At 52.7% G+C, this 115,343-nt stretch carries 96 protein-coding genes and 1 tRNA gene (1 of these 97 cut by a window edge); 46 read left to right on the forward strand and 51 right to left on the reverse strand.

The features are described 5' to 3' along the window. Positions 1 to 76 carry the beginning of a Pycsar system effector family protein gene (locus J0A68_RS16045; RefSeq protein WP_206579247.1) on the reverse strand. The gene continues 497 nt to the left of window position 1, outside the view, so the window shows 76 of its 573 coding nt (coding positions 1–76); it begins with the start codon at positions 74 to 76; its stop codon lies off the left edge, out of view. A 199-nt stretch (positions 77 to 275) separates the two neighbouring features. On the opposite strand from J0A68_RS16045, the gene J0A68_RS16050 reads away from it, so the two are divergent. Further along, complete coding sequence (locus J0A68_RS16050; RefSeq protein ID WP_206579248.1) at positions 276 to 1,583, forward strand: hypothetical protein; 1,308 nt, start codon at positions 276 to 278, stop codon at positions 1,581 to 1,583. 15 nt (positions 1,584 to 1,598) lie between these two features. Here J0A68_RS16050 and J0A68_RS16055 read toward each other — a convergent pair whose 3' ends face one another. From J0A68_RS16055 to J0A68_RS16065, 3 genes are read right to left on the reverse strand one after another with little or no spacing between them, the layout of a single operon-like run. Beyond that, entirely contained in the window at positions 1,599 to 4,388 is a 2,790-nt protein-coding gene (locus J0A68_RS16055; RefSeq protein ID WP_206579249.1) for a hypothetical protein, read from the reverse strand. A gap of 11 nt (positions 4,389 to 4,399) precedes the next feature. Continuing rightward, positions 4,400 to 4,726, reverse strand: a complete 327-nt coding sequence (locus J0A68_RS16060) for a low molecular weight protein tyrosine phosphatase family protein (RefSeq protein ID WP_206579250.1) — start codon at positions 4,724 to 4,726, stop codon at positions 4,400 to 4,402. Positions 4,727 to 4,753: 27 nt separating this feature from the next. Beyond that, positions 4,754 to 5,725: a Kelch repeat-containing protein gene (locus J0A68_RS16065; RefSeq protein WP_206579251.1), complete on the reverse strand. Its 972-nt coding sequence runs from the start codon at positions 5,723 to 5,725 to the stop codon at positions 4,754 to 4,756. Positions 5,726 to 5,835: 110 nt separating this feature from the next. Between J0A68_RS16065 and J0A68_RS16070 the strand changes: the two genes are divergently transcribed. Next, complete coding sequence (locus J0A68_RS16070) at positions 5,836 to 6,198, forward strand: four helix bundle protein (protein WP_206579252.1); 363 nt, start codon at positions 5,836 to 5,838, stop codon at positions 6,196 to 6,198. A 61-nt stretch (positions 6,199 to 6,259) separates the two neighbouring features. Here the strand turns inward: J0A68_RS16070 and J0A68_RS16075 are convergent, their stop codons facing one another. The 7 genes from J0A68_RS16075 to J0A68_RS16105 all read right to left on the reverse strand — a co-directional run bounded on the left by J0A68_RS16075 (position 6,260) and on the right by J0A68_RS16105 (position 13,493). Continuing rightward, entirely contained in the window at positions 6,260 to 7,099 is an 840-nt protein-coding gene (locus J0A68_RS16075; RefSeq protein ID WP_206579253.1) for a DUF2490 domain-containing protein, read from the reverse strand. A gap of 98 nt (positions 7,100 to 7,197) precedes the next feature. Next, positions 7,198 to 8,046, reverse strand: coding sequence for a prephenate dehydrogenase (locus J0A68_RS16080; protein WP_206579254.1), 849 nt, complete (start codon positions 8,044 to 8,046; stop codon positions 7,198 to 7,200). A 6-nt stretch (positions 8,047 to 8,052) separates the two neighbouring features. Beyond that, positions 8,053 to 9,201 carry a pyridoxal phosphate-dependent aminotransferase gene (locus J0A68_RS16085; protein ID WP_206579255.1) on the reverse strand — a complete coding sequence of 383 codons (1,149 nt, stop codon included), beginning with the start codon at positions 9,199 to 9,201 and terminating at the stop codon, positions 8,053 to 8,055. Continuing rightward, positions 9,198 to 10,022, reverse strand: coding sequence for a prephenate dehydratase (locus J0A68_RS16090; protein ID WP_206579256.1), 825 nt, complete (start codon positions 10,020 to 10,022; stop codon positions 9,198 to 9,200). Before J0A68_RS16090 ends, J0A68_RS16085 begins: the two co-directional genes overlap by 4 nt. Further along, entirely contained in the window at positions 10,019 to 11,251 is a 1,233-nt protein-coding gene (locus J0A68_RS16095) for a 3-phosphoshikimate 1-carboxyvinyltransferase (RefSeq protein WP_206579257.1), read from the reverse strand. The genes J0A68_RS16090 and J0A68_RS16095 overlap by 4 nt, the downstream gene beginning before the upstream one ends. A gap of 18 nt (positions 11,252 to 11,269) precedes the next feature. Beyond that, the gene (gene aroB / locus J0A68_RS16100) at positions 11,270 to 12,313 is read right to left on the reverse strand and encodes a 3-dehydroquinate synthase (RefSeq protein ID WP_206579258.1); all 1,044 of its coding nucleotides are present in this window, start codon (positions 12,311 to 12,313) and stop codon (positions 11,270 to 11,272) included. An 82-nt stretch (positions 12,314 to 12,395) separates the two neighbouring features. Further along, positions 12,396 to 13,493 carry a chorismate mutase gene (locus J0A68_RS16105; RefSeq protein WP_206579259.1) on the reverse strand — a complete coding sequence of 366 codons (1,098 nt, stop codon included), beginning with the start codon at positions 13,491 to 13,493 and terminating at the stop codon, positions 12,396 to 12,398. 576 nt (positions 13,494 to 14,069) lie between these two features. Here J0A68_RS16105 and J0A68_RS16110 point away from each other — a divergent pair. From J0A68_RS16110 to J0A68_RS16125, 4 genes are all read left to right on the forward strand, one after another. Next, complete coding sequence (locus J0A68_RS16110; RefSeq protein WP_206579260.1) at positions 14,070 to 15,248, forward strand: proline dehydrogenase family protein; 1,179 nt, start codon at positions 14,070 to 14,072, stop codon at positions 15,246 to 15,248. 175 nt (positions 15,249 to 15,423) lie between these two features. Beyond that, entirely contained in the window at positions 15,424 to 17,127 is a 1,704-nt protein-coding gene (gene lysS / locus J0A68_RS16115; RefSeq protein WP_206579261.1) for a lysine--tRNA ligase, read from the forward strand. A 233-nt stretch (positions 17,128 to 17,360) separates the two neighbouring features. Continuing rightward, positions 17,361 to 18,254 (forward strand): NAD-dependent epimerase/dehydratase family protein, encoded by an 894-nt coding sequence (locus J0A68_RS16120; RefSeq protein ID WP_206579262.1) that lies wholly within the window; start codon positions 17,361 to 17,363, stop codon positions 18,252 to 18,254. Positions 18,255 to 18,294: 40 nt separating this feature from the next. Then, entirely contained in the window at positions 18,295 to 18,819 is a 525-nt protein-coding gene (locus tag J0A68_RS16125; RefSeq protein ID WP_206579263.1) for a VanZ family protein, read from the forward strand. A 35-nt stretch (positions 18,820 to 18,854) separates the two neighbouring features. Here the strand turns inward: J0A68_RS16125 and J0A68_RS16130 are convergent, their stop codons facing one another. Next, positions 18,855 to 20,666: a right-handed parallel beta-helix repeat-containing protein gene (locus tag J0A68_RS16130; protein ID WP_206579264.1), complete on the reverse strand. Its 1,812-nt coding sequence runs from the start codon at positions 20,664 to 20,666 to the stop codon at positions 18,855 to 18,857. A gap of 234 nt (positions 20,667 to 20,900) precedes the next feature. Between J0A68_RS16130 and J0A68_RS16135 the strand changes: the two genes are divergently transcribed. After that, positions 20,901 to 22,475, forward strand: a complete 1,575-nt coding sequence (locus J0A68_RS16135) for a sulfatase family protein (protein ID WP_206579265.1) — start codon at positions 20,901 to 20,903, stop codon at positions 22,473 to 22,475. A 62-nt stretch (positions 22,476 to 22,537) separates the two neighbouring features. On the opposite strand, the gene J0A68_RS16140 is transcribed toward J0A68_RS16135, so the two are convergent. Then, the gene (locus J0A68_RS16140; protein ID WP_206579266.1) at positions 22,538 to 23,296 is read right to left on the reverse strand and encodes a DUF4197 domain-containing protein; all 759 of its coding nucleotides are present in this window, start codon (positions 23,294 to 23,296) and stop codon (positions 22,538 to 22,540) included. A gap of 369 nt (positions 23,297 to 23,665) precedes the next feature. On the opposite strand from J0A68_RS16140, the gene J0A68_RS16145 reads away from it, so the two are divergent. Next, positions 23,666 to 24,880 carry an arginine deiminase gene (locus J0A68_RS16145; RefSeq protein WP_206579267.1) on the forward strand — a complete coding sequence of 405 codons (1,215 nt, stop codon included), beginning with the start codon at positions 23,666 to 23,668 and terminating at the stop codon, positions 24,878 to 24,880. Positions 24,881 to 24,894: 14 nt separating this feature from the next. Here J0A68_RS16145 and J0A68_RS16150 read toward each other — a convergent pair whose 3' ends face one another. Beyond that, positions 24,895 to 27,420, reverse strand: coding sequence for a putative LPS assembly protein LptD (locus J0A68_RS16150; protein WP_236025625.1), 2,526 nt, complete (start codon positions 27,418 to 27,420; stop codon positions 24,895 to 24,897). A gap of 268 nt (positions 27,421 to 27,688) precedes the next feature. Between J0A68_RS16150 and J0A68_RS16155 the strand changes: the two genes are divergently transcribed. The 3 genes from J0A68_RS16155 (at position 27,689) to J0A68_RS16165 (ending at position 31,209) form a co-directional block, all read left to right on the forward strand. Then, positions 27,689 to 28,489: an N-acetylmuramoyl-L-alanine amidase family protein gene (locus J0A68_RS16155; RefSeq protein ID WP_206579268.1), complete on the forward strand. Its 801-nt coding sequence runs from the start codon at positions 27,689 to 27,691 to the stop codon at positions 28,487 to 28,489. Between the two features lie 130 nt (positions 28,490 to 28,619). Next, on the forward strand, positions 28,620 to 30,236 hold the full coding sequence (locus tag J0A68_RS16160) for an acyl-CoA carboxylase subunit beta (protein ID WP_206579269.1): 1,617 nt from the start codon (positions 28,620 to 28,622) through the stop codon (positions 30,234 to 30,236). Positions 30,237 to 30,363: 127 nt separating this feature from the next. Further along, entirely contained in the window at positions 30,364 to 31,209 is an 846-nt protein-coding gene (locus tag J0A68_RS16165) for a transglutaminase family protein (RefSeq protein ID WP_206579270.1), read from the forward strand. Here the strand turns inward: J0A68_RS16165 and J0A68_RS16170 are convergent. Further along, positions 31,203 to 31,781: a redoxin domain-containing protein gene (locus tag J0A68_RS16170; protein ID WP_206579271.1), complete on the reverse strand. Its 579-nt coding sequence runs from the start codon at positions 31,779 to 31,781 to the stop codon at positions 31,203 to 31,205. The genes J0A68_RS16165 and J0A68_RS16170 overlap by 7 nt on opposite strands. Before the next feature lie 3 nt (positions 31,782 to 31,784). Continuing rightward, complete coding sequence (locus J0A68_RS16175; protein ID WP_206579272.1) at positions 31,785 to 32,414, reverse strand: 4'-phosphopantetheinyl transferase family protein; 630 nt, start codon at positions 32,412 to 32,414, stop codon at positions 31,785 to 31,787. Between the two features lie 36 nt (positions 32,415 to 32,450). Between J0A68_RS16175 and J0A68_RS16180 the strand changes: the two genes are divergently transcribed. The 5 genes from J0A68_RS16180 (at position 32,451) to J0A68_RS16200 (ending at position 35,938) form a co-directional block, all read left to right on the forward strand. Further along, positions 32,451 to 33,371: a WD40 repeat domain-containing protein gene (locus J0A68_RS16180; RefSeq protein ID WP_206579273.1), complete on the forward strand. Its 921-nt coding sequence runs from the start codon at positions 32,451 to 32,453 to the stop codon at positions 33,369 to 33,371. After that, a complete protein-coding gene (locus J0A68_RS16185) occupies positions 33,368 to 34,348 on the forward strand; it encodes a DivIVA domain-containing protein (protein ID WP_206579274.1) in 981 nt (326 codons plus the stop codon). The genes J0A68_RS16180 and J0A68_RS16185 overlap by 4 nt, the downstream gene beginning before the upstream one ends. After that, complete coding sequence (folB, locus tag J0A68_RS16190; protein ID WP_206579275.1) at positions 34,348 to 34,713, forward strand: dihydroneopterin aldolase; 366 nt, start codon at positions 34,348 to 34,350, stop codon at positions 34,711 to 34,713. Before J0A68_RS16185 ends, folB begins: the two co-directional genes overlap by 1 nt. Positions 34,714 to 34,721: 8 nt before the next feature. Next, positions 34,722 to 35,177, forward strand: a complete 456-nt coding sequence (locus tag J0A68_RS16195; protein WP_206579276.1) for a DUF4268 domain-containing protein — start codon at positions 34,722 to 34,724, stop codon at positions 35,175 to 35,177. A gap of 80 nt (positions 35,178 to 35,257) precedes the next feature. Further along, positions 35,258 to 35,938: a matrixin family metalloprotease gene (locus tag J0A68_RS16200; RefSeq protein WP_206579277.1), complete on the forward strand. Its 681-nt coding sequence runs from the start codon at positions 35,258 to 35,260 to the stop codon at positions 35,936 to 35,938. Between the two features lie 24 nt (positions 35,939 to 35,962). On the opposite strand, the gene J0A68_RS16205 is transcribed toward J0A68_RS16200, so the two are convergent. Together J0A68_RS16205 and J0A68_RS16210 are read right to left on the reverse strand one after the other, a co-directional pair. Beyond that, complete coding sequence (locus J0A68_RS16205) at positions 35,963 to 36,457, reverse strand: DUF6265 family protein (protein WP_206579278.1); 495 nt, start codon at positions 36,455 to 36,457, stop codon at positions 35,963 to 35,965. 36 nt (positions 36,458 to 36,493) lie between these two features. Further along, positions 36,494 to 36,808 carry a HesB/IscA family protein gene (locus J0A68_RS16210; protein WP_206579279.1) on the reverse strand — a complete coding sequence of 105 codons (315 nt, stop codon included), beginning with the start codon at positions 36,806 to 36,808 and terminating at the stop codon, positions 36,494 to 36,496. Between the two features lie 112 nt (positions 36,809 to 36,920). Between J0A68_RS16210 and J0A68_RS16215 the strand changes: the two genes are divergently transcribed. The 5 genes from J0A68_RS16215 to dtd are packed head-to-tail and all read left to right on the forward strand — an operon-like array spanning position 36,921 to position 39,682. Next, positions 36,921 to 37,442, forward strand: coding sequence for a DUF7935 family protein (locus J0A68_RS16215; protein ID WP_206579280.1), 522 nt, complete (start codon positions 36,921 to 36,923; stop codon positions 37,440 to 37,442). 4 nt (positions 37,443 to 37,446) lie between these two features. Then, the gene (locus J0A68_RS16220) at positions 37,447 to 37,860 is read left to right on the forward strand and encodes a YkvA family protein (protein ID WP_206579281.1); all 414 of its coding nucleotides are present in this window, start codon (positions 37,447 to 37,449) and stop codon (positions 37,858 to 37,860) included. A 33-nt stretch (positions 37,861 to 37,893) separates the two neighbouring features. Further along, positions 37,894 to 38,517: a thioredoxin family protein gene (locus tag J0A68_RS16225; RefSeq protein ID WP_206579282.1), complete on the forward strand. Its 624-nt coding sequence runs from the start codon at positions 37,894 to 37,896 to the stop codon at positions 38,515 to 38,517. Further along, the gene (locus J0A68_RS16230) at positions 38,514 to 39,233 is read left to right on the forward strand and encodes an NAD-dependent epimerase/dehydratase family protein (protein WP_206579283.1); all 720 of its coding nucleotides are present in this window, start codon (positions 38,514 to 38,516) and stop codon (positions 39,231 to 39,233) included. Before J0A68_RS16225 ends, J0A68_RS16230 begins: the two co-directional genes overlap by 4 nt. Then, the gene (dtd, locus tag J0A68_RS16235; RefSeq protein WP_206579284.1) at positions 39,230 to 39,682 is read left to right on the forward strand and encodes a D-aminoacyl-tRNA deacylase; all 453 of its coding nucleotides are present in this window, start codon (positions 39,230 to 39,232) and stop codon (positions 39,680 to 39,682) included. The genes J0A68_RS16230 and dtd overlap by 4 nt, the downstream gene beginning before the upstream one ends. 2 nt (positions 39,683 to 39,684) lie before the next feature. Here the strand turns inward: dtd and J0A68_RS16240 are convergent, their stop codons facing one another. The 4 genes from J0A68_RS16240 to mce all read right to left on the reverse strand — a co-directional run bounded on the left by J0A68_RS16240 (position 39,685) and on the right by mce (position 41,962). Next, positions 39,685 to 40,029, reverse strand: a complete 345-nt coding sequence (locus J0A68_RS16240; RefSeq protein WP_206579285.1) for a type II toxin-antitoxin system HicB family antitoxin — start codon at positions 40,027 to 40,029, stop codon at positions 39,685 to 39,687. Then, complete coding sequence (locus J0A68_RS16245; RefSeq protein ID WP_206579286.1) at positions 40,026 to 40,283, reverse strand: type II toxin-antitoxin system HicA family toxin; 258 nt, start codon at positions 40,281 to 40,283, stop codon at positions 40,026 to 40,028. Before J0A68_RS16245 ends, J0A68_RS16240 begins: the two co-directional genes overlap by 4 nt. A 116-nt stretch (positions 40,284 to 40,399) precedes the next feature. Then, on the reverse strand, positions 40,400 to 41,428 hold the full coding sequence (gene thiL, locus J0A68_RS16250) for a thiamine-phosphate kinase (protein WP_206579287.1): 1,029 nt from the start codon (positions 41,426 to 41,428) through the stop codon (positions 40,400 to 40,402). Between the two features lie 132 nt (positions 41,429 to 41,560). After that, on the reverse strand, positions 41,561 to 41,962 hold the full coding sequence (gene mce / locus J0A68_RS16255; RefSeq protein WP_206579288.1) for a methylmalonyl-CoA epimerase: 402 nt from the start codon (positions 41,960 to 41,962) through the stop codon (positions 41,561 to 41,563). A gap of 92 nt (positions 41,963 to 42,054) precedes the next feature. Here mce and J0A68_RS16260 point away from each other — a divergent pair, with 92 nt between their 5' ends. From J0A68_RS16260 to J0A68_RS16270, 3 genes are all read left to right on the forward strand, one after another. After that, entirely contained in the window at positions 42,055 to 42,381 is a 327-nt protein-coding gene (locus J0A68_RS16260; RefSeq protein WP_206579289.1) for a HesB/IscA family protein, read from the forward strand. 188 nt (positions 42,382 to 42,569) lie between these two features. Next, a complete protein-coding gene (gene gcvT / locus J0A68_RS16265) occupies positions 42,570 to 43,664 on the forward strand; it encodes a glycine cleavage system aminomethyltransferase GcvT (protein ID WP_206579290.1) in 1,095 nt (364 codons plus the stop codon). Next, positions 43,664 to 44,371, forward strand: coding sequence for a 2-phosphosulfolactate phosphatase (locus tag J0A68_RS16270; protein ID WP_206579291.1), 708 nt, complete (start codon positions 43,664 to 43,666; stop codon positions 44,369 to 44,371). Before gcvT ends, J0A68_RS16270 begins: the two co-directional genes overlap by 1 nt. An 84-nt stretch (positions 44,372 to 44,455) precedes the next feature. Here the strand turns inward: J0A68_RS16270 and J0A68_RS16275 are convergent, their stop codons facing one another. Next, positions 44,456 to 44,794: a nucleotide pyrophosphohydrolase gene (locus tag J0A68_RS16275; RefSeq protein WP_206579292.1), complete on the reverse strand. Its 339-nt coding sequence runs from the start codon at positions 44,792 to 44,794 to the stop codon at positions 44,456 to 44,458. Positions 44,795 to 44,994: 200 nt separating this feature from the next. Here J0A68_RS16275 and J0A68_RS16280 point away from each other — a divergent pair, with 200 nt between their 5' ends. Then, on the forward strand, positions 44,995 to 46,554 hold the full coding sequence (locus J0A68_RS16280; RefSeq protein ID WP_206579293.1) for a M81 family metallopeptidase: 1,560 nt from the start codon (positions 44,995 to 44,997) through the stop codon (positions 46,552 to 46,554). A gap of 215 nt (positions 46,555 to 46,769) precedes the next feature. Here J0A68_RS16280 and J0A68_RS16285 read toward each other — a convergent pair whose 3' ends face one another. The 3 genes from J0A68_RS16285 to J0A68_RS16295 form a co-directional block, all read right to left on the reverse strand. Beyond that, positions 46,770 to 47,345: a DUF4136 domain-containing protein gene (locus J0A68_RS16285; protein WP_206579294.1), complete on the reverse strand. Its 576-nt coding sequence runs from the start codon at positions 47,343 to 47,345 to the stop codon at positions 46,770 to 46,772. A 79-nt stretch (positions 47,346 to 47,424) separates the two neighbouring features. Beyond that, entirely contained in the window at positions 47,425 to 48,021 is a 597-nt protein-coding gene (locus tag J0A68_RS16290; protein ID WP_206579295.1) for an OmpW family outer membrane protein, read from the reverse strand. A gap of 15 nt (positions 48,022 to 48,036) precedes the next feature. Then, positions 48,037 to 48,636: a DUF4136 domain-containing protein gene (locus J0A68_RS16295; protein WP_236025627.1), complete on the reverse strand. Its 600-nt coding sequence runs from the start codon at positions 48,634 to 48,636 to the stop codon at positions 48,037 to 48,039. 196 nt (positions 48,637 to 48,832) lie between these two features. On the opposite strand from J0A68_RS16295, the gene J0A68_RS16300 reads away from it, so the two are divergent. Further along, positions 48,833 to 49,213, forward strand: a complete 381-nt coding sequence (locus tag J0A68_RS16300; RefSeq protein WP_236025628.1) for an iron chaperone — start codon at positions 48,833 to 48,835, stop codon at positions 49,211 to 49,213. On the opposite strand, the gene J0A68_RS16305 is transcribed toward J0A68_RS16300, so the two are convergent. Both J0A68_RS16305 and J0A68_RS23035 read right to left on the reverse strand, forming a co-directional pair. Further along, complete coding sequence (locus tag J0A68_RS16305; RefSeq protein ID WP_206579297.1) at positions 49,210 to 50,478, reverse strand: aminotransferase class V-fold PLP-dependent enzyme; 1,269 nt, start codon at positions 50,476 to 50,478, stop codon at positions 49,210 to 49,212. The two genes, J0A68_RS16300 and J0A68_RS16305, sit on opposite strands and share 4 nt — an antisense overlap. Positions 50,479 to 50,545: 67 nt before the next feature. Continuing rightward, positions 50,546 to 52,024, reverse strand: coding sequence for an ATP-binding cassette domain-containing protein (locus J0A68_RS23035; protein ID WP_317195125.1), 1,479 nt, complete (start codon positions 52,022 to 52,024; stop codon positions 50,546 to 50,548). A 177-nt stretch (positions 52,025 to 52,201) separates the two neighbouring features. Here J0A68_RS23035 and J0A68_RS16315 point away from each other — a divergent pair, with 177 nt between their 5' ends. Beyond that, a complete protein-coding gene (locus tag J0A68_RS16315) occupies positions 52,202 to 52,951 on the forward strand; it encodes a DUF3575 domain-containing protein (RefSeq protein WP_206579298.1) in 750 nt (249 codons plus the stop codon). Between the two features lie 65 nt (positions 52,952 to 53,016). Here J0A68_RS16315 and J0A68_RS16320 read toward each other — a convergent pair whose 3' ends face one another. Then, a complete protein-coding gene (locus J0A68_RS16320; protein WP_206579299.1) occupies positions 53,017 to 53,394 on the reverse strand; it encodes a hypothetical protein in 378 nt (125 codons plus the stop codon). Then, a complete protein-coding gene (gene rlmD / locus J0A68_RS16325; protein ID WP_206579300.1) occupies positions 53,391 to 54,797 on the reverse strand; it encodes a 23S rRNA (uracil(1939)-C(5))-methyltransferase RlmD in 1,407 nt (468 codons plus the stop codon). Before rlmD ends, J0A68_RS16320 begins: the two co-directional genes overlap by 4 nt. Positions 54,798 to 54,932: 135 nt before the next feature. Between rlmD and J0A68_RS16330 the strand changes: the two genes are divergently transcribed. From J0A68_RS16330 to J0A68_RS16345, 4 genes are all read left to right on the forward strand, one after another. Next, positions 54,933 to 55,745 (forward strand): SDR family oxidoreductase, encoded by an 813-nt coding sequence (locus J0A68_RS16330; protein ID WP_206579366.1) that lies wholly within the window; start codon positions 54,933 to 54,935, stop codon positions 55,743 to 55,745. Next, positions 55,746 to 59,639: an AAA domain-containing protein gene (locus tag J0A68_RS16335; protein ID WP_206579301.1), complete on the forward strand. Its 3,894-nt coding sequence runs from the start codon at positions 55,746 to 55,748 to the stop codon at positions 59,637 to 59,639. It begins immediately after the preceding gene. 300 nt (positions 59,640 to 59,939) lie between these two features. Continuing rightward, entirely contained in the window at positions 59,940 to 60,275 is a 336-nt protein-coding gene (locus tag J0A68_RS16340) for a helix-turn-helix domain-containing protein (protein WP_206579302.1), read from the forward strand. Beyond that, complete coding sequence (locus J0A68_RS16345; RefSeq protein WP_206579303.1) at positions 60,269 to 61,570, forward strand: type II toxin-antitoxin system HipA family toxin; 1,302 nt, start codon at positions 60,269 to 60,271, stop codon at positions 61,568 to 61,570. Before J0A68_RS16340 ends, J0A68_RS16345 begins: the two co-directional genes overlap by 7 nt. 3 nt (positions 61,571 to 61,573) lie before the next feature. Here J0A68_RS16345 and J0A68_RS16350 read toward each other — a convergent pair whose 3' ends face one another. From J0A68_RS16350 to J0A68_RS16365, 4 genes are read right to left on the reverse strand one after another with little or no spacing between them, the layout of a single operon-like run. Next, a complete protein-coding gene (locus J0A68_RS16350; protein WP_206579304.1) occupies positions 61,574 to 62,458 on the reverse strand; it encodes a DUF72 domain-containing protein in 885 nt (294 codons plus the stop codon). 24 nt (positions 62,459 to 62,482) lie between these two features. Beyond that, positions 62,483 to 63,253 carry a YdcF family protein gene (locus tag J0A68_RS16355; RefSeq protein WP_206579305.1) on the reverse strand — a complete coding sequence of 257 codons (771 nt, stop codon included), beginning with the start codon at positions 63,251 to 63,253 and terminating at the stop codon, positions 62,483 to 62,485. A 23-nt stretch (positions 63,254 to 63,276) separates the two neighbouring features. Beyond that, positions 63,277 to 63,777, reverse strand: a complete 501-nt coding sequence (locus J0A68_RS16360; protein WP_206579306.1) for an RES family NAD+ phosphorylase — start codon at positions 63,775 to 63,777, stop codon at positions 63,277 to 63,279. Beyond that, the gene (locus J0A68_RS16365) at positions 63,746 to 64,336 is read right to left on the reverse strand and encodes an Xre family toxin-antitoxin system antitoxin (RefSeq protein ID WP_206579307.1); all 591 of its coding nucleotides are present in this window, start codon (positions 64,334 to 64,336) and stop codon (positions 63,746 to 63,748) included. Before J0A68_RS16365 ends, J0A68_RS16360 begins: the two co-directional genes overlap by 32 nt. An 88-nt stretch (positions 64,337 to 64,424) precedes the next feature. Between J0A68_RS16365 and J0A68_RS16370 the strand changes: the two genes are divergently transcribed. Continuing rightward, positions 64,425 to 67,370 (forward strand): FAD-binding and (Fe-S)-binding domain-containing protein, encoded by a 2,946-nt coding sequence (locus J0A68_RS16370; RefSeq protein ID WP_206579308.1) that lies wholly within the window; start codon positions 64,425 to 64,427, stop codon positions 67,368 to 67,370. Positions 67,371 to 67,408: 38 nt separating this feature from the next. On the opposite strand, the gene J0A68_RS16375 is transcribed toward J0A68_RS16370, so the two are convergent. Beyond that, positions 67,409 to 67,825 (reverse strand): type II toxin-antitoxin system VapC family toxin, encoded by a 417-nt coding sequence (locus J0A68_RS16375; protein WP_206579309.1) that lies wholly within the window; start codon positions 67,823 to 67,825, stop codon positions 67,409 to 67,411. Next, positions 67,809 to 68,081 (reverse strand): DUF6364 family protein, encoded by a 273-nt coding sequence (locus J0A68_RS16380; RefSeq protein ID WP_206579310.1) that lies wholly within the window; start codon positions 68,079 to 68,081, stop codon positions 67,809 to 67,811. Before J0A68_RS16380 ends, J0A68_RS16375 begins: the two co-directional genes overlap by 17 nt. Positions 68,082 to 68,469: 388 nt before the next feature. On the opposite strand from J0A68_RS16380, the gene J0A68_RS16385 reads away from it, so the two are divergent. Together J0A68_RS16385 and J0A68_RS16390 are read left to right on the forward strand one after the other, a co-directional pair. Beyond that, positions 68,470 to 69,078, forward strand: coding sequence for a Uma2 family endonuclease (locus tag J0A68_RS16385; RefSeq protein WP_206579311.1), 609 nt, complete (start codon positions 68,470 to 68,472; stop codon positions 69,076 to 69,078). A gap of 353 nt (positions 69,079 to 69,431) precedes the next feature. Further along, on the forward strand, positions 69,432 to 70,622 hold the full coding sequence (locus J0A68_RS16390; RefSeq protein ID WP_206579312.1) for a DUF3825 domain-containing protein: 1,191 nt from the start codon (positions 69,432 to 69,434) through the stop codon (positions 70,620 to 70,622). A 272-nt stretch (positions 70,623 to 70,894) separates the two neighbouring features. Here the strand turns inward: J0A68_RS16390 and priA are convergent, their stop codons facing one another. The 11 genes from priA to J0A68_RS16445 form a co-directional block, all read right to left on the reverse strand. Next, a complete protein-coding gene (priA, locus tag J0A68_RS16395) occupies positions 70,895 to 73,414 on the reverse strand; it encodes a replication restart helicase PriA (protein WP_206579313.1) in 2,520 nt (839 codons plus the stop codon). 4 nt (positions 73,415 to 73,418) lie between these two features. Then, a complete protein-coding gene (locus J0A68_RS16400; protein WP_206579314.1) occupies positions 73,419 to 75,446 on the reverse strand; it encodes a thioredoxin domain-containing protein in 2,028 nt (675 codons plus the stop codon). 206 nt (positions 75,447 to 75,652) lie between these two features. Then, entirely contained in the window at positions 75,653 to 76,630 is a 978-nt protein-coding gene (locus tag J0A68_RS16405; protein WP_206579315.1) for a GSCFA domain-containing protein, read from the reverse strand. 70 nt (positions 76,631 to 76,700) lie between these two features. Beyond that, a complete protein-coding gene (locus J0A68_RS16410; protein ID WP_206579316.1) occupies positions 76,701 to 77,444 on the reverse strand; it encodes a DUF1835 domain-containing protein in 744 nt (247 codons plus the stop codon). Then, on the reverse strand, positions 77,441 to 77,866 hold the full coding sequence (locus J0A68_RS16415; RefSeq protein WP_206579317.1) for a DUF1801 domain-containing protein: 426 nt from the start codon (positions 77,864 to 77,866) through the stop codon (positions 77,441 to 77,443). Before J0A68_RS16415 ends, J0A68_RS16410 begins: the two co-directional genes overlap by 4 nt. 2 nt (positions 77,867 to 77,868) lie before the next feature. Beyond that, entirely contained in the window at positions 77,869 to 78,258 is a 390-nt protein-coding gene (gloA2, locus tag J0A68_RS16420) for an SMU1112c/YaeR family gloxylase I-like metalloprotein (protein WP_206579318.1), read from the reverse strand. 181 nt (positions 78,259 to 78,439) lie between these two features. Then, positions 78,440 to 80,509 carry a prolyl oligopeptidase family serine peptidase gene (locus tag J0A68_RS16425; RefSeq protein WP_206579319.1) on the reverse strand — a complete coding sequence of 690 codons (2,070 nt, stop codon included), beginning with the start codon at positions 80,507 to 80,509 and terminating at the stop codon, positions 78,440 to 78,442. A gap of 1 nt (position 80,510) precedes the next feature. Then, on the reverse strand, positions 80,511 to 81,818 hold the full coding sequence (locus tag J0A68_RS16430; RefSeq protein ID WP_206579320.1) for a D-alanyl-D-alanine carboxypeptidase: 1,308 nt from the start codon (positions 81,816 to 81,818) through the stop codon (positions 80,511 to 80,513). A gap of 61 nt (positions 81,819 to 81,879) precedes the next feature. Then, positions 81,880 to 83,301, reverse strand: a complete 1,422-nt coding sequence (locus J0A68_RS16435; protein WP_206579321.1) for a SusD/RagB family nutrient-binding outer membrane lipoprotein — start codon at positions 83,299 to 83,301, stop codon at positions 81,880 to 81,882. A gap of 20 nt (positions 83,302 to 83,321) precedes the next feature. Then, the gene (locus J0A68_RS16440; RefSeq protein ID WP_206579322.1) at positions 83,322 to 86,408 is read right to left on the reverse strand and encodes a SusC/RagA family TonB-linked outer membrane protein; all 3,087 of its coding nucleotides are present in this window, start codon (positions 86,406 to 86,408) and stop codon (positions 83,322 to 83,324) included. 316 nt (positions 86,409 to 86,724) lie between these two features. Continuing rightward, positions 86,725 to 88,935 (reverse strand): sodium-translocating pyrophosphatase, encoded by a 2,211-nt coding sequence (locus tag J0A68_RS16445; protein ID WP_206579323.1) that lies wholly within the window; start codon positions 88,933 to 88,935, stop codon positions 86,725 to 86,727. A 295-nt stretch (positions 88,936 to 89,230) separates the two neighbouring features. Here J0A68_RS16445 and J0A68_RS16450 point away from each other — a divergent pair, with 295 nt between their 5' ends. The 11 genes from J0A68_RS16450 (at position 89,231) to J0A68_RS16500 (ending at position 107,097) form a co-directional block, all read left to right on the forward strand. After that, positions 89,231 to 89,521, forward strand: coding sequence for a hypothetical protein (locus tag J0A68_RS16450; protein WP_236025629.1), 291 nt, complete (start codon positions 89,231 to 89,233; stop codon positions 89,519 to 89,521). 189 nt (positions 89,522 to 89,710) lie between these two features. Further along, positions 89,711 to 89,944: a hypothetical protein gene (locus J0A68_RS16455; protein WP_206579325.1), complete on the forward strand. Its 234-nt coding sequence runs from the start codon at positions 89,711 to 89,713 to the stop codon at positions 89,942 to 89,944. A gap of 116 nt (positions 89,945 to 90,060) precedes the next feature. After that, a tRNA-Pro gene (locus tag J0A68_RS16460) sits at positions 90,061 to 90,134 on the forward strand. Between the two features lie 256 nt (positions 90,135 to 90,390). Then, a complete protein-coding gene (locus J0A68_RS16465) occupies positions 90,391 to 90,807 on the forward strand; it encodes a hypothetical protein (protein ID WP_206579326.1) in 417 nt (138 codons plus the stop codon). A 1,107-nt stretch (positions 90,808 to 91,914) separates the two neighbouring features. Then, positions 91,915 to 92,508, forward strand: a complete 594-nt coding sequence (locus J0A68_RS16470; protein ID WP_206579327.1) for an RNA polymerase sigma factor — start codon at positions 91,915 to 91,917, stop codon at positions 92,506 to 92,508. Between the two features lie 309 nt (positions 92,509 to 92,817). Beyond that, positions 92,818 to 93,873, forward strand: a complete 1,056-nt coding sequence (locus tag J0A68_RS16475) for a FecR family protein (protein WP_206579328.1) — start codon at positions 92,818 to 92,820, stop codon at positions 93,871 to 93,873. Positions 93,874 to 94,017: 144 nt separating this feature from the next. Next, complete coding sequence (locus tag J0A68_RS16480; RefSeq protein WP_206579329.1) at positions 94,018 to 97,485, forward strand: SusC/RagA family TonB-linked outer membrane protein; 3,468 nt, start codon at positions 94,018 to 94,020, stop codon at positions 97,483 to 97,485. After that, the gene (locus J0A68_RS16485; protein ID WP_206579330.1) at positions 97,482 to 99,266 is read left to right on the forward strand and encodes a RagB/SusD family nutrient uptake outer membrane protein; all 1,785 of its coding nucleotides are present in this window, start codon (positions 97,482 to 97,484) and stop codon (positions 99,264 to 99,266) included. Before J0A68_RS16480 ends, J0A68_RS16485 begins: the two co-directional genes overlap by 4 nt. A 24-nt stretch (positions 99,267 to 99,290) precedes the next feature. Beyond that, positions 99,291 to 100,733, forward strand: coding sequence for an arylsulfatase (locus J0A68_RS16490; RefSeq protein WP_236025630.1), 1,443 nt, complete (start codon positions 99,291 to 99,293; stop codon positions 100,731 to 100,733). Between the two features lie 1,512 nt (positions 100,734 to 102,245). After that, complete coding sequence (locus J0A68_RS16495; RefSeq protein WP_206579331.1) at positions 102,246 to 105,311, forward strand: SusC/RagA family TonB-linked outer membrane protein; 3,066 nt, start codon at positions 102,246 to 102,248, stop codon at positions 105,309 to 105,311. A 40-nt stretch (positions 105,312 to 105,351) separates the two neighbouring features. Continuing rightward, positions 105,352 to 107,097, forward strand: a complete 1,746-nt coding sequence (locus J0A68_RS16500; RefSeq protein WP_206579332.1) for a RagB/SusD family nutrient uptake outer membrane protein — start codon at positions 105,352 to 105,354, stop codon at positions 107,095 to 107,097. Positions 107,098 to 107,221: 124 nt separating this feature from the next. On the opposite strand, the gene J0A68_RS16505 is transcribed toward J0A68_RS16500, so the two are convergent. Together J0A68_RS16505 and J0A68_RS16510 are read right to left on the reverse strand one after the other, a co-directional pair. Beyond that, complete coding sequence (locus tag J0A68_RS16505; protein ID WP_206579333.1) at positions 107,222 to 107,470, reverse strand: hypothetical protein; 249 nt, start codon at positions 107,468 to 107,470, stop codon at positions 107,222 to 107,224. Between the two features lie 252 nt (positions 107,471 to 107,722). Then, complete coding sequence (locus J0A68_RS16510) at positions 107,723 to 108,838, reverse strand: phosphatidylinositol-specific phospholipase C1-like protein (RefSeq protein ID WP_206579334.1); 1,116 nt, start codon at positions 108,836 to 108,838, stop codon at positions 107,723 to 107,725. Positions 108,839 to 109,077: 239 nt separating this feature from the next. On the opposite strand from J0A68_RS16510, the gene J0A68_RS16515 reads away from it, so the two are divergent. Next, positions 109,078 to 110,895 carry an alkaline phosphatase gene (locus tag J0A68_RS16515; RefSeq protein WP_206579335.1) on the forward strand — a complete coding sequence of 606 codons (1,818 nt, stop codon included), beginning with the start codon at positions 109,078 to 109,080 and terminating at the stop codon, positions 110,893 to 110,895. Here the strand turns inward: J0A68_RS16515 and J0A68_RS16520 are convergent. Then, positions 110,861 to 113,368 (reverse strand): OmpA family protein, encoded by a 2,508-nt coding sequence (locus J0A68_RS16520; RefSeq protein ID WP_206579336.1) that lies wholly within the window; start codon positions 113,366 to 113,368, stop codon positions 110,861 to 110,863. The two genes, J0A68_RS16515 and J0A68_RS16520, sit on opposite strands and share 35 nt — an antisense overlap. Positions 113,369 to 113,372: 4 nt before the next feature. Further along, positions 113,373 to 114,542, reverse strand: a complete 1,170-nt coding sequence (locus J0A68_RS16525) for a hypothetical protein (RefSeq protein ID WP_206579337.1) — start codon at positions 114,540 to 114,542, stop codon at positions 113,373 to 113,375. Positions 114,543 to 115,343 lie beyond the last annotated feature (801 nt).

Raw genomic sequence — 115,343 nt, forward strand, 5'->3', positions numbered from 1 at the left:
CCACGCGGAAATAGGTTTGTTTTTCGCGCTGGCTTTTTTCCTTGCCTTTCTTATGTTCCGTGATTGGGGGTTCCATTGCTAGGGTATTTCCCATGAATTTAAGCAATTATTCACAGGATCGCTCAAAGTCTGTGCGGAGTCCCCCGGGAAGGGGGGAAACGGAGCGAAACGCCGATGGGTTTAGGCCGTTCGCGCGCCAGAGACCTCGCCAACGGCTTTGTTTTTACTCAAAACTTTTTGATTTTCAGGATTCCTGCTCTTTTAATTCTTTTTCTATGCTTCTACAATCCCCCGTTTGGTCAGTCTTTGGCCGCATTTCTTTTCGGATAGCCTTTGTCTATTTTCTGCTGTATTTCAATCCTCTCCAGTTTTTGGCGGTCATTCCTGGCCTGTATTGGCTGCCGGGAACCGCACTCTTGCCGCTGGATGCGTTGACTTTTTTTCTCAATGATCAGCTCTTCCACATCAGTCCCACGCTCAACCAAAACGGCGGTGGGAGCGGCGACACCAGTTTTGCTTGGGCGCAGGTGTTTACCATGCTGGCCCTCGCGGTGCTGGGAGGACTGGCATGGACTTTTTTCGGGAAAAAGCGAACCTCCTATCCCGTCTGGCAGCATGGACTTTGCGTGTTTCTCCGCTACAGCCTTGCCGGGATTTCCTTTTCCTACGGGATACTGAAGGTCTTTGCGATGCAGATGCACTTTCCCAACCTGAGCCAATTGGCCACGCCGCTGGGCGACTATCTGCCGATGCGTTTTTCCTGGATGTTCATCGGGTACAGCGGCCCTTATCAGATTTTTTCGGGGCTGGCCGAGGTGGCTGTGGCCCTGCTGCTGGTCTGGAGAAAAACCGCACTCCTGGGCGCGCTTTTGGCCGTGGGGGTTTTTGCCAATGTGGTGATGCTGAATTTCAGCTATGACATCCCCGTGAAGATCTACTCCCTGCATCTTTTGATTTTGAGTGTCTTCTTGGTCTGGCAGGAGCGGGAGCGCTTGTTTGCGTTTTTTGTGCAAAACAAGGCGGTATTGCCCTCCTCCCTGTATGAAAAGTCCTGGGCCAAAAAGTGGCAGAACTCGGGCAGACTGGTGCTCAAGGTCTTTTTTTTTCTTTCCAGTTTTGGCTACACGACCTACAATTACTACAACTATTACAGTCAATACCACGCGACCAAGGACCTGGTGATGGATCCGGTAGAGCCGGGGATTTATCATGTGGAGGTTTTTGTAAAAAACGGCGACACCATCCCGGAAAGCCTGGCCGACGCGCAGCGCTGGCGGGATGTGGTCTTTGACTACAACGGCTCCGGCAGCATCGCCGCCAATGATTCCAGTCTGAGGATGCGCTACGGCCGGGCTTATTTTGTCTACCAGCCGGACAGCCTGGGCGAGCGGATCGAATGGAGAAACTACAGCGCAGAGAGCCATCCGGTCGCCAGTTTTGACATGGATCTCTCCGAAAAGGGAAAGATGATCCTCAGGGGTGCGAAAGGCGATGACTCCCTGCAGGTGGTCTTGCGAAAGCTTGACCGTCACTTTCCTTTGACCGAGCGGCAGTTTCACTGGATCAGCGAGTCGAATCGATAGCGCTGATTTTTTGGGCTATTGCCCCGACAGAAAAGCTTTCAGCAGGCTGCGCAGGTGCTCGGGAGCCTGGTCGGTGTCATAGTGGTGGGTTCTGGTTTTTTGCAGAGGCGGGAAAAACCGCTGGATAAATTCATGCTGGTGGATGATCAGCGTGGGCTTGCCCAGCGCCATGGCCACAGCCAGTTCCAGCACAGCATTGGGATTGAGCAGGGTGATGTCCGCGACGACAAAGTGGGCCGCGGTGAGGTCCTTCCAGATCGCGGCCATGATCTCCGGATCGAGGCTGTCGTAGCCGACTCGATAGGCCAGGTTCATCTCCCCGCACACCGATCTGATGGTATGCTCGGTGGCTTTGCTCCAGGGCCGAAATGCGGTCACGTGGAAAAGCTGCCGCTGGCCGGCCTGCTTGGGGTAGACCCCTGCAAATGGGGGCTGAAAAGCGAGGTGATTGCCACCAGGGATCAGCTTGAGCAGCGATTTGCCCACCAGCTTGAGCAAGGTCGCGTCGTGGACATTCGCGTCGATAGCCTGAAGGAGGTCTTGGGTTTTGTCCTCTGGCAGGCTTGAGGCGATGGTTTTGAGGTAGTCGGCAGAGTGGGGGAGGAGGTTGTCTTTGGATATCCTGGGCTTGCCGTAGGTAGCGACCTGGATGGCCTCGATCAGCCGGTGCACATCGTCTTCGTCTTCCTGCAGTCGGCAGGGATGGATGTCGATGTCAAAAGGTGCAGTCTGCCCCGCTTTCAAAATCACGACCATGGGTTTTCCCAAAGCCAAAGCCCAGCCACACTCAAATGCCGCAAGGGCTGTCTGGGAAGCGTGCTGCAGGGCGGTGTTTTCGGCCTCGGTGTGTTTCCATTCCTTCGGATCGGAAAGCGCGGGGTCAAAGCCGCTGAAGTCAAAGATGGCAAGGCCGGATTCACGGAGCTGGATCCAGCGGTCGTCCAGGCTGGTAGTGTTCGATTTTTGGGTGGCCAGTTGCAGGCCGCAGTCCCTGCAGGACTTTTCCAAAATGCCTCGGACGGCTGGCGCTCCGCTGAAAAAGACCTGGTTGACGTGCAGGATCACCTCGTGGGCCGGAAGGGAGCTGGGTGAAAAATAGAGCAGTTTTCGCCGCTCAAACCGCCCGATGTCGTAGGCAATCTGCCGCAGGCCAAACTGCTGATGCTGTATCAGCTGTGGGAGCGTGTAGGCCGACCGAAGTAGGTTCATGATGTCTTCCCGAGCCGCTTGGATGCGCTCCGCTTCTTTTTTGTCTTCCCCCTGGAGGTTTTCGTCGAGATTCGCCATTCGGATCGCCAGCTGGGGGAAAAGCTCCAAAAACTGTCTGATCATCCGGTTGTCCTCAAACCCGGGAGCGATGGGCAGCAGGTGCGCGGCCCCTATGAATCGCTGGGTGCTTTCTCCGAAATTTTCCATGGCGAGGTCCTGCTGCCATTCGGGATCGTCCAGCTGGTCCATGAAAGCGGTGATTTGGGAGTAAAACTGCTGAATCTGTGGGTAAAACGGCCGCATTTCCTCCGGTACCTGTTTTTCGATCGTCCGCAGCAGGGTGGGGATGAACATCCGGAACAGCTCCGCGATCAGCCGAAGCTCGTCTTCGGACAGGCTCCCCAGCTTGAGTGTGAGCAGGGTAAACTGGTTGAAAAAACGGGTGAGCGCTGCCGATACCGAACGGCCGCCTGCCAGCTGTCGATCCAGTTCGGCAATATTCGCTTCCATCTCCTTCTTGATTTCCTCGGCGGTGGGCGGGTCGGGCGCTTGCTCGACGTAGTCTTTCATGGCGAGCAAGCCTTGGATGACCTCGTCCAGCAGTTCGTTGGTTTCGGCGTTTGCGTATTGACGGGAGCAGTCGACCAGCTCCCCCACAAATGCGATGTATCCGTCGAAGTCCATGGATTCGTCGTCCAGCCTTTTTCTGACCAACGCGATAGCCTCGTACATCGCGTGTTCGGAAAAACCGTCTTTTTCCATCCTGGCCCGATAGTTTTGGATGATTTCCGGGGTATCCAGTTCGGTGTCTGGTTGCTGGATTTCGGGGGATTTGGTTTGCAGAGAGGCCAGGTAGGTCTGGATCGCCGCCACGTGTTCGGCTCCCATTTTCTCCAAAAGAGGAACATGCTCCGGGTCAAAATAGAGCACCAAAGCGATCAGTATATTGAAACAGTAGGCATGTGCCTCTTCGGTGAGCGTTGGCTTCAGGTTTTCCAATTCCTGCGTTGCCATCGTCCAATACTCAGGATCAAAACCCTCGTCCTGAAACTGGATAAAGCAGCGGGCCAGCAGCTGCTCGGCGGTACTTTTCCCCTCGTGGTCTTCCGGATAGGCCTCCGTAAACTGGATCAGAATCTGGAGGCTGTGCAGCTGAAGGATCAGGTTTTGGAAAAGGGCGTCATTCGATTCGCTGGAGGCATAGTCCCAGTCCGACAGGGTTTGGAAGGACTCGCTGAGCGTAGCCAAGGCCGCTTCGTAGTCCTGCTCGCGGATCTTGGCAGAGACTTCCTGCAAAAACTGGTGGCAACGCAAGCCCATGGAGTCAGGCGCATAGAGGCGCTGGTAGGCTTCCTGGATCTCTTTTCGCAGACCCAATACCTCCGCTTCCTGCGGATACTCAAGGTAGTTTCTCAGGTACAAAGCCGTCAGTTCGAGGAAGGCTAGCTGGAGCTGGAGCCGGTCTTGGCGGGTACGCACCCCGTAGTTGCCGAGATAGGAGATGGACTGGACCAGCAGCGGCTCGTGCTCAGGCAGGGAAAAATCCACCTGGCGGACTTGGGTTAAAAACTCATCGAGGGGCATCGGCTGGTCCATCCCCTAAGATACTACAAACCTTTCAGGTAGGGGGAAACTGATGTGGTAATGCTTTCTATGAGCTCTTCATCCATATATCGGTAGTCGTCAGGTATTTCGAGAACCACTATTTTTTTATGGGAGGTCTCAAGGGGAAACTTTTGGACGAGTCGTTGCTTATGTTTTTTCTCCATCGCAAAAACCACATCGGCCCATTCAATCAGCTTTGCGTTGACTTTGGTCTTGGCGGAAGGTTCGGTGCCGGCGGATTTCGCAGTGATTCCTTGCCGGTTTTTATATATGGCTTCGGCTGTTGGGCTTCTCCATAGATTCCTGCTACATACAAAAAGCAAATTCACGTTAGCTCGATTAATGTTAGTAGAGGTTTATTTGCTCTTCCATTCCATCACTTCCATCTCGCTGAGCTCCGGGCCACCGCCGCGGTTGGCGGAGCCAGCTTGGACGTAGATCTTTCCGTCCAGATACGCCACTCCGGTGCCGTGTCGGCCTTGGAGTAGGTTGGGCAGCTTGCTCCAGGTATGGCTGCGGGTGTCGAGGACTTCCACTTCGGCATGGGCCGGGACTTGTACGCCGCTTTCCCCGTTCATTACGATGAGGTAAGGGCCGATTCCCAGGTTGGAGTTGCCCGCGCGCTCGGTAGGGATGCCGGCATCGATGGTCGTCCAGGTGCCAGTCTTGAAGTCGTAGTAGTCCACTTCCTTGATCGTGGTGTCGATCACCCGGTTGTTTTTTGCATTGGAGGTTCTGCCTCCCGCGAGGTAGAGCCGGTCGCCGACCATGGCCGCGCTCACGTGGTCTCTGGCTCTAGGAGCATCGGGGAGGGTGGTCCACTTGCCGGTCTTTGGGTCCAGCTCGTCAAACCAAGCCACGAATCCATCCCAGTGTCCGTCCTGTATGCCGCAGACCACATAGATCTTGTCCTTGCGGACAAAGACCCCAGCGGAGCCGCGCAATCTGTTTTCGGGAAGCTTGGGACCATCTCTCCAAGTCTTGGTTTTGGGGTTGAAAATCAACGCATTTGCAATCGGTGTCTCATGGGGATAGCCGCCCGTCAGCGCGCCGATAACCCAGATTTCCCCCTGATAGCTGACCGCCTGGAAGTGGCTGATCTCCATGGGAGCGTCGGCTACCTTCGTCCAGGTATTGGTTTTGGGATTGTATTCCTCGACCGGCCTTTTGCCACGTCCACCTAGGGAATAAAGCTTGCCCTCGCATGCTACAAAGGAATTTTCATGGCGCGGAGTGGCTTCGGTCTTCGGCGTGACGACAGTCCACGACTCCTGGGCGTGGAGTTGGAGGATGAAGAAGAAAAGGAGTGCAGTCAGGATGGGTTTCATGATTTCGGATTTCAGATTGGGGATTTCGGTTGGCGCATTACCGAAAAATTTCGAATTTCAGATAGAAGTCGCGTCTCAAAGGTTTTCAATATCGCAAACGCTGAATTTGCATGAAAGAGCAACTGAAAATTCGCTTTAAAAAATTCGCCTTGAGCGTCATATCACTTTGCGAGTCCCTGCCCAAGAGGAATTCAACTTTTACGCTTAGTAACCAGATTATTAGATCTTCGACTTCAATGGGAGCGAACTATAGATCAGCGTTAAGAGGACGTTCTGCCGCTGAATTTCTTGCAAAGCTGGGAATAGTGGAAGAGGAGTCGGACGAGACCTTGTATTGGTTGGAGTTGATTTCCGAGTCGTCTTTGGCGAAACCCGAAGTAGTGGAGCCGCTTTGGAAAGAGTGCAATGAGCTGTTATCCATCGTGGTAGCTACGATCAATACCACCCGGAGGAATCAAAAAGCTTCAAAATAGCAGTCTAACGTTGGTATTTGTGATTTGCTCCGAAATCAGAAATCAAAAATCCGACATTGGATCAGTCAATATCGTTGGACACCATATCAAAGGTGTCCCGAGTCACATGCTTGAAATTCCACTTCAGCGCCAAGGTAGGTCCGTAGTACACGTCAAATTGATGGCCATTGCTGCGAAGCTGCATTTGCGCGATGATCCCCGCGAGGACATGCAGGTTTTTGGTGACGCCGGCGCTGTAGTACACAGATTGTCTGAGGATGTCAAACCTGTTTTCGGCATAATCCTTAGATGGAAACTTAAACATGACCTCGGTGTAGTAGGAAATGTTGGCCGATTTGAAAATCGGGTTTTCGCCCTGCCGCAAGTAATGGTTTACCCCAAATCTGCCCCGTAGTCGTGGGATGGTGCGTTGTATTCCGTTCTGATCTTCAAAGAACTTAGTCTCGAAACGTACCTGTTCAAAAAGGCTTCCCTTGGGCAGATTTTGCATGTAGGTTCCCATCAAAATCAGTCTCCGCTCCAGGATTTCGGGATTGCCAGCCTCCTCGATTTCATACTTCTTGTTTCTCGCATAGCCCACGTAAAACTTCATGTGCTTGAACCCAGAGTAAACCAGCCAGGGCCGGATCACGAAGCGCTGCACGTAGGCAAATGGGTTGGAGTTGGTGTAGGCGCCTTGGGTGACGAGCTGCATATCTACTTGCCCGGAGAGCTTCCATTTGTCCGCCAGCGGAAAGGCGACATCTATTTCCCCGATGGAGGCAGGGATGAATCCCAACTGATAGCTGGGCTCGGACTGGGCCGCCAACCTCTGGGGAAGGATGGTAAGGGTCAGTGGGAAAATGAGGAGGGCAAACCACTGCGCCAGGTTTGGGATGCCCTTTTTTACAAGCTCGACCATGGAAAAGTCTGTTTGAAAGTCGGAAAAAAGAAAGGAATGGATCAGTATGCCCAATAAGCAAATCTAATCCATTCCATCAAAAAACTCGTTTCGACTGGCTATTTACCCAGATCCAAAATATCCCGGATTTTGTTGATTTCGGCCATTTTGTCGAAGAGTGCGGGGCTATCCTCAGAGGCGATTTTTTCACGGAAAGCTTGGAGGTTGGCGATGTAGCCGTCCAGGGCAGCGAGGATGTTTTCCTTGTTTTCGGTGAAAATGGGTGCCCACATGGCAGGGCTCGACTTGGCCAGACGCACCGTTGAGGCAAAACCCGATCCGGCCATGTCAAAAATGTTTTTCTCATCAGCCATCTTCTGCAGCACCGTCTCTCCCAGCATAAAGGAGGAAATGTGGGAAAGGTGGGAGACAAAAGCCAGGTGCCGGTCGTGCTCCTCAGGATCCATGAAGCGCAGCTTCAGGTTCAGCGCGTCAAAGAGTTTGTAGGCCTTTTCCTTGAGATGTAGGTCGGTTTTTTCCAGCTCGCAGACGATCATCACCTTGCGGTCGAGCAGCTCGGCAAAGGCCGCCTTGGGTCCTGAGTACTCCGTGCCGGCAATGGGGTGTGCGGCAAGGTATTGCTTGCGCTTGGGGTGCTCCGCGATGAGCTGGCAGAGCTTGGCCTTGGTGGAGCCGAGGTCAAATACGAGGGAGTTTTCATCCACCTGATCCAGAGTTTGGAGCAAAAGATCTCCCAGGGTGTCGGCCGGAGTAGCCAAGATGACCAGATCCGTGTCCGCGTCCGGAGTTTCTTTTGCCTCAGTGATAATGCCCAGCGTCAGGGCATCCTTCAGGTGTTGGGGATTGGAGTCGAAGCCGCTGATGGCCAGCTCGGGGAATTTTTGTCTGGCACCCAGGCCAAATGAACCTCCCAAAAGTCCCAGTCCTATGATGTGTATTTTTTTCATTTCAGCTTAGGGTTTGATACGGTTGATAGCCTCCAGGATTTTGAATTCGGGCATGCAGAGCGAAAAGCGTACGTAGTCTTTGCCTGCCGAACCGAAGATCTTACCCGGAGTGATAAAGATGTTTTTTTCGTACAGCAGCCAGTCCACCAGCTCCTCGGCGGCTTTGCCTTCCGGCATTTTGCACCAAACGAAAAGTCCGGTGGCCTTGGGATCATAGCTCAGTCCCAGCTTTTCGGCCAGCTTCCAGATCAGTTTTCTGCGGCTGGTGTAGATTTCGTTTTGCTCCGCAAACCAGCTTTGACCCAGGCTGAGTGCGGCGATGGCACCCTTTTGCAAGCCGAGAAACATGCCCGAGTCCATGTTGGACTTGACTTTCAATACGGCTTCGACCCAGTCGGCCCTGCCGCAGAGCATGCCGATTCGCCAGCCAGGCATGTTGAAGGTTTTGCTAAGCGAATTAAGCTCCAGCGCGACCTCTTTTCCGCCAGGCAAGCCGAGTATGCTCAGTGGCTCCTCGTTGAGGATGTGGCTGTAGGGGTTGTCGTTGATGAGGACGAGCTGGTGGCGCTGCGCAAAGGCGATGAGCTCGGCGAGGATTTCCCGTGATCCCGCTACGCCGGTGGGCATGTGGGGATAGTTGATCCACATCAGCTTCACGCGGCTGAGATCGGTTTTTTCCAGTTCCTCCAGCATTGGCCGGCCTTTTTTCTCCAGGTCAATTTCGTAGAAAACAGGCTCCGCTTCTAGCAGTCGTGTCACGGAGGTATAGGTCGGGTAGCCCGGATTGGGCACCAAGACCTGGTCGCCGGGATTCAAAAAAGCCGTGCTGATATGCAGGATTCCCTCTTTGGAACCCATGAGCGGCAGGATTTCCTTGCTCGGATTGAGGTCGACGCCATATTCTCTGGAGTAGAATCCCGCCATGGCGGCACGCAGCTCGGGAATCCCCTGATAGCTCTGGTAGCCGTGGGCGTGGGGATTTTGGGCGGTGTTTTTCAGCGCTTCGATCACCGTTTTGTCCGGTGCGAGATCTGGAGAGCCGATGCCCAGGTTGATCACGGGCTTTCCCTCGGAGACCATCTGGCCCACCTCGCGGAGTTTGGCAGAGAAGTAGTATTCTTCTACCGTATTGATTCGGTTGGCAAATCCCTTCATTTTTTGCTGCTTTTGTATTCGCCAAATATTTTCAAGTCTCCAAAGTCGCCGGTGATCAGGTCCATGGCTTCGCGAAACTGGTTGTAATCACGGAATTCCGCATCGATGAAGAAGGCGTATTCCCAGGGTTTTTCGATCACGGGGATGGATTGGATCTTGCTCAGGTTGAGGTTTTTGTCTGCAAGCATCGTGAGCAGCTTGGCCAGGCCTCCCGCCTGATTTTTGATCGTCACTTTGAAAGAGGCCTTGTTGGGAAGGATCTTGGTCTGGACTTTCTCTTTTTGCAGGATGATGAAGCGGGTATAGTTTTCCTTCACCGTCTGGATGTCCGGCGCCACGATCTCCAGTCCGTAGATCTCGGCCGCGATCACACTGGCGATGGCCGCCGTACCCTTCAGCTGTCCCTCGGCGATGCGCTGGGCCACGAGGGCGGTGTCCACGTCGTCGTATTGGGTGATGTGTGGGTGCTTCGCAAAGAAGGTCTTGCACTGCAGCAGGGCCATTGGATGGGAGCGGACTTCGGTGATCTCTTCGATGGTTTGTCCCGGCAAAGCCATCAGCTGATGGGCGATGGGCAGGTAGTATTCGTCCCGTATATAAAGCCCGTAGCGATCGATCAGGTCGTAGTTGGGCAGGATGGCACCGGCGATGGAGTTTTCGATGGCCATCACGCCAAAGTCAGCCTCTCCGGTTGCGACGGTCTTGGCCACCGGCTCAAAGGTGTTGAAAGGCAGAATCTCACAGCCTTCGCCGAAGTTTCTGAGCGCCACCTGATGGTGGAAAGATCCGGGCACGCCCTGGATGGCAATCTTCAGGCTCATGCAGTTTCCGGTTTTTCGGTGGAGATTCCTATCAGTTCGCAATGCTTCCAAAAGCTCGGGTAGGACTTGTTGACCACTTCCGGATCCTCGATGAGCACTTCGGTTTTGGTAAGTAGAGGCATGAAAGCCATGGCCATGCGGTGGTCGTCGTAGGTGTGGATCTGCACCTTGGAAGGCATCGTCACCGATGGGATGACCTGGTACACTTCCGGCTCGATCTCGCGCAGCTCGGCGTTGAATTTGGCCAGCTCCTGCTGCAGGGCGTAGATTCGGTCGGTTTCCTTGATTTTGAGGCTTTCCAGTCCGGTGAAAATGGCATCCTGTCCCAAGATCGCGCAGGTCACCGCCACGGTCTGAGCCAAGTCAGGGCAGTGGGTGAAATCCCACTTTTTCAATCCTTTGACCGGCTGCTTTTTCAGCAACACGCCGCCCTTCTCGAAGGTGGATTTTATGCCGAGAAACTCCATGATCTCCACGATCGCGGAGTCGCCTTGGAGGCTGTTTTCCTTCAAGCCTTCCAAAAACAAGGCTCCCTCGTCCGCGCAGGCCAGGAGGCTAAACCAGTAGCTGGCGCCAGACCAGTCGCTTTCCACAGCGAAAGCGGTAGGCTGATAAGCTTGGTGCGCCACCCGGATTTTGTTGTCCTCCCAGCTGTACTCGATGCCAAACTGAGTCATCAGCTCCAGGGTCATCTCGATATAGGTGCGGCTGCCCACTTTGCCTTCAAGCTCGATTTCCAGGCCCTGGGGCAAGATCGGAGCGATCATCAGCATGGCGGAAATGTACTGGCTGGAGACGTCTCCGCGGATCTTGACCTTGTCTGTAAGCTGCTCAGGCAGGCCGTGGATGGCCAGGGGAGGATAGCCCTCCGCATTGAGGTAATGGATCTCCGCGCCTATGGAGCGCAGCGCGTCCACGAGGATGCCGATGGGGCGCTCGCACATGCGGGCCGTGCCGGTCATGACCTTTTTCTGGTTGGTCACGGTGGCATAGGCCGTCAAAAAACGCATGGTCGTGCCCGCGTCCAGCACGTCAAAGACCGGCGGGCTGCTCTTCAGCAGGCGGATCATGGTCTGGGTATCACGGGCCTCGGCGAGGTTGCTGAGGGTGTTTTCTCCCTCAGTCAGCGCATCGATGACCAGGGCGCGGTTGGATTCGCTCTTGGAGGAGGGAAGCGGAATACGGCTGGGGGCAAATTCGCTTTTTTGGCTGAGGCGAAGTAGGGTCATGGTTTGAGTAGTCAGGGCTTAGGCCGTTTTGAGATTGTGATAGTAGAGGATGGCCTCGCGGATTTCTTCGCGGGTGACCGGAATGTTGTAGGTGCAGTCGCCGATGGAGTTCAGCAGGGAAAACAGCACGGTGCTGCCCTCGTTTTTCTTGTCTTGCAGGCAAAGGTCGAGGATGGGGTCGAGCTCTTCGGGGGAAAAGTCCACTTTCCCATAGATCTGAAACAGGGTTTTGCTGAGCAGGTCCAGCTCTTCAAAGCTGAATCCGACTTTTTGGAAGGAAAGGAATCCTTCGCAGATCATCCCCAGTGCAATGGCCTCGCCGTGGAGGAGATGGCCCTCCGTGTCCAGAAAGTAGGACTCGAAGGCATGGCCGATGGTGTGTCCGAAGTTCAGGATCTTGCGAAGTCCGGCTTCTTTGGGGTCGGCCGTGACCACGGCGTTTTTGATTGCGACCGAGTGGTAGATGAGTTTTTCCCAGTCTTGGCTTTCCCAGCTTTCGGACTTCAGTTCTAGGAAATAGGCTTTGTCCCGGATCAGCCCGTGCTTGAGTATTTCCGCATAGCCGGAGCGAAGTTCGGCCTGGGGAAGTGTCCCGAGAAATTCTTGGGCAATGAGGACCGTCTCGGGTTCATTGAACACGCCGAGGTGGTTTTTCAGTCCCTGGAAGTCTATGCCCAGTTTTCCGCCCACGCTGGCATCCACTTGGGAAAGCAGGGTGGTGGGCATGTTGATGAAGCGTATGCCCCTTTTGTAGATGCTCGCGCAAAATCCCCCCATGTCGGTGACGACGCCACCTCCTATGTTCAGCATCAGGGCTTTTCTGTCCAGTGCTGCCTCGGTCATTTTCTCCCAGATCAGGGAGCAGGTCTGCAGGTTTTTGTTGATTTCCCCAGCCGGAACGCTGATGAAAACCGTGTCCTCGGGCAAGGCCTGGGAGATCTTGGGAAGGCAATGGGTTTGCGTGTTGCTGTCGGTCAGGACGACCAGTCTGGAAAAAGAGAGCGAGGCTAAAATCTCCGTAAGCGTCTGCTCTGCCTCGGAGGTGAAAATGACAGGATCCAAGGGGCTGGGGGGTTATCGGTGTAGGCTAAAGGTAAGGAAAGCAGTCTCCAGAAGGGACTGCTTTCCCGGTATGAGAGCAGATTTATTTCTTCAAAGCTTCTCCTTCGCGCAGTTGCTTTTCCTGGCGCTTCACAGATTCCTCATGGATGCAATAAAGCAACTCCTTCATAAACTTCTCGCTCAGGTGCTTGGCCACGCCCTTTTGGGTGCGGCTCTCCATCACGTCCTTCCAGCGGTCAGACTGAAATACAGACAGGTGATGCTCCCGCTTGTGCGCGCCGATCTGGTCGATCACCGCGAATCTTTCCTGCAGGATGTCCAGCAGCTGGTCATCCAGGTGGTCTACCGCTCTTCTCAGATCCTGGAGTTTCTCGTCAGGCTTCATTGCTTCCAGGGATTCCTTGAAGTCGATGGAGCTGATCATTTCCTTCAGTCGGGCAGGAGTCACTTGCTGCTTGGCATCAGACCAAGCCTTGTCTGGATCGTGGTGGGTCTCGATCATGAGGCCGTCCAGTCCGAAGTTCATCGCGCTTTGCGCCACTTCAAGGAGTCCGTCTCTACGGCCGACGATGTGGGAAGGGTCGTTGATGACTTCCATTCCTGTCCACTGACGCTTCAGGTGGATAGGCATAGACCAGTTCGGCTTGTTTCTGAAGCGCTTGTCGTAGGCGTCTGAGAAGCCTCTGTGGATCGCGGCTAGCTTTTCGATGCCCACGGCATACATTCTTTCCAAAGCGCCCATCCAGAGTTCCAGGTCGGGGTTCATGGGATTTTTGATCATCACGGGGATGTCCACACCGCGAAGTGCCTCGGCGATTTCCTGTACGGCGAATGGGTTGACAGTGGTACGGGCACCGATCCACAGCACATCCACCTTGTGTTTCAAAGCCAGCTCTACGTGTGAGGCGTTGCCCACTTCGGTAGTGATGGGGATATTGAGGTGGTGGCGAACGATCTCCATCCACTTGAGGCCTTCCTCACCCACGCCTTCGAAAGATCCAGGTCTGGTTCTTGGCTTCCAGATACCGGCTCTGAAGAGCTGGGGTACCATGTTTTCCTCTTTCATTTCCTTGCAGATCTGCTCGATCTGCTCTGGCGTCTCCGCGGAGCAAGGTCCAGCGATGATCAGCGGGGTAGTGAGTCCCAATCCCCAATCTTTGATTTGTTTGTGCGGCTTCATAGTTCTGAGCGTTTGAAATGAAAAAAGCCCGACTCTTTCGAATCGGGCTTTTTGTGTTTTATTTTCTTTTAGTTTTTGGCTAGGCAATACACAGCTCCGATTCGATTTTGGCTTCGAAAGTAAAAGTAAAAGAAGGTAAAATAGATCGCTGCTGTGATTAACATGCCCCAAATGTAGGCGGAGGCCATTTAAAAACAAAATTAATTTTTCAGATGCTTTATTGACTATTTGACAATCAAGTATGGGTTTCATTGATTTTTTTCTAAATCGGTAAAAATTTTTCCCTGATTCAAAATAATATTCTGAATATCTGTTTGATCTGTTTTTTATGTTCTGGAAAAAATATTTTCCTGTATTTACATTTTTTCTTTTCGGCTATCCATAAAATGAAAATTGGCGACACGGTTCTTCGCCGGAAGGCGAACCCTTGGGCTGGTATTTTTCCCGGGATAGGCGCCTCATTCGCCCGCTTGCCTGCGGCGGCGGCAATCCGGAGCTTTTCCGGACCGCTTCCGCCTGACAATCCGCCTGCTTAAGCTGTTTTTTTTGATATCTTTGCAGCCTTAAAACAGCGCTATGTCTGTAAAACCCCAAATATCTTTCGAGAATCTAGAAGTGGCCTTTGCTTCCAAAACCGATGCAGAGCTCCGGAAAATGTATGTGATCTTTGCCACGCTAAACAACAACCTGATCTCTGACCTCGGCATAGGGCTGGCCAATTTGGCCTTTAAGCTCAAGCTCCCGGTGAAGGGAATCATGAAGCGGACCATGTTTGGTCACTTCTGCGGAGGCGAGACCATCGCGGAGAGCATCCAAGCCAGCAAGCGACTGGCCCAGTATGGGGTGGGGTCGCTGTTGGACTACTCCGTGGAGGGCAAAGGGGATGAGGCGTCCTTTGACAGGACCTGTGAGGAGATCTACCAGACCTTGGTCGAGTCGGCCAAGACCGACCACATGCCCTTTGGGGTATTTAAGGTGACGGGCTTGGGAGATTACCACATCATGGAGAAGATGCAGGCCGGGGAAAAGCTGAGCGCCGCTGAGGAGCAGGCTTTTGCGCGGACCAAGGCACGGGTGGAGCGGCTTTGTAAAGCCGCCCATGACCTGGGCATCAAGATCCTGTCGGATGCGGAGGAGAGCTGGTTTCAGGACGTGATCGACGACCTGACCTATGACATGATGGAGAAGTACAACCGGGAGCGCTGTGTGGTGTACAACACCTACCAGATGTATCGCCACGATGCCTTGGGCCGACTGCGGCAGTCCCAGGAAGTAGCTGCCCAAAAAGGCTATCTGCTAGGGGCTAAGCCCGTGCGGGGAGCCTATATGGAAAAGGAGCGGGAGCGGGCCGAGGAGCTAGGCTACACCGATCCCATCCAGCCCAATAAGGAGGCGACCGATCGGGACTACGATGCGGCGATTGGGTTTTGTGTGGAAAACGGCGTGCATGTCGTATGCGCCACGCACAATGAAGCCAGTACGCGCAAGCTGACCGAGCTGATGAATATCCATGGCATCTCCCCAACCGATGAGCGCGTGTATTTTGCGCAGCTCTACGGCATGAGCGAAAACATCTCCTTCAACCTCGCCGATGCGGGATATAACGTGGCCAAATACATGCCCTACGGCCCGGTCGAAAAGGTGATGCCCTATCTGACGCGCCGGGCGGCTGAAAACACCTCCATCGCGGGGCAGAGCAGTCGGGAGTTTGATCTGATCCGAAGGGAGATGAAGAGAAGGAAAGGCAAGGGGTAGTGTGCAGTGTTCAGTGCGCAGTAAGCAGTTTTCAGTGGGCAGTTGGACGTCATTGCGAGCGACGCAGGAGCGCGGCAATCTTTTGTCTTAGTTTCCATGCGCAGCGTAGTAAAAAGTACGTGGTCGGCAGCGAGCCAAATTTTAAATATCGAATCTCAAATCTCAAATCTATATAATGCAACTTCTTAGCGAACAGGAAATCGAACGCAGAAAAGACCGGGAAGAGCTCATGGCCCTGGGGATCAATCCCTATCCGGCGGAGGCTTTCCCCATCAATGTCACTGCGGAGGACATTCACCGAAATTACGAAAACAGGAAGACAGACTATAAGGACATCTCCATCGCCGGAAGGCTGATGAGCCGCAGGATCATGGGGTCGGCATCTTTTGCCGAGATCCAGGACTCCACGGGTATCCTGCAGATCTATGTGCGCAGGGATGACATCTGCCCCGACGAGGACAAGACCCTCTACAACACCGTTTTCAAGAAGTTGCTCGGCTTGGGGGATTTTGTAGGGGTAAGAGGCTACATCTTCACCACCCAGACCGGTGAGATTTCCCTGCACGTGACCGAATTGAAGATTCTGTCCAAGGCGGTAAAACCCCTGCCGGTGGTGAAGCGTGACGAGGAAGGCAATGTGTATGATGGCTTCACCGATCCCGAGCTTCGCTATCGCCAGCGCTACGTGGACTTGACGGTGAACCCCGAGGTAAAAAAGACTTTTGTCACCCGTTCCCGCATTATTTCCCAGATGCGTCGCTACTTTGACGACCATGGCTGGCTGGAAGTGGAGACTCCCATCCTGCAAGCCGTGCACGGCGGCGCGGCGGCGCGTCCTTTCCATACGCACCACAACACGCTGGACATGCCGCTCTACCTGCGCATCGCCAACGAGCTTTATCTGAAGAGATTGATTGTCGGTGGCTTTGATGGGGTCTATGAGTTTGGGAAAATGTTCCGAAACGAAGGCATGGACCGCACCCACAATCCGGAGTTTACCTCCATGGAGATCTATGTGGCCTACAAGGACTACATCTGGATGATGGAGATGGTGGAGGAGCTCATCGAGCAAGTCACCGAGGCGATCCACGGCAAGACCAAGATCAAAGTGGGTGGAAACGAGATCGAATTTGCAGGGCCGTATAGAAGGCTGAGCATGTACGACTCGATCAAGGAATACGCCGGCATCGACGTGAGCGAGATGGACGAGGAAGGTCTGCGCAAGGTATGTGCCGACATGGGAATCCAAGTGGATGCGACGATGGGCAAAGGCAAGCTGGTGGATGAGATTTTTGGAGAAAAAGTGGAGGCCAACCTGATCCAGCCGACCTACATCACAGACTATCCGATTGAGATGACTCCCTTGGCCAAAAAGCACCGAAGCAAGCCAGGATTGGTGGAGCGCTTTGAGTTGTTCGTCAATGGAAAGGAGATCGCAAACGCCTACTCTGAGCTGAACGATCCGATTGATCAGCGTGAGCGTTTTGAGGATCAACTGAAGCTGGCCGAAAGAGGTGATGACGAGGCCATGGCCATGGACGAGGATTTCCTTCGCGCCTTGGAGTATGGTATGCCTCCAACTTCCGGTTTGGGAATCGGGATCGACCGACTCACCATGCTCATGACCAACAATACCACGATTCAGGAAGTGTTGTTCTTCCCTCAGATGAGACCGGAGAAAAAGGCCGTCGAGCTGACCGAAGAGGAAAAGCTGGTGCTGGAGCTTTTGAAAAAAGAGCATCCGATCGAGCTGGCCAAGCTGAAAGGCCAAGCCGGACTCAGCGGCAAGAAGTGGGATGTGGCCATGAAAGGCCTGGCCCAAAAGGAGCTCGCCAAAGTCCAAAAAGACGGAGACCTATTGACGGTACAGTTGCTTTGATGAAAAGCTGAATAAAAAAAAAACCGGGCTGGAAGGCCCGGTTTTGTTTTTTTGTCCCATGCCCAAGCTTTTGATGGGGCTTTAATATTGATTTGATAAGCTCGCTTTTATGTATGTCCATGTGTCACTTTTTAATCTAGTCTGGTAAGGATTTGAAACGGATAAATTCTTCGAGGTTTTGAATTCCTTCGTATTTTGTCCTGACAAGTCTGACCCAAATAACCCCAAGCAGTATGCGCATCCTTTTCACCGGAGGCTCCGGCAAAGCCGGAAAGCACGTCGTTCCTTACCTTCTGGCTCAGGGCCATCGGGTGCTAAATGTGGACCTCACTCCTCTAAATCATCCTGGAGTCGACAACCTGACTGCCGATATCACAGATTCGGGCCAGATGTTCAATGCGATGAGCATGTATGCCGGATTTGATGAGATGGAGCCCGGGACCGGTGTTCCTAGATTTGACGCGGTCGTGCATTTTGCGGCTGTGCCGCGCATCTTGATCAAGCCCGACAATGAGACCTTCAGTGCTAATACGGTTGGGACCTACAATGTGATCGAGGCTGCCGTAAAGCTCGGGATCAAGAAGGTCATCATCGCCTCCTCGGAGACCACCTATGGCATCTGTTTTTCCGACGGGAAAACAGACCCCGACTACCTTCCCCTGGACGAGGACTATGATGTGAATCCCATGGATAGCTACGGGCTTTCCAAGGTGGTCAATGAACAAACGGCGAGGGCTTTCCAGCGGAGGACAGGGGTCGATATCTACGCCCTCAGAATCGGCAATGTGATCGAACCTCACGAATACGCTTCGCTATTTCCGCATTATTTCCGCCATCCTGAGGTGCGCCGTCGCAATGCCTTCTGCTACATCGACGCGAGGGATCTGGGGCAGATCGTGGACTTGTGCCTGAAAAAAGACGGTTTGGGCTTTCAGGTCTTCAATGCGGGAAACGACCATAACGGGGCGGTGATTCCCAGCAAGGAGCTGGCGGAAAGGTTCTTTCCCGGAGTGCCGATCAAGCGGGAGCTGGGAGAGCATGAGGCGCTGTTTTCCAACCGAAAAATCAAAGAAGTCTTGGGCTTTCGGGAGCAGCACAATTGGAGAAAATACCTGGACTGGGAATAGGCAGCAGTCCCGTAGGTGATTTTGGATAGATGATGCGGCGATGGATTTGTTTACTTCAGCTCGTGAGAGACGACTTTGGCTTTGGGTGCTGCTGACCGTGGCGGCGATCTATGCCACGCTGTTTATGGGCAGGCCTTTGGCAAACCAACTTCGTGACCAAAATCTCCAGGCGGTCATTTTTGTGCTCGGCATGCTGTTGGCCGGGACTGCCGTTCTGCTACACGGATGGAGGACAAAGCCCGGCAAGTTCGAAATGTCCGTGTTGCTGGGGATCGCCGCCGTATATGTCATGTTCTTTTTTAGGCTGGGAGCGCCGGAGCGGAGCCATCTGATCGAATACAGCGTGTTGGCGGTTTTTCTCCACCGGGCACTGCTGGAAAGATCGACCAACAAGAAACCCTCTCTCAGTCCCGCCTTGCTGGCCATAGGTCTTGGAGTCCTGATCGGACTGCTGGACGAGGTCCTGCAGTTCTTTTTGCCCAACCGGACTTTCGACCCCGAGGACATGTTTTTCAACGGGTTTGCGGTCATCATGGCCATCGCCGCAAGCAGCCTGCTCAACTAGATCAGGAGTAGGTACGCCGCCCGATAGCAAGGATGCTATTTGGGCCACACCCGCAGCTCCAGGTTTTTTTCTTTTTTCAGGGTAAAAGGCCCCGCGCTGGGACTTTTGGAATTCCGGGTGTTTTTGAAGTAGTCCAGACCGAGCTCTAGCGCTGAGCCATCCGGATTTTCAAAGCGCGCTTTTGAGACCATGCTTTCTCCCAGGGTGGAGGTGCCGATGGGAAAGGTTTTGGCCTTGTTCACGGATTGGCTGTCCAGCTTCATGCACAGCCACCAGCCGTCGGGACGCTTTTCCAGACTCAGCCGAGATTGCCCATCCTCCAATACCAGGGCGTCTCGCTCGTAGCGGCTGGGGATGGCACCACCCAGATAGACATTGCCGGCGGCCTGTAGGTTTTCCGCCTCTTCCTCGAACACGACCAGCCCTTTGCTGCCCACAAGCAGGTTGTTGTAAAAGCGCTCGTCGTCCCCGATCACCTTGGAGAGGGCGATGATTTCCGTGCTGTGGGGTCGGTGGTAGGGAGTTTCTCGGACCCTTTCGGCACGTCGTCTGATCTCTCCGGCAAAGAGGTTGTGGACATAGGCGCCGCCTCCGCTGGACTCCCGCAGGGCAAGTTCCGACAGGAAGAGGTTGTGATCCACCACGAAGGGGCCGTGGTTTACTTCCACAAAAAGGTCGAAACTATTGTCATGCATCAGGTTGCCGCTGACGTGGGTTCCCTGGCTCATCCAGTCCAGCCATATCCCGTAGGCACCGGTGCGGTAGATATGGTTGTGGCTGATTTCCGTATCGATGGGGCCATGCAGCTTGATAGCGGCCATTTCCAGTCCACCAAAGGGCCAATCCAGGTAGATGTCGTGGATTTCGTTTTCGGTGATTTGGGAGAATGCTCCCCCCATGCTTCCCACGATAGCGGCCTGTCCGCAGTGTAGGATGTGGTTTTTTCGGATACGGTGGCCGCCGATGTTTTCGCGGGACCAGCCTTGCTGTAGCGCCCGGTCGATGGTTTGGGTGTAGCCATAGGCGGTGGCGGCCCGATTATCCCATTCGTCCCCGTGTTTGCCGAGGGTGAGCCCCACGGCCGAGGCGTATTGGATGGTGTTGTCCTCGACGATCCAGCCTTTTGACCAGTGGGTGCCGATCAGTCCGATTTGCTCGGCGGTAGGCGGAGACCAGGGGCTAGCCGCCTGCTCTAGTGTGAACCCCCTGACGGTGATGTAGTCGATGCCAGGCTTTTCGGGATAAAAGACCGACTGCCGCGCATTGACTTCGACCAGTTCCTCGTTGGGATTACGGTCTCCAAACTGCGCCCAAATCCGAGTTTCCTTGCCGTCGACGATGGCAAACCAAGCCGGTTTTTCTTCACCGGATGTAAAAACATCCGCTTTCGTTTCTGCTTCCCTCAGCCAGTGTCCATTGAGATACACCGCCCCGGTGTGGTGCAGCCTGCCTTGGTTGTAAAACCAGTCTCCCCATAATACGTCATCGAAGGGGTTGAAGTCTCCAAAGAACGTGTTGGGAAGGACGACGGTCCACACCCCATCTTCCGCTTTTTCCCAACCGGAGACCAGCTCCGAGCCCTTGATGCTTACCTTTTCTCCCGCTGCCGCCCGATAGATGATTCGGGAGCTTTCGGAAGTGCCACCCCGAGGCGGGTTGATTCGCTCTCGGTAGATGCCCTCATGGACGACGATTTCGTCCCCCGGCTGGGCTAGTGCTGCGGCAGCCTGGATGGTCAATAGGGGGAATTCCCTCGTTCCCGGCTGGTTGTCCTTGCCGGTCTTGGCGACGTGGAGTTCTGTTGCAGAAAGCGCTCCCGTAAGGAAGGCCGCTGAAAGGAAAAACATGATCTGGAGGATTCTCAGGTCAAACGAGGATAACCGGTAGACGGGTGGAAAGTGCACGGATTTCAAAAGGGAGGAGGTTTTGGACAAGTTTGGATGAAAGTAAATTAGTTAGGGCAAATGTCCAAATATCTGGATTTTTTTGTGAAATTGCCTTCGCCGTCCCCTTGGGTTTTCTGTGCAAGATGGGCCTCGGCTCCGGCTGTGTTCTTGCCGTCAACGAAAAATTCATCCTAAATGAAACCTGTCCAACTCTTCCTTAGCCTCTTGTTTTCCACAGTCTTTACCGTCGCGGTCGTCCATGGGCTTTTTGCCCAGCAGAAGGGAAGCAAGCCCAACATCGTGGTGATTTTGGCTGACGACTTTGGGGTAGGGGACATCCAGGCACTTTATCCCCAAAACAAAATTCCTACGCCCCATTTGGACCGATTGGTGCGGGAGGGGATGAGCTTCGGGGATGCCCACAGCAGCTCTGCGGTGTGTACCCCCACCCGCTACAGCTTTCTCACCGGGCGGTACAATTGGCGGACTCCGCTCCAGGAGTGGGTCTTGGCCAGCTATGAGCCTCCATTGATTCGGGAGGAGCGGACTACCCTGCCCGAAATGCTGCGGCAAAACGGCTATGCTACCGCCTGTATCGGCAAGTGGCACCTGGGCTGGAACTGGCCCGGGAAGCAGGCCAGCCGCATGATGGCTGAGGGGAATGCTTTGAGGAAATTTCAATGGGACTACACCCAGCCGATAGCGGGAGGGCCGATTGCCCACGGATTTGACTATTATTTTGGTACCGACGTCCCCAATTTTCCCCCGTTTACCTTTATCGAAAACGACCGGGTCTACATCCAGCCCTCGGCTCGGTACAAAAAGACAGCGTATGAGGGGATGTTTTTGCCGCCGATCTTTGATGACATGCCTATGGCGCCGGATTGGAAGTTTGACGAGATCCTGCCGGAGCTCACCCGTCGGGCGGTGGACTATCTCCATGAGCGGAGCAAAGAGGAGCAGCCCTTTTTCCTGTACTTTTCCATGACTTCCCCCCACGAGCCGGTGGCACCTTCTGAGAGGTTTAGGGGGAAAAGTGGCATCGCGCCGATCGCCGACTTTGTGATGGAGACCGACTGGTCGGTGGGACAGGTGCTGAAGGCCATAGAGGAGGCGGGCCTGTCGGACAATACCCTGGTGCTGTTCACGGCGGACAACGGGCACAATTACTACGCGGATCTGGACAAACTGCTGAAGGCCGGGCACCTCCCCAGCGGTCCTTACCGGGGCTTCAAGGGCGATATTTGGGAAGGGGGGCATCGGGTTCCCTTCATCGTCAAGTGGAAAGACCAAGTGCAGGCTGGCACGACCAGCGATCAACTCCTGTGCCTGACCGATGTGTATGCTACCGTCCAGGAGTTGGTCGGCGGCGGCTCACCGAGGCCAGACGAAGCGGAGGACAGCTTTAGTTTTTTGCCGGTCATGTTGGGTGAACAAACCACATCCGGGCGGACTGCGCTCGTCAGCCATTCCAATCATGGAGAGTTCTCGTTTCGGGATGGTAGCGGCTGGAAAATCGTCTACCTCCTGCCGGAGAAGAATGTGGGCCTCTCTCGGGGGAAGCCTGCCAAAGTGGAACTCTACAACCTCAGCGAGGATCCTGAGGAGCGAAATGACCTGCTGGAGCGCCATCCGGATATTGCCGCACAGCTGGAGCGGGAGCTTCGCGCCGTGGTCGAGCGGGGTACGAGCCGAAAAGGGAAAAAGCAGGCCAACGACGTCGAAGTCCGGTTTGATGTCATCCAAAAAGCCCGCTGGGCCTTGCCTTGATCTCGTGTTTGAAATGTTGAGCCCCAAAAAAGCCGAGTATTTCTCGGCCTTGGGGCTTTGCCTCATTTCAGGCTTTTTTGTTTGTCGGCATAGCCAAAGACTTTTTGGAGCAGGGGGCTGGTACGGGCGGCGACCTGTTCCCTGATTTTGAGCTCTTCCTTGGCTATCTCTATGAAAAGGCCATCGATCGCTTTCTGGGTGACATAGGCAGTCAGGTCGGTGTTCACCGGCTTGACCAGCGGGATCTTGTTGTACTGGCCCATCACGTCGCCCCAGTATTTGGTGGCGTTGACTTTTTGCAGGCTGGAGCCGATGATGGGGGAAAACTTGGCGGAAAGGGAATCCGTCGTGGTCCGCTGAAAGTACTGCGTGGCGGCATTGGACTCGCCTAGCAGGATGTTTTGCACGTCCTGAAAGGTCATCTGCTTGATCGCAGCGGTGAAGATCGGTTTTGCTTCGTTGGCGGCATCCTCAGCGGCCCGGTTGAGGCTGGTGATGGCTTGGTCACAGAGCGAGCCGAGCCCGATACTTCGCAGGGTCTTTTCCACCTGCTTGGCTTCTTCGGGGAAAAGGATTTTGACATCGAGGTTTTTGAGGTAGCCGTCGGCGAGGGAAAGCCGGTCCGTACTGATTCCGGTTCCTTTTTCCAAAGCCTCCTTCAGCCCCAAGCTGATCTCTGAGCTGCTGGGAGTGCCCGTGATGCCTCCGGCTTTTTCCAGAAGTTTGGAGATCTGGGCGGTGGACTCGCAGGAGAAGAGGAAAATCGTGAGCAGAAAGGACAGGGAGAAAATCCCCTGCTTTAGTTTGGCTTGGTAGTTCATGGGATCAAATTTCCCTTTCTACCTAGAAAAATTAAGCCAACTTGACTAGATCCGTAAAATTCCCTGAAAAATACCGAGGTTTCTGACTTGTTCGATTCTTCAGATCTGATTATCCGCTTTTATGTCAGTAGGCTGCCGTGACAATCCGAAAGAACGCCAAAATTGGGGCTTTGCCCTACTTCGGTCATCGCCTGCCCGCCGTGGCGGGGTCTTCCAGCCCGATTGAAGAAGCAAATTCGCTTACTGGCAAGATTGCGGATAAACATGTCTTCAGATTATTTGTGTATATTTTGAAAAATGACTAAAAAATAGCTGTTTATATTTTGGTTAGTAAAAAGAATTGGTTTTAATATTGAATTTTTAGCAAATATGAATCTCAGGATCAACTCAGAATACGGAACGCTCAAGGCGGTGCTGATGCACCGGCCGGGAAAGGAGATCGACCGCCTGACACCCTACAACAAGGAGTTTCTCCTGTTTGAGGATGTGCCCTATCTGGAAGCGCTGCAGCGGGAACACGACGCCTTTTCCACCCTGATCAAAGACTCCACCGGGGCGCGGGTGTACCAGCTGCGGGAGCTGCTGACGCGGGTGCTGTACGACGGCGAGATCCTCCTCAGGCTGATCCGCGATTCCCTCAAGCGCTCCGGCCTTTCCCACATTGCCGAGGAGATTGTGGAGCGCTATTCCACTGCGGAGTGCGCCGGGATCCTCACCGCGGGGCTGAAAATCCACGAGCTGAAGCAGAAGCTACCCAAGCTCAATGCAGGCGAACTCTATGACTTTGCCTTTGCGATCCCGCCCTGTCCCAACCTGTATTTCCAGCGCGACCCAATGGCTTTGACCCCCGGCGGCATTATTTTTTCCTCCATGAAGATGGAAGGCAGGCAGCGGGAAGCAGACCTGCTACGGACCATCTTCGAAAACCACCCGGACTTCAAAGACCATGTGAAGACGCTCTACCCCATAGACGGACACGACTCGCCGCCCAGCATCGAGGGGGGCGATGTGATCATCCTTTCGCACGAGGCTGTGGTGCTGGGCAATTCGGAGCGGACGGACGAAAAAGCGATCTACCACGCCGCCAAGGCGCTTTTGGCAGAAGGCTCAGTCAAGCGGGTGTACGAAGTGCACCTTCCCAAAAAACGCCAGTTCATGCACTTGGACACGGTGTTTACCATCTTGGATGAAAACCTCGTGCTGACCTATCCCGACGCGATCAACTCCGTCTTGCAGACTTCCCTATACACTCTCAAGGACTCCAACGGAGACCGGGTCAATATCAAGCGGGATGTGCTGAAGGAATCGCTTTTGACAGTTTTGTCAAGGGAAATTCCCCATCTGGAGATCCTGGGGACAGGTGATGGCAACCCGGACTATGCGATGCGGGAGCAGTGGTTTGACGGGGCAAACGTCTTTGCCATCGGCCCACGTCGGGTCATCTCCTACAACCGAAACATCCACACCAACCGAGCACTACGCAACATGGGAGTGGAGGTATTGGAGATTCCCAGTTCGGAGCTGTCGAGAGGGCTGGGTGGTCCGAGATGTATGACCATGCCACTGAGCCGGGCAAGGATCTAGGGAGGGGTTTCTTGCTAGAAATCGTAGAAGGATCTTCTTCTGGAGACTTTCAAATCTTGCAGGATGGAGGACTTCACCCGGATGTCGATGCTGTAGGAGGTGAATTTGCCAAAGGGCATCCAGGACACGTTCATCTGCCAGCAGTGCAGGTCTCTGGCAATGCCGATCATCGTCTGGGTGACGGCCGCGGCCTGGAAGTCAAAGCCCGTATTGAAGTTGATCTTCCACTTTTCCGACAGGGAGAGGTCCCCGCTCAGGTTCATGGTTTGGGTGATGAGTTCCTGATTGCTGATCTGCTTGGTATAGGCGAGGTTGTAGCCTATGGACAGGTTCCAGGGAATGTCCCAGTCGATGTATTGGCTGGGGTCGGAGACGATCCGGTTGATTTCGTTTTGTGCAAACTCGTCCATCACGCCGCCGCGCTGGATAAAGTCCTGGGTGATTTCATCCCTGACCTCTCCGGGGGACTGTCCACTGCGGGGATTGATGGACATGTTCATGTTCATAGACGCCGAGCGGATCTTGCCTATGCCCTGACCGGCCTTCCACGCGAACTGGTTTACCCTACGAAACGTGCTGGTGCCACTTTCCAAACCGACCTCTTGGACAGCGTAGGGATCGATGCTGCTGGTGACGTTGACCGAGAGCTTGCGGTCAAAAAAGCTTGTCCTCGCCGACAGCTGGATTGCGGACAGATTGAAGGAGTCGGCGGCAAAGTTGTAGCCCGTGTTGATGTTGAAGGACTCCAGCAGCGGGATTTTCTTGGTTGCGTTTTCGGAGGTGCTGTCTTTGGAGTTGAGGATTTTCGCTTCCACCACATTCCGTATGCCTATGTTTAGGGCCCTCGATTCTCCCAAAGGAGCGCCACCATACACAAAGCCCAGATGTCTGGAATATAGCTGGGAGTCGCCTTCCTCATTGATCTGCACCCGCTGGTAGTACCCAAAGGAAGGGTCAGAAAAGTCCGGCGTATAGCTAAAACCGAATGTCGGCGCGATGTGATGGCGGATGGTTTGGATCTTGCTTCCGGGCTTGAAGTTGTAATAGCCGTAGAAGTTGGTGTTCATCGCAAAAGAGCTGTTGTAATAGCCTACGCGGTTGAATCCGTCCTCGACGATGCGGTCCACGCGCTCTTCGGTGGGGTTGTAGTAGTAGTTGATTCGTTGGAGGTACCAGAGCTCATTGTAGTTGACCGACGCCGTTCCTGTGAAGTAGTTGAACAGGGTGAAGTTGGAAGAGAGCGGAATCGTGTGCCTGGCTCCATTGTTTGCGTTTTTCAACAGCAGCCCCATGTTGTCCAAGGTGAAGTCAATAATTTCTGGTCCGTTGCCAAGCTCTGGATTGTTCACGCCAAACTGCTGCTGAACCCGGTTGGAGATCGTGTTTTGCATGTTGAAGTTCCAAGCCACGTTGAGGGTCTTCAGCGGTTCGAAATCCGAGTTTTTAAAAGGGCTTTGCCGGTTCATGTTGACCGCGACGGTAGGCAAGTCCAGCCGTACCTCTCCGGTCTGCACACTTTGCGAGTGGCGGAAGTTGGCCGACATGGAGAAAGGCGTGCCGGAGAAGGTCTTCGAATAAGAAATGTTTGAGTTGAGGTCTGCGGTGACGTTGTTGGTGAAGTTGGTCTGGCTGGCTACGTTGTTGAAGTAGCTGGTCGAGCCGGCATTGACCGAGGCGGAAAAACGGCTGGTGCCCCGGCTCACCGGAGTGTGGTTCCACTGCACCCGGAAGGTGTTGTAGTCCACAGGATTGAGTTCAGTCTCTGGGCTTTTAAACTTTTGGAAGTCGATATTGAAGCCTCCATTGAAGCGATAGCGCTTCGTGTAGATCGCCTGGGATTTGAGGCCCCAGCCCCCTTTGGAGTAGATGTCGCCGGTGATCCGGGCGTGGATGTAGTCATTGATGGCAAAGTAGTAGCCCAGGTCTTGCAGGAATATCCCGCGAGTTTGCTCCTTGCCATAGCGGGGGAAGATCACGCCCGAAGCCTTCTCCTCCGGGGTGTCGGGGATCAATCCGAAAGGAAGCCCCAGCGGAGTAGGAATGCCGTTGAAATATAAGTTGAATGGGCCAGAGACCACCTGTTTTCCCTGGATCGCCTTGATCTTGTTGGACGAGATGTGCCAGTGGGGAGTCGTGAGCTTGCAGGTGGTGTAGTAGCCGTGGTCGAGGTAGATGCTGCCGTCCTCGGTTTTTTTGATGGTCTCCCCGCGTAAGACCCCGTCTTGCTGCTCGGTGACTACGTCTTTGATGATGGCTTTTTGGGTCTTGAAGTTGTACCGCATCTCCTTGCGGATCTCGTAGGAGGTGCCGCGGTCGGTGAAAAAGGGGTTGCCGGAGATGGCGCCAAGGCTGTCCGTGACCCCGGTGGCGTAGAGCTCGGAATTTTTCCAGTCGATCACGATCCGGTCGGCTTCGAGCTTCATCTCCCCGTATTCAAACCAGGCCTTATTATAGAGGTAAACCTTGTTTTCCGTGAAATCGGTGATGATGCTGTCTTCGGCGAAATAGAGAATATCTGTTTGGATATCGCTGCTGGGCATAATTTTTGCCGAATCCAGCCTGACCAAAGTGTCTTGCTCCGTAAAAAGACTGTCGGAGATCGGAATAGTGCGGGCTGGTGGAGTCAGGGTGTCCGGGGCGATCAGGACTCTTTCCCGCTGAGGCTGAGTAGGTCGCTGTGCCAGCGCCAGTTGTGGGAAAATCCAAAGCCCTGAAATAATCAAAAAAAGGATTCTGAAACCCGACACTGCTGCTTGCGCTTTGTTTAATTTGGTTGAAATTTTGCGTAAAGTTAATTCGATTGCCCTCATGGAACGGTTCAATAACAAAAAAATTCTCTTAAGTTTTCTTATTGCAATTCCCTTTTTCTTCGGTGGATTTATCCCCAATGAAACGATGATGCCGGCTTTTCGGATGAAAAAAATCGTACTCGATGCGGGGCATGGAGGAAAAGATCCGGGAAACCTTGGCTCCAAATCCAAGGAAAAAGACATCAACCTGGCGGTGACCCTCCTGGTCGGCAAGTATATCAAGGAAAACATGCCGGATGTGGAAGTCATCTACACCCGGGATGACGACAGCTTCCCCGAACTGAAGAAGCGCCCACAGATCGCCAACAACAACAAGGCGGACCTTTTTGTCTCCATCCATTCCAACTCGGCACCCAACAGGTCCGCCTATGGCACGGAGACCTTTGTGATGGGTACCAAGCATTTCGAAGCCAATTTTGACATCGTGAAAAACGAAAACTCCGTGATCCTCTTGGAGGACAACCACGAGGAAGAGTACGAGGGGTTTGACCCCACCTCTCCGGAGTCCTACATGATGTTTAACCTGATGCAAAAGGCCTACATCGGCAACAGCCTTACGCTTGCAGACCACATCGAGACGCAATTTCGCGAACGGGTAGGCCGCAAAAGCCGTGGGGTAAAGCAGGGTCCTTTCTACGTGCTCTGGACCCCGTCCATGCCGAGTGTGCTCGTCGAGCTGGGCTTCCTTTCCAACTCGGAGGAGGAGAAATTTCTCATGAGCCAAGCCGGAAAAGAATACATGGCCTCGGCCATCTACCGATCCATCAAGGCCTACAAAGAGCAGATCGAGATCAATTGAGCGGCAAAATAGCGCCAAAGCATTTGGGCCCTTTTCTTCGCGGAAAAGGGCTTTTCTGTATCTTAGGGATGCGTCTTTTCGTGAAGGAACAGACCGAAGTGTGCGTTTTTCACCAGATCAATCCCAATCAATGCAGCATATAAACCCAAACTGGGAGCAGCTCCTCGCGAAGCTCCACACCAAGCTCGAAGAAGTAAAACAAGGCGGAGGAGAATCAAGAATCGCCAAGGAACACAAAAAGGGCAAGCTCACCGCCCGGGAGCGGATCGCCTATCTCATCGACAAGAATTCAGACTTTCTTGAAGTCGGCGCATTTGCCGCCGATGGCATGTACGAAGAGGAGGGGGGATGCCCCTCGGCTGGTGTCGTGGCTGGCATAGGCCATGTGAGCGGTAGGATGTGCGTGGTCGTGGCCAATGACGCCACGGTGAAGGCCGGAGCTTGGTTTCCCATGACCGCCAAAAAGAGCCTCCGCGCCCAGGAGATTGCCATGGAAAACCATCTTCCCATCATCTACCTCGTGGACAGTGCGGGGGTTTTTCTGCCCATGCAGGACGAGATTTTTCCGGATCGGGAGCATTTCGGCCGCCAGTTTCGAAACAATTCCAAAATGTCGGCCATGGGCATCGTGCAGGTAGCCGCCATCATGGGAAGCTGTGTGGCGGGAGGGGCTTATCTGCCCATCATGTCGGACGAGGCGCTGATTGTGGATAAGACCGGTAGCATTTTCCTCGCCGGTTCCTATCTCGTAAAGGCGGCTATAGGCGAAAGTGTGGACAACGAAACCCTGGGCGGGGCCACCACCCATTGCGAGATCTCGGGCGTCACGGACAACAAATACGACTCGGATCAGGACTGTCTGGACGCGATACGGAGGATTTTTGCGACGCTGGGCGAAAACGCAAAGGCGGGTTTTGACCGGATAGCCGCCAAGGAGCCTGGTGTTTCCGCCGATAAGCTGCTGGAGGTTTTTCCCCTGGAGCGGGTCAAGCCCTACGACATGCTGGAGGTCATCGCCGGACTGGTAGATGGCGGAGAGCTGGATGAGTATAAGAAGGACTATGGGAAAACCCTCATTTGCGGCACCGCACGCATCGAAGGCTGGGCCGTGGGAATCGTGGCCAACCAGCGCAAAGTCGTCAAGACCGCCAAAGGCGAAATGCAGATGGGCGGCGTGATCTATTCCGACTCGGCGGACAAGGCCGCCCGCTTCATCATGAACTGCAACCAGCGAAAAATCCCCCTGCTTTTCCTCCAGGATGTCAGTGGATTCATGGTCGGTTCCAAGGCCGAGCATGGCGGGATCATCAAGGACGGCGCGAAAATGGTCAACACCATGGCCAACTCGGTGGTGCCGAAATTTACAATCATCCTTGGCAACTCCTACGGGGCAGGCAACTACGCCATGTGCGGCAAAGCCTACGACCCGAGGTTGATTTTCTCCTGGCCTAGCGCCCAGATGGCGGTGATGTCTGGTGCCTCAGCCGCCAAAACCCTCCTGCAGATCAAGGTTGCCTCGCTCAAAAAGACCGGAAAAGAAATCTCCGAACAGGAAGAGAAAGAACTTTTCGAGGAAATCACCAACAAATATGAGGAGCAGCTCAGCCCGTACTACGCCGCCGCGAGGCTGTGGGTGGACGGGGTGATCGATCCACGGGAGACGCGCAGGGCGATCAGCATGGGGATCGAGGCGGCCAACCATGCCCCCATCACCGAACGGTTCAACGTCGGGGTGATCCAGACTTAAGAGACATGAGACGCTAGATTCAAGACACTAGATCCAAATGTGTTGCCGACCTTAGCGATTGGTCAGGCTTCGTGTTCTATTGACTGGCGATGGTATTTTAGTAACTTCAAATGCGAACAAAACGAGTATGAGTGAACTGACCCCTGCGCAGCTGGATGCATTGGTTTCCCTGTTGGACGATCCGGATGTCGAAGTGAAGAGCCATGTCCGTGACCGCATCATTTCTCTAGGCGCGGAGATCATTCCTTTTTTGGAGGAAAAGTGGGAAAGCAGCTTCAATCCCGAGGTGCAAAAGGAGATCGAAGAGCTCGTGCACGACCTGCAGTTTTCCCTGGTGAAAAGCCGGCTGGAGGAGTGGAAAAATACCGAGGACAGGGACTTGCTCACGGGACTTTGGATCGTCAACACCTATCAATATCCCGACCTAGACTTTGCGAAGCTCAATGCGGAGATGCACCAGATCTACTTTGAGGTATGGACTTCCTTCAAAAACGACCTGCAGCCCTACGATCAGATCCGCATCATCAACAACGTCCTGTTCAACACCCTGCGCTTTTCGGCCAACACCAAAAACTTCCATTCCCCAGGCAACAGCATGCTCTCCACTGTGCTGGACACCAAGCGGGGCAATCCCATCAGTCTCTGCGCGATTTACCTATTGGTGGCCAAGAAGCTCGGCCTGCCGATCTATGGGGTCAACCTTCCGAATCTCTTTGTCCTAACCTACAAGTCCGCCGACATCACGTTCTACATCAATGCCTTCAACAAGGGTTTGATTTTTAGTCGCCAGGATATTTTCAACTACTTGGAGCATCTGAAAATCGAGCCGAAGGACGCATTTTTTGAGCCTTGCGCCCACTTGGACATCATCCTGCGCTCGCTGAGAAATCTGGGCAATGCCTTCGAAAAGCTGGGGGAGGCCAACAAGGTGGCGGAGGTGCGGGAGATGATGGCTATCCTCGAAAATCAGTAGGTCCGGAGGTTGCAGCCCACGGCTCTCACTTGCTCGGGTGTGGTCACTTCCCCCCTGAGAATTTGGTTGATGGCGCGCTCGAGGTGCTTCTCGCTGACGGCGGTTTCGGCTTGGGCGTTGTTGTCTATGGCGCCGCGGTAGCGGATTTCCAGGCCGTTTTGTCCCTTGACGAGGACGATCACTTCCGGGATCTTGGTGATGCCGAATTTTTTGGCCCAGACCTGCTCCGCATCGATGAGGTAGGACATGTTTAGCCCGCTTTGGTCGATGTAGTTCCTCAGCGTGGCCTGGTCGGCTGCCGCGGTACCTACTTCCGGATTGACCAGCGCGAAGGTGATCCCCTGGTTTTGAAAGGTTGATTTCAGCGCCTTCAGCCGGTTTTCATACATTTTGGTAAAGGGGCAGTTGAGGCTGTGAAAGACCAGCACGATTCCTTTTCCGCTGACCAGTGTTCCGAGGTTTTTGTTGGAGCCGGTGACGGCATCCAGCGTGGAGAGCTCGCTGAGTGCTTGGGCGGAGACGCCGCCGACTAGGGAAAGAAACAAAAGGAATGCGGCTACTGTCTTTTTCATGGTTTACCAGATCGTGTAGGTCAAGATAACGTTTTCCAGTTGCCTCACCTCGACGGTGTAGTGGTGGTCGGCAAACTCCGTCCCGCGGATCCTGCCTTTGATGCGGGAGGCATTGCGGGCAAAGGGTTCCAAAAGGATGTTGTCACGGAAGGAAACCCCCTTTCTTCCCTGGCATTTGAAGATGGACTCTTTGGCCGACCAGGCCATGGTGTAGTGCAGGGGGTCCTTTTCAAGGAAATCCAGCTCGGAGCTGTCCAAAAAGCGGAAGCCTATCTTCAGGATCTTCTCACGGACCAGGTCGATGTCTATGCCCACGGGCTGTTCCCGGTGGAAAATCGCCCCCGCAAAACCCGGCGTGTGGGTCAGCGACACGTAGCCCTGGCCGTTCATGGCGTGGGACTTGCCATGTTCGTCTTTGAAAAAGCCGGGATAGGGGACTTGCAGCACTTCGAGGGCATCGTGGATGGCAATCCTCGCGGTCGCCCATTCCTTCTTTTTCTCGGGATGGGAAATATTGGCAAACGAAAGCTTTTCCCGAAAACTCAAGAAATCAAGTTCATGACTCTCCGCGTCTTCGATTATCTTCACCGCGAGGGCTGACGAAGAATCAATTTTTTCTATTTTTGTTTGCATAGGCCAAAAGGGCGCCGCTGAGTGATCGTCCAATATATGTCAAAAATCCAAGTAAATAAATTACACACGCTGACCGGCCACAATGACTGCATCTATGCACTGGCGGAGGGGAGTGATCCCCGTTTTTTTTATACAGGAGCGGGAGACGGCATGGTGGTGGAGTGGGATCTGGATGAGCCGGAAGACGGTCGGCTGATCGCTAGGCTGCCCCATTCGGTGTATGCGCTGGCAGTGGACAGGGAGCGAAACCAGCTCATTGTCGGGCATAATTTTGAGGGTATCCATGTCATCGACCTGGTCGAAAACAAAGAGATCTGGAGCCTGAAGCTGACCGACCAGGCAATCTTCGACATCCAGGTCTTCGGCAGCGATATCCTCATCGGAACGGGGGATGGTGTGCTGATCGTGGTGGACACCGTGGATCAGTTTGTCAAAAAACACGTCAAGCTCAGCTCCAAGAGTATCCGTGTGATGGCGATTGCCACGGAGCAAAAACACCTGGCTCTGGGCCTCAGCGACCACACCATCAAGATCCTCGACCTCAAGGATGACTTTCAGCCCATCGCAAGCCTCAGCGGCCATACCAATTCCGTCTTTGCCCTGGGCTATTCTCCCGACGAGACCTGCCTGGTGTCGGGCTCCCGGGATGCCCATCTCAAATTTTGGGATACGCGGGATTATACCCTCACAGAGGATGTGGTGGCCCACATGTATGCCATTAATTTTTTATCTTTCAAAGAAGACGGCAGCCTGCTGGCCACCTGCTCCATGGACAAGTCCATCAAGGTATGGGACGTCGCCGACCGTAAGCTGTTGAAGGTCATCGACAAGGCCAGAAATGCCGGGCACGGCACCTCCATCAACAAGGTACTTTGGAGCAGCTATTCCGGCGATGTCGTCTCGGTGTCCGATGACCGTACCATTTCTATCTGGCAAATTGAAGCAGAAACCCTATGAAGATATCCCCTACTGCCATCCGGCAAAAAGCATTTGAAACGGCCTTTAGAGGTTACGAAAAAAAGGAAGTGACCACCTTTCTGGAGGAAATGAGCGTGGCCATGGAGCAGATCAACCAGGAAAACCTCGATCTCCGCTCCAGGCTTCAGCAGGTGGAGGCCGAGGCCAAGCGTCTCAAGGACGTGGAGGACTCTCTTTTTCGTACTTTGAAAACCGCCGAGGATACCGGCGCCAATATCATCACCGAGGCGTCCGAGGCCGCCGACCAGATCATTTCCGAGGCCAACTCGATAGCTGAGCAGCTGACCAAAGAGTCCAGCCACTATGCCCAGCAGGTGCAAAAGCATGCCGAAGATCAAGCCCGGATCATCACCACCGCGGCGGAGGCCAAGGCAAAGTCCACGATCAAGGAGATCCGTGAAAGTATGCGGAGTCTGATCCGGAGCTACGAAGGTCTCCTGGAGCAGCGGGAAGCCTTGGTGAAAAGCCTGAAAAGACTGTCCCAAGATGCACTCAACCAGATCGAGCTTTCGGACGCGCATTTTTTCCGCATCGATGGCAAGGCCTATCAGCGTGCCGTGGAGGAGCTCAGCCACTCCAACCATTTTACCATAGCAAATATCGCTGCTCTGGCACCTCAGGCGGATCCCGCTCAGGAGGAGGATCCCGAGATGGCCAACGCAACCCTGGACGAAGAGACCCAGGAAACCCTGGAAGCGATGCAGCACGAGCTGGAGGAAAAAGGCGAACTCCCTGTAGAGATCGAAGAAGAGCCTGAGCAGGAAGCAGAGGAAGAGGTGAGGGAAGAAGAGCCGATCAAGGCCGAAATCACCGCAGAAGAACCGGAGGAAATCAAAGAGGAAGTGAAGATCGAGGAGGAAATTCCCGTCAAAAGGGAGGAAAAGAAGCAGGCCGAAGTTCCCAAGGCTGAGTCGCCCAAAGGGGGCTCTGGATCTTTCTTTGACCAGTTTGACTGATGGGGAAAGTAGCACTGGAGGGGATAGAATTTCACGCCTACCATGGCGCCTACCCGGAGGAGTCTATCTTGGGGAATCGCTTTACGCTGGACCTCGAGCTGGAGACTGATTTCAAAGAAGCCATGCTCCACGACAGCCTAAAGGATACCGTGGACTACGCACGGCTATACCAGCTGATCAAAGCCCGAATGGACGTGAAAGTGAAGCTGCTGGAGCACCTGGGCCATAGGATCATCGCGGATATCCTGGAGGCGTATCCCAAGGTGAAGTCCGTGCGGCTGACGCTGAAAAAACATCATCCTGCGCTGGGAGGAATCGTCCAATATTCCGCCGTGACCGTGTGCTACCCAGAGGACTTTGCCTGAAAATACCCATGTACAGTAGAGCGGAGACATCCAAGATCCGAACCGACTTTTGGATTGCTTTTGGGCAATACATGAAGCCGGTGCCCAATGCCCAAGGCCGGCGCATTAACTGGCCTAACTACCGCACGGGAATTAAGGACATTTACTTTCGGATGCGAGCCGAGCGGGACTTTGCGTCCATCGGTATCGAGCTGGGCCATGCCGACGAGGAGATGCAGGAGCTGTTTTTTGACCAATTTCTCCAGCTGAAAAAGCTGCTGCTCGCCAGCGTCGGTGAAGAATGGAACTGGAAGCTCCACGCCAAAAACGAGATGGGCCAGACCGTCTCCAAGATCGAGCTCATCCTCCCCGGAGTCAACGTGATGGAGCGGGACGACTGGCCGAAGATTATCGGCTTTCTGAAGCCTCGAATCATTGCCTTGGACGAGTTTTGGGACAATGTGAAGCCAGGGTTTGAGGACTAGCGGTTTCCAGTAGGCAGTCTCAGGAGCCAGTTGTTGCACCTTTCTTTTGGAGTTAAAAAGGGTGCTGGATATTTTCGTTCATGACTACTGGGTTTTTTGGGCATATTGGAAGAAACTGTTGGTTTGTTCTAGCCCTACTGCTGTTTTCCTGTAAGAAATATAACTCTTGCAACGACCTGATGGGAGCTTGTGCGGGCAATCCAGAAGGACGGTACTGTACTTTTGGGTTTAAATGGGGTGGCGATAATTTGTTTGCCGACGCTGGTGTTGAGCAGGCCGGTCCCGGTACTTCAGGAGGCATCATCACTTTTGGGTATTTTGATCCTGGCCATTTAGTAAACACCCATTCTCAAACAGATGTCTCCACATTGTCATTTAGTCAAGTGACAGCCTGCGAGGCCCAAGAGCAAATAGAAAGAGCGCTGAAGGCTTGGAGTTCGGTTGCTGATTTCGAATTTGAGCTTGTGCCAGTGGAAAAAGCATCCATCAAGTTTGCAGTAGCTGATATAGAACAAGGAGGCGTTGCGTTTCCTTGCTTTACAGATGATCTATGCTCCGCGATCGCAGGACTCGTGGTACTGGATATTCCAAGCAGGAGTACTTGTGAGGGTTTTTACAATATGGTTCTGCACGAAATAGGTCACGCCCTTGGCTTAGGCCACGTAGATTCCCACAATATCATGAATCCATCCAAGAGTACTCTCACTGAACTTGGGAGTGGGGATATTGATGGAATGCAGTCCATCTATGGCAAAAAATGAGTGTGCATTCTCGGGTTATTCGGTTCAAAGCTCTTTCCTCACAAACCTAAATTCCTCGATCCGTCTTTCGCCCTTTTCGGTCAAAGCCAAGTGGATGATCAGCTCATCGCCCTTTCGCTCGTAGGTCAGCCCGTGAAACCAGGCGATGTTTTCCCCCAGCGCGATCAGCCGGAAGGTTGTCCATTTTTCCTTCTCCTCCCAGCCGGACAGGTCGGGGTTAAAGTGCTTGAGCTTCAGGGAGACACTTTCCCCCTCCTGTACGAAGTTCATGAACTCGGAGAAAACCAGCTCTCCTTCGCTCCAAAAGCGAAACGTGCCGATCATGTGGCCGTCCTTGGCGGGCATCCACGCTTCTTCGCATTCCCCGCCCAAGCCGGTGCCTGACCAGAAGCCAGCCAGCCAGTGGAGGTCTTCCACCTTGCCCTTTCCCGGTTCCTGATCGGCTTCGAGCTGCCGGACTTGGGCGAGTGCCAAATGACTAATTGTCAGAAAAAGGAGGGTAGAAAGGAAAGTTTTCATGGGGCTAAGAGCTAAGCACCCAAATTAGAAAAATAATCAGAGATCGTGGCGCTTTGGCAGGTCGGGATTGACGAAGGTAAAGCCTCGCGCTTCGTCTCCCTCGAAAAAGTCGATCTGCATGCCCATCAGAAACATGAAGTGTCGCTTCTCGATCAAAACCGGGATGCCGGTGATCTCAAACTGCTGGTCCTCAGGCTTGGCCTTGTCAAAACCCAGCGCATAAGACATCCCGCCACAGCCGCCGCCCTTAACCCCCACCCGGAGAAAATAGCCCTCGGGGATGTTTTTGGTAGCCATGATGTGCTTGATCTCGGCCTCGGCTTTTTCGGTGATGGAAATGGGAATCAGCATGGGGAGAAAATCGATTTTCGGGTGATTTGGTTCGTCGCCTGCGGCAAAATTATCGAATCGGCCGGTTTTTTGACACAGGAGAATTACTGATATTCGGATACAATTATTGACAATGGACTATTTGCTTGACTTGCTGAAAATCATCCTGCCTGCGGGCATCGTGCTCTACGGGATGTACCTGGTGGTGGTGTCTTTCCTTTCCAAAGAGCGCGAAAAGCTACTGGTGGACCTGAAAACCCAAAATACCCAAGTGGTGCTTCCCATCCGGCTTCAGGCTGCCGAAAGGCTCTGTCTGCTGTTGGAGCGCATCTCCCCAAACAATCTCGTGAGGCGATCCAACCCCTCCCAATATACCGCGGCGGAGCTTCACCCCATGCTCCTCGCCGAAGTGAGGGAGGAATTTAACCACAACATGAGTCAGCAGGTCTACTTCTCCGAGGAAACCTGGGAGGCTGTACGCCGCGCCGTCGAGGACGTGGTCACGCTGCTCAATCTGAGCCGTCAGAGTTTGACCGCCGAGGCCAGCGGGATGGAATTGGCCAAGGCGATTTTCTCCCAGTCTCTCGAGCAAAAAAACGATGCGGTCACCTATGCGCTGAGAAAAGTGAAGTCCGAAATCCAACTTTATTTCTAATCCTATGGAAACTGGCAGTAAAGCTTCAGAATTGATAGAGAAAGCAAAGGCGCTTTTTGGGAAACAGGTAGACCTCATCGTCCGCCAAGAGCAAAAGGTGGTGGAGCTGATCCAAGGCGTCGGCCAAAAGCTGACCAAGCTGGCGCAAAATCCCAAGGTCAGAAAACTGACCGAGCCGGTACAGATCTTCATCCGCATGATCAAGGCCCACTTTCGCGGACAGCACAAGGTTTCCATGGGGACGCTTGGCCTGATCGTGTTGGCGATGGTTTATTTCCTCTCGCCGATAGATATTATTCCTGATTTTCTGGGCTTCTTTGGCTTTGCCGACGACCTCTCCATCGTGCTGGCCGTCTATGCCAAAGTCAAGGACGAGGTGGATGGATTTTTGGAATGGGAGCGAACCCAAGCGGATTGAGTGCTGTTGTCCTTCTTAAAAAAAATCGAAGGAATGGAATCGTTGAGTCACCCAGTCACTCCAGCTATTTTTGAAAAAGGGTTTCCCTACCCCGAATTTGTCGCATTCACGGAAAAGCTCGTCTCCGAAAACCGGACGACTGGAGCCAACCAAAGCGAAGCCTATCTAGACTATACGCGCATGTGCCTCCAGCGTATGCATCGATGGGACAAGACCGCCAAGGTCTCCCTTGCCATGCAGGAGCTGATCGAGTCGATCCAGCAGCCACAGCGATGGCTGGTGATCACGGAGGCTTGGTGCGGGGATGGCTCCCAGTCCATTCCTTTTTTGGCCAAACTGGCCGACTTGAATCCCAAAATCCAGCTTCGGATCATCCTACGGGATGAAAACCCAGCGGTGATGGATGCCTACGAGACCAACGGAGCACGGTCTATCCCGAAGCTGGTGGCGTTTTCCGGGGATCTCCGATGCGAGCTCTTCACTTGGGGACCAAAACCCCACTACCTGATGGAACGGTACAAGGAATATCGCCATGATTCGAAGGGGCTTTCGTACCAGGAGTTTTTGGAGGAGGTTTACCTTTGGTATGCCAGAAACAAAAACAAGGACTTGGAGGTCGAACTTTTCCCTCTGATACAATCTTCTTTGATCCAATGAAAATAGCGTTTATCTCGGGCACTTCCGGAATGGTGGGCATGCAGCTTTTGCACCAACTGCTGAAGGACGGAGCCTATGACTATGTGCTGAGTGTAGGCAGGAGAAAACTTGCGCTCAAGCATCCGAAGCTGATCCAAATCGAGGGCGATCTCTTTAAGCTACAGCAATGGGACTGGGAGGATAGGATCCGAGAGCAGGCTTTGGGTGGAGAGTACGCCGATTTTCTGGGCAAAATCGAGAAGCGCGAAGCCGAGATCCATGCCTTTTGCAGCATCGGGACGACCATCAAAGTTGCCGGTTCCAAGGAACGCTTTTACGCCGTGGACCACGATTTGGTACTTGGCTTTGCGGAGTGGGCTAAGTCATTGGGAGCGGAAAAGTTTCTTTACGTCTCCGCCATGGGTGCTGATGGGGGGTCCTCTATTTTTTACAACCAGGTGAAAGGCAAAACCGAAGAGAATCTGAAGTCCGTGAAATTTGCCTATTTGGGGCTGTTTCGGCCTTCTTTACTTCTGGGAAACAGACATGAATTTCGTCTCGGAGAGCAGGTGGCGACCATCCTGATGAAGCCTTTGGTTTGGCTCAGGCTCTTCAAAAACATGCGGCCGATCTACGACCACCAGGTCGCCAAGGCCATGGTAAAAACCGCCCAAAGCATCCGTTCACAGTCCGTGGAGATCATCTCTTCCGGACAAATGCAAGACCTCAGTCAATGATCGTAGTCATACAGCGCGTATCCGAATCATCGGTAAAGATAGACGGGAAAGTAAAATCCGAAATCGGAACCGGATTGATGATTTTGCTCGGAATAGAGGAGGCCGACAGCCAGGAGGATATCGACTGGCTATCGAAGAAGATCGCCAACCTTCGGATTTTCCCTGACGAAAATGGCGTGATGAATCGCAGCGTTTTGGACGCAGGGGGAGATGTGTTGCTGATTTCCCAGTTTACGCTCCACGCCAGTACCAAAAAGGGCAATCGGCCTTCCTACATCAAAGCCGCCAAGCCGGATTTTGCCATTCCCATGTATGAAAAAATGATTTTGGCTCTTGAAACTGAGCTGGGGAAATCCATTGGCACCGGAGAGTTTGGGGCGGATATGAAAGTCAGCCTGGTCAACGATGGTCCGGTGACCATCGTGATCGACTCGAAAAATAGGGTTTGAGCTTAGTCAGGATCGGAAAGGAAGGAGTCTTCCAAAGCCTTTTCCACAAACTGATTGAGAGAATATCCCTTTTTCAGGGCCTCACGGGCAACTTTTCTATGGAGTTCGGGTCTAATGCGAACGTTAAAAGTGCCCTTGTAGGACTTGCCGGGGGTTTTCCCAATTTGCTCGCAGGTTTCCAAATAATCTTCCACAGCCTCTTCAAAAGCTGTCTTTAGACCGGAAACCGAGCTTCCCTCAAAAGTCACCAAATCATCTATCCCCTCAATCTTTCCATGAAAGATTTCATCTTCCGTGGAAAAGGACACAGAGCCAACAAAAGATTTATATTCCATTAAATTTTTCATAGCAAGCCTTCTTGGGTAAGTATATTGATGACTTCCACGACTACGTAGGTCTTTAAAATGGGCGACGGATGGGGTTTGTGGAGCCGAATGACCGATTTCGTAAGGGGGTGGATAAACATTCTTCGAGAACCAGCCGTCTTGCCCGTTTTCTTTTCTTCATAGCCCAACCCTATCAAAAGGCTTTCTAGCTCCTCAAAACGAAAGTCCTTTGGTTTTTGGAGTAATCTTGCCTTTAGCTTGTCGAGTTTTGTCACTAACGAATGTAACTGTATTTCAGTTGCTTTTTAACTTACAGGAATTATTTATTGATATCAATAAATGGATTTGGGATTTCGACATCTATCCGAAATCCCAAATCCAATCTCCCAAATCAGAAATGCTTCCAGCCTTGGGCTTTGAGCTGTACTGCTGTGCCGCTTTTGGTCACGAGAAACTTGCCTTCCTCAGCCTTGGTGATGTGGCCGATGAAGTGGATGTCGGGATGCTTTTCCAGCTTCGCAAAGTCTTTTTGGTCGATGGTGAAGAGCAGCTCGTAGTCCTCGCCTCCATTGAGCACACAGGTGACTGGATCGAGGTTGAGCTCTACAGCGGTGTCAAAGGTCTGCTTGTCAATAGGCAACTTGTCTTCATAGATCGTGGCACCGACTCCGGAAGCCTTGCAGATGTGGAAAATCTCCGATGCCAAGCCGTCCGACACATCCATCATGCTGGTGGGCACCACACCCATTTCCCGAAACTCGTGGATGATGTCCATTCTCGCATCGGGTTTGAGTTGGCGGCCAGTGACCACGCCATATTTTTCCAAGTCCGGTTTCATGTCGGGATTGGCTAGGAAGACCTGCTTTTCGCGCTCCAGGATCTGCAGGCCGATCAATGCCGATCCCAAATCTCCGGTGACACAGAGGATGTCGTTCACCTTGGCACCGGAGCGGTAGCTGAGTTGGTCTTTTTGCGCCTCGCCAATGGCCGTGACCGAGATCACCAAGCCTCCTCGGGAAGCGGTGGTGTCTCCACCGATCAGATCCACGCCATAGTGCTCACAGGCGGCGTTGATCCCCTGGTACAGTGCGTCGACTGCCTCCACGGAGAATCGGTTGGAAAGGGCGATGCTGACGGTGATTTGCTTGGGGATGGCATTCATGGCGGCCACATCTGAGACGTTGACGGCGACGGCTTTGAAGCCCACATGGGGGAGCGGGGCGTAGGATAGATCAAAGTGAACCCCTTCCAGCAGGAGGTCGGTCGTGACGACCTTGGCATGATCGCCAGCGTCGATCACAGCAGCATCGTCGCCGATGCCCTTGAGGGTAGAGGGATTGTGGAGAGAAACGTTTTGACTCAGGCGATCGATCAGGCCAAACTCGCCCAATTCGCTGATTTCGGTTCTATTTTCAGACATTTTGATTTACGATTTAAGACTTTTGATTTACGAGGGGGAAGAGATTTTTGAGGTTCTTGTCTGTCGTTGGCGTTTTCGTTGTACTCAATTTTCCAATCCCAAAACCTTCCAACCTTACCACCTTCCAACTTTTCAACCCGCTTCCTGACACAGTTCCACCAGCACGCCGTTGGTGCTGCGGGGATGCAAAAATACCACTAATTTGTTGTCGGCGCCTAGTTTTGGCGTTTCATTGAGGATCTCGAAGCCTGCCGCTTTGAGCCGATGGACTTCGGCTTGAATGTCTTCCACGTCAAACGCGATGTGGTGCACTCCCTCGTTTTTTTTGTCCAGATACTTGGCAATGGGGCTGTCGGGTCGGGTGGCTTGGAGGAGCTCCACTTTGGTTTCTCCCACTTGGAAAAAGCTGGTTTCCACCCCTTCGCTGTCGACTTTCTCGGTTTTGAAAGGTGCTTTTCCCAGAAGTCTGGCGAATAGCTCGTTCGACTTCTCCAGGTCTGCGACGGCGATTCCGATATGTTCGATTTTCCTCATCCCTTTGATTTTGTATCTTTGTGGCTGAATCTTTTTGTGGGAAAGCCTGTTTCAGACTTATCTTCACTCCACCTAAAGTAAAGGTAAAATTTATGATAATCGTTTCTGACAAGGCCAAGGAGAGAATTCTCGAACTCAGACAAGAGGAAGGCCGCTCCGAAAATGAGAATATCCGCGTATCGGTGAAAGGCGGGGGCTGCTCCGGCTTGATGTACGACTTGGGATTTGATGCCAATATCGTCGAGACTGACCATGTGTTTGAAGACAAGGGGGTCAAAATCCTCGTCGACCGAAAGAGCCTGCTGTACCTGGCCGGGACTACCTTGGAGTTTACCGACGGACTCAACGGCAAGGGTTTTCAGTTTATCAACCCCAACGCCAGCCGAACCTGCGGATGCGGGGAAAGCTTCTCAGTATAGTATTGCTATCCATTTTGGAACTCTGAAAGCAGCTCAATCGGGCTGCTTTTTTTTTACCACTCTGATCGTTGTCCTCCTTTTCCAAAAGCAGGAGTGGGTAAGCGAGCCTTGAAAGGCATTTTTCGGATTCGACTAAGCTATTTAGCGTCCAATCCTTACCTTTGCGAGCGTAAAAAACTAGCCTGACTATGGAGACCCAAATCAAAAATGTCCCTCTCAATGATCTGCACATCGCCCTCGGGGGCAAGATGGTGCCTTTTGCCGGATTCAACATGCCTGTACGCTACAGCTCCGACAACGAAGAGCATCTCTGTGTGAGAAATGGAGTAGGGGTTTTTGACGTGTCCCACATGGGTGAGTTTATGGTCGAAGGGCCAGAGGCACTGGCTTTGATCCAAAAAGTGACCTCCAACGATGCCTCCAAGCTCGTGGTGGGCCAGGCGCAGTACTCTTGCTTTCCCAACGAAACCGGCGGGATCGTGGACGATCTGATTGTTTACAAGTTCAGCGAGGAGAAATACATGCTCGTGGTCAATGCTTCCAACATCGACAAGGACTGGGCGTGGGTGAACAAGCACAACAGTATGGGAGCCAAGCTGACCAACGTGTCGGACGAGTACTCGCTTTTCGCGGTGCAAGGGCCAAAAGCCATAGAGGCCGTGCAGTCTTTGACTCCGGTCAACCTTTCCGAGATCAAGTTTTACCATTTCACCGTGGGCGAATTTGCCGGAATCCAAGATGTGATCATCTCCGGGACCGGTTATACCGGCGCGGGTGGATTTGAGATCTATGTGAAAAATGCCGACGCGGAGCACGTGTGGAAGGCCATTTTCGAAGCGGGAAAAGACTTTGACGTCAAGCCAATCGGCCTAGGTGCCCGCGATACGCTGAGACTGGAGATGGGCTATTGCCTCTATGGCAACGACATCACCGATACCACTTCCCCGCTGGAGGCCGGCTTGGGTTGGATCACCAAATTCACCAAAGATTTTACCAACTCCGAAGCGCTGCTGAAGCAAAAAGAGGCGGGCGTTTCCCGCAAGCTGGTCGGCTTTGTGATGCAGGAGCGGGGCATTCCTAGAGGACACTACCCCATCGTGGATGCAGCTGGAGAAGTAATTGGTGAAGTAACCTCCGGTACCCAGTCTCCCAGCATGGGCGTGGGCATCGGTATGGGCTATGTGAAGACCGAATTCAGCAAGCCGGGCACGGAGATATTTATCCAAATCCGAAACAAAAACCTAAAAGCGCTGGTGGAGAAACTGCCTTTGCTCAAAGCCTAATGAGAAAAGTCGAAGTTTGCTTCAGCCCCGAGCTGATCCAGTTGCATGAGTTGGAGGACAAGATCGTGGTGGTGGTGGATATCTTTCGCGCCACCTCTACGATGGTCGCCGCGGTAGCTAATGGAGTCAAAGAGATCCTTCCTTTTCCTGACTTGGAAAGCTGCCGAGAGATGCAGCAGAAGGGTTTTCTTATCGGAGGGGAGCGAAATGGCCTCACGGCCCCTGGCTTCGAGATGGGCAATTCCCCGGTCGCTTACCTGAAGGGAGAGCATGCGGGGCGCAGCTTGGCGATGACCACCACCAACGGCACCCAAGCGATAGAGAAATCCAAGCAGGCGAGCCAGATCCTGATCGGTGCCTTTGCCAACCTGCAGGCGACGGTGTCCTATATCCAAAGCCAAACCGAGGATGTACTCATCCACTGCGCAGGCTGGAAGGGGCATTTCAACCTCGAGGATTCCATCTATGCGGGAGCATTAGCCAAAGCCCTGGAGGCGACGCACCTGGCCGAAGATGACGGGGCGATTGCGATGAAGGCACTCTTCGAAACAGTCGGCCACGACCTGAAGGGCTTTCTTTCCCAAGCTTCCCATGCCAAGCGCCTGCAAAACCACGGCATCGAGCACGATATCGACTTTTGTCTGAGCTATGATCTGTATGACCTGGTGGTCAAAGTGAATGCGGAAGGCTTTTTAGTGAAGGTGTAGAGCGTAAGTGGTAGAATCAAATTTCGAATATCGAACACTGGAGATCCTACTTCCCGACCTCCAATCCTCCCACTTCCTACTTCCTCACTTCAGCTTCTCGTTGTCCTTATGCCGGTTGAGGTCCCGGGTGTTTTTCTTTTCGAGATTCTTGTGCAAAGCTGCCGTCAGATCCACGCCGGTTTGGTTGGCGAGGCAGATCAATACCCACAGCACATCGGCCATCTCGTCGCCGAGGTCCTTACCCTTGTCGCTTTCCTTGAAGGACTGCTCGCCGTAGGTTCGCGACATGATCCGGGCCAGTTCGCCGACCTCCTCCATGAGAAGGGTCATGTTGGTCAGTTCGTTGAAGTAGCGGACGCCCACAGTCTTGATCCATTCGTCTACTTTGGCCTGCGCTTCGGCGAGGGTGATGTCTTGCTTCATGCTTTTCGGTTGTTTTTTAGACCTGAAAATAGCGTGCTGGCCAAGCCGATCCAAACTTTTCGTTTTTCCCAACTTGCTTTCTGAAAAATCCCCTACGCAAATCGTTTTGACCGCTCTTCTGGCTGGGCGGCAGTAATTCCCATTCTTGTTTTGGCTCCCCGGCAATTATGGGTTAATTCAGGTCTCAAACCCCAACCCCTATGAAAAAACTACCCTTGTACATTTTCTTGGTTTTAACGGTTTTCGCCTGCGCCGAAAAAGCCCAGGAAAAGACCTTGCCAAGGATCGCCATTGCTGGGCTCGCCATCGAGTCGAGCACTTTTTCTCCCGCCAGATCCACCACGGCCTCCTTCCGGGTGAGGACAGGGGAGGAGATTTTTTCCTACTACCCCTTCATGGCGGCGGACTCGGCGGACAGGAAGCGCGCTGAGTGGTTTCCGACGCTGCGAGGCCATGCCATTCCCGGCGGGATGGTCACCCGTCATGCCTATGACTCGTTGGTGGGCGTGACGCTGGAGATGCTGAAGGCCAATTTGCCCTACGACGGGCTCTTTTTCGATATCCATGGCGCCATGAGCGTGGAGGGACTGGACGATCCCGAGGGAGACTTTATCACCAAAGTACGGGAAGTGGTCGGCTACGAGACGTTGATCTCCACTTCCATGGACCTGCATGGAAATGTGTCCTTGGTCCTGGCGGAAAACTCCGACCTGATCACCTGCTACCGTATGGCACCGCATGAGGATGCGCTGGAATCCAAGCAACGCGCGGTGGAAAACCTCTTGGATCGATTGGAAAGCGGCAAAGGCAAACCAGCCTTCAAAGCTTGGATTCCTGTCCCGATTCTCCTTCCAGGCGAAAAGACCAGTACACGCATTGAGCCGGGCAAAGGGCTCTATGCTAAAGTAGATCCCGAGACCAAAAAAGAAGGTGTGGTCGATGCGGCGATCTGGATCGGCTATGCCTGGGCCGACGAACCCAGAAACCACGCCGTGGTGATGGTGACCGGCGATGATGAAGCGCAAGTGAAAGAATCAGCCGAATACCTCGCGAAAAGCTTTTGGGACGTACGTTCCCAGTTTGAGTTTGTGGCGCCGGTGGCGAGCCTGGAGGAAAGCCTGGATATGGCCCTCAAGAGTGACAAGAAGCCTTTTATGATTTCAGATATGGGGGACAATCCCACTGCTGGTGGAGCCGGAGACGTGACCTGGACGCTGAATGAACTGCTGAAGCGTCCGGAGTTTAAGTCTGCCGATGGGCCGGAGCTGATCTATGCGTCCATTCCTGGGCCAGAATTGGTGGAGAAAGCACTGGCTGCGGGAGTAGGCGGAAAAGTAGAGGGAGAGGCTGGTGCCGCCGTCGATAGCCGATTTGCAGGGCCTGTGAAACTGGCCGGCACAGTCGAAGCCATCAAGGAAGGCGACAAAGACGCCGGAGCGGAAGTGGTGATCAAGGTTGGCTCGATCAAGGTCATCGTGACCTCCAAGCGCAAGCCTTACCATAATGAGAGCGACTTCACCGACCTCAACCTGAAGCCGAGAGAAGCGTCCATCGTGATGGTGAAGATAGGCTATCTGGTACCAGAGCTGTATGACATGCGTGGGGACTGGATCATGGCCCTGACTCCGGGCGGAGTGGACCAGGATCTGGAGCGCTTGGGCTACAAGCGGATCAATCGCCCCATGTACCCGCTCGATAGGGATATGGCCGACCCAGACTTGACAGCCAAGTTTATCCCGCTCTCGGGAACTTCAAAGTAAAAAATGAAAAAGCCGGATGCGAGTCCGGCTTTTTCATTTGTGATTTTTGACATACGATTTACGGGGCCTTGATAGGGGCGGCAAGCACTCTTTCTTTTTGTCTTTTTTTGAAGAAAAGTTCTGGGGGTCGGTTTTTGGCTTTGCCATCGGACATCCGACACCGGACATCCGAACTTCCTACTTCCCAACTTCCTATCTCCCGACTTCCAACCTCCCTACTTCTCCTTGTGCTTGACCGGGAGCTTCATGAAGATGTTTCGCACAGCCATCCTGAGGTCGGACTCCAGATCGGTCTCAAAGGAAATCTCCTCCTGCGCCCATCCTCTCCAGAGCAACTTTCCGGTTTTGGGTTCAAACATCTCGATGCTCAGGACTCCCTCTTCGTAGCTGGATTGGGTGACTTGTCCTCCCGAGACCGGCACCGATCCGCCCATGTAGTATCCTGGTCCGCCAAAACCCACGCCCACGCTCACCGTGGGGGACTGGCTATACTTTACCCGGTTTTCGATTTGCGTGTCAAACTGAAAGACCGCGTCGGGGTTTTCCACGTCGAGTTTGAAGCCTTTTTTATGGAGTTCCTCATTGGCCAAGTCCAGGATGTAGCGGGCGTAGCGTTTCTGTCCCTGCTTGTTGGCCTCTTCCAGGCGATCGAGGTTCACCCAGGCGTAGGTCTTATAGCTATCCAGGTCCACGCCTTTGGCTTTGTAGGAATAGGTCTGCATGATGGTGCCGCAGGAAAACAGCCCAAAAGAAAGCAGCAGGGCTACCGCGGCGATTGTCAGTATTCTCATTTTCAGGTGGTTTTAGTCGGGATAAAAAAAGAGAGGATGGCTGTCGACCATCCTCTGGAGTGTTAAGTACAGGCAAGGATTAGTTGCCCATGAAAACATAGCCGATGTTGAAGGACAGGTAGGACTGGGTGGAGTCAAAGTCGCCTGCGGCAAGTCCCATGTTGTATTTCACAGCCAGCGAGACACCGGCGTATCTATTGAGCGAATACATAAATCCTACCTGGGGTGCAAAGGCAAAGCTCCAAGCATCCTCAGTCAGTCGGTAGATGCCCATGTCCGTGGCTCTCTCGGTGTAGCTCGTACCCAAGCCCAGGCCTACAAAGGGATTTAAGTCTTCTCCAGGCTTGATGTAGTAGTCGGCTGCCAACATCAGGGGCACGGTGTTCACATAGCGGTATTGCTTGCCGGATAGGGTACGGTTGTCTACAGTGTAGGTGTCAAACGGACGCTCGTCGTAGAATACGTTCCATCCAGAATAGAACCCCACGCCCAAGTTGGGCTGCACCATCTTGCGGTAGTCGATGGTAAAGCCCCGTCCACTGAAGCTGGAGGCATAGTCTCCCAAGTCCCCTGTAGCCAAGCCCATGGAGTATGCTACGGTGGTCATGCTTTGGGATTTGGCATTTGACGCAAAAATCAACACCAAAAATGCGGATATAACTAGAAATTTTTTCATCGTTTTGTCAGTTGATTAGTTGGTTTTTAGATAGGGAGACTGCATGAAAGCCTGGTCTATGGCATCCGTGATCCGAGATACGTCGTTTGCGCCGGACATGAGCCCGTTGCCGATCATCAGCCAAGTGACCGGAGAGAGATCCACTGGGGTGTCCACATTGGGGTCGACCATGTTGATGATGACAGATCCGGTGGTGATACTGGAGACGGTGTAGTAGGGAGGGTAGTACCAGCCCCAGCCCCAGCCCCACCAGCCGCCATACCACCAGTCATACCAGTAGCTCCAGAAGTAGGTGGTGTTTTTGATCGCCGCCGGCGTGAGCAGGACATCGGGATTCGCATTGACCGCCACCTTGGTCCAGCCGTAGTTGGACATGTTTTGGTCAATTGCTTGCAGGATAGGCGTCGCATAGATGTCTCTCATGTACACGTAGCTGGTGTCTCCGTTTTCGATTTCTATGTCCACGACGATTTTGTCGGGGAGGGCGTAGGTTTGTTTGGAGGCAAAATCGTAGTTTTCATCATGTTGGGTCAGCGTGACGTCTGTGTCTTCGTAGTATTCCGGCCCACCGGGGTAGCAGCCCCAAAGGCCAAGTCCGGCTGCAAACACAAGCATAAGCTTCGAAAATTTACTTTTCATTGTTTTGTAGTTTAGTTTTTCCAAATAAGTTGAGATGGATTAGTTCTATAAAGTAAACCAGTGGTATTGTCGTTTTTCATGATTAAAGTCATATTTAATAATAAAATACCAATCCGTTTTTCCTTGCGAGAACCCCGTCGTTTTAAGTCCCTTACTCTTAGTCGATTTTGCCATGATGAATCCAAAACCCCAGTCCGTCGAGGAATATTTTTCCTGGTTTTCGGGAGAAATACTCGAGAAACTCCAAAGTATCCGTGATACACTCCGAAGGGAAATCCCCGAGGCAAAGGAGGTGATCAGCTACCACATGCCGGCTTTTCGGACCACCGAGGTGCTGGTGTACTACGCTGTGGCCAAAAACCATATCGGCTTTTACCCTACCAACAGTGGCGTGAGCGAGTTTAAAAAAGAACTGGCACCCTACCAGACCAGCAAGGGAGCTATCCAGTTCCCACACGATCGGCCCATACCTCTGGATCTGATTGCGGAAATTGCCAAATTTCGCCTTCTGGAGGCGAAGGAAAGGGCTGTGAAAAAGAAGAAAAAGGCCTAGCCCAAGGCGTCTGGCAGCGCTTGCAGTAGGCGGTCGATTTCCGCCTTGGAGTTGTAGATGTGGGTGGAGATGCGGATTCCGTCCGTACGGCCCTCGGGCACCTGGCGTATCCTAAACCCAGCCTCGCCTAGCGCTTTTCCTACGGACTGATAGTCTTTGCTTTTTGGGCGAAAGGTGAGCATGGAGATGCGCGAGGCGGCTTCGGTCGGGGATAGGATTTCGATTTTCCCTTCCAGGTCCAGTAGGCCGTCAAGCAAGTGCTGGTTTAGCTCCCTTACCCGGGCTTCGATTTTTTCCTTTCCGATCTCCAGATGAAATGCCGTGGCGGCCGATACCCCTTTCATCAGGGAGGTGCTTTGTGTTCCGTAGTCGTACCGGTGCGCCCCCTCGATGTAGCCTTCGAGTGCCGGTGGGCTGCTGAAAAGATCCCAGCCCAAGTCGCCTCCCGCTCCGAAGTGGATGGGCTGAAGCCGGTCCATTGCCTCGGCACGGACGTAGAGAAAACCAGTGCCTGCTGGCCCCAATAGCCATTTGTGGCAGCAACCGGCGTAGAAATCGCAGCCCAGTTCGCGGGGCTTCAGGTCAAAAGTCCCCGCACCATGCGCCCCGTCTATGGCGGTCAGGATTCCCCTTTCCCGTGCAAACTCGGAGATCTCCCGGATGGGAAAGACCAGCCCCGTGGTACAGGTCACATGGGGAATGGCGATGACTTTGGTCTTTGCCGTAGTCAGGGACTGGATGAGATGGAGGTTTTCCTCCGCCGTGGCCGCGGGTGTGAATGCCTTCAGTGTGATGCCTTGGATTTTGGCGCGATTGAGCCAGGGAAGGGCATTGCCAGCGTGGTCTTGGTTGGTGAGGATGACCTCATCGCCACTCGTGAGGGGTACGCCCCAAGCCATGATGTTGATCCCTTCGGTGGTGTTGTGGGTGAGGCTGAGTTCGTTGGTGCCGATTCCTAAGAAAGCTGCCAAGAGCTCCCGCTCCGGCGCCGTGCTGCCATACTCTCCAGAGGTGTTGATTTCCTCCAGGGAGGATTTTAAGGCCTCTTGCACCACCTGTGGAGCCGGGCCAAAGGTGCCGTTGTTGAGGTAGACTCGACGGTGGGTCAGGGGAAAGCTTGCCCTGACCTGGTCCCAAAAAGCCTCTCCGGTCAGGCGATGGTCTATCCCCTGTTTGGCTTGATCCATGGCTGGACCGAAAGCGGCAAGCCCGGGTAGGGCCATGCCAGCCGTCAGTTTCTTGATGAAGTCCCTTCTTTTTCTCATCCTGGATTGATCTTTCCATTGAGTTAGGGAAACTTTTCCGAAAAAGAAAAACCGATGGTTTAAATGGTCATTTGCCCAGTTCCATGGTCTGCGTGACAGCCGCGGGGATGTCTTCGGCGTAGTGGCTGACGTAGATCAGCGTGATGGGTCTGTGTTCGCAGACCTGTTGGACCGTCTCGCGAAACAAAGCCCGCTGCAGGTCATCGAGTCCCTGCGCCGCTTCGTCCAGAATCAGTAGTTTGGGATGCTTGATGAGGGCTCTGGCCAGCAAAGTCCAGCGCTGCTGGGCCAGTGAAAGGCGCTGGATGAGCTGGTTTTTCACCGGCTCCAGGTCAAAAAGTCTGATCCACTCATCGGCGGCTTGCTCTTGCTCTGCTGTGGTCTTTTTGAAAAGCCCCATGGTGTCGAAGAAGCCGGAGAGGATCACTTTTCGGCAGGTCTGGTTGGCCGGGAAAAAGCGCGGCAGCTCGGGGGCGACAAAGCCTATGGGCCTTTTTACGTCCCAGATGCTTTCTCCGCTTCCCCTTTTTCTCCCAAAAAGATAAATCCGCTGGGAATAGGCTTGCGGGTTTTCGCCGATTAGCAAGCTGATGAGCGTCGATTTGCCAGCGCCATTCGGGCCGCGGAGCAGCCAGCGCTCGCCGGCTTTTATTTGCCAATCGAGGTTGTTGAGGATCTGTTTTTCACCATAGCGGATGCTGACCTCCTGCAAGTCCACGAGCACGTCGCCGGAGGCCTGCGGCTGGGGAATGAGCCGCCGCAGCAGGCCCCAATCCCAATCCAGCTTGACCAGGGGCAGGTCTTTATGGGGAAACGCCTCCTTGGCCCAGGTCTGGGTGATGCCGGAGGCGTTGAGCTGGGCGATGTGGGTGATGCCCTCGGGGATTTCCCCGGGAGAGGTGGTGAGGAGGACATGGATTCCCGCATCGGACATGGCGGTGAGGGTCTTTCCAAATTCGGCGCGGGTCTGCACATCGAGTCCGGTCAGGGGCTGATCCATGAGGTAGAGCTTGGGCTGGCGCATCAGTCCCAATGCCAAGACCAGGCGGCGTGTCTCCCCGTTGGAAAGCTTCAGCAGTGACTGGTCTAGCAAATGGTCGAGTCCCATGGCCTGCGAGGCTTTGGCAAGGGTCCAGGGGCCGGGGATCTTGGGATCCACCTGCTCCAGGTACTCCTTCACGCTGAGGGTTTGCTCGGACTCGGAGGAGTTGAATCGCTGCTGAAAGTAGAAATTTTGCTGGTTTGAGCGGTTTTTGAGCTCGTATTTTTGGGACACGTAGGCCATCAAGTCGCGAAAACTGTGCACTTGGCCATCTGAATTTTTCTGCCGTAGATAGTCTTGGGAGAAAGGCCTCGAGATCTCTCCCGCTGATACCACGGTGTGTCCGAGGAGCGTCTCCAGAAATGCGGTGAGCTCCTTGCCGGAGTTTCCGATGATAGCCCAGTGTTGGCCTTTTTTCCAGGTGAAGGTGAGCTGGTCAAACTGCTGGGAGCCTCCATGGAGGATTTTTGCATTGCGGACTTCTATGAGGGTTTCTTCCTTCACGCGTTGGGATTGTTTTGGGGGAAAGTTAGAAAAAGGCGGGCGTCGTCAGTCCCAAATTCTTTTGGTCGGCAAAATATGATTTTATTCATATGTCGGAAATAGGGCTAAATTCGGGAAAGTGCCGATAAAGCACGAAATTCAGTATCAGTTTCACCAGTTCATTTTTAACTCCAGACCATGAAGCCGTCCCCATTTTTGCTCCTCTTGGCGTTTTTTTGCCAGACTGCCTTCGCCCAAGATAGCCTCGACGTCGGCCAGCGAAGAAATACCCTCAAACTGGACCTGACCCACAACCTGCTCTACCGCAATGCCTACAACCTGTCCTGGGAGCGAATCACCAAGCCTAACCAGAGCATGGGCTTTACGGTCGGTTATCAGGAGTTTCCGCAGGTGTTCAACTTGGGTGAAAACATCCAGGCGAGACGTGAAAGCGAAGCCGGCGGCTATAAAGTCGGGGCAGAGTATCGATTTTACCTGAGAAAAGAAAACAGGCATGCCGCGCCCCGGGGCGTGTATATCGGGCCGTATTTTACCACTTTGGGATTCAATACCACGCGGGACATTACCTACACGGCTACGACGGAGCCGCAGGACGCGAGCTACGTCGCCAAGTTTCGGCTGTATAGCCTGGGCGCACAGCTGGGGTACCAGTTTGTGTTTAACGACCGCTGGTCTCTGGACCTGGTGCTGGTGGGGCCTTCCATCACGCGCTACAATGCCGGCATGCGGCTGGAGGGCGATTTTGAGTTTGATCCCGATGATGTGCAAAATGAGATTTTGGATGCGCTCATAGAGAAGTTTCCCGGCTTGAGCGACCTGCTCAACGACAAGGAATTTGACAGCTCGGGCAAGGTGGACGTGCTGGGAATAGGCTATCGCTACCAGTTTTTGGTCGGGTACCGCTTTGGGAAGTACAAAAAGAAATAAGCCGAAGTCTTCGGCCGGTGAAAAAGCAAAAAGCCTCTTTCCGATTTGGGAAGAGGCTTTTTGATTCAGTCGTTGGGGTATGGGACATAGACAAAACTCGTGAATGCCCCGTCCATCACGAAGAGGCAACAAAATTCGTCAGGGTCTTTGTAGGCCTTTTTGAACTCCTCCAGGGACGCTTCGGCGATGAGCTTGCGCTGGACAAACTCATCCACGTAGGTGATGAAGTAGTTCCAGTCCAAGTCCTTTTCCACCTTTCCGATGAAGATTTTGCCGATGGGCTGCATCTCCTTGGAAATCGGGAAGATGGGAAAATCAGAAAAGCCCCGGGTTCTGATCTGGTAGGAGGCTTCCTTGAGTACGTCGGAGATTTTGACAAAGTCGCTGGTGATCGTGCCCAGGTATTTGCCGCTTAGTTCGGGATCATTGAAGTCAGAGATCATGGCTTGAGGGTTAGAAGTACGACATTCTCGACATGGTAGGTCTGTGGAAACATGTCCACGGGCTGGACTTTTTCGACCTGGTATTTTTCTCCCAAGAGAGCCAAGTCCCTGGCTTGGGTGGCTGGATTGCAGGAGACATAGACGACTTTTGGAGCTTCGAGCCTCAGCAGCATCTGGACGACTTTTTCGTCCATTCCCGCCCGTGGAGGGTCGGTGATGATCACGTCCGGACGGGCGTGGGCAGCGATGAACTCCTCATTGAGGATGTCCTTCATGTCGCCTGCATAGAAGAGCGTATTGTCGATTCCGTTGATTTGGGAGTTGAGCTTGGCATCCTCGATGGCCGCCTCTACATATTCCACACCGATGACCTGCTTGGCTTTCTTGGCCACGAAATTGGCGATCGTACCCGTGCCGGTATAGAGATCATAGACGACCTCATCGCCCTGCAGGTCAGCAAAGTCGCGGGCGACTTTGTAGAGCTCGTAGGCTTGGTCGGAGTTGGTCTGATAGAATGATTTCGGGCCGATGCGGAAGCGAAGGCCTTCCATTTCCTCCTCGATGTAGGGGAGTCCCGCATAGGTCACCAGCTCCAGGTCGTGGAACGTCTCGTTTCCCTTTGTGTTGACCACGTAGAGAAGCGAGGTGATCTCGGGGAATCTGTTTTTCAAAAACTCCATCACCACGGGGATGTTTTCCGGATCATTTTCCCCAAACTGCACGATCACCATGGTCTGGCCCGTGCTGGTGGAGCGGATGATCAGGTTGCGGAGCAGGCCGACTTGGTTGCGGATGTCGTAGAAGCTGAGCTGGTTTTCGCGGGCAAAGGCCCGGAGTTCGTTGCGCACGTCGTTGGAGATGCCGTCCTGTAGGTAGCAATGCTCCACGTCGATGATCTTGTCAAACATCTTGGGAATGTGGAAGCCGAGCGCATTTCGCTCAAACTCCTCCCCGGAATTGATCTCTTCGCGGGTCAGCCAGCGGGAATTGGAAAAGGTGAAGTCCAGCTTGTTGCGGTAGTATTGGGTCTTGGCCGAGCCCAAGATGGGCATGACTTCGGGGATGGGGACCTTGGCGATGCGCTGAAACTGATCCACGACCTGCTGGCGCTTGTAGTCCTTCTGAAGGGCGTAGTCGATGTGCTGCCATTTGCAGCCGCCACAGGTGCCAAAATGTGGGCAGAAGGGCGTGATCCTGTCTTTTGAATACTCGTGGAAGTGTACCGCTTCCCCTTCCATGAATGAGCTTTTGCCCTTGGTGATCCGTACGTCCACCACGTCTCCCGGTGCGACATTGGCCACGAAGACGACTTTGCCATCGTGGTGCCCAACGCACTTTCCCTCCGAGGCGATGCGCTCGATGGCCAGGTGGGTGATGACCTTGTTTTTCATTTTTCTCGACATGGCCGCAAAATTAGGGAAAAAAGAGAAGATGGCCTGTGGGGAATTAAAGTCTCCCGGCGGTAGTTACGCAGACAAGGGCCATATTTTCGATCTGGAAAAATTCAATTTCTTATCTTTATGGCCGAAAGTAGACCCATGAAGCTCAAGGACAAAGTAGTGATCATTACGGGGGCCACCTCAGGTATCGGTGAGGCTTGCGCGCTTGTTTTTGGAAAAGAAGGAGCCAAAGTAGTCATCACCGGCCGTAGCAAAGAGAAGCTGGAGCAGGCTTCACAGTCGCTGCGGGAGCATGAGGTGGACTTTCTTCCGGTCTTGGCTGACGCCTCCTCCGAGGCGGACAATCAGCGCATGGTCGAGGAGGCACTTCAGGCCTATGGCCGAATCGATATCCTGATCAACAATGCCGGCATATCCATGCGGGCGCTCTTTGAGGAGGTGGATTTGGACGTTTTTCGCAAAGTGATGGATACCAATTTTTGGGGCACGGTCTACGCTACCAAGTATTGCCTTCCGGCCATTCGCAAGTCACGGGGCTCGATCATCGGCATCTCTTCCATCAACGGCTTCCGGGGCACTCCCGCCCGTACGGCCTACTCCGCGAGCAAGTACGCCATGAATGGTTTTTTCGAATCCCTGCGCACCGAGGTCATGCACGAGGGGGTTCACGTGATGGTCGCTGCGCCAGGCTTTACCGCATCCAATATCCGAAACAACGCACTCACCGCCCACGGCGAATCCCAAGGCGAATCGCCCCGGGACGAGGGAAAGATGATGACCGCGACCGAGGTCGCGGAGGAGATACTGAAAGCCACACTGAGAAGAAAAAGAGATCTCGTGCTTACCATACAAGGCAAAATGGCCGTGTTTCTCAACAAGTGGATTCCGGGGATCATGGATGGAATGGTGTTCCGGGAAATGGCCAAAGAAAAGGACTCGCCGTTCAAGTAGATGGCTGAATCCGTCTTCCAGCACTACCTCAACAGACTCACCGACCTGTCCTCCAAAAACAGGTCGCTCTACCTGCCCAAGGTGGAAAATTCGGGTTTCATCGACATTAGGGATTTTGGTTTTTTGGACGGATCGCCCGCGTTTGAGCTCATCCGTCAGCTGATCCAAGGGAGAAAGCAAGTGTCCTTACTTCCCCAAGTGGATCCCCGCATGGGGGAGATCAACCAGCTTTCCAAAGCGCTTTCCCGCATGGCGTTTCGCGATCAGCTGATCCAGGAGGAGACCGGTGACCGCGGGCTCTATTTGGCCTGGCCCTTTGTGGAGGGAAAGCTGCTCAATGGCCAGGTCTTGCGCGCTCCCATCCTGATGTTGCCGGTTTCCCTGGCGGTGAAAAATGAAAAGTGGACCTTGCTTTCCGAAGGTTCTTGGGAGTGGAACCCCGCTTTTCTGCTGGCATACAGCCATGCTTATGGAAAGCGGATCGATGCCGCTGCGCTGGAAGAGGCGGCGCAGGATTTTTCGGATGATGCGACCGAATTTCGTACGCAGCTCAGCCGATTGGTTCCGGAGCATTTTTCGGTTCAAATGAGTTCCGCGCTTTTTGAGGATCAAGTAGCTCCTTTTCCAGTCTCCCAAATCTCACTGGATCAAGATCGTTTCGAGGACGGACGGCTCCTGCTGAAGCCCTATGCTTTGTTGGGTCAGTTTGCGCAGAAGGGAAGCTTCCTTTTTCGCGACTATGAAGAATTGGGTCGGCAATACGAGGGGGTGTCTTTGGAGGAGCTTTTTGAGCAGTTTTTCGCGGAAAAGGAAAAGCTGCCGATTCCTCGGGAAGAGCAGTTGTTTCCGGTTTTTGCCCTAGATGCATCCCAAGAAAAAGTGCTGGTCAGCGTCCGCCAAGGCAAGAGCCTTGTGGTGGAGGGGCCTCCTGGCACAGGCAAGTCCCAGCTGATCGCCAATTTGGTGTCAGATTACATTGCCCGTGGCAAAAAGGTGCTGGTCGTCTCCCAAAAGCGCGCCGCGCTGGATGTGGTATTCGAGCGAATGGAAAAGGCCGGCTTCGGGGATTTTTTGGCTTTGGTACATGACTTTCGGGGAGACCAAAAGGCGCTTTTTGAAAAACTGCGCAAGCAGATTGAGGCAATAGAATCCTATCAGGAGCAAAATCGGGGGATAGATTCCATGCAGCTGGAGCGGGATATTTCGCGGCTTTCGGCTCGGATCGGCGTGCTTTCGGATCGCTTTGAGGAGCTGCGCACCGAGCTTTTCAACGAGAAACCTGCCGGTATTCCGATCAAAGCCATGTATCTGAAAGCGGCCTTGGACCGGCCGGCCTTAGATTTTTCCGCGCAGTTGCTCCGTATGAAATATGCTGAGGCGCTTGAGTTTGAATCGAAGTTTCGGGTCTTTGATGCGTTTCGGCAAAAGTTTGCAGGAGGGTTTTGGGAGGCTAGGCGCTCTTTCGCGCAGGTGCAGCCGACGGATTTCGCCCGAATCCGCCAAAGTCTGTATGATGTGGAGCATTTGCGGAAAACCAAGCCACTGGGCATGGCTGGCAACGCTCTACCGACTTTAGCAAAGTCGATTTTGGATGGGAGTCGGGTTTCGCAGCGCGTTCTTTCTTTTTTGCAAAAGCTAGACCTTCAAGCCAATCCTGAGGATGTTTTGCCTATCCTGTTTCAGGTGAGCGGGCGACAAACGCTTTCCGCATTGCTCAGCTGGCTGGCTGCTGCGACATCGGAGCTGTCCGGCATGGAGCTTCGTCTGATCGAAGATGCTGCCGAGCTGGAGCGCTTGGAGTCCGAGCTGGCGGTCTTGATACCTAAGACAGGATCGTTTTTTGGAGCTTTGGCGGCAAAGTGGAATCGAAGCAAGTTTCCGCTGACTTTTCGGATTTTGGAGGAAAGGGGCTGGGGGCTGGATTCGGACTTGTTGGCAAAGCTGCTGTCGGAAGTACAGCGCCAAATTCAGCTGAGGAATGAGTTTTACAGCCTTCCTGGGCTAGCGGGATTGCCTTTTGAAGATTTCTCTTTTGCATCCCTCCAAACCTCTCAAAGACAGGTTTCGGGAATATTGGATTTGGCGAAAAAATGGGATGGTTTATCAGAAATCCAGTCGTTGCGGAATTGGGCTGGCTTCGATTTGGAAGCTTTTAAGTCGGGCCTTTCAGAATTGGGCGGTTGGTCGGAAGCGTTTGAAAATTCCGTCCCAGCTTGGCTTTTGTGGCTGCATCCAGAGCAGGTGCTGGAGCTTTTGGCAAGAGGCCAGGCGGCGCTTGCTTTGGAAAGTGACTTGGTGCTAAACCAAACCTTTGCTGAGCTGGCTGCCTTTGATGCTTTTCTCAAAGAATGGGGCGAGGAAAGCCAGTACCTGGCGGATGCGCTTCAGGAGCAGTTTTTTGAGAAGTCCTTGGAAGAAAGGCTTGCCGCCTTCCGAAACGGCTGGCACTTGGCTTGGATAGGGGAGCTGGAGCGAAGAACCCCGATTTTGGCAGAAGCGGGCAGTGTCAAGCTTTCCGCGGAAATGGCAGAGCTGAAGGAAGCTATTTTGGAGAAGCGGAAAATCTCAAAGCACGTGGCGCTGCTGCGGCTGCGCGAGCAGGTGGGTTCGGGACTGGAGTTGAACCGTCTGGGCAACCGCTTGACATATCGGGAGCTGCTGCACCAAGTGAGTAAGAAGCGACAGCGCTGGCCGATCCGGAAGCTGGTGGAGGAAATGGGATCGGAGGTGCTGCGGCTGCTTCCCTGCTGGCTAGCGAGTCCTGAGACGGTTTCGGCGATTTTTCCGATTGGACAGCTGTTTGATTTGGTGATTTTTGACGAGGCCTCCCAGTGTCAGGTCGAGCGGGGTTTACCTGCTATGCTTCGAGGCCGACAAGTGGTCGTGGCGGGGGATTCCAAACAGCTGCGTCCCTCGGATTTTTATCAGGTGCGTTGGGAAAGCGAATCCGAAGGAATGGAGTATGAGGCGGAGTCGCTCTTGGAGCTCGCGGGACATTTTTTTGAAAAATGCCAGCTCAAAGGCCATTATCGCTCTGCTGATCCGGGGTTGATCCATTTTTCAAATTCCCATTTCTACGAGGGGCAATTGGAAACTTTGCCGGATTATGGGACCGTGAAGCTTGGGATGAGCCCTTTTTCTTGGGAGAAAACCGAAGGGATTTGGGCGAATCAGGTGAACAAAAACGAGGCGGATGCGGTGGTCGAGCGGGTCAGATCGATCCGGAAGCAAGCTCCGGGGGACACTATCGGCATCGTCACCGGCAACTATTTTCAGATGGAGCTGATCCGGGAAAAACTCTGGGAATCGGGGGTGCTCCAGAGTGATGTAAAAGTCCGAAATATCGAAAACGTGCAGGGGGATGAGTTCGATCAGGTGGTGCTGTCTCTGGGCTACGCGCCAAACCGGGAGGGGAGGTTGTTGACCAATTTTGGCCTGCTGGGCAAGTCGGGTGCTGAAAACCGCCTGAACGTGGCCATCAGCCGCGCTCGGAAGGCAATGCACGTCATCAGCAGCATTGCCCCAGAGGACTTTCGTCCGAGTCAACTTCAAAATCCAGGTTTGGTGCTGCTTCATGGTTTTTTGGCTTTTGTAAGGGAGCAGAGCGAGGAGATGGCTTTGCCCCAGTCGACCGTAGTATGCGATAGATTCGAGATAGATTGGAGCCTGAAAAGCCGCCTTTTGGATTCAGCGGAGGGCTTTTCTCGGCAGGTTCCCTCCTCGGTGATGGATTTGGTGAAAATGATGCCGGGTGAAGATCAAGTCGCGATCTTGACCGATGACCAGCGTTTTTTCAATGCATCCACCGCCAAGGCTGCCATGGCCTACCATCCCATCCTACTGGAGCAAAAAGGCTGGAAGTGGGAGTGGATATGGAGTAGGAGATTTTTATGAATTATATTTCATTCATTAAATCTATTTTTAATTGATAAGGAATGATATTTCATTAATTATAATATAAATTGTCCGCTTTTATGCCAGTAGACAGCCGTGACAATCCGAATGAACGCTAAAATTGGGGCTTTGCCCTACTTCGGTCTTCGGTCATCGGTCTTCCAGCCCGATTGAAGAAGCAAATTCGCTTACTGGCGAGATTGCGGATAATCATGAATTATAAAATCTCAAATCGATTTTATTGTAGGAAATCTCATGCAAAAATGGTATATTGGTGTGTTAATGAATGAAATTTGAGTCATGGATATAGCTCAATTATCTGATGCTGCGATCATCCGAAAGATCGGGGAATTCGTCAAAAAGAAGCGAATAGATCTCAATAAGACCCAGGATACGCTGGCCTATGAGGCGGGGATCAGCCGCTCTACACTCAGTCTGCTGGAGCGTGGCGAGAAGGTGAATCTGATCACGCTGATCCAGGTACTGCGGGTGCTGGACGAGTTGGCGATTTTTGAGGCGTTCGAGCTCGGACTTCGGATCAGTCCCATCGAGTATATCAAGCTTCAAAAGAAGCACGAGCGTCAGCGCGTTCGCAATAATGATCTCGCTGCCGAAAATCCCCGCTCTGAATGGTAGTCTCCGCGGAGGTGTGGCTTTGGGAAAAGCTTGCTGGTGCGGTGCTCTGGGACGAGTCTCAGCAGGTGGCCAGCTTCGAGTTTGATCGGGGCTTTTTGCGCTCGGGTCTGGATATCTCGCCTGTGTTGATGCCTTTGGCTCAAGGGAAGCGCTTGTATTCTTTTCCCGAAACCCGCAGAGGAAGGAATGATGCTTTTGATACCTTCAAAGGACTTCCTGGCCTTTTGGCCGATATGCTTCCGGACAAGTACGGTAATCAGCTGATCAATGCTTGGCTGGTGCAAAACGGCCGTCCCACTGACAGCCTCAATCCTGTCGAGCTACTCTGCTTTATAGGGAAAAGAGGCGTGGGCGCATTGGAGATCAAGCCGTCTTTGCGGCCGGAATCTTCCAAGGCTAGCACCTTGGAGGTGGAGAGTCTCGTGGAGATCGCTTCCAAAGTGCTGAACTCGAAGGAAGGGTTCACCAGTGACCTGTCCCATGACGAGGAGTCGGCGCTGGCGGATATCCTCAAGATCGGCACTTCCGCTGGTGGAGCGAGAGCCAAGGCAGTCATAGCCTTCAATCCCGAGACAGGCGAGGTGAAAAGCGGTCAGGTACAGGCTCCGGAAGGATTTTCCTACTGGATCATCAAGTTTGACGGGGTGCATGATTCGCAGTTTGGCGCGACGGCCGGCTATGGAAGAGTCGAAATGGCCTACTACCTCATGGCTAGGGAGGCAGGAATTGAGATGAATGAATGCCGTATTCTCGAGGAAAACGGCAGGGCACACTTCATGACCAAGCGCTTTGATCGCACGGATGCAGGGGACAAGATTCATATGCAGAGCCTCTGTGGGCTTCGGCATTTTGACTTCAACCAAGTCGGCTACTACAGCTACGAGCAGGTATTTGAGACCATGCGGATGCTTCGCCTGCCATATCCCGAAGCGGAGCAGATGTTTGTCAGGATGGTGTTCAACGTCCTGGCCCGCAACTGCGACGACCATACTAAAAACTTTGCTTTTCTGATGGATCGCCGTGGCAAGTGGAAGCTTTCTCCCGCCTACGACATCTGTCATGCCTATCGCCCGGGCAGCCTGTGGGTGAGCGCGCAGTCACTCATGGTCAACGGCAAACGGGACAGGATCGGTGACGCGGACTTTTTGGAAGTAGCCCAAAAGATGAACATCAGAAAGCCTCAGGAGAAAATCGATCGGGTACGGGCGGCGGTCAAGCAATGGATGCGTTTCGCAGAGGAGGTTCATGTGGAGGCTCCCCTGCGCGACTCGATCCAGAAAACACTGCTGGCTTGAGGATCAGAACAGCGGGTTAGAGGGGTCGTTTGGGATGCGTAGGTTCGTGCCGAGCCTGCCGTTCAGCTTTTCGATGAAGTGGGCAGAGAGGAGCGGGGAGGCTTCCTCGATATTTTGGTGGACAAAGAAATACAGCTTCTGCAGCCCCTGTTCTTTCCATGAGGCGATGCGATCCACCCATTCGTCCAGTCGGGTGTAATCACTGTCCACGTTTGCTCCGACAAACCGCACGAAAGCCTCCTCGCTGGACAGGCGCATGTGCAGCATATCCCGGCGACCGGCGGTGTCCACGATGATATTGGACACGTGGTAGCTCTGGAGAATTTTGTAAAACTCATCGGCAGCCTTGCCTTCAAACCAGGTTTTGTTTCTCACCTCGATGGCTAGGGGCACGTCTTTCGGGAAATCCGCCACGAAACGCTCCACCCGGCTCATGTCCTTGGGCTGGAAGTTGTCGTGAACCTGCAGGAAGATCATGCCGAGCTTTTCATCCAAATGGCTCATGGTGGCTACGAAGTTGTCCACCTCGCTTTTTACCTCGATCAATCGCTTGAAGTGGCTGATCGTCTGCGGGATTTTTGGGAAAAACTTAAAATTCGCCGGCGTCTTTTCTTTCCAGACCACCACCTGCTCATTTTTTGGGACTCCGTAGTGCGTCGAATTGAGCTCGATGGAGTTAAACTGCCGGGAGTAGTAAGTCAACTCGTCCTTGGTGCCTCTCGGATAGAATCCCTTCAGGTCGGTTTTGTTCCACTTGGCGCAGCCCACGAAGACCTCAAAGGCAACACCTTCGGACTTGTATTCCGCCAGCACCTTTTTGGTGTCTGGATGGTCTGCTGGCAGGGTGAAATCAATGGCTTCTGGGTTGTCGACGGCTCCGAATTTCATGGGATGGGAATTGCTTGTGCTTACTCAAATATATCCAGCGACTTTGTACATCGCAATTCCGATCCATTCTTTGAAGAGTTTTGTCCAATATTCCAGAGAAAAGGAATCAGGGAAAAGCAAAGAGGGAGGGTCGTACTTTACATCGTGTGAATAGTAATCCGTGGGGAAAGTCAGGGTTTTTAAGCCTACTTTGTCAAAACAAGCCTTTGCTCGATACATATGAAAAGCCGAGGTGACGAGCACAAATTCCTGCTCGGTGGAGATCCCTTTTTCCTCCAGAAAGGCCTTGGTAAATTGCGCGTTTTGCGCGGTGTTTTTGCTTTGGTCTTCTATCCAAATGTCGGACTGGGGCACTCCGGTCATGAGCAGGAAGCGCTCCAGCAGCTCAGCCTCGCTTTGGGGATTGACAGGATTGAGGCCTTGTCCGCCGGTGATGAGGATTTTTTTGATCTTGCCCATGCGGTAGAGCTGGAGAGCGTGGGTGATTCGGTCGGCGCCTTTGTTGAAAAAAGTCCGGTCATAGGCCGTTTTGCTCAGGTTGGTCACGCCGGTAAGCACGATGCCGACTTCGTGGTTTTCTATTTCTTCGAAAGATTTAAAGTCAGGCTCCCAAGCCAGCAGGGCCAGATTGGAAAGAAACGGGTTGGTGAAAAGGAGCAGCATCCCGATTCCTGTCCACAGGCTTCTTTTTCCCCATTTCCTTTTGATGAAAATCGCTCCAGTCCCAATCAAGGCCAAAACGATGGTCAGCGGCATGGCCAAAAAACTCAGGAATTGGGAAAGGTAGAAGAACATCGTGTGAATGGCGAGTGTGGTGATTAGCGGATTGTCTGCTTGATCAGTCTCGGGTCGAGAGGGAAAGGAGTTCGCTCCACGATTTTTACTTCCCGGTACTTTGGGTGCTGGCAGTTGAGCACCAAGATCGATGAGGTTTTGATGATGCAGCTAGGGACTTGGAGAGCCAGTTGTTTTCCATTCTCAATCCATCGCTGTCCGATTTCGGAAAGTATCGTAGGAGCAGGGTAATCAGACCAATTGGCTGGAAGGTCAGAGTCCTGGAGTGTCAGTGTCGAATCGTCTGGGATTTCCAGCGTAAGCATGTCCAAAACCGGTGAGAGCATAGGGGGTAGGTGTACTATGGTTTCCAGGAGTGCGATTTCCGGATTGATTCCGGTATAGAGCACAGGGCTGCCTTTTCTGTTCCATCTACCGGGATTGATAGCGGCACCAGTTCCGGAAATGTCTCCCGCGTATTTTGATTTGGTAAGTCTATAGACTTGCATCTGCTCAGCTGAAGACTCCGTGGTCGATACGTCCAAGCAGATCCCGGACTTTAGACAGGCCGCCGGGAATCTCTAGGACCTCCCTTGGTTCAAAACCCCCGAGTGCCATGTTGGGCAATTCGAGCCATTGGAAGAAATTGTGCTGGCTTTCAAACACTTCCTCCCCGTAAAGAAAAAGATCGGTCAGTTCGAAAATCTGGATAGCATAATTCCTTTCAAGTTTTTTTTCCGACCTAGTCCAGCGATAGAGGGTTGGCTCGGAGATGTTCAGAAGTTTGGAGGTTTCAGATTTGGACAGCCCGAAGTGCGTCCAGAAGTTCTCGATAATCTGGCTGCCGACACCCTCGGTGGCAATGGCGATGAAGTCAAAAGGACTTTTTATTCGCCATTGCATTGCCTTCGTTCCGAGGATTTGAACCAGCTTTTTGTAGTGGGTCGAGGTCTGATAATCTTCTGTTTCGAGTATCATTTGATAGTATATTTTATCAATTGATACGAATGTAGCAAGAAAGTGGTCAGTGTCAAGATGGTTTTTTCGGACTTTTGGATCGGTGGTTTCAGTAGAATGGTGTTTCCATACCTGTGTCGGAGACAAGGAACGCTTGCTTCTTTCCGGTTTTTTGGTTGAAAATTCTTTTTCCGAGACATTTCCTTAAATCTAATGGGGAAAGCTATTTTTGGGCATGAGTTCAAGCCAGCCTAACCTATTGCCTTTGTTGGAAAAACTTGCCGCCCAGCTCGAGGGCAGCCTGCAAGTAGACCGACTGACCAAGACCCTGTATGCCACCGACGCTTCTGTCTATCGCGAGATGCCTTTGGCGGTGGCCTTTCCCAAGTCGGAATCCGATATCCAGAAATTGATCCGTTTCGCCAATGAAAATGGCACTTCCCTGATTCCACGTACGGCCGGGACTTCGCTGGCTGGGCAATGCGTCGGCAACGGGATCGTGGTGGACGTGTCCAAGACGTTTACCAAAATCCTCGAATTCAACAAAGAGGAACGCTGGGTAAGAGTACAGCCGGGCGTGGTGCGGGACGAACTCAACCGCTACCTGAAGCCGCACGGTCTTTTCTTCAGCCCCATCACCTCTACAGCCAACCGTGCGATGATCGGCGGCATGGTGGGCAACAATTCCTCCGGTACGACCTCGATTGTGTATGGGGTGACCCGAGACAAAGTCATTTCCCTCAACACCATTCTCAGCGACGGTACCAAAGTCGTTTTCGGAGAGCTTTCCCGGGAGGAGTTTGACCGAAAATGTGCTCAGACTGACCTGGAAGGCAAAATCTACAGCCAACTCTTTGCGGAGCTCAGCGATGCCGAAACCCGCGAGGAAATCCACGCGCAATTCCCGAAGAAGTCCATCCATCGCCGCAATACCGGCTATGCGGTGGACGAGCTTTTGCCTTCAGAGATCTTCGAGGGCGACCAGAAGTTCAACTTTTGCAAGCTGCTGACCGGCTCAGAAGGCACGCTAGCCTTTACCACCGAGATCAAGATCAGCCTTGACCCGCTTCCCGATCCGGTGGAGATCGTGGTCGCGGCACATTTTCATACCATCCATGAGAGCATGAAGTCGTCGCAAGTGGCGATGAAGCATCCCGCCACGGCGGTCGAGCTCATGGACAAGATCATCTTGGACTGTACCAAGGAAAGCATCGAATACAGCAAAAACCGCTACTTCGTGGAGGGCGATCCCGAGGCGATTTTGATGATCGAGTTTCGCGGGAAAACGCTGGAGGAAGCCATGGCGAAAGGCATTTCGCTGGTGGACGACCTCAAGCGGGGCGGCTACGGCTATGCCTATCCCATCATCGAGCCAGCCAAAGTGGCCTCGGCCTGGGCCTTGAGGGCGGCTGGGCTGGGACTTTTGGGAAATATTCCGGGCGACCCCAAGGCGGTGGCCTGTATCGAGGACACGGCGGTGGACATCGAGGACCTGGCGGACTACATCGATGACGTGGACGAGATGATGGCTGGATTTAACCAGAAGCCCGTGCACTACGCCCACGCCGGTGCGGGAGAGATTCACCTGCGGCCGATTTTGGATCTGAAAAAAGCCGAGGACGTTGAGGAGTTTTACCAGATCTCTTTGGCTTCAGCCAAGCTGGTGAAGAAATACCAGGGTTCACTCTCCGGAGAGCACGGAGACGGTCGGGTTCGCGCCGCTTTCATTCCGCTGATGGTGGGGGAAAAGAACTACGAGCTTTTCCGCAGGATCAAATACACCTGGGATCCCAAAAACATCTTCAATCCCGGCAAGATCGTGGATGCCGCTCCGATGAACAAATTCCTGCGCTATGAGCCGGGAATGAAGACGCCGGAGCACAAGACCATGATGGATTTTTCGGCTGTGGGAGGTATTCTTCGCTTGGCGGAGAAATGCAACGGTTCCGGCGATTGCCGCAAGCTGCCGGGGTCTGGGGGCACCATGTGTCCGTCCTACATGGCGACGCGCAACGAGCGGGATGCCGTGCGAGGCCGAGCAAATACGCTCCGCGAGTTTTTGACTTTGGACAAAAAGGAAAATGCCTTTGACCATCCCGAGATCAAGGAGGCGATGGATCTTTGCCTTTCTTGCAAAGGCTGCACGGCGGAGTGCCCCTCCAACGTGGACATGGCCAGCATGAAGGCGGAGTTCCTCTACCAATACCAAAAATCGAACGGGGTGCCGCTTCGCTCTCGGGCTTTTGCTTATATCAACGAGCTCAATGAATTGGGGTCGCTGGTGCCGGGAGTAGCTAATTTCTTCCTGAATAACTCCCTGACCGGAGGCGTGATGAAGTCCCTGCTGAACGTAGCTCCAGACCGAAATCTTCCCGAAATCAGTCCGGTCAGCCTCCGAAAGTGGTACAAGCGAAACTACGAAACCCTGCCCGGACTGGCCAAGCCGATCAAGACGGTCTATTTCTTCGTAGACGAATTCACCAACCACAACGATACCCAGATCGGGATCAAGGCGATTTCTTTGCTGAAAAAGCTCGGCTACGAGGTGAAGGTGGTCGATCACGAGGAAAGCGGCCGCTCTGCGCTGTCCAAGGGACTTTTGCCGAAGGCGAAAAAACACGCTGAGGCCAATGTCCGGATTTTTTCCAAGCTGGTAGATGGAAATCGCCCACTGATTGGGCTAGAGCCTTCCGCGATCCTTTCCTTCCGGGATGAGTATCCGCGCATCGTGGGTCAGGAGCTGGTCGAGTCTGCCAAGAAGCTCAAGTTCCATGTGAAGTTGATCGACGAGTTTTTGGCGCAGGAGGCTGCGGCGGGATTTATCCGCGCGGATCAGTTTACCAGCAAGCCGCAGAAGATCAAGCTGCATGGACACTGCCACCAGAAGGCGCTTTCGTCGGTGGTTTGGACGCAGCGACTGCTTTCCATTCCGGAGCATTATACGGTGGAAACCATCCCAAGCGGTTGCTGCGGCATGGCGGGAAGCTTTGGCTACGAGGCCGAGCACTACGAGGTCTCCCAGCAGGTCGGCGAACTGGTGCTTTTCCCAGCCGTGAGAAAGGCCGAAGCGGACACCCTGATCGCCGCTCCCGGCACGTCCTGCCGCCATCAGATTGCGGACGGAACCGGCCGCAAAGCCAAGCATCCCGTGGAGATTCTCTGGGAAGCGCTGAATGTGTGAGTGATTTGAGGTTTGAAATTCGAGATTGCGCTGGTCGGCTATGGGAGGGAGGAGATCAGCTCTGTGGGTGTGAGGATCGGAAGATGGGGTTTTGACATTTTCAGAAATCCTTTGTCGCTGGTGACGATTCCTTGGATTCCGTTGGAAAGGCAAATGAAAAAATGGATGGCATTCTCGATGTCGTCATGTGGCGATTCCACTGCGCTCATTATGTCCATCTTTGTCCCCTCGATCAGCTGAAACCTGCGACAGATCACTCCGACGATTTCCTTGGTAACCTGAGTTCCTTTGGCTTGCGCCAAATAGTAGGCACAGGTCTGGATCACTGAGGTCGTCACAAATCCAGTGATTTTCCCTTGGTCTACTTTTTCGAAAAGTGAGTTTACGGCCGATTGATTGGGGCTTCTTTCGAGGAAAAAGTCAAGGATCGTATTGACATCAAAGAAGATCCTCATAACCCCATTTTTTTGCTTTCGCCTTGTAGTACTCTTCTTTCCAGTCATAATCCTCGGGGAATTCTACCTTGGATTTTGGCAAAGACTTCATGTACTCTACCAGCGTCATGCCATTTGGCAAGGTAGCGGGAGGCTTGAGCAGGGCGCGAAAGTGGTCTTGAACCAAGTCAGAAAGGCTTCTATCCTTCGTTTCGGCGTATTTCTTGATTTTCTCCAGCAAGTCTTCCTCGATGGTGATGTTGAGTCGCTTTTTCATAATATGCGCATTCTGTCTTGAATATACGCATAGACCGCTGTTTTTGGTTCCGGCTCGCGTGAAGCTCACTAGTGTCATGTTAACTCTGAATTGACCTTTCGACTTCGTAACTCCCGTTACTCAGGTGCTCAAGGTGACACCGGCGTGTCAGGTCGAGCGGAGTCGAGACCCTATTCACACGACAAATAACACTTAACATACCACTAGTTCTATGGGGACGGAAGAATCTCTTGCCGGGGGCTTTAGCCCCTGGCAGACAGTATCCAATCAGCAAGACAAGTCCCGCAGGGATGTGGTGAAATCCGACAAACGGGATTCGGTTCCTTGTCTGAAAAGAAGATTTCTTTGGTTAAATTCGGGAGAAGAGGTTAATCAGGAGAGTTTGGCCATGAAAGAATACAGAATCCCCCAGAAGGAGAAGTTCAATTTGGATACTTTCGGCGAGTCCGAGCGGGCAGTCTATTCCTATGCGGATTACCTCAGATGGGACTTTGAGGAAATCGTCGAATTGATCAAAGGGAAGGTATTCACGAAAGCCCCGGCACCCAATCGTCGGCATCAGGAGGTTTCTGGAAATATAGTTGGAAGTCTATTCAATTTTCTCAGAAACCAGCCCTGTAAGGTATATGCAGCCCCTTTCGATGTCAGGTTTTCAAAAAATCCCGAGTTTTCAAAAATCGATTCAGTCGTCCAGCCCGATATTTCCGTGATCTGCGATCCTTCCAAACTGGATGATAAGGGCTGTTTTGGTGCGCCGGATCTGATCGTGGAGATCATTTCTCCGGGGAATAGCCGGGTCGAGCTCCAAAACAAATACGACTTGTATGAGGAGTTTGGCGTGCGGGAGTACTGGATCGTGCATCCTACGGATTGCACGCTCTTGATCTACACTTTGATCGAGGGGAGATTTCAGCCTTCCCGACTTTTTACCTCCGGCGACCGGGTTACCTCCACGGTACTGCCCGGCTTTTCACTGGGTTTAGAGGGGATTTTGTAGGGGTGGAAAAGTCTTTTTCGGAGATGAGCTGGTTTTTTGAGTTCTTTTTAGAATGGAAAAAGTGAAACCTGTCTTTTTAAAGTCAGAAGTTTCTAGTAGATTCAGGGCATAACACGGGGGAGATAGGAGAGATGGGCGCAATTGCGCCGATTTTATGTTGCGGAGCATTTAAAAAAAAGTGTATATCCGCAATCTTGCCAGTGAGCGAATTTGTTTTTTCACTCGGGCTGGAAGACCGATGACGGAAGACCGAAGTAGGGCAAAGTTTAGAGTTTAGCTTTCTTTTGCAGAGACAAGATTATATAATGGTAGAAAAGCGGACAATCAGATAAAAAAAACTAAGAATATAAAACATGGCAGCAACTTCAAACAAGTTCGGAATCTTCAATTTTGGTTTTATTGAAAATAACCGAACCTTCATTGATGAGATTAACAGAATGGTCAAAAATGGAGCAACACAAGCAGAATTCAAGACTTTTAATATTGCTTTTTACAACGCTTTTCAAAACGGTGAGTTGAGATACCTAGACAAAAAAGGTAATGTAAGCAAGGAGTCTGATTCCTTCTATGCCATATACTCAACTGGATTTATTAATCAAGAAGATCAAGAGATCATTGCCTACTTCTATCGAATTCGTCCGGACAAAAATTGGACAGGAATTTATTTTACTGTCGAGTCCGCACTGACAAAAGAGATTAAAAAGAATTTATTGTTCCGCATTGGAAATATCATTTTTGATGAATGGAATGAAGGTTTTCAATTCCTTGAAGAGTTAAGCCAAAAGACAATACCTGAAAAATGGTCATATCAGAACCACGAGTCAGGAATCCCTCATCCAATATTAAAATCATTCATCGAAAACACTTTTGAGAAACTTTTAAGAGACAAGTCTCAAGCAAAGTTGATAATTAGTGACGATAGGAAATTTGCGATTTTTAATTCAGGACTTCTAGACAAGTTTTTTCACGATATTTATATCATTTTAGAGTTGAGAGATCAAAACGGAGAAATTGAATACTTCAACCCCTTTATAATGAAGAGCCTCTCCGACCTATCAAAAAGAAAATTTCAAAAAGATGGTGTTTTACTCAACCATCCAGACCGCCTACCTGATAGCATCGATTTTTTCTCTGATATTAAAGAAGTTACTTTTAATAATTCCATACCTATAGATAGAAGCTACGATAAGTTTACGCACATAATCGAAGAAAGAATTGATCGCTTTCCTAAGGATTATCAAAAAAAGGACACAACCGAATTAGCAAGAATATTGGATAACTCAATAAATTATGCCAAATCTATGGCAAAGAGAAATTACAAACTTGTTGTTCCTCAGTACAGACCCCAGTCCGATAAACTCCAATTGTTGATGCCTATTTATTTAAGCGGTTCCTTTGCCAAACAGCCTGATTTTGCATTAGTTCTTGATTTGGAAGATGGGCTATATACCCCTGAAACTATTTTGCCTTTGGACGCTGCGTATCAAAATGCTAGACTTATTGCAAAACCAGACGACTTTTGGTTAAACCCTGATGACATATAAGAAAATCGGGCCACAACATTGTATAAAAATAGTGCGGGCTGAACGACTAAAATTGAGCATTTTTACTCCTAAAAGACTTTACCGCAAGCTGACAGTGAATCGTCCCGAAATCTAGAACTAAGCTTATATTTGACTATCGTGAGTGAATAGAAAAAAGGACGAGCAATCGTCCTTTTTTTGTCGTTTCTCTAAGAACCTCCAAGATTTTTTGCTTTTGAAAACTCCGGTTAGTGGGGGGCTCGTGCAGAATTTTGATCTCTAAAGCACTCACCTCAACTCGGATCCACATCCACCACCCAACGCACCGAGCGGAATTCGGGGCGGGATTGGAGCTCCTCCAGGATCTTGCCGAGGCTTTCTTTGAAGGTCGCCTGCGTATCTCCCGAGCGATCCAGTTTGATCATGCTTTCAAACTGGTATTGGTTTTTGATCCGGGCTATGATGCCTTTTTCCGGGCCGAGGACGATCTTTTTGACGGGAATATTGGCCATCTCGCGATGCAGGGCATGGGCGGCCTTCTCCGACACCTTGAAGTCCGCATGCCTGGTGGTGATCTTCACCAGCTTCACGTAGGGCGGATAGTAAAACTTCTTCCGCTCGATCATCTCCTGCCGGAAAAACTCATAATACTCGCCCCGGATCACCCGCTCAAAGAGCTCGTTGTCGGGATTTCTGGACTGGATCACCACTTGCCCTTTCACATCCCGTCGTCCGGCTCGCCCGGCGACCTGCGTGATCTGCTGGTAGGCGCGTTCCCCTGCCCGGAAGTCCGGGAAGTTCAAGATCCGATCCCCATCCCAGATCCCCACGACGGTGACTTTGCCAAAGTCCAGGCCCTTGGTGATCATCTGCGTGCCCACCAGGATGTCGATCTGCCCCGCCCCAAACTCGTCCAGCAAGCGCTGGTAGCCGTATTTGTTGCGGGTCGTGTCCAAGTCCATCCGGCCCATTCTCGCCTCGGGGAAAAGCAGGCTCAGCGACTCCTCTATCCGCTCCGTGCCCATGCCTTGGGTGCTCAGTTGCGAACTTCCGCAGGCTGGGCAGCTCTGGGGGATTTTCTCCTTGTACCCGCAGTAGTGGCAGCGCAGCTCCTCGGCAAACTGATGATACGTCAGGCTCACGTCGCACTGCACGCAGTCGCCCGTCCAGCCGCAGTCCTCGCACTGTACGTAGGGGGAGTAGCCGCGGCGGTTTTGGAAGATGATCACCTGCTCCTGCCGGTCGAGCGCGGCTTGGATTTTCTCCCGCATCATTCGGGTCGAGTCCAGCTTGAGCAGGTTCTTTTTCCGGTCAGCGGAGAGATCTGCCAGCTGGTACTCCGGCAGATGCGCGTCTCCAAAACGGTGGCTGATCTCAGTCAGGCCATATTTCCCTTGGGCGGCATTGTAGTAGGACTCAAAGGAAGGCGTGGCCGAACCCAGCAGCGTCCGCGCCTGATGGAAATAGGCTAGCATGATCGCCGCATCCCGGGCATGGAAGCGCGGCGCGGGATCAAACTGCTTGTAGCTGGGCTCATGCTCCTCGTCCACGATGATCAGGCCGAGGCTATCGAAGGGCAGGAAAATCGAAGACCGCACGCCCACGACAAAGGAAAACCGCCCGCTGATCACCCCGTTCCACACTTCCACGCGCTCATTGTCCGAGTACTTGGAGTGGTACACGCCCATCTGGGAGCCAAAGACCTGCCGAAGCCGCCCCACGATCTGGGTCGTGAGCGCGATCTCGGGCAAAAGCATCAGCACCTGGGAGCCGCTGTCGAGGACTTCCTGGATGAGTTTGATGTAGATCTCCGTCTTGCCGCTGCCGGTCACGCCGTGGAGCAGGACGGTTTGTTTGGTTTCAAAGTGGGTTTTGATCTCCCCCAAAGCCGTCTGCTGGGAGCTGGAAAGCTCGTAGGCTTCCCGTACGGCCTTCTCATCTTCGATGCGGTTGACCACATGCTTGAAGGATTCGAAGACGCCGTTTTTGATCAGTGTCTTGAGCGAGCTTTCGGAGTCGCCCTCCTCCAGGAGACTGGCTTTGTCTATGCCCCGCTCGTTCAGTTTGGGGTTTTGGAAGACGGGCACATCGCGGAGGAATTTCAGCAGGATGGATTCTTGCTTGGCTTTTCCCTGAACCGCTTCGAAAACGGCCTGGATGGCGTTTTTGTCCGCGGCGATCTCGGGAAGTAGCCGGACGCGCGTCTCCACTTTCGGGGTGTATTTTTCCTGGACTTTTTCAAAAATCAGGATCGCCTCCTTCGCCACCAAACTCTTCAGGATGGGGTGGACGCTCTTGATTCCAAGGATTTTTTCGCAGTCCTCGTAGCTGAGTTCGGGCTTGTTTTCCAGCGCCTCGAGGATCTTTTCCTCCCGCACGTCGAGCGGATATTTGTTCGTTTCCGGGTCGAAATTCGGGTTGAGCTGGATCTTGCTTTCGGAGGAAAGCCGAAGTCCGGAGGGCAAGGCCGCAAACATCACCTCGCCGATGTGGCAGAAGTAGTACTCGGCCATCCACACCCAAAAGCGGATTTGCAGCGGATTGACGCTGGGCTGGTCGTCGAGGATGTCGAGGATGGGCTTGGCCTCGTAGGCCTGGGGAGGCTTGTTGTGCACCTTGCCGATGATGCCGGTGAGGACTTTTTTCTTGCCAAACTGCACGATCACCCGCTGGCCGATCTGGATCTGCGGCTTGAGCAGGGGCGGGATTTTGTAGGTAAACATCCGCGGGATCGGCACGGGCAGGACGATGTCGGCGAAGTTGTTTCCGCTGCTTTTCTCCAAAAAATCCTGATCTCCAAAAAGGCTTTCCACTAAATCAATCTAAGTAAGGCAGTTGGGCGATGGCTTCTTCCAAAGTACTGACCGGACGTCGGCAGGCTCGGTCGAAGCAAACATAAATTAAGGCATTTCCTTCGGGATCGGGCGTCTTTCCGGCAAGAATGGGGACGTTTTCTGTCAAAGTTTCAGACCAGGCGATGACCGAGTTGGGGAGGTTGGTATTGAAAAAGGCCTGGGCCAATTCGCCTGCGCCTTTTCCTACGATGGAAATCTCTGCTGTTGGCACGAGCGATTCCAGAAGGAAATGGGCCCAGTTGCAGAGGAAGCCTGGCTCGCGGAGGACGAGGTCTTTCATGGCTCCCAGCATTTTCTCGGCGATTTGCCCGTAGTTTTCTTGGTAGGTAAGCAGCGAAAGCCGATGGAGATTCCGCGCCATAATCGAGTTGGAGGCGGGGATGACGTTGTCAAAAAGCTCCTTTTTGTTGGCGATGAGTTTTTCGACCTTGGGGTTGTTGAAAAAGAAAAAGCCGTCGCTTTCGTCGTAGAACTCCGCCAGGCAAAAGTCCGTCAGCTCTTTGGCGAAGCCCAGCCAAGAAGCTTGGCCAGTCGCCTCAAATGCCATCAAACTCGCGCGGATGACAGCCGCGTAGTCTTCCAGAAAAGCCGGCGTGTAGGCTTGGCCGTTTTTGTAGGAGCGCTGCAAAATACCCGAAACGATCATTTTCTCGCGAATGAATTCCAGGTTGCGCAGCGCCAGCTCAAGCATTCGTTTTTCCCCCGTGGAATGGTAGGCTTGGATCAAACCGGCAGACATCAGGCCATTCCAACCGGCGAGGATCTTGTCGTCTTTTCCCGGAAAGATCCGCCGATTTCTCACTTCCAGCAGCTTGGCTTTGACGAGGTTCAGCTTTTCCACCAGCTCGTTTTCTGCCAGATGAAACTGTGACGCGACTTCGGCATAGGACTCGGTTTGGAAGAGGATGTTTACGCCCTCTTCCCAGTTTCCATTAGGTTTCAGATTGTAGAGTTTGCTCAGCCAAGGGAGTTCATCGGGCACCAAGGCCTGCAATTCGGCATAGGTCCAGGTGTAAAATTTCCCTTCGACTCCCTCGCTGTCGGCGTCCTGTGCGGCGTGGAAACCACCTTCTTCTTGGAGCATCTCGGCCTCGATCCAGTTGACGGTTTCGATGATTTTTTCAAGAAAAAGTGCATCTCCGCTGACCTGATAGGCTTTTGCGTAAAGCTCCAGCAGTTGCCCGTTGTCATAGCCCATCTTTTCGAAGTGGGGCGCAAACCATTCCCCATCTACCGAATAGCGCGCAAATCCGCCCCGCAGCTGGTCGTAGATCCCGCCCATTCCGATCTTTCGCAGGGTGAAAAAGACTTTCTCCTGCAAATCGGGACTTTTGGAAAGCAGGGCATAATCCAGGGCAAAATCCCAAATCGTAGGCATGGGGAATTTTGGCGCGCGGTTCATGCCGCCCCACTCGGGGTCAAACTGCCCGCTGAGCTTGGCGATCACCTCGGCCAGATCGTCGGGATCCAGCTCGGCTGCATCGCCGGTGATGCCGTACTTTTCGGTTTCCCTGCGGCTCAGCGTCCGTCCAAATCCCTCGGCACTTTCCGCCAACTGGTCTTCGTGGTTTTCGAAGGCATTGGCGATGTTGGCCAGGAGCTGTTTCCATTGCGTATTGGGGAAATAGGTGCCGCCGTAGAAAGGCTTTTGGTTGGGCATCAGGAACACATTGAGCGGCCAGCCGCCCTGCAATCCCATCGCCTGCACCGCATCCATGTAGATATTGTCGATGTCGGGACGCTCCTCGCGGTCGATCTTGATGCATACAAAGTGCGCATTCATCAGCTCGGCGGTGACCTGGTCTTCGAAGCTTTCCCGCTCCATCACATGGCACCAGTGGCAGGCGGAGTAGCCGATGGAGACGAGGATGGGCTTGTTTTCGGCTTTGGCTTTTTCCAGCGCCTCCGGCCCCCAAGGAAACCAATCCACGGGATTGTGCGCGTGCTGGAGGAGGTAGGGGCTTTGGCTTTGAGAGAGGCGGTTGGACATAGAGTTGGAAGGTTGAAAGGTGGTAAAGTTGGAAGGTTGTAAAGTGGGAAAGTGGCCTTCGGTACGGTCCGGCTAGCTCACCGGCCGAGCTTGGGGATCTGGTGGGAAATTTGGTAAATCATCAAGTTTCTTTTGGCCGACTCCCCCTTTTCCAAAGGGGGCAGGGGGATTAATTTAATAAAGCTGAGACATAGCGACCTAGAGTGTCACCCTGAGCGAAGTCGAAGGGTGACCTCCTCGATCTCCTTGGAAAAATCGAATTGGCCGTTCAATCGTTCCAGCTTTTCCAAAAGCTTTCTGAGAAACTTGCCGTGGGCTTCCGTGTCGGGATTGAAAGGCCGGTGGGCTAGCTCCAGACCGATTTTTTCGATTTCGGTGACGCTCTTTTGCGTTTCCGGTGAAAAGTGCGTTTCCCGCCACCGCTTCCAAATGTAGTCTTCGGCTTCCTCGCTGGGGTGGATCAGGTCGGGTTTGTAAAAGCGATAGTCCCGCAGCTCGTCCATCATCACCTCATAGGCTGGGAAGTAGCTGACCTGCGCAAACTTTGCCTCCAACCTCCCGCAGAGCACGCGCAGGAGACTTTTGCTGAGCTGGTTTTCGGCCACGCCGTCCTTGATATGGCGCACCGGGCTGACAGTCAGGATCACTTGAAGTCTGGGGTTTTCTTCGTGGATTTTTTCCAGCACAGCCTCCATCTCCGCCTGCATTTCCTTGAGCTCGGTCAGTCTTTTGGCAAACAACTTTTGGGGCTGCTTGTGGCAGTTGGCGACGCGGCCAAGCTCCTGATGCTCGTAGAGCCAAGCCGTACCCAGGGTCAAAATCAGGAAATCGCCGGTTTGCAGGTAGGCTTGCATCTCTCGGACTTTGGCCTGAAAGGAGGAAGCCAGCGCCTCTGCCGACTTTTCCCGAAGATCCGAATGGGCGCTGTAATGCAGATACAGCCCATCCCGCTCCAGGATTCCCGTCGGATTGATTGGCTCGCCAGACAGGCTTTGGCTAATCAAGTCCACCAGACTGAGCGGATGGAAGATGGTGCCAAAGGGATTGACGAGGATGTCAAACTTGGCGTTCCGCATCTTCATCCCGATGGTCTGCGCAAAGCAGGAGCCCAAGCTCAGGATCTTGGCGCTATGGGGGATGGGGGAAGCGGAAGCGGGAATCGGAAAATCTATAGACCAGCGCATGGATGAAGGTACAACAAAAAACAAAAGGCATCCCGAAAGATGCCTTGGAGCGGATAATCATATATTTCTGTTAGAAAATCCCTGCTTCTTCGCCGATTCGCTTCACCTGTAGATCCCCAAAACCATAGATGGGAACGCGCCTGTGAAACTCCCGGAAAAGGGTGGGGAAATCGGAGGTTGCGAGTTCGTCTCGGATGGCTTGCAGCGTGGCAACCGGTTTGCCGGGGTAGTCGCCGAGCGGCATGGAGTCCCGCCAAGCTTCCACGGCGGGCTTCAGGAAAGGAAAACGCTCGGTAAACTGCCCAGCGATCTGGAGCGCTTCGAAGACGTTTTTTTGCTGGAAGTGGAGCCAAAGGTCGCCGAGGACAGCTCTTTCCCGAGGGCTGAGCTTTTTGGCTTTCTTCTCGTAGGTTTCGATCAGCTCTTTTTCTCCCAAAACGGAAAAATGATAGGGCGAATCCGGATAGGGAAGCACCAGGTTGACCTCGGCTGGATGGGTTTTGAGATAGTTGAAGAGAAACCAGAGGTTGACCTGGCAAAAGAGGTCTTCCTCAAACCAGCAGTAGATCCGGCTGTCGGCGGGAATCGCCTTGATTTTGAGGATTTCCTCGTAGGAATTGGTCTTGTAGTCGTCTTGGGAGGCTTCGGGATAGTTTGAGAGGATGAAGGCCTCACGAAGCTGCCAGAGCTCCTGTCCCTCATCCGGAAGCACCGGGCCATCGACGAGGCATTCGCGAAAGACGATCTGTTCGCCCTCGATCTGGGGCGGAAACATCTCCCGCAGTGCGTCGCCATTCAGGATATGGTAGATCATGTGGTCGGGTATTTGGCTTTGGTGGTGGCGTAGGACTTGGCGATGAGCTCCCGGAGAATGTCCTCGTTCAGATCGGAAAGTTTGTTGGCATAGAGGCAGGCGACGGACCGCTTGTACTTGCCGAGCTTTGTCAGCAGGGGCTCAAAGTCCTGCTGCTCGCAACTGAGGAGGTAGAGGGAATGGGCGGCTTTGCGGGGTGAAAAGCCCACGATGGGCGCGTCGCCCTCGTGGCCTGTGGCGTATTTGTAGTGATAGGATCCAAAGCCCACGATGGAAGGCCCCCACATGACGGCGGGCTCCCCGGTGATCTCCTCCATCATTTTTTTGAGGGCAAAAGCATCTTCACGCTTTTTGGGGCTTTCGACCGCGTTGATAAAATCATCTACAGAGACTTCGGTGGGTTTGGTTTTGTTTTCGGCCATGGCTATTGCTGGTAAAGTTCGATCGGGAGGCCGTCGGGATCTGAAAAGAAGGTGAACTGTCTTCCGGTATGCTCGTCGATCCGGATCGGTTCGGCCTCGACACCCAATTTACCCAATTCTTCGGCAGCTTTCCCAATGTCATCGACTCCGAAAGCCAAATGCCGCAGTCCGCAGGCCTCCGGTCGGGATACCCGCGCGGGTGGATTGGGGAAGGAGAAAAGCTCGATCACATAGTGGCCGTTTAGCTCCAAGTCGAGCTTGTAGGACTGCCTTTCGGCACGATAGACTTCCCGGATGATCTTCAGTCCGAGCACTTCGGTGTAGAATCGTTTGGATCGCTCATAATCGGAGCAGATGATTGCGATGTGGTGGATGGAGGAAAGGGTGAGCATGGATGGACTGTAAAATTGAAACACTTCGACAAGCTCAGTGCAGGTATTGAAAGATTGGAAAATTAGTCAACGGTCGACAGACGACAGTCCACCGCCCGTCATTAAGTACTTTAGCCTAGCTTTCCAAGCTCAAATCTTGGAAGAATCGGCTGTCGACCGTCGACTGTGGTCTGTTGACAACTCATTTCATCAAATGCTTCTCAAGAAAATCCGCCGTCAACTGCCCGACCTCGACCATGTTTTTCCAGCGCATCCAGTGATGGGTGTCGCCGGGGATCAGGACCGCCTCGTAGGGCATCCCCAGTTCTTCGAATCTTCGGATCAAATCGGTCGTTTGGCTTACTTCCACATTGCGGTCGTCGTCGGAGTGGATGAAGAGCACCGGGCTTTTCCAAGTCGCGAGGTCGGCCATTGGCGAGGATTTCCAGGCGATTTCCTTGGCCTTTTCGTAGTCGGGGGCCACTTCGTAGCCTTCCGGTAGATCGTATCTTCCGTCCAGGTCATGGACTCCGTGGATGTCTACACCGACTTTGAAAAGATCGGAATCTCTGGCCAAAGCCAAAGCCGTCAGGTAGCCTCCGTAGCTGCCGCCATACACGCCTATCCGATCCGCATCCACCTGATCCAATGCCGCCAAAAACTCACCCCCAGCCTTGATGTCCTGATACTCGACGGCGCCTTGGTAATAGCCATACGCCGGCCGGTGAAACTCATACCCGTAGCCTATGCCCAAGCGATAGTTAACCGACAAGACAACAAAGCCCAGCTCGGCGAGGTATTGGTTGTAGGCGTAAGTGTTGGAGTAGTAGTCCATGTAGCTCCAGCCGAGGAGCATCTGACGCTGTGGCCCGCCGTGGATGAAGACCACGCCGGGTTTCTTGGCAGCGCCCCCTTCTTTCTCAAAGAGCTGTCCGTAGACCGTCGTGCCGTCGGGAGCCTTGAAGCTCACTTGCTTGGGCGTGACGAGTTTGCTTTGGGGAAAATCAGCGGGAATGGCCAATTCCTGAAGCAATTGGGTCTTTTCCCCATCCTTGATCGCGACTAGGTGCGATCGCTGGGGAGTGGCGGAGAAAAATGCAATCTTATCACCACCACCCAGACCCACGGGGTAGGCTTCGATCCCGGTACCGGAGGTTTCCCAGGTGAGTTTTTTGGTTTTTAGATCTATCCTTCCGATGTGTCTTCTGTCTAGATCTTCCTTCTCTGGGCCGGTATTGGCAGAAAAGACCACTTGGTTTCCATATTGGCTAAGCTTGATCTGCTCGACCATGTAGTCGCCTGGCGTGAGGGATTGGAGGCTTTTGCTGGCCAAGTCCAAGGAGAAAAGGTGCTGCCAGCCCTCGTGATAAGATTCGAAGACGAGTTCCTTTGCGTTGGGATAGGAAAAGAAGCCGTAGCGATACGAACCCACAAGTGTCTCGGGAGCTTTCCAGAGCATTTCGCCTTTGCCCGTTGCCACGTCGGCCAGCCAGATTTCCCAAGGGACGTGCTTGGGTTCCAGGAGCGACAAAGCGGCTCCGCTTCCGCCCAGGGTTTTGACAAAGGCTATCTTGCTGCCATCTGGAGACCATTTGGGCTGGGAATAGCGGTGAAAAGACGGCGCGATCCAGTGGATGGGAGTGTTTTGGTTTTCATAAACTCCCAAAAGCTGGTGACCTCCCCGATTTACCGTAAAAGCGATCTTTTTTCCATCGGGAGAAAACTCAAGGGAATTGACATTTCCTTTGATTTGGAAGAGTTGGGCTGGTTTTTCGCCACCCATGAGGTCGGCTTTCCAGACTTGACCGCCTTTGAGGTAAAGGATTTGATTTTGTGGGCCGAGGAAAAAGTCGTCTCCCTCAGCGATGACCTCGGGCTTCATGAATGCCAGATTGACCTTCCAGATTTCCACCTTGGGCAGGGTCGGCATATTGAGTGCGTTGACCGTAGAGGAGGCATTGCCGCCACCATGGTCTCCTCCGCGCACGAAGATCAGCCAGTTGCCATCTGAGGTAAACTTCAGGTTGCTGATTTCCTGCCCATCGTCTTCATTGAATTGGGTCAGTTTGGTAGTTCGGAAATCGGGGCCTCCGGCAAAGTAGACATTTCTTTTTCCCTGCTCATTCAGCGCCCAGGCGATCTTTTCGCCCACTGGAGAGGAGGTCAGTTCGGACGGAAAGCTGAATTTGGCCACCTGCTCCAGGGTGAAAGATTGGGAAAAAAGCAGGGTAGGTAGAAACAGTAGGAGGAAAACCGGGATCAGTTTTTTCATATCAATATCTATCATGGATGTAGTACAGTACTTTCTGCAGCTCCGTCTTCAGCTCGCTGGAGGGGATGGCGTAGTTGTTCATCATGCAGGAGAAATGCAGGATTTTGCCGCTTTTGGTGAGCAGGTAGCCGCTGAGGGAGTTGGCCATGCTCAGCGTGCCGGTCTTGGCGTAGATGTAGGGAGGCTGTCCGGGGTCGGCGGCGTACCAGCTGCGGATGGTGCCGGACTCTCCCCCTGCGGGAAAGTAGGCCTTGATCTTTTCCAGCGGCACTTCCTCGCGGATCTTGCCCAAGAGGGCGACAATGGATCGGGGCGTAAACATGTTTTGGGCGGAAAGTCCCGAACCATCTACCCAGCGGGGCTCGTCGGGGAGATCGCTGAGGAGGTTTTCCTTTGCGTAAGCGAAGGCGTCGGCGATATCGAGCTTGTTGGTCAGCTGATCCGATACCAAAAACATCAGCTGCTCGGCGAGGAAATTGTCGCTGATCTTCATCATCTGTGCATAGATGCTGTCGGCCGGAGCGGTCAGTAGTTTTTTGGGCTCTTCTTCGAAATAGCTTTTGCTTGAAATCATCGTGATCGACTTGCCTGTTGCCTCTTCGAGTAGGGTTTTCGTCAGTTCGGGAGAAGTAAGGAAAGGAATGTCTGACTCGAATTGCTCGTCCTTCGCTTCCGGCTGAAAGCGGTAAGGGAAGCGGTTTTCTTTCTCTTTTCGGGAGAAAGAATAGGTTCGGGAGCTTTCCTCTGTGTTTTTTTCAATGGCGGACTTGAACCGATCCGGGTATACTGTAAACTCCGCATCGCCCTTTTTCTTCTCAAACCGAACGATGTCTCCATACACCGGCAATGCCGAGCGCTCGGCGGCATAGTAATAGGGATACCAGTTCCATGACCAGCCCGGCCCGTAGGCATCAACCTGATCAAAGTTGTCCAAAAGAAACAGCTTTTTGTCAGAGGCCTTGAGGAAGTCGATTGCCGTCTGGTCTTTCAGGTCGGGATGCAGCAAGCTCGGATCTCCGGTGCCCCAGAAGATGAGGGAATCGCCTTTTTCCAGATAGTTCAGGCCATTGACCAAGCTGTCGCCGAGGATGGAGTAGGCGGCGTAGAAGGTGAAGATCTTGGTATTGGATGCCGGGATGAAGTACTTGTCGGAATTGATCTCGACGAGGGCTTTGTCCTTTTCCGGATCAAGAAGCATAAAGCCCAGGTGCCCTTTGTCAAAGACCTCGGACTTGGTCAGGGACTTGTTGATCTTTTGAACCGTGCAGGAACTGAGCGCTACTAAAGCGGCAAGGAGGATTCTTTTCATTTTTGAAAATAAAAAAAGTCTCCCGCAAAAAAGCAGGAGACTTGATGAAGGGACTGATTCTTTATTGATCCCACCAGATGCGGTCCAGCAGGCTGACTTGCGGTACGTTGTTGCCATTTCGACTGACCTCGCTGTTAGGATAGGCCAGTCGTCGGATAAACTCCCCATTGAGGTCGGGATTGAGATTTTCCGGCAGGCTCATATCCTTGTAGGCATAGTCGAAGCGACGGGCATCGTTCCAGGTCTCGGGATGGAGGAAGAGCGCCACGTACTTTTCCTTCATGATCAAATCCAGGGTCAAGGCTGCCGCTCCCACAGCTACGGAGGGGTCGGCAAGATAGGCGGCCTTTGCCGCTTCATAGGCGGCCTGGTCTTCCTCCTCGTCATAGGACAGCATGTCCATGTGCGCTTCAATCCCCGCCAGGTAGGCGGCATAAGCACGGTTTCGGTCTGTGGGCAAGGCTGCCTCCGCCTCGATAAACTTCAGCTCCGCATAGGTCGAAATCAGGATGGGCGAAGTCGTGCTGGTATAGTATTGCCCGGGGATCAAGGTAGATCTAGCTCCCTGCTCGGGCGCATTGCCTCGACCGGCACCGTTGACAGTCCCAACGAACTCGCCGGTGGACGTAGTACCTACCATCAGGGGCAGCCTCGGGTCAAAAGTGGGATAGGAAGTGCCATCCATCGCCTGGATAAACTGCTCGGAAATCCATCCGCCTAGGAGCAGATTGGCGTTGTTGATGGCGACCTGGGCCCAAGGGTTGAAGGCTTGCTCAAAGAAAAAGACCTTCGCATCGTCACTGTTGGAGACAAAGCCATTGGTTAGGGCTGTCAAGGCTTCGGAGTAGGATTGGGTATGGATCAGGTATCGGGCCTTCAGCGAGTAGGCAAATTTTTCCCATTGGGCAATGTCCCCTTGGAAGATGAAGTCATCATCTCCTATGCTCATGGTGGTCTCCAGCTGGAGGTTGGCAATGCCTTGGTCCAGCAGACTCAATACCCGTCCATAGAGCTCTTCATCGTCGTCGTAGGCCGGAGTGACGGTTTCAAAATCAAAGCCCTCTGAGTAGGGTATGTCCCCAAAGAAGTCCACGGTCATGCCCAGGTTTAGCGCCATCAGGATCTGGGCTACGCCGAGGTAGTGGTTTGCGCCAGATTCAGTGGATTTGTCGATGATCACGGTGAGGTCGGTCATGACGTTGTAGAGGTTAAACCAAGTACTGCTGAAGTCCACAGGATCCATGGTGTCGGAGGAGCTGCCGGGGTTTGGCGAAGCCAGATACTGCACGTAGTTGCTGGTAGCGCTGCCAGCGCGATAGACGTTGCGGGCGGTTTCCAGGGTGCTGTTGGTCAGCAGGCCGGAGACGGGTGCGTCTTCGGGATTGTTGGGGTTTTCGTTGACATCGAGAAAGGATTCGCAGGCAGAGGCCAGGAGGACCACCGAAGTGCAAATCAGGACGGTAAGTTTATTTCTGAATTTCATCGTTTCGTAGGTTTAGAGGGTTACAGGCCAAGGTTTAAAGACAGGAAGTAACTCTGGACCCCGGGGAATCCGAGACCGGTAAATCCGACCGCATTTCCTCCGGCTCCCGCCGAGAAAGACTCCGGATCAAATCCATCCCAAGGCGTGGAAAGGATGATGTTGTTGGCTGCAAGGGAGATTTTCGCGGTGCGGAAAGGCGTCCTTTCCAGCGTCGAGGCGCTCAGTCGGTAAGCAAGCGTGATGTTGCGGAGCTTGAGGAAGGAGGCATCGGTGACGAAATTCTCCGAGGTGGTCCGGTGGTAGTTTCTCCAGTAGCCAGCCCCATAGTTCACACCGTCTGGGCCCACGCCCTGTCCCAGCCACACTTCCTTGGCGTTTTGCGAGCCATCTGCCAGCACGCCGTCAAAGACTCTGGTGTCATTTCTGGCGAGCGAGGCGGAGCCTTTGCCAAAGGCAGAGATAAAGTTGGCGAACTGGTTATACTGCTCCATTCCCGTGCGGAAGTCGATCAGGAAGGAGAATTCCAGTCCCTTGTAGGAAAAGTTGTTTCTCAGGCCTCCAAAGAACTTGGGTACGGCATTTCCCAAAACCAGCTGCGTGCCGGTGCGGACTGGGAAGCCGTTTGCCCCGATGAGGACGGGGAGACTGCGGTCCAAGGTCTCTGATTCCGGATTGGCGCCTGGCCGGGTGTAGCTGCTTCCGTAGATGTTGCCATAGGCTTGGCCTTCTTTGAGGATCATGGTCACCGTGCTGCCTACGTAGCCAAATTGCGAGCCGACCACGATTTGGTCAATGCCCTCGCGGATCTCCTTGATTTCATTTTTGTTGGTCGTGAGGTTGGCGGTGACATCCCATCGGAAGTCTCCTTTTTCCACCGGAGTGGCTCCCAGGACGATCTCCCAGCCCCGGTTTTCGATTTCGCCTGCATTGGTGGTGTAGGAGGAAAAGCCCGTCGCATCGGAGACCGGCACTGGGATGATTTGGTCTTTTGCGTTTGACTTGTAGTAGGTCACGTCGAGGTTTAGGCGGTTGCTGAAAAAGGCCAGTTGGGTCCCAAACTCCAGGGATTGCGTGGTCTCCGGCTTCAGGTTGGGATCGCCAAAGGCCGAGTTTCTGGAGAAGCCTACCTGTCCGTCCAGCGGGTAGCCGTCGGGTGAGACGAAGGTCGCCCCTAGTAGGTGAGGGCTGGTGTCCTTGCCGACCTCAGCTATCGAGGCGCGGAGCTTTCCAAAGGTCAGCCAGCTCGGCAGGCTCAGGTTTTCGCTGAAAACATAACCCAAGTTCACCGAAGGGTAAAAGAAGGAGTTGTTGTCCTTGGGCAGGGTGGAGGAGATGTCGTTTCTGCCGGTGATGTTGAGGAAAAGGAAGTTTTTATAGTCCACCATCAGGTCACCGTAGAAGCCGACCAGCCTGCGGATGCTTTTGGCCTGGGAGCCAAATACCTGGGTCGTGTTGTTGATGTTGTAAAATCCCGGGATGACAAAGTTGGAACCAGAGAGCGAGATTCTGTCTGACTTTCGCTCGAAGATGTCATTTCCCAGTCGAAGCTGGGTGTTCCAGTTTTCATTCCATTGTTTTTTCAGGGTAATGTAGAAGTTGGACGTCAGGTCGCGGCTGTTGATTTTGGTCTCTTCTATCGAGCCGGTGCTGCTGAGCGGGACTTCGCCGTCGATCCCCATGGGGCCGGGAGTGATGGCCTCGCGGGAGTCGGAGTAGGTGTCCATTCCCAGCCGGTAGGAGAGCGTGACCCAGTCGGCGGGGCTGTAGTTGAAGTTCAGGTTTCCGATGATTCGGTTCACGTCATCCTTGTAGGTGGAGAATCGGGCATCGTAGATGGGGTTGGTGTTGCCGCCGGTGGACTTCATCGTGCCGTCTGGGTTGATGTAGTCGGTGACATCGGTGGTCTCTGACCAGTACATCATCCGCTCCAGGAAGCGGTCGTGAGGCACGCGGTTTCCCCCGGAGTTGGTGTAGTTCATGGAAGCCGTGAAGTTGAATTTCTCGCTGGCTGTGATGGTGCCGGAGAGTTTGGCGCTGGTACGATCCCAGGTGGAAAAGGGGATGATCCCGTTTTGGTCCAAGCGGCCAAATGAGCCGTAGAAAGTTGCCTTTTCGTTTCCTCCGGACACGCTCAGGCTGTTGTCAAATTGGATTCCGGTGTCAAAGGCATTGTTCCAGTTGTCTTGGTACACGTAGCTCGGGTCATTTTCCTCGGCGATGCTGGCGCCCCAAGCGGGCCAGAAGCTGTTGTCGTCCCGCACCCCGGAGAAGCCCTGTCCATACTGGTCTTGCAGTTCGGGCATTTTCGCCAGCTTGTCAAATCCCAAGGACGAGTTGAAGTCCACGCGGATTTCGCCGGCTTTTCCTTTTTTGGTGGTGATGATGACTGCACCGTTTGCCGCACGTACGCCATAGAGCGCCGTGGCAGCAGCTCCCTTCAGCACAGACATGGACTCCAGGTCGTTGGGGTTGATGTCGGCGATCCGGTTGGACATGCCGCGAGGCGTGCCGGATGATTCCACGGTGGAGTTGTCCACAGGTACCCCGTCCACCACGAAGAGGGGCTGGTTGTCAGCGGAGGGGTCCAGGGAGTTGATGCCCCGGATGATGATCCGGGCCGATTGACCCGGCGCACCGCCCGAGTTGGTCACCTGCACTCCGGCCACTTGGCCTTGGAGGGAGTTGACGACATTGGGCTGGCGGGTCTTGGTGATCTCGGCCGCGTCGATGTTTTGCGCGGCGTAGCCTAGGGATTTTTTCTCCTGCGAAATGCCAAAGGCGGTCACGATCACCTCATCCAGCTGGGAGGTTTCCGTTGCCAGAGAGATGTTGATCGTGGTGCTGCTGCCGACTGTTTGGGTCTTGTTTTGGTAGCCTATAAAGGAAAAAACCAAGACCGATTCTGGTCCCGGTACCGAGATGGAATAGTTGCCGTCCACATCGGAGACGGTGCCGGTACTTGTCCCTTGGATCAGGATGCTCACCCCAGGTAGGGGGAGTCCATCCTCTGCGGAAGTCACTTTTCCCTTGATCTGCTGTTGGGCCATTGCGGGCAAAGCCAACGCGCAAACCAATAGAAAAAGCATGAAAACGTAGCTTTTCTTCATGGTAATAGTTGTTTAGGGTATAGGTTAATAACTGGTACTGTCAGGTCATACAGGCAAAAAACCGGTTTGAAGCCGGAAGTGGCCGCCTTGTTCTTTTATGGGTGGAAAGAGAGGCAAAATTGGGGTTTCCCCCAATGGGCTAATGGTTGACAGGTTTCAATTTAAGCGAAGAGCCGAGAAAATTCAACAAAATGCACGCTATTTATACCGTTTCAACGCCAGCTCAATGTGGTCTTTGATATCTCAGAGCTATGGCAGGAAAGAAAAAAGCCGTCCCTTGAGAGGGGACGGCTAGGCTTATCTGGTAGTCGTAAGGCTATTTTACAATCGTCTCGGTGACGGTCTCGGTCCGCTTGCCGTCCACGACTTTCACTTCTTTTTTGACCTCTACTTTCTTGGACATAGCGTGTTCGCCATGCGGTCCTTCGGAGATGTGCGGGGCGATCACCAAGGCCACGATGGACATCAGTTTGATGAGGATGTTCATGGACGGGCCGGAGGTGTCTTTGAAAGGATCGCCCACGGTATCCCCGGTTACCGAGGCTTTGTGGGGTTCGGATTTTTTGTAGAAAGTCTCTCCGTTGATCAGCACGCCTTTTTCAAAGGATTTTTTCGCATTGTCCCAGGCGCCGCCGGCATTGGACTGGAACATGCCCATCAGCACTCCAGATACGGTCACACCAGCCAGCAGGCCACCCAAAACTTCCGGTCCGAAAGCAAAACCGATGACGATAGGGGTGATCAAGGCAATTGCGCCTGGAGCGATCATCTCGCGGATGGAGGCTTTGGTGGATATTTCCACGCACTTTTCGTACTCTGGCTTGGACTTGTACTCCATGATGCCTGGGATTTCCTTAAACTGGCGTCTGACCTCGTTCACCATGTCCATGGCGGCACGGCCTACGGCTGCAATGGCCAGGGAGGAGAAAATGAAAGGAATCATGCCGCCCACGAAAAGCCCGGCGAGCACGTCAGCCTTGTAGATGTCAATGGCGGTGATGCCGGAGATTCCCACGAAAGCCGCAAAAAGCGCCAACGAGGTCAGTGCCGCGGAAGCGATGGCAAAGCCTTTTCCCGTCGCCGCGGTGGTATTTCCTACCGCGTCCAAAATGTCTGTTCGGCCACGGACTTCCTCAGGAAGCTGGCTCATCTCGGCGATCCCACCGGCATTGTCAGCGATGGGGCCAAAAGCGTCTATCGCCAGCTGCATGGCCGTGGTGGCCATCATGCCCGCAGCGGCGATGGCTACGCCGTACAGCCCTGCAAACTCATAAGCTCCATAGATCCCGCCTGCCAGTACCAAAATCGGCAACACGGTAGATTCCATCCCTACCGAAAGTCCGCCAATGATGTTGGTGGCGTGGCCGGTGCCGCTCTGCTTTACGATGGAGAGCACGGGGCGTTTGCCCATGGCGGTGTAGTATTCGGTGATGATGGACATCAGCGTGCCCACTACCAAGCCCAGGATGATTGCATAAAACACGTCCATGCTCGTGAAGTCGACTCCACGGATGGAAAGCGTCTCGGGGAGCATGTGTTTTACCACAAAGAAAGATGCGATGCCGGTGAAGACAATGGAGGACCAGTTGCCCATGTTGAGTGCTTTTTGGACGTCGCCTTTTTCGTCTTTCACCGTCACGAAAGCCATCCCGAGAATGGAGAAGATGATGCCCAGCCCGGCAAGTACCATCGGAAGTAGGATGGGAGCGATTCCTCCAAAAGCATCTACGGATACGATCTCTTGGCCGAGAACCATGGTAGCAAGGATCGTGGCCACATAGGAGCCAAACAAATCCGCGCCCATTCCGGCCACGTCACCCACGTTGTCGCCCACGTTGTCGGCGATGGTGGCGGGGTTTCTCACGTCATCCTCGGGGATGCCTGCCTCTACTTTTCCCACCAGGTCTGCTCCCACGTCGGCGGCCTTGGTGTAGATGCCTCCGCCCACACGGGCGAAAAGGGCGATGGACTCAGCGCCCAGGGAGAAGCCCGCGAGGACTTCCAGGGCTTTTTCCATTTCCAGGCCATTGACCCCTGCCCCGACATTGATCACATAGAACTGATAGAAGACGATGAAGAGGGAGCCAAGGCCCAAGACCGCCAGACCGGCCACCCCCAGTCCCATCACGGAGCCGCCAGTGAAGGACACCTTGAGTGCCTGCTTGAGGCTGGTGCGCGCTGCTTGGGTGGTTCGGACGTTTGCCTTGGTGGCGATTTTCATCCCGATATAGCCCGCCAAAGCAGACAAAAAAGCACCGATCAAAAAGGAAATGGCAATCACGGGGCTGGACGTCTCCACCAGTGTGCCCGACCAAGCGAGTAGAATGCCTGCGATGATGGCAAAGTAGGAGAGGACTTTCCATTCCGCCTTGAGAAATGCCATGGCGCCGTCGGCGATGTAGCCGGAGAGTTCCACCATGTTTTTGTCTCCTGTGGCCTGCTTAGTGACCCAGGCCGACTTGACTGCCATTACCAGCAGGCCGACTAGCCCCAGCGCAGGGACTAAGTAAATCAGCGCTTGTTCCATAATTTATTCGGATTCTAATGAGGTTTACTGTTAGTTAATTGGGCAAATATATCATTTCTGCCCAATGCTCCAAGTTGGATAAAATTCACTTGAAACCGTACAAAAAAATCCCCAGGCTGGATGGTTCAGGCGGAATTTTCACAAATTTGGACACGGTTTTACCGGCGATTTCCGCTGATTCCCGGCTTTTGATTGGGATTCATATCCGTGGGATTGGGCTCTAATCCATTGACTGTTAGTGTAGTGTGGAGGGCCGGTTCAGCCTTTTAAAAAAAAAATCAACAAGCTTATGTCTATGAATACATCAAAAGAAGATTTTTTGGCGGCACCATCCTCCCGATGGAAAGATTCTCCCATACTGCTGGCGCTCTGGCATGATGGCCATGGGGATTGGAGCTCGGCGCATGACCAGGTGGATCACCTGGGCGGAAAGAGCGCCGCCAGGGTACATGCCTATCTCCACAGAAAGGAGGGGGACCAGTGGAATGCGGACTATTGGTATGCCCAAGCGGGAGAGAAGCGTCCCGCCCATGGACTGCAGGAGGAATGGGAAGAGCTGTTTGAAAGGTTCTTTCCCGGGAAGTAGCAGGCGGGCCACTGTGAGAGAGGACTTTCTAAGAAATAATTAGGGAATGTGTCCTAAAATAAGTAAAAATTTAGGTGAAGTACCGGTTTTGCCGCCTGTTTGCCCTGGTTTGGCCTAAAAAATACCCTACACAGGGTATTTTTTAGGATTGGGAGTCGGGGTATTTTTGGGAAAACCAACCTAGAAGAAATGAAGTTCTTTTACCTCTCCTCCATTGCCAACGGGAATGGGGATTTTGAGATCCACGATAAAGAGTGCGGAAGTATCCCGGGGTCATTGGACCGGGACTATTTGGGGCCGTTCAACAACTGTCAAGAGGCGCTGCGCAAGGCACAGTCCCTAAATCCCAAGGCGGTGTGCTGCGACTCTTGCTGCAAGACCACTTTCCAGGCTGTCATCAATGCCAAACTGGGAAATAGATAGACTCCAAACCGCCAAAATCCTTTCCCTTGAAAATCAGCGGGCTTGATGCCAATCTTGGAAAATTGGGCCCAGGGCCTTTTTTTAATCTGTGAAAATCGTAATTTCGAAACCCGAATCGGGGTGTGGCGCAGTCCGGTAGCGTACACGTCTGGGGGGCGTGTGGTCGCAGGTTCAAATCCTGTCACCCCGACTTGATTATCAGGGAGTTGTGAGATTGATGTCTCATTGCTCCCTTTTTTTGTGGGTAGATTTTTCTGGTTCCCTTTTGGATGATGTCCTCTGGGAATAGTCAGCTTATTGGTAGGACTAGGGGTAGTTTGCAAATCCCACTCAGCCTAAAACTGAACTTCAAAGGCGCTGAGAAGAAACTGAGTCTAGAGGGCAAAAAGGCAATAGCCTCAGCGGCCAGGGAGGGTTTGCGTGCTGGAATGAAATAGCTTTATTGTATGGGATTTGATTTTGAATATATTTTCTATAGGTTAACCAGACTGTACATCAAATGGGACGGCAGAGGTGGCGTGACCTCTGTAGTAGCAATAGCTATGATACAGACAGTTTTGTTGGTGATAGCTGTAGGGTTGGTGTTATTGGTTTTTGTGAGGGTTGATAAAGTGCCTGAATATGTTGAGTATTTCAAATATTTAATTGGCGTTTGCTATTTCCTGTTTTCAATTAGAGCATATAGGAAGTATTCGGGTCTATATAATGAACTGGGGAAGCGGTGGGGGAAGGAATCTAAAAAGGTGTCTGTTTTGAAGGGCTTTGGGGTTTTGTTGTCTTTATTGGTTCCTTGGATTTTGTTTGGGTTGATGGTTGTGAAGAAAGATTTTTTATCTGGTATTCTATATTTTGGGTCAGAATAAAGCGTGACGATGTGTTTGTCTTATATCAAAGCACCTGTTTTGAGGTTTGTTGTATTCTACATATTGGTTTTTACAGCATGTACAACAAATTATCCTTTGGACTTGGGTGAAAACTATAGATTGGACTATGATCCCAATAGCTATTTTAATATAGTTGGTGAAGACGGTTTGATTCTCATCGACTCTCATGTTTCCGGATTTGGCTTCGATTCATTGTTTATAGTCGTGGAGCAAAAGCCGATTGATTTTATTTTGAAAGGTACTTATCACGATCCAGAGATGAATTTACAGGAGCGGAAGCATTAATTGGGGGAAAATCAAATTCTGTTTTATTGGATAATCAACAAGCAAGAGGAACGTGTGTTTGATGAGGCAACGAGATCCTATCCGAATGTCTATGGACCTTATTCGTTTGAGGAATTTATGGTCAAAAGAAATGAATTGAATGTTTCTCCAGATCTGGTATCGGCTCCCGAAAATTGAAGCTTGGGTTTAGCTGTCGCGTTAGTCTGTAGGATTTTTTGTAGAATCTTTTAGTTGATCTTCAGGTCTGTCAATACTAAGTGGCATCTTCGGGCTTCAAGTAGCTTCGCATAGCGGAAAGTGATTTTTTGAAGCGGTATGATTTTCAGTCAGCGGTTGCTTTTTTGGCCTTATTGCCGCTGGTCTTTGATACAAGGGGGAAGCCGGGCTAGCAGCTGGCAGCCAATGGACTTTTTCTTTCAGACTAGCATTTGGCATAGCCTGATACAGATTTCCATAGTCGCAAAAGTCCATGACAAACGAAAACTTTCTCCGTTTTGGATGTGGGTGCGGTACTTGACGATGGCAAGACTGCCGGAGAACACTCTGTTAGCCTGTCGAACAACGCCCTTTCCGCGCCGACGCTCTTGGCTTTTCTCGTTCAGAAGTCAGATAGGAGGAGAATCCTGGGCCATAGCAAAAAAGTTAGGTTGCCTACTGATAGAGGGAGAAAAATGTGGGGATATGATACGTTTTTATGGGTTGTAATAGAGGCGTCTGAAAAAAAAGTGCGATTATTACTGATTGTTCGAAGTTATAGGTCAAAAGCCCCAATCTGAAAAGCAAAGAGAATCCGATCAATCCATGCCCGAAAATCGTCCGCATCAAACAGAATTGCTAGTAGAGGAACTATCCAGAGGTTCGGAACGCGCGTTTCATGGACTGTATACCCAATATGGAAAGAAAGTCTATCTGCTGGGAATCAAACTAGGCTATGGACATGAAGATGCGGAAGGGCTGGTACAGGAGGTCTTTTTGAAAATATGGAAGAACAAAACGCAGCTCAAACCTGAATTCTGTTTTGAAGCCTATCTTGTGAAGGTTGCCAAGTCCATGGTGTATCGGAAAGTCAGCCGGATGAAGTTGGAGAAAGATTACATCCAACACTTGGGTAGCTCAAAGGATTCGAAAGACAACGGGACGGAAGATTATGTGATTTTTCAGGATCTGCTGTGCCATTCTCTGTCAGAGCTGGATAGCCTGTCTCCCAAGCAAAAGCAGGTGTTTATGATGAAAAACTTTGAGCACCTATCAGTCGATGAGATTGCAGAGCGGCTCAACCTGTCCAAGAGGACGGTGGAAAACCAGATCTTCCGAGCGAGCAAACAACTCAAGAAGAAAATCTCGGGCTTGGGAAATGTCTTGACAGTCATCTGTACCTTCATTTCGCTTGGCTGATTTCCTTTTTTTTGGCGTTCCTCGACTAGGGAGCGGCAGGTTAGGTGTTTTTTTTGTTTCCGTACGATTTTTCTGCCAGTAGACGAATTTTCATTGACAATTGAGCCTGCCTGTTTGCTCAGGTAGGCCGGAAAACCCCGCCAAGGGGGCAGGCGAAGAACGATGTGGCATTTTCGACTTGGTTTCCCGGTACGAATGCTAGTCTTAGGTAGCTGCTGGCAACTAGCGTATATCCAATTATTTTTTTTGCCATCGTGTGAGTATTGGGTAAAGTTGGTGTCTATTTACTGGGTAGAAGCAACATTTTAAATGGATAGATTCACCCAGATTCAACGGTTTTTAGGCGGCAAACTCCCCGAGGGGGAGCGGGATGAGTTTAATTTTTGGATCCAGTCGCCTGAAGGCCGAGCCTTTTTTGACCAATATATTGACTCCCTGTGGGAAGCACTCCCGGAGGATTCGGAGTCGGTGTGGGATGGAGAGGGGTTGTACCAGCAGCTAAAGGGGCAATTGGACCTTCGGCAGCAGGCTACCATGGAGACTTACGAAAACAAGCGAGGCACAAGACAGCGGATGATGTGGTCGTGGAGACGGTCTGTGGCAGCGGTTTTCTTGGCTTTTGCTTTGGGGATGATCTGGAATCAGTGGGGAGGCGGCATCTCAGCCTCCGACTCCAAGGAAGAGTCGACACATCTGTCCTTTGTGCAAAAGGAAAATCCCCCCGGCAAGAAATCGAAGATCACCCTGCCCGATGGGTCGGTGGTGTTTCTTAATTCCGCAAGTAAAATCGAGTTTGCGGAAAACTTTGTTTCCAACCGTCTGGTGAAGTTGGACGGAGAAGCCTACTTCGAGGTGAAGAAGGGAGCTCATAATCCATTTCGCGTGGAGGCCGGAGCTACCGTGACCCAAGCGATCGGGACATCGTTTAACATCCGCACATTTGACGGCCAACCTGATGCGGTGATCACCTTGGTGAGTGGGATCGTCAAAGTAGCTGAGACGGAGACCAAGACCGAAGTCACACTGTCCCCGGGGGAAGCCGCCCGCTATGTGAAGGAAGCACAGTCCCTGACGACCTATACCCTAGACCCGATGGAGTCGATCAGCTGGGTGTATGGGGTATTGAGATTTGATGACGCGCCGATGACCGAGATTATTCCACACCTGGAAAACTGGTACGGAGTGTATTTTGAATTATCGGGAGAAGCTCCGAAAGAAAAGATCTCTGGCACATTCCAAAAAGGAGAAACCCTGGAAAATGTCTTGCTATCCATATCCCATACACTGGGATTTACCTATAAAATCAATCAGAAAAATGTCCAGTTATACTTTAACCCCGTCAAACCTGCTTATGAGAAGAATTGAAAAGCTTTAAAAAAAAACCGGGAAAGTACGCCAATACTTTGCCCGGTTTAGACAAGCGAGACAAGTACCCCCAGACGATCTGAGACTTGGTATGGGGATTCAATTAATCAATGTTTAGTTCCACTTGTACACAACTTTAAATCTATGAAAAAATCTATACGCTTTTTACTCATGGCGTCAAAGTTTATGCTATATGGGTTCTTGATAGTCATGCTGCTATTTAGTCCCGTGATGGCTTCTTCGGGTAATGCCCAGGTCAAATCGATCGAAGAGGTTAATATCAAACTGAAACACAAAAGGGCTACTGTAAGCCGGTTTTTTAGCGAAATCGAATCCCTTACCGAGTTCAAATTCCTACTTTCCGACCAGACGCTCAAGCTGGATGCAGAGGTGACGATGAAGAAAGCGGAGGGGTCAGTTGCTGAGATTTTATACCAGATCGGAGCCCAATCCCATTTGAATTTTAAGCAAGTCAATCAGACCATTTCCGTGGGAAAGCAAGCGGTGAACGAAGCTACTCCGGCGGTGGTGCTGGAAGATGTCTTAGTCAGCGGAAAGGTGACTTCGGAGGCAGAGCCAGAGGGAGTGCCTTATATGACGGTCATTCTCAAAGGAACCACCAGAGGGACCGTGACCGATATCGATGGGAACTTTTCCATTACAGTGCCCGAAGAAGGAGCTGTATTGGTGTTTTCTTCCATAGGATATGTCAGCCAGGAAGTTGCTGTAGGCAATGCCAGAACACTTCAAATCGTGATGCAGGAGGAGGTTTCCGCTCTCAACGAGGTCGTGGTGGTAGGTTTTGGAAGCAAGGAGCGTGAGGATATCACGGGTGCAGTCAGCTCCGCCAAAATGGAGAAAATAATCGGTGACAGGCCAGTGACAGATGCGACCCGGGCTCTTCAGGGTACGATTCCCGGCCTTCAGGTAACCTACGGCTCTGGGCAGCCAGGTAGCCCGACGAGTATCAACATCCGGGGCTTTGAATCCATCAACGGCGGCAACCCTCTGGTGCTGGTGGACAATATCCGCATGAGTCTGGATGATGTCAATCCACGGGATATTGAAGACATCGCAGTTCTGAAGGACGCATCTGCGGCTTCTATCTACGGTGCCGAAGCGGCGTTTGGGGTGATATTGATCACGACCAAGTCCGGCAAGAAAAATCAGCCGACCCGAGTGGACTATTCCAACAACTTCGGGTTTACCGGCCCGTCAACTTTACCAAAGAAGGCTTCTCCGCTGCAATTTGCCACTGCATTGAACGACTGGGGACAGACGACCTATTGGACGGGACAGAATGTCCAAGACTGGATCGGATATATCAATGAATACAATGCGAATCCTTCGGCCTATCCGGATGGATATATAGCAGATCCAAATGGGCTTCGGTATTATGTCCGTGAAAATGACCAGATCAAGGAATTTCTCGGGGCCAATGGATTTGAGCAAATCCACAACCTTGCCGTGAGCGGCGGTACCGAAAAGACTTCCTATCGGGTGTCTTTGGGCTACAATGACGAAGATGGGATCATGATTACGGATAAGGATCGGTTTAAGCGTTACAATGGCAACCTGAACCTCTCTACTGACTTGACTTCCAAATTGAATGCAACATTTAGCGTCAATTATAAAAACGGACTGAGAACGGGACCTGCCAGTGGAGATTGGGGTAGTATTTACTACAATGCATTGACCATGCACTCGGCTACTCCTGTGGGCTATGATGAGCAGCCAAATGGTGAACTGATTCCATTTGCTACACCAGCCAACATTATCAGATATTCTCCCATACGGGAGAATTTCGACGAGAAGGTGCGATTCTACAACAAGCTGACCTATACTGTCGCTAAGGGTTTTGAATTCAACGGAGAATTGTCCTTGGAGAGAACCCATACGGATGCCAATGCACCTTCCTATAGACCGACCATGGTCACTCCGACCACGCTGAATATTGAGCAGTATCAGCCATCGCAGTCCCAATATTATATCACCACGGCGAAGCGCAACTATCAGGCACTGAACCTATATGGGAAGTATGAGAAGGTCATCGATAAGCATCAGATGAACTTTATGCTGGGGATGAATCAGCAGGCTTCAAAATATGAAGGGTTCAGCTCGACTCGAAAAGAACTGATCTCTCCCGACACGCCGGGACTATCTACTTCCAATGGGGTTATTTCGGTCAACGATTTCTATACAGACTACGGTATCATCGGGGTCTTTGGACGAGTCAACTACCAGTATGATGACAAATTCCTTTTGGAAATGAATGGCCGTTATGACGGATCTTCCCGATTCCCTGACGGACACCGCTTTGGTTTCTTCCCTTCCTTTGCCGGTGCCTGGAAAATCCACCGGGAGGGGTTCATGCAAAACAATGAAATCATTACCGGACTTAAGCTAAGGGCTTCTTGGGGTGAAATCGGGAACCAGAACATCGAGGAAAAATGGGGTAACTACCCCTATCTTCCGATTATGAATGCAGGCAATGTATCCTGGATCAACAATGACTCCGGACAGCTTGCCGTATCCCTATCTCCTCCGGATCTAGTGAGTAATTCCTTTACCTGGGAAACTGTGCGAACGGCGAATATCGGTTTGGACTTTGGGGTCTTTGACAATAGACTATACACTACATTCGATATCTACCGACGAATGACGCTGGATATGTTAGCAGCGGGATCTCAGCTTCCGAATGTACTAGGAGCAGATCCACCGCTTCAAAACGTCGCAGACCTCAAGACTTTCGGTTGGGAATTGGATATGAAGTGGAGGGATGTCGTCGGAAAGGTCAATTACAATGTAGGGTTCAACCTGTATGACAATCAGACTGAGATCGTAAACTTCAAGAATGAAGAAGGGCTGTTGTCTCAATATTATCCGGGTCGGAAAATAGGTGAAATCTGGGGTTATGTGACCGATGGGTATTATACCGTGGATGATTTCGTCGAAGGCTCTCTGGATGATAACCTCATGAATGGACAATTGAAAGATGGAATCCCGGCATACAAAGGAAGAACCCAGAATCCGGGGGATATCAAATACAAGGATCTGAACGGCGACGGAGAGATTTTCAGTGGGATCGGTACCCTGGATGATCCGGGGGATAGAAGGATCATCGGCAACAGCACCCGCAGATTTGAGTTTGGCCTTAACGGTAGTATGAACTACGGGAACTTCGATTTTGCTTTCCTCCTCCGCGGGATTGGCAAGCGTGACCTCTGGTTGAGCGATGGAGTGAGGTTCCCTTATGTCAGCGAGTTCAATGGGGTCTTTGCCCATCAGTTGGACTATTGGACTCCGGAAAACACCGATGCGTATTTCCCTAGAAACTACCCCAATGCAGGTGTAAACTATGGCATCAGCCGCCAGACTCAGACCAAATATCTAGTGAACGGCTCCTATCTAAGAGTTCAGAACATCACGTTTGGCTATTCCCTGAGACCGAAATGGGCTGAAAAGATGCGGATATTTTTCTCCGGAGAGAACCTCTTCAATTTCGATCACCTGCCGGATGGATTGGATGCAGATCTTCAGGGGGTGAATCAAGGAGGAAACTATCCATTCATCAAAAAAGTATCGCTGGGCCTTAACGTGACATTCAGATGAGATTAAAGTCTTTAAAATTCAATAAAATAATAGGTGCAATTGCACTATCACTTTCTTTTGCTGCTTGTAATACTTTGGACACCGCGCCGGAGTTGGCTTTCAGTGAGGAAAACGCATTTGAAAATTTTCAGGTTACCCAGACATATGCTTTGGGACTCTATACCCGATTTGAAGGGTACGATCTGAATCGTATCAATAGTGACTATGATGCCGATTTGATGATGAACAATAGTTCATCTCAAGGATCGAACTGGATCTGGGGACGTATCGTGCCACCGGCGACGTCTTCGATTTGGAATTTCAGCTTTGTGCGTCAAGTCAATATTATGCTTGACAATCTGGAGGCATCCAATATGAACGAGGCGGAGAAAAACCACTGGAGATCCGTGGGGTATTTCTTCAGAGCCTTTGATTACTATGAAAAAATCGCCGCATTCGGCGATGTGCCTTGGGTGGATCGAGTACTTACAGACCAAGATGAGCTTTTATATGCACCACGTACACCAAGAGCTGAGTTGGCAGACCATATATTGGAGGATTTGATTTTTGCCGAAGCCAATATCATGGAGCCCGGTACCAATGGGATCGTTTCCAACTCGGTTAGCAAAGATGTCGTTAACGCATTGATTTCCCGTTTTGGGCTGTTTGAAGGGACTTGGAGGAAATATCATAACCTCGGTGGAGGCGAAAAGTATCTCCGCGCCAGTGTGGAGGCCTCCGAAAAGCTCTTGGTTAAGCACCCGATTCTGCATCAGAATTATGATGAGCTCTTCAATAGCGAGTCCTTAGAAGGTGTTAAAGGTATTCTGCTCTATAAAAACTACCAACTTGGTTTGGTCACGCACATCCTGACTTCGAGACATCGTAACTCTGCCGGTAATTGGGATATTACAAAACGAGGGGCGGATTCCTATCTGATGAAAGATGGCAAAACCAGATGGAATAGCCCATTGTTTGAAACGGACAAGGATGCTTATGCAGAATTCAGAAACCGTGATCAGAGAATGCTCTACACGATAGTCCCTCCGTTCCGAGTGGTAGCAAGCGGAACTGACCGTTTGGCATGGGATTATACCGAAGATCCAAAGGATAGAGAATACATCGATTTGTTTAAGTCTTTGAGTTCAGCGGCTCAGAAGGAGCTTCCGTCTCGAAACTGGGCAGGTTTTGTCTTGAAAGTGTCTCCTCACTATAGGGATTTCAATGAAGGACATCCGTACAACGTGTCCAGAACCGGCTATAACCTGTTCAAATATTATTCCCGACTTCACGATATCCAAAACGTGGATTATTCCGACGCTCCGATCTTCCGAATGGGAGAGGTAATGGTCAACCATGCCGAAGCCAAATGGGAACTGGGCGAGTTTGATCAGGATGTGGCGGATCGCACGATCAACAAGCTGCGTGAACGCGCCAAGGTGAGTCCAATGGTGGTCAGTGAAATCACTCCGGATTTCGATCCTACCCGTGACCAGACAGTAGATCCGGTCTTGTGGGAGATCAGAAGAGAGCGTGGTGTAGAATTGATGGCTGAGGGCTTCCGATTTGATGACCTGAGAAGATGGAAGAAAATGAGTTATGCTTCAGAACCAAAATTGGGGCGTTGGATCAAGGCATCTGATGTCAGCAATCGAATCCCGATTCAGGGAGGAGCTTCCCAAGGGTATATCCAGTTTTTCTCTGGCAATCCTCCGGCATTCCCAGATTACTATTATCTGTATCCTTTGCCTACTGAAGAGCTAGCACTTAATCCAAACCTAGTTCAGAATCCAGGCTGGTAAGATTTAATTTTCAATCAGGTCAGGATGGGGCAGCCCGTCCTGGCCTTTTTTATTTATATCATGAGAGTTCGAACAAAAACTATTTCGGCATTAATTTTTTCATTGGTGGTTTTTTGCATGACTGGGCTGTCTTATGCTCAAAGCAAAGCTCCCAATATTGTATTGATTGTGGCAGATGATTTGGGGATCGGAGATATTGGGCCTTATGGGCAAAAAATGATCAGAACTCCAGTGCTGGACCGGATGGCAAGCGAAGGTATGCTGTTTTCTGACTTTTATGCTGGGAATACCGTCTGTGCACCATCTAGGGCTAGTTTGATGACTGGCCAGCATAGTGGGCATACGCTGGTGCGGGGCAATGGGGAATTTCCGCTCGACCCCGACCAAAAGATCCTTCCCGAATACCTGAAGCAATCCGGATATGCGACCGCACTATTTGGTAAATGGGGAATGGGCTTACTGGGTTCGACAGGAAGTCCCGAAAAACGGGGTTGGGATGTGTTTTCGGGTCATTTGCATCACGTTGACGCACATTTTCAAAAGCCCGATTCCCTGGATGTGCTGGATCGGGGCTTGATCCAAAAACAGGCGATTCCTGAGGGAATGTATGCCAATGAATATTTTACGCGACTGGCAGAAGAGTTTATCACGGAAAAAAAAGACCAACCATTTTTCCTGTTTTTGTCCTATTCCGTACCTCACGCCGAGCTAGTCCTGAGTCCTGAAGCGATTCAGCCCTATCTCGACTCCAAGGGAGAGAGTATATTTCCAAACGAACAGCCTTGGCCTCATGGGAGACATTACGGCCCTCAGCGCTTTCCCAAAGCAGCCTATGCCGGGATGGTAACGTTTATCGATCAGCAGGTAGGGAAAATCCTCGAAACCCTAAAGCGTCAGGGAGTAGATGAAAACACAATTGTGATTTTTACTTCTGACAACGGAACACATGTAGAAGGAGGAAGGTCTGTCAATGATATTGATTTCTTCAAAAGCAGCGGGATCTATCGAGGGCAAAAAAGAGACCTGTATGAAGGAGGGCTTCGGGTGCCTTTTATTGTACGCTGGCCTGCCAAAATCCAAGCTGGGGCAACATCCGGTTATCGTGGCGTGTTCTGGGATTTGCTTCCGACGTTTACCCAATTAGCTGGAAAGCAAGCAAAAGATACCGATGGGATTTCCTTTGCGCCAACGCTATTGGGCAAAAAATCCCAAAAGTCTCATCCGCACCTGTATTGGGAGTTTCATGAGTTTGGGGGAAAACAAGCCTTACTAAAAGACAATTGGAAAATTGTAAGGCTCAATGTGTCTAAGGAGAGATATGGACAGGTTGAACTTTATGACTTGTCCAGTGATCCAACCGAATCCAACGACCTTGCGGGCTCTATGCCTGAAAAAGCCCGAGAGCTTACGGTAATTATGGACAGTGTTCGCACTTCCAATCCGAATTTCAATTTTGGATACAAATGATAAAGTCGGGAAATCATCGACCCGGCCTCCCGTCCCTCGGGCGACCGGATGGTCTGAAATGAGCTGGTGGGATTTATGTTAATAAGAAGCCCTGCATGTACCCTTGCCCATCGGATCCTCCCACCAAACTCAGGGACAGCCCTTGTGGGTACGAGACGCAGTTTTTGCTTATTGGAGCTTTTTGAGACAGGAAAATAGTCGTAATGGATGGTACTCGGAAAGGACAAGGAAACGGGCAGAAAAACGACCACGGAAAATGCTCTTTTTCTGTTTTCAGAAAAGAATCAAACAGTTTTTTATGCGACTTAAGTTGAATGAAGGTCGAGTCTGGGACGGGGCTTGATCACCATGCAGCAGGGAAAAAAAAGGAACTTTTTCGAGGGGCTTCCTTTCAACAAGGTAGCTTGGTGAAGTTGTCGATATCCCCGGGAAAGATGGGAAAGCCGCAGGCGGTCGGGGGCTGTCCTATTCGTGGCTCTCGTCCGTCTCTACACCCAGCATCGCCTTTCGGTACGGGGTAGAAGAAACGGCGTTTTGTCGACTTTGGTAGAGTCACTGATGCTTACTTTTGGCTTTGAGATGTAGGGGTATTTGAAAGTAGTTTCGATCTGTGGTATCTGGTTTCATGATTATCCGCAATCTTGCCAGTAAGCAAATTTACTTCTTTAATCGGGCCTGCCTAAGCAGACAGGCCTGTCTGCTTAGGCAGGCTGGAAGATCCCGACACGTCGGGCAGGCGATGACCGAGGAGCGAAGTAGGGCAAAGCCCCAATTTTAGCGTTCTTTCGGATTGTCGCGGCTGCCTAGTCGCATAAAAGCGGATAATCATGTTCTTTTTTCAATTCTTCTCGAAATAATTTGGTCAAAAAAAAGCAGGGCGCAAGCAGCTAGGAGTCCTTTGAAAGCCCTCAGGCAGCCGAGTTGATTGCCTATACCTTAGAGCTATAGGTATTTATTGTCAGGTATGGGCTTGTCGTCCTACCACGTTTTGGGTATAGGGCACGTCGGGTGAGACTATCCAAACCAATTTACATTTTGTCCAAGGCGCGAAGGAATAGGAAAGAAGTCTAAACAAAGGTTAAAAAGGATAGAAGCGGAGGACGTATTGGCGGATATCGCCGGTGTCGGTGTTCGGTTCATCGGGAACTGGAACAAGTGATGGCTGACAACCGCTTCTTTTTCGGACTTAACGTTTTGCTAACCTACCTGCGAGCCCTTGCCGCCTTAGGTTCTTACTTTTTGCTGTGCTGGTCTGCTGGTTAACCTTCTCTTTTGCAGGATCTTATATTGTTTTCTGTTTGCTCGGGGCAAGTAACTGCCGGATTCACTTCCACAAAACAAGACTGGGTTAACGTTGTGTAAAGCCTCCTTTCCATAATTAATCCAAGGATAAACTTGCATTGATATTGGGCTCTTTTGGGTGCTGTAAGTTTGGACGAATAAAGAAGAGCCTACAAGAAGGCCTTTTTAAAGTGAGTTATTGAAATCATAGTTGTCCAACACTTTAATTTTATGCATTCAAATTTACAAGCATCCAAAATCCTCTGTGCTTCCGCATGTGTGGTCTTTTGGACGGGATTAGCCAATCCTTCCAGCCTCTTTGCCAAGGGTATGGAGGCAGGCCCGTCAGTAGCGGCTTTGACCGTGGCCCGGGCCTCCATCTCCGGTACGGTGACCGATGAGACCGGCGCTCCCATGCCGGGTGCCACCATCCGGGTAAAGGGTACCACCCTCGGTACCGTGACCGACATTGACGGCAAATTTTCCATAGAAGCGGCAGCTGGCGCGGTGCTGCAGATTTCCTACGTGGGCTACCTACAGCAGGAAGTGACCCTCGGCGGCCAGACCACTATCTCTGTGCAGCTGCTGCCGGACGCCACCCAGCTGGACGAGTTGGTAGTCGTGGGCTATGGTACCCAAAAGCGCTCCGATGTCACCGGGGCGATTGGCTCGGTCAAGAGCGAGGAGTTTAACAAAGGGGTGATCACCAATCCGGTGGACCTGCTGCAAGGCAAGATGGCCGGGGTAAACGTCACCTCCACCAGCGGTGAGCCCGGTGCAAACCAGGACGTGATCATCAGGGGGATAGGCAGCTTGCGGTCCGGTACGCAGCCACTCTATGTGCTGGACGGCTTTCTCTTGGACAATTCTGACAACGGCATCGCATCCAACCCCCTCACTTTCCTCAATCCAGACGACATCGAGAGCATAGACGTGCTGAAGGATGCCAGCGCCGCGGCCCTTTACGGATCCCGCGCGTCCAATGGTGTGGTGGTGATCACCACCAAAAAAGGCAAGGCTGGCACCAGCCAGATGAACTTTTCCGCTTCTACCGCTTGGTCTTCCCTTGCCAACCAGATCGACGTCTTTGGTGCGGACGAGTTTCGAAGACAGGTCGTGGCGGTAGGCGGAGCCTTGGAGGATTTTGGGGCAAATACCAACTGGCAGGATGAGCTGACCCAGGTGGGCTTTTCCGAGGACTTCAACTTTTCCATGAGCGGAGCCAACACGGAGAAGTTCTCTTACTTCACTTCCCTGGGCTATCAAAATCAGGAGGGCGTGCTGAAAAACAGCGAACTGGAGCGTTTTTCGGGCAAGTTGAACATGAACCAAAAGGCCTTCAACGGCCGGCTGATCGTGGACTACAACCTCACCGCTTCCCACACGGAAAACCTGCGGCCCAGCATCACCTCCACCATCAGCGACATGCTGTACCTCAATCCCACCATCGCCCCCTATACCAATGGTGAGCCTACCTTGCTCAATACCAATGCGCTAAACCCGCTGAAGCGCTACGAGCTCTACAGCGACCATGCGGCCAACAACCGTATTTTGGGAACTATCTCTCCTTCCTTTGAGATACTGGATGGACTTACCTACAAGCTGAACCTGGGCGTGGACTACTCCAGCACCAACCGGTACCAGCAGTACAAACCTTACACCGAGGTAATCAACGAATCCAACATCTCGGACGGTACCCTGGACGTGGGCATCAGCACCAATACCAACCAGCTGGTGGAAAACACCCTGACCTACAACTGGAACAACTACCAGCATAACGTCACTGTCTTGGTGGGGCATTCTTACCAGAAGTTTCTGGACGAGTACCGCGTGACTTCCGCGAGGGGATTTGCCGACAACAACATCGAGCCCCGCTATCAGGACCACAACAGCACCAGCGAGTACCCGACCACCGTCAATTCCTCTGCAGTGAGAAATGAGCTGCAATCCTTCTTTGGCAGGGTGAACTATACCTATGCGGACAAGTACCTGCTCACCGCGACGCTGAGGGCAGATGGATCGTCCAAGTTTGGGGAAAACAACAAATACGGGTATTTCCCCTCTTTTGCGTTGGGCTGGAACATGGCCAAGGAAGACTTCATGGCGGGTTCTGCTTTTGACAATTTGAAGCTTCGTGCGAGCTGGGGACAGACTGGTAACCAAGAGATTCCTTCCAAGATCACCAAGGCCAGCTATTCGGAAGACAGGCTGTCCACCGGTGGGGGAAGCTACAATACCTATCCCATCGATACCGACGCCACTTCCCTGGACGGCTATCCCTATGGCATCGTCTTCACCAGATTGGCCAATCCCGACCTGCAGTGGGAGGTCTCTACCCAGATCGACTTTGGGATTGACTTTGCCTTCTTTGAGAATCGCCTAAGCGGTACCCTGGACTACTTCAACAAGGTGTCCTCCAACATCCTGCTGGAAGTGGTGCCTGCCGATCCCGTACAGCCTACCTCCACCTACTGGGACAACATCGAGGATATGAAAATCCACAACAGCGGATTTGAGTTGGCCCTGGACTACAGCAGCCCTAGACAAAATGCCTTCTCCTACAGCATCGGGGGTAACTTCACTGTTATCCAAAACGAGGTCAGGGACTCTCCCTACTCGGTGCTGACCACCGGCGCTGCCCAGGGTGCGGGCCAGACCGGCGCTACGATCAACGGCTACATCAATGGCGAGCCCATCGGGGCGTTTTACATGCTGCAGTTTGACGGGATAGGGGAAGACGGCCTCAACCGATTCAAGGACATCAACGGAGACGGGCAGGTGCTGGACAACGACCGCAGCGTGGTCGGAAGCGCCATTCCCAAGTTCATCTACGGCTTCCACATGAACTTCAACTACAAGGCCTTCGACCTGGGCTTCAACTTCAACGGTACCTCGGGCAACAAGGTGTACAACCACACCGCCATGTCCCTTTTCACCAAAGCCCAACTCTCCAGGTCAAACAACACCACCGACTTTGCGGTGCAGTATCCCGAGGAGTCCTTCAACAACTCCAACACTGTCTCTACCCGGTTTCTGGAGAGCGGGTCATTCTTTAGGCTAAACAATGCCACGCTGGGCTACAACCTCGATACGGACCGCCTGGGCATCAGCAACGCATTCCAGAATATCCGCCTTTCCGTCACGGGACAAAACCTGTTTGTCATCACCGACTACTCTGGCTTTGACCCCGAGGTCAACACCGGCTCCACCTCCGCGGGCATCCAGACCTTTGGCATCGACCGCTTTACCTATCCGCGGGCGAGGACTTTCTCGGTCAACCTAAACCTGACCTTCTAAGCAAGGAGCTGATCAACCAATCATAGAAAACTACAATCAGATGAAAATCAATAAGTTTAACAAAATACTGCCGGTAGCTGCTTTTCTCTGCGCATTTCTGGCCTGCACCACGCTGGACGAGGAGGTGCTCGACGAGTCCCTGACCGGAACCGGCGAGGCAGAAGTAGTGAGCGGCTCCATCGCGCCCGTCTATGGCTTGCTCCGGCAGGTATGGATGCACACGGTGAATTTTGGGCTGCAGGAAGTGGCCTCCGACGAGGGCATCCTTCCTTACCGGGGAGGCACGGACTGGTTTGACGGAGGGAAGTTTATCGCCGTGCACCAGCACCTGATGACCCCTGGAAACAGCCTGGTGGGTGACGCCTGGACCTACATTACCCTAACCCTCTCGCGAGCGGTGCTGGCGGAAGAGCGCCTGCGTCTGGAGCTGGAAAACGGCAACTCCGCCGCCCAAGGCCCCCTCAACGAGATGATCGCCATGAAAGCCTACCTCAACATGCTCGCTCTGGACAACTGGGGCTTGGTCTTCAAAAAAGACGCTTCCAGCGACATGTCGGAGATCCTTCGGGGTCAAGAGGCGGTCTCCTACCTGGAGGGAGAGCTGCTCTCCGTGGTGGACCTCATTCCCGCAGACAAGGGAGCGGGCAGGCTCAACCGCTATGCGGTGGATGCCCTGCTGGCTCGGCTGTATCTGAACGCCGCGGTGTATCGCGATCCCTATGGCACCCCGCAGTTTAGCGCTGCCGATATGGACAAGGTGATCCTTTACACAGACAAGGTCATCAATGGCCCGTATGCCCTTTCTCCGGAGTACTTTGACATCTTCAGCGATGACAACGACACCAACTCGGAGATCATTTTTTCCCTTGACCAGAGAGGCGTACTACAGACCGAGCACAGCCGATGGGCCTATTGGTCTATCTCCGGCGACTTGGTGCCAAGACCTGAGTTTCCAAGTACCCGCGGTACGGACGCGGTGGCGGCCACTCCGGATTTTTACCAGACTTGGGTGGATGCCTACGGCAATGTGGATCCAGCCAAGGCGGATGCCCGCTTTTTCAAGGAAAACACCGTCATCCCAGAGCATCTGAAGGATCTGACCGGAGTCAATCCCACCAATGACGCCGACCACTACTACTGCGTGCTGGCGACCGAGTTTGAAATCGACCGGGGGATCCTCAGAAACGTGATCTGGGGGCCGAGAAAGGACGGCAGCGGCAACATCATGAAGTGCGAAGACGGCATGGTCAGAATCTATCCGGTGGTCAACCGCAGAAGCAGCGGGGCAAACATCCGCTACGTGGACCACACGCTGAAAGTGGACTTCAGCACCGAGGGCAGCCTGCACAATGCCGGATACCGCTTTTCCAAGTACCAGTTTAGCCACACGGCTCCGGACTGCTGCAACTTTAGCAGCGTGGACCTGGTGCTGATCCGCCTCGGCGAGATCTACCTGATGCGTGCGGAAGCCAAGCTGAGAAAAGGCGACGTGGCGGGAGCTCTGGCCGATGTGAACAAGCTGAGAACTTCCAGAAATGCCCGACCGGCACAGACTCCGGCGCCTTTGGGCAGCCTGGATCTGGACATCCTGTTCCGGGAAAGCGGCTTTGAGCTGTACTGGGAAGGACACCGTAGAGTTTACCAGATCCGCTACGGCAAGTACGAGGACTCCTGGACGGAAAAGACCGACTCCGACGTAAACAAAAGATTGTTCCCGATTCCGCAAAAAGCGATGGACGGCGCGTCCAGCGAAGCAGGATTTTTGGAGCAGAACCCCGGCTACTAAGAGCTGAGTCGCCTGTATAGGCAAAAGCCGGTGAGCACGACGCTCACCGGCTTTTTTGTTGCTGTTGTTTTTGGGAGGGGGAAAAGGGAAAACGAAGGTAATGCCTTGGGCTTCTGAGAAAGGATCAGCTGGTAGTCAGCTCCAGCAGGTGCTGCTTGCTGTACTCAAGGTAGTCCTCGCAAGCTGTGCTCGCGCTTTCCCAGCCGCCGGGATTTTGGTTTTCAAGCAGCCAGCGGTGCTCCATCCGGTATAGGTCAAAAAACTCGTTGATGTGGTCGGCTTCCGTGAGCGGGGCAGAGGCGCCGTCCCACTGGCTTGGCAGGTGACAGGAAGGCTGAAAAGCCGCTGCGGTGGGATTCAATACAAAGTGCATGGGATTGGTGGTTTGAAGTGTCTTTGATCCGATGGTGGTGCCAAAGGGAAGGGCGGGCCGAGGCGTTAATTCTGGTTTTTTGACCCAAGCCAAGCAGGTCTTCCTTTGATATTGGAGGTTACTTTTTATGATTATCCGCTTTTATGCCAGAAGGTAGCCGTGACAATCCGAAAGAACGGCAATACTGGGGCTTTGCCCTACTTCGGTCTTCGGTCTTCCAGCCTGTCTGCTCAGGCAGGCCCGATTGAAGAATCAAAATCGCTTACTGGTAAGATTCCGGATAATCATGTTGTTTTTCACCAAAACAGGGTTGGGTCTTTCATAGCCGCCCTCCCCGAAATCGACCCGATAGGAAGATTCGAAGAAAGTGGAAGGCTGGTAATAGTCCGTGGAAATCACCTGCGCGCCGGAGGCCTTGGCCTTTTCAAAGGTTCCGTAATCCTCGGCTCGCGCCTCTTTGGTGTCGGAGTCGGCGCGGGTTCGGATCAGGTAGCCTTTCCCGACCAAATCCCTGATGTATTCCTCGTCTTTCACCGCGTTGTTGATGATGCGAAATCCAGCGTTGGGGTTTCCTTCTTTTTTGTTGACAAAAAGCACGGCATCCCGCAGGTCTGGCTTGGCGCTGAGGTAGCGCTCGGTCTTTTCCTCGTTTTCGTCCAGTACAAAAAGAAACCTGCCCCTAACCTCGTCCAGGCTCGGCCAGTTTCCAGCCAGCACCGCGGCTTCCAGACTGGCAAACTCACCCCGAACCAGATCGGGCGTGATCAGCTTATCCATGCCGAGATGGGTTCGGATCTCCAGGTCTATGCTGTCCAGGGCCGAGGCAGTGAAGGGCAGCGTGGAGCGCGTGCCAGGGACTTGGCTGTCTTTGGCGTTGATCAGAACGAAGATCGGGGTGTGGTCGGGCTGCGCGTCGCTCCATTTTTTCAGCGCTGCCAGCGCATCCGCAAAGAGCAGGTAGTGCGACTGAAAGTCCAAGTCCTGCACGTGAAAGAGCTTCAGCCCGGCTTTGGCAAGTGCGTCGCTGGGATCGTAGTCGGGAAGCTTCCCACCGGCGCTTTGGATGATTTCCAGGCCTTTGGGATTGGAGTAGCGGCCTCCCTGTGGATCGTGGAATACGTCCAGCTCGAGATTCCTGAGCCCCAGGTCTAGTTGGGATTCCAAGGGAATGTGGGCGTAGGCGAGGCTTTGCGAGGCGGCGGGGTTGATTTTGGACAGGTAGTCGAGCAGCTCTGGCGCCATCTGGCTCTTGTAGCTGTTGTGGCTTCCGATGACTTGGATCTGGTTGAGTTTGAGGTCTTGGGCGGAAAGCGACAGTGGGCTGGCCAGGCAAAGGGCCAAGATTGCCAAGGATAGGGTGGTTTTCATGGTAGGCATATTGCTGGGTAATTTCCGTCTTTTTTGGGGCCAATCCGGAAATCCTTTGTCACCTTTCTGTTACGATTTGAAAAAGGAGGCGGCATGGGATGGTGGGGTAAGTGGCTTGTTTTTAGCCGGTTTTGAAAAGTGAGGGGTAAAGGCAAAGCCGGGCTTTATGAATATGTTAAGCCTCCACTTTCGAAGGGGAAAAGTGCTTCCAAATATTCCGGAATGGCCTATTTTTAGGCATGCAAAGATTCTTTTACAGCCTTTTGGCGCTGGTGCTGCTTTTGCCCTTTCAGGTTTTCGCGCAGCGATCCCAAGCCTTCCAGATCCATTCCCACAACGACTACCTGCAGACGGTGCCCTTTTGGACAGCCTACGCCGCCGGCGCCTCCTCCATCGAGGTGGACCTGATCCTGAAAGACGGGCAACTGATGGCTGCCCACGAGGCGGAGAGCATTGATCCCAAGCGGACGATCGGGAGCCTGTACCTGGATCCCATTGCCGAGGGGGTGAAGACCGGGCTGGTGTCCACGGCACAGTTTCATCTGCTGGTGGACCTGAAGACCGAGGCCTACTCCACCCTGGAAGTGCTGCTGAAAAGCATGGAGGACTACCGCGACGTACTTTTTGGCGCCGCCAATCCCCATGGCCTGAAGCTGATCATCTCCGGAAACCGGCCCAAGCCTAGCGACTATGGCAACTATCCGGAGTACATTTTTTTCGACTACCAAAGCAAGGAGCTGGGCAAGGAACTGCCTTGGAGCAAGATCGGGATGGTGAGCCTGAGCTTTCGGCAGTTTTCCGTTTGGAATGGAAAAGGGAGAATGGTGGAGGACGAGCGGAAAAGCTTGCAGGATTTCATAGACTTGGTCCACAGCTTCGACCGACCGGTGCGGTTTTGGGGCTCGCCGGACAGCAAGTCGGCCTGGAAGGCATTCCACGAGATGGGCGAGGACTACATCAATACCGACCGCCCCATGGAAGCTGCCGACTACCTGTCCCAGCTTCCGGAGAACGTTTACCAAAACAACAGCGTCCATGAAGTCTATCCCGCGCGGTTTGCCGGGGATGGGGCGGATGTGCCCGTGAAAAACGTCATCCTGATGATCGGGGACGGCAATGGCCTAGCGCAGATTTCTTCGGCGCTTTTCACCAACGGCAACCAGCTCAACCTGACCCAGCTGAAAAACATGGGCCTGGTCAAGACCCAAGCCGCAGATGACTTTACCACCGACTCCGCAGCGGGTGCCACCGCCTACGCCAGCGGCGAGAAAACCAACAACCGCGCAATTGGCGTTGACCCTGAAGGAAATGCCCTGGAAAACCTTCCAGATCTATTGGATGGCTTTGGCTTTTCCAGCGGGATTGTCACCACGGATCAGCTGACCGGCGCTACGCCAGCCTCCTTCTACGCCCATCATCCCGAGCGGGACGACGCAGAGCAGATCGCCGCCTACCTGCCCAAGAGCAAGCTGGACTTGTTCATTGGCGGGGGAGGGGACAGGTTTGGTGCTCAGTTGGGCGATTTGCAGCAGGCGGGATTTGAGCTGGTTGATGGATTTGGCTCCTGGGAAGCCGGTCGGGTCGGCTATTTTGTCGCGCCGGGATCGCTGCCGAAGGTGCTCGACGGCAGGGGAGATTACCTCCTAGAGGCCACCTCTTCTGCTTTGGGATTTTTGGAGAAAAAGGGTGTCCCCTTCTTCCTGATGGTGGAGGCCGCCAACATCGACTCAGGCGGCCATGAAAACAGCACCGGAATGATCGTGACGGAGATGCTGGACTTTGACCGGGTGATAGGCAGGGTGCTGCGGTTTGCCGATGAGCATCCGGGCACGCTGGTGATTGTCACTGCCGACCACGAGACTGGAGGCGTTTCGATTCCTCAAGGCGATATAGAGTCAAATACCGTCGAGCTGGCCTTCCACAGCGATGACCACACGGGAATTCTGGTGCCGATCTTTGCCTATGGCGCCCATTCCGGCGACTTTCGGGGCGTATACGAAAACACGGCCGTGTTTCACAAAATCATGGAGTTGGTGCGGAAGTACTATCGGGACTAGGCTTGGCAACGCTGCCGACCGGTTTTTCCCTAAACCTTACCTCTACCTTTCGGTCCGAATCCACCGAGCCTTTGGTTTTTCCCCGAATGATCAGTCCTCCCACATTTGAGCTGATCTTGGAGGCTTCTATCCCGATGGAAATCAAATGGTCACGGACCGCATTGACTCTTTTCTCGGAGATCTGGAGGTTGTAGGCGATACTCCCTGTGTTGTCGGCGTATCCTCTTAGATCCAGCTTCAAGTTTGGGAAGGCTTCTGCCAGCTCCTTCACCTCCTGTAGTTTTTCCTTTTCCTCATCGGTCAGCGTTGACTGGTTGATGCCAAAGTAAACCTCTATTTCGCTCAAGAGGGAATAGGTCAGGGAGTCGACCATCTTTTCGACAAAGACGGTGTCCGACTCAAGAAATACCGTGTCGGGCTGCACCTTCAGTCTGGGCTCGAGCACCAGCCGCTGGAGGCTGTCAATCAAGATGGAGTCGGCCTGGATCTGGCTGATCAGCAAAGAATCCACCGCAGCCTGCTCTTCGGCCCTTTTGCGCTTTCCTGAGCTTGAGATAGCCGCCGTGGTAGCGGCAGCCCCTCCCGCGATCAGGGCGCCCTTCAGCAGGTTGTTGTTCTTTTCCTCCAAGCTCTCCTGCTTTTGCCTGTTTTTTTGCACTTTTCTTCTGGTTTTTTCATCCACGGCGGCCAGGTCGGCGGGCGGGTTTTCAGCTGAAGTGGACTGGTAAGCGGCAGGCTGCGGGCTTGCGGCTATCGAAGCCAGTGAGGTGATGATGGCTGAGTCCCTTTCGGCTTGGCTTTGGAGCATTTCTGTCCTGAACTGGTCCATTTTCGCGTCGAAGTCCTCGCGGGTCATCAGCCCGGTGGTGTCGAGGGCCGCCGGGCTCGGCACGTTTGGGAGGACTTTGGCCGAGTCCAGGGCTTGCCGAGTGGAGTCCGCATTTTCCATCCGGTATGCGGAGCGCTGGACAGAGTCCTTGTCAGCGGCTTGGTCCTGAAGGTGGATTTCTGCATCGCCAGAACTCAAATACAGGATTTTGCCCATTTGACCGGGATAGATCAGCAGCTGATGAACCAGCTTTGCGGTGTCCGTGGGAACGATCAAGGTAGCTTTGGAAATGGAATCAAGCGAATCCTGCTTGGCTTGCAGCTGCGCATCCAGAAAGGTTAGGCTGGTGATGTTGCCCATGAGTACGGTGCGCTCGTTTTCCAGCGCTTGAATTCTGCTCTGCCTCACCGAATCGGTCAGCGTGCTGTCCTCGAGAGCCAAGCCAATGCTCGCTTCGATCCCCTCGATCTGCTCGGTCGCTTGTGCCACTCCCCGTTGGATTTCCTCTCTGTTCGTGGCAATCGAGTCTCTGAAAAGGGCCATCTCAGCCAATGCGGCGGAGTCTTGCGCAGAAGTCCCCTGAGGACTTGCCTTTTGCCATCCCGGAAGCTGGATGACGGTGAAGTAGTTTACTGTACCTTCCGAAGCGGGCTTTGGCGTTTCGGTGGAAATGGTGTCCACTGGGATGCTCTCTTTTTGGGAAAGTCTGGGCGGGACATACGTCAGCTGCTGGCTCATGGTAGGGGGAGTAAAGCTTTTCTTGTTTGCCCCAAAGCTGAATTTGATGCCAATGCCATGGTAGATGTACCAGTCAGGCTCGCCGTCAGGATTCCCCCGGTAAGGTTGGTCCACGGTGGGGACATTGGTGCCGGGAAGGGCTGCGTATTCCTGGAAGTCGTTGTCATAGCTGCTCCGGTACGTTCCGGATACATCGTCCAGATAGTCAGAAAAGGCCCTTTTGAAGTCGGATTGGGCAAATAGCTCCAGTCCTTTTCCCAGCCTGATCCTGAAGCCTAGGCCGACGTTTGTGTAAAACGACGATCTGGAATAGCCTCCAGCGACCTCCGTGTCCAAGTCGCTCAGCTTGGTTTCGAAAGTCCCGTCCGGAATCACAGAGGCGTTGCGGTAGTCGTAGCGTGAGCCATTCGCATCCAGCAGATCGCCAAAAACACTGAAGGACTGGTAGCCTGCGCCGAGGGTAAGGTAGGGCGCAAAAAAGGACCTGCCCGGCAGGAGCCAGTTGTTGTCAGGCTTCAGCACCAGGGACAAACCGGCATCGAGCAGCTTGGTTTGGAAGTTTAGCGCGCGGTCGAAATTTTCGCCATCGGCATACAAGGAGCCGTCATTTTCCACAAACCTATCTCCCGATCCAAACTGATAGCTGCCGGCAGAAAGCATCAGGCCGACGGAATTGCCAAGGGCATACTCGATCGAGCCCTGATAGGAAAGTCGCTCCGCATAGTGCTCGTATCGGTCGTAGAGCTTGGTGAAGTCTTTGAAGCTGTTGAGTCCCATGGGCTGGATGTCGCCGTAGTAGTTGGTGGTACCTGCGCTCAGTCCCACTCTCCATTTGTACCCGTATTGCTGGGCCACCAGGGGAGAGAGGACGCCAAATAAGAGGAGAAGAATAAACGATTTTTTCATATCCTTATTTTTTGTCTCCGAATCCTACCCACAGTCTAAATTCCGCACTTAGGCCTACGAAAGGCTGGAAGTCATTGAAAGTGCTTCCGTTCAGTTTTTCCGTATTCAGGAAGGTGCCGCCCGCATTCAGCCTGAGAAAGCGGAAAAAATTGTATCCCAACCCGACATATACCGGCCTGTCAAACGCCACTCCGCCTATTCGCTCCCCCATGGAGTTTTCCATGTCTTTGGAGAGAAACATCCCGGCGCTGACGGACATGTTGCTCATAAACTTGGCGAAGGTGCGGTTGCCAAGGGGAAAGGAAAAACCGACATAGGGACTGTGCACATATTCCTTGCTTTGCAGGTTTTTGGAAAGGGGAATCGCGCCGTAGCCGATATTCAGGGGGATGGAGTTGGGCTTTTTCTCGGTAGGGTAGTTCATGAATTTCTTTTCATCCACGATGGCCAGCAGGTTGTAGCTGAGGAACTGATCGACTTCTGAAAACAGGATGCCCTGAAGTTCTTCCAAATATTTGTTGGCATAGACGACGCGGGCATCTTCTTCTTTGCTTTTTCCGAAAATGTTGAACTTGGCATCGCCCATTTTGAGCTTTTTACGCTGCTCGAGCTTTTTTCTGGTCAAGTCAGAAAAGCCGGGGAAGGAAGCCCCGTCGGGCAGGGCAAAGTAGCGAAGTCCCGCCTCCACGATCTCATTGGAGTTGTTGAGGATCTGATCGTTGGAATCCTCAAAGACGACTCCCCCCTTTTTGATCGAGGTGATGGTGTTGAGGTAGGAGCTGAGGTTGGACTTGATGAGTTTTCTCAGTTCCGCCACTTCATCTTGGGTGGCCTTTTGGAAAAAGCTGAACTCGATCTGATAGTCCTCGCTAGACCGCAGCGGGTGCTCGACCAAGATGTGGAAGGACAGTTCCTTGTAGCCAAACGGAGGCTTCCAATAGTAGGTGTTTTTTGTTTTGTCCGACTTTTTGGAGGGGAAAAGCTCGACCTTCACCAGTCCGACTTCATTGGGGATGGCGCCTTGGATGTAGAATTTTTCCTCCGCTGGGAGGGGCATTCCGCCATTGATCCGGTTTTGGATCAAGTCAAGGTTGACGGTGGTCAGGGCTTCCTGTGCCTGCAGCTGGGAGGAGAGGGCTGTGACTAGAATGCAGAAGAGGAGCAGGTTTTTCATGGTTGAGCGTTTCGGTTTTTTTAGGATGGTTGATTGTTTGGCCAGTTTTTGACGGGCGTATGCCTGGGTTTTGGCCGTACCCGGGCATCATCCCAATTGATCCGCTTGAGGGCTAGATCGACGTTTCAGGTCTTTTTTTTGGCGGTTCTTTTTGAGAGGCCGGGTGAGATAGCGTGCCTGCCAAAGAGGGTATTAGGGTACTAGGTGGGTAATCGTTCGATTGCGGAAATGTCGCTGAGTAGCCGGTTCCGTAGGAGTGATAGGTCCTTGAGTGATCGGAGAATATAATAAAAGTATTTTGTGGTCACAATTATGCATGTGGTTTTTTTTATGGTTTGTCGGTGATTATCCGGTTTTTTTGGTTTACAGCATTGGTTTTTGGCCATGCTGGAAGATAGTCGCAGGCTAGCAGTGCGATGGATAGGAAGCTTGGTGACTTAGAAACTTCCGGAAAGACCCTTAGAAGAATGTCCCGTGGGAGGGCTTGGTCCAGTCTAACACCCTGCGCTCGGGATTGTTTTGCCTGTCCTTGTTCTTTGGGCCCATCCCGCCTTCCTTCGACCTGTTTCAGTAAGTGAAGGCTTTTGTTTCCGAGCTACTCCGTGCTGATGGCAGGAGGCTCCGGTGGCTGATGGTTATTTGAATCAAGCAAGGACGCAAGCCCCGCCTGCATGGTTTTTTCGGAGCAGGGACTGTGGGCGAGGTTTTGTACAGTCTGTGGATTTCCCTCCCTGTCAACTCTCATACAGGCTTGCTTTACGGCCGTTTTGGTGCATGGAATGGTTTTGGCGCTTTGCAGGG

The organism is Algoriphagus oliviformis, from assembly GCF_017254915.1.
Taxonomy (GTDB): domain Bacteria; phylum Bacteroidota; class Bacteroidia; order Cytophagales; family Cyclobacteriaceae; genus Algoriphagus; species Algoriphagus oliviformis.

Bases quoted from the DNA above. Each gene is read 5' to 3' on its own strand.
- J0A68_RS16480 (WP_206579329.1), top strand. From the start codon at position 94,018: ATGAAAAAATCTATACGCTTTTTACTCATGGCGTCAAAGTTTATGCTA.
- J0A68_RS16465 (WP_206579326.1), top strand. From the start codon at position 90,391: ATGGGATTTGATTTTGAATATATTTTCTATAGGTTAACCAGACTGTAC.
- J0A68_RS16225 (WP_206579282.1), top strand. From the start codon at position 37,894: ATGGAATCGTTGAGTCACCCAGTCACTCCAGCTATTTTTGAAAAAGGG.
- J0A68_RS16455 (WP_206579325.1), top strand. From the start codon at position 89,711: ATGAAGTTCTTTTACCTCTCCTCCATTGCCAACGGGAATGGGGATTTT.
- J0A68_RS16105 (WP_206579259.1), bottom strand. From the start codon at position 13,493: ATGAAGCCGCACAAACAAATCAAAGATTGGGGATTGGGACTCACTACC.
- J0A68_RS16500 (WP_206579332.1), top strand. From the start codon at position 105,352: ATGAAAATCAATAAGTTTAACAAAATACTGCCGGTAGCTGCTTTTCTC.
- J0A68_RS16400 (WP_206579314.1), bottom strand. From the start codon at position 75,446: ATGTCCAACCGCCTCTCTCAAAGCCAAAGCCCCTACCTCCTCCAGCAC.
- J0A68_RS16300 (WP_236025628.1), top strand. From the start codon at position 48,833: ATGATGAATCCAAAACCCCAGTCCGTCGAGGAATATTTTTCCTGGTTT.
- J0A68_RS16490 (WP_236025630.1), top strand. From the start codon at position 99,291: ATGGGGCAGCCCGTCCTGGCCTTTTTTATTTATATCATGAGAGTTCGA.
- J0A68_RS16230 (WP_206579283.1), top strand. From the start codon at position 38,514: ATGAAAATAGCGTTTATCTCGGGCACTTCCGGAATGGTGGGCATGCAG.
- J0A68_RS16495 (WP_206579331.1), top strand. From the start codon at position 102,246: ATGCATTCAAATTTACAAGCATCCAAAATCCTCTGTGCTTCCGCATGT.
- J0A68_RS16290 (WP_206579295.1), bottom strand. From the start codon at position 48,021: ATGAAAAAATTTCTAGTTATATCCGCATTTTTGGTGTTGATTTTTGCG.
- J0A68_RS16370 (WP_206579308.1), top strand. From the start codon at position 64,425: ATGAGTTCAAGCCAGCCTAACCTATTGCCTTTGTTGGAAAAACTTGCC.
- J0A68_RS16170 (WP_206579271.1), bottom strand. From the start codon at position 31,781: ATGAAAAAGACAGTAGCCGCATTCCTTTTGTTTCTTTCCCTAGTCGGC.
- J0A68_RS16160 (WP_206579269.1), top strand. From the start codon at position 28,620: ATGCAGCATATAAACCCAAACTGGGAGCAGCTCCTCGCGAAGCTCCAC.
- J0A68_RS16140 (WP_206579266.1), bottom strand. From the start codon at position 23,296: ATGAACTACCAAGCCAAACTAAAGCAGGGGATTTTCTCCCTGTCCTTT.
- dtd (WP_206579284.1), top strand. From the start codon at position 39,230: ATGATCGTAGTCATACAGCGCGTATCCGAATCATCGGTAAAGATAGAC.
- J0A68_RS16135 (WP_206579265.1), top strand. From the start codon at position 20,901: ATGAAACCTGTCCAACTCTTCCTTAGCCTCTTGTTTTCCACAGTCTTT.
- J0A68_RS16375 (WP_206579309.1), bottom strand. From the start codon at position 67,825: ATGAGGATCTTCTTTGATGTCAATACGATCCTTGACTTTTTCCTCGAA.
- J0A68_RS16075 (WP_206579253.1), bottom strand. From the start codon at position 7,099: ATGGTCGAGCTTGTAAAAAAGGGCATCCCAAACCTGGCGCAGTGGTTT.
- mce (WP_206579288.1), bottom strand. From the start codon at position 41,962: ATGAGGAAAATCGAACATATCGGAATCGCCGTCGCAGACCTGGAGAAG.
- J0A68_RS16470 (WP_206579327.1), top strand. From the start codon at position 91,915: ATGCCCGAAAATCGTCCGCATCAAACAGAATTGCTAGTAGAGGAACTA.
- gloA2 (WP_206579318.1), bottom strand. From the start codon at position 78,258: ATGCTCACCCTTTCCTCCATCCACCACATCGCAATCATCTGCTCCGAT.
- J0A68_RS16210 (WP_206579279.1), bottom strand. From the start codon at position 36,808: ATGCTGATTCCCATTTCCATCACCGAAAAAGCCGAGGCCGAGATCAAG.
- J0A68_RS16445 (WP_206579323.1), bottom strand. From the start codon at position 88,935: ATGGAACAAGCGCTGATTTACTTAGTCCCTGCGCTGGGGCTAGTCGGC.
- J0A68_RS16430 (WP_206579320.1), bottom strand. From the start codon at position 81,818: ATGAAAAGAATCCTCCTTGCCGCTTTAGTAGCGCTCAGTTCCTGCACG.
- J0A68_RS16130 (WP_206579264.1), bottom strand. From the start codon at position 20,666: ATGTTTTTCCTTTCAGCGGCCTTCCTTACGGGAGCGCTTTCTGCAACA.
- J0A68_RS16355 (WP_206579305.1), bottom strand. From the start codon at position 63,253: ATGTTCTTCTACCTTTCCCAATTCCTGAGTTTTTTGGCCATGCCGCTG.
- J0A68_RS16195 (WP_206579276.1), top strand. From the start codon at position 34,722: ATGTACAGTAGAGCGGAGACATCCAAGATCCGAACCGACTTTTGGATT.
- J0A68_RS16155 (WP_206579268.1), top strand. From the start codon at position 27,689: ATGGAACGGTTCAATAACAAAAAAATTCTCTTAAGTTTTCTTATTGCA.
- J0A68_RS16525 (WP_206579337.1), bottom strand. From the start codon at position 114,542: ATGAAAAACCTGCTCCTCTTCTGCATTCTAGTCACAGCCCTCTCCTCC.
- J0A68_RS16410 (WP_206579316.1), bottom strand. From the start codon at position 77,444: ATGATCTACCATATCCTGAATGGCGACGCACTGCGGGAGATGTTTCCG.
- J0A68_RS16065 (WP_206579251.1), bottom strand. From the start codon at position 5,725: ATGAAACCCATCCTGACTGCACTCCTTTTCTTCTTCATCCTCCAACTC.
- J0A68_RS16145 (WP_206579267.1), top strand. From the start codon at position 23,666: ATGAATCTCAGGATCAACTCAGAATACGGAACGCTCAAGGCGGTGCTG.
- J0A68_RS16205 (WP_206579278.1), bottom strand. From the start codon at position 36,457: ATGAAAACTTTCCTTTCTACCCTCCTTTTTCTGACAATTAGTCATTTG.
- J0A68_RS16405 (WP_206579315.1), bottom strand. From the start codon at position 76,630: ATGCGCTGGTCTATAGATTTTCCGATTCCCGCTTCCGCTTCCCCCATC.
- J0A68_RS16295 (WP_236025627.1), bottom strand. From the start codon at position 48,636: ATGCTTGTGTTTGCAGCCGGACTTGGCCTTTGGGGCTGCTACCCCGGT.
- thiL (WP_206579287.1), bottom strand. From the start codon at position 41,428: ATGTCTGAAAATAGAACCGAAATCAGCGAATTGGGCGAGTTTGGCCTG.
- J0A68_RS16345 (WP_206579303.1), top strand. From the start codon at position 60,269: ATGGTAGTCTCCGCGGAGGTGTGGCTTTGGGAAAAGCTTGCTGGTGCG.
- J0A68_RS16515 (WP_206579335.1), top strand. From the start codon at position 109,078: ATGCAAAGATTCTTTTACAGCCTTTTGGCGCTGGTGCTGCTTTTGCCC.
- J0A68_RS16125 (WP_206579263.1), top strand. From the start codon at position 18,295: ATGGATTTGTTTACTTCAGCTCGTGAGAGACGACTTTGGCTTTGGGTG.
- J0A68_RS16380 (WP_206579310.1), bottom strand. From the start codon at position 68,081: ATGAAAAAGCGACTCAACATCACCATCGAGGAAGACTTGCTGGAGAAA.
- J0A68_RS16450 (WP_236025629.1), top strand. From the start codon at position 89,231: ATGAATACATCAAAAGAAGATTTTTTGGCGGCACCATCCTCCCGATGG.
- gcvT (WP_206579290.1), top strand. From the start codon at position 42,570: ATGGAGACCCAAATCAAAAATGTCCCTCTCAATGATCTGCACATCGCC.
- J0A68_RS16080 (WP_206579254.1), bottom strand. From the start codon at position 8,046: ATGAAAAAAATACACATCATAGGACTGGGACTTTTGGGAGGTTCATTT.
- J0A68_RS16110 (WP_206579260.1), top strand. From the start codon at position 14,070: ATGTCTGTAAAACCCCAAATATCTTTCGAGAATCTAGAAGTGGCCTTT.
- J0A68_RS16090 (WP_206579256.1), bottom strand. From the start codon at position 10,022: ATGAGCCTGAAGATTGCCATCCAGGGCGTGCCCGGATCTTTCCACCAT.
- J0A68_RS16085 (WP_206579255.1), bottom strand. From the start codon at position 9,201: ATGAAGGGATTTGCCAACCGAATCAATACGGTAGAAGAATACTACTTC.
- J0A68_RS16165 (WP_206579270.1), top strand. From the start codon at position 30,364: ATGAGTGAACTGACCCCTGCGCAGCTGGATGCATTGGTTTCCCTGTTG.
- J0A68_RS16335 (WP_206579301.1), top strand. From the start codon at position 55,746: ATGGCTGAATCCGTCTTCCAGCACTACCTCAACAGACTCACCGACCTG.
- rlmD (WP_206579300.1), bottom strand. From the start codon at position 54,797: ATGTCGAGAAAAATGAAAAACAAGGTCATCACCCACCTGGCCATCGAG.
- J0A68_RS16385 (WP_206579311.1), top strand. From the start codon at position 68,470: ATGAAAGAATACAGAATCCCCCAGAAGGAGAAGTTCAATTTGGATACT.
- J0A68_RS16305 (WP_206579297.1), bottom strand. From the start codon at position 50,478: ATGAGAAAAAGAAGGGACTTCATCAAGAAACTGACGGCTGGCATGGCC.
- J0A68_RS16270 (WP_206579291.1), top strand. From the start codon at position 43,664: ATGAGAAAAGTCGAAGTTTGCTTCAGCCCCGAGCTGATCCAGTTGCAT.
- folB (WP_206579275.1), top strand. From the start codon at position 34,348: ATGGGGAAAGTAGCACTGGAGGGGATAGAATTTCACGCCTACCATGGC.
- J0A68_RS16285 (WP_206579294.1), bottom strand. From the start codon at position 47,345: ATGAGAATACTGACAATCGCCGCGGTAGCCCTGCTGCTTTCTTTTGGG.
- J0A68_RS16435 (WP_206579321.1), bottom strand. From the start codon at position 83,301: ATGAAATTCAGAAATAAACTTACCGTCCTGATTTGCACTTCGGTGGTC.
- J0A68_RS16425 (WP_206579319.1), bottom strand. From the start codon at position 80,509: ATGAAAAAACTGATCCCGGTTTTCCTCCTACTGTTTCTACCTACCCTG.
- J0A68_RS16510 (WP_206579334.1), bottom strand. From the start codon at position 108,838: ATGAAAACCACCCTATCCTTGGCAATCTTGGCCCTTTGCCTGGCCAGC.
- J0A68_RS16415 (WP_206579317.1), bottom strand. From the start codon at position 77,866: ATGGCCGAAAACAAAACCAAACCCACCGAAGTCTCTGTAGATGATTTT.
- J0A68_RS16475 (WP_206579328.1), top strand. From the start codon at position 92,818: ATGGATAGATTCACCCAGATTCAACGGTTTTTAGGCGGCAAACTCCCC.
- J0A68_RS16215 (WP_206579280.1), top strand. From the start codon at position 36,921: ATGGACTATTTGCTTGACTTGCTGAAAATCATCCTGCCTGCGGGCATC.
- J0A68_RS16055 (WP_206579249.1), bottom strand. From the start codon at position 4,388: ATGGACCAGCCGATGCCCCTCGATGAGTTTTTAACCCAAGTCCGCCAG.
- J0A68_RS16520 (WP_206579336.1), bottom strand. From the start codon at position 113,368: ATGAAAAAATCGTTTATTCTTCTCCTCTTATTTGGCGTCCTCTCTCCC.
- J0A68_RS16275 (WP_206579292.1), bottom strand. From the start codon at position 44,794: ATGAAGCAAGACATCACCCTCGCCGAAGCGCAGGCCAAAGTAGACGAA.
- J0A68_RS16095 (WP_206579257.1), bottom strand. From the start codon at position 11,251: ATGACCCTACTTCGCCTCAGCCAAAAAAGCGAATTTGCCCCCAGCCGT.
- J0A68_RS16180 (WP_206579273.1), top strand. From the start codon at position 32,451: ATGTCAAAAATCCAAGTAAATAAATTACACACGCTGACCGGCCACAAT.
- J0A68_RS16330 (WP_206579366.1), top strand. From the start codon at position 54,933: ATGAAGCTCAAGGACAAAGTAGTGATCATTACGGGGGCCACCTCAGGT.
- J0A68_RS16240 (WP_206579285.1), bottom strand. From the start codon at position 40,029: ATGAAAAATTTAATGGAATATAAATCTTTTGTTGGCTCTGTGTCCTTT.
- J0A68_RS16050 (WP_206579248.1), top strand. From the start codon at position 276: ATGCTTCTACAATCCCCCGTTTGGTCAGTCTTTGGCCGCATTTCTTTT.
- J0A68_RS16485 (WP_206579330.1), top strand. From the start codon at position 97,482: ATGAGATTAAAGTCTTTAAAATTCAATAAAATAATAGGTGCAATTGCA.
- J0A68_RS16320 (WP_206579299.1), bottom strand. From the start codon at position 53,394: ATGATCTCTGACTTCAATGATCCCGAACTAAGCGGCAAATACCTGGGC.
- J0A68_RS16150 (WP_236025625.1), bottom strand. From the start codon at position 27,420: ATGCCCAGCAGCGATATCCAAACAGATATTCTCTATTTCGCCGAAGAC.
- lysS (WP_206579261.1), top strand. From the start codon at position 15,424: ATGCAACTTCTTAGCGAACAGGAAATCGAACGCAGAAAAGACCGGGAA.
- J0A68_RS16260 (WP_206579289.1), top strand. From the start codon at position 42,055: ATGATAATCGTTTCTGACAAGGCCAAGGAGAGAATTCTCGAACTCAGA.
- J0A68_RS16350 (WP_206579304.1), bottom strand. From the start codon at position 62,458: ATGAAATTCGGAGCCGTCGACAACCCAGAAGCCATTGATTTCACCCTG.
- J0A68_RS16185 (WP_206579274.1), top strand. From the start codon at position 33,368: ATGAAGATATCCCCTACTGCCATCCGGCAAAAAGCATTTGAAACGGCC.
- J0A68_RS16390 (WP_206579312.1), top strand. From the start codon at position 69,432: ATGGCAGCAACTTCAAACAAGTTCGGAATCTTCAATTTTGGTTTTATT.
- J0A68_RS16120 (WP_206579262.1), top strand. From the start codon at position 17,361: ATGCGCATCCTTTTCACCGGAGGCTCCGGCAAAGCCGGAAAGCACGTC.
- J0A68_RS16220 (WP_206579281.1), top strand. From the start codon at position 37,447: ATGGAAACTGGCAGTAAAGCTTCAGAATTGATAGAGAAAGCAAAGGCG.
- J0A68_RS16440 (WP_206579322.1), bottom strand. From the start codon at position 86,408: ATGAAGAAAAGCTACGTTTTCATGCTTTTTCTATTGGTTTGCGCGTTG.
- J0A68_RS16200 (WP_206579277.1), top strand. From the start codon at position 35,258: ATGACTACTGGGTTTTTTGGGCATATTGGAAGAAACTGTTGGTTTGTT.
- J0A68_RS16315 (WP_206579298.1), top strand. From the start codon at position 52,202: ATGAAGCCGTCCCCATTTTTGCTCCTCTTGGCGTTTTTTTGCCAGACT.
- J0A68_RS16340 (WP_206579302.1), top strand. From the start codon at position 59,940: ATGGATATAGCTCAATTATCTGATGCTGCGATCATCCGAAAGATCGGG.
- J0A68_RS16280 (WP_206579293.1), top strand. From the start codon at position 44,995: ATGAAAAAACTACCCTTGTACATTTTCTTGGTTTTAACGGTTTTCGCC.
- J0A68_RS16070 (WP_206579252.1), top strand. From the start codon at position 5,836: ATGAAAGAGCAACTGAAAATTCGCTTTAAAAAATTCGCCTTGAGCGTC.
- J0A68_RS16175 (WP_206579272.1), bottom strand. From the start codon at position 32,414: ATGCAAACAAAAATAGAAAAAATTGATTCTTCGTCAGCCCTCGCGGTG.
- J0A68_RS16505 (WP_206579333.1), bottom strand. From the start codon at position 107,470: ATGCACTTTGTATTGAATCCCACCGCAGCGGCTTTTCAGCCTTCCTGT.